Origin of the sequence: Paenibacillus graminis (assembly GCF_000758705.1) — a bacterium.
In the GTDB taxonomy this organism is placed as follows: domain Bacteria; phylum Bacillota; class Bacilli; order Paenibacillales; family Paenibacillaceae; genus Paenibacillus_AQ; species Paenibacillus_AQ graminis.
Genome location: NZ_CP009287.1, coordinates 2,075,325 through 2,190,667 on the forward strand (window position 1 = coordinate 2,075,325; position 115,343 = coordinate 2,190,667).

General features: G+C 52.8%; 91 protein-coding genes and 1 riboswitch (2 of these 92 cut by a window edge). Of the genes, 67 read left to right on the forward strand and 24 right to left on the reverse strand.

Features of this window, described 5'->3' with window-relative positions:
• The 8 genes from PGRAT_RS08420 to PGRAT_RS08450 form a co-directional block, all read left to right on the forward strand.
• On the forward strand, window positions 1-762 hold the 3' portion of the coding sequence (locus PGRAT_RS08420; RefSeq protein ID WP_025703400.1) for a carbohydrate ABC transporter permease. It extends 123 nt beyond the left edge of the window; the window shows 762 of its 885 coding nt (coding positions 124-885); its start codon lies off the left edge, out of view; the stop codon is at window positions 760-762.
• Window positions 759-1,586 (forward strand): carbohydrate ABC transporter permease, encoded by an 828-nt coding sequence (locus tag PGRAT_RS08425; RefSeq protein ID WP_025703399.1) that lies wholly within the window; start codon window positions 759-761, stop codon window positions 1,584-1,586. The genes PGRAT_RS08420 and PGRAT_RS08425 overlap by 4 nt, the downstream gene beginning before the upstream one ends.
• A 218-nt stretch (window positions 1,587-1,804) precedes the next feature.
• The gene (locus PGRAT_RS08430) at window positions 1,805-3,805 is read left to right on the forward strand and encodes a beta-galactosidase (protein ID WP_025703398.1); all 2,001 of its coding nucleotides are present in this window, start codon (window positions 1,805-1,807) and stop codon (window positions 3,803-3,805) included.
• Between the two features lie 371 nt (window positions 3,806-4,176).
• Window positions 4,177-4,283, forward strand: a riboswitch (guanidine-I (ykkC/yxkD leader).
• A 62-nt stretch (window positions 4,284-4,345) separates the two neighbouring features.
• A complete protein-coding gene (locus PGRAT_RS08435; RefSeq protein ID WP_025703397.1) occupies window positions 4,346-4,690 on the forward strand; it encodes a DMT family transporter in 345 nt (114 codons plus the stop codon).
• Window position 4,691: 1 nt separating this feature from the next.
• Window positions 4,692-5,006 carry a DMT family transporter gene (locus PGRAT_RS08440; RefSeq protein WP_025703396.1) on the forward strand — a complete coding sequence of 105 codons (315 nt, stop codon included), beginning with the start codon at window positions 4,692-4,694 and terminating at the stop codon, window positions 5,004-5,006.
• 587 nt (window positions 5,007-5,593) lie between these two features.
• Window positions 5,594-6,205, forward strand: a complete 612-nt coding sequence (locus tag PGRAT_RS33115) for a hypothetical protein (RefSeq protein ID WP_052415704.1) — start codon at window positions 5,594-5,596, stop codon at window positions 6,203-6,205.
• 136 nt (window positions 6,206-6,341) lie between these two features.
• Window positions 6,342-6,710: a transposase gene (locus tag PGRAT_RS34880; RefSeq protein WP_425311851.1), complete on the forward strand. Its 369-nt coding sequence runs from the start codon at window positions 6,342-6,344 to the stop codon at window positions 6,708-6,710.
• Between the two features lie 743 nt (window positions 6,711-7,453).
• Window positions 7,454-8,317, forward strand: a complete 864-nt coding sequence (locus tag PGRAT_RS08450) for an aldo/keto reductase (protein WP_025707260.1) — start codon at window positions 7,454-7,456, stop codon at window positions 8,315-8,317.
• 88 nt (window positions 8,318-8,405) lie between these two features.
• Here PGRAT_RS08450 and PGRAT_RS33125 read toward each other — a convergent pair whose 3' ends face one another.
• Complete coding sequence (locus PGRAT_RS33125; protein WP_156124056.1) at window positions 8,406-9,173, reverse strand: hypothetical protein; 768 nt, start codon at window positions 9,171-9,173, stop codon at window positions 8,406-8,408.
• 35 nt (window positions 9,174-9,208) lie between these two features.
• Between PGRAT_RS33125 and PGRAT_RS34885 the strand changes: the two genes are divergently transcribed.
• The 5 genes from PGRAT_RS34885 (at window position 9,209) to PGRAT_RS08480 (ending at window position 14,917) form a co-directional block, all read left to right on the forward strand.
• Complete coding sequence (locus PGRAT_RS34885) at window positions 9,209-9,322, forward strand: family 1 glycosylhydrolase (protein WP_162165105.1); 114 nt, start codon at window positions 9,209-9,211, stop codon at window positions 9,320-9,322.
• A gap of 352 nt (window positions 9,323-9,674) precedes the next feature.
• Window positions 9,675-11,135 carry a PTS mannitol transporter subunit IIBC gene (locus PGRAT_RS08465; protein WP_025708502.1) on the forward strand — a complete coding sequence of 487 codons (1,461 nt, stop codon included), beginning with the start codon at window positions 9,675-9,677 and terminating at the stop codon, window positions 11,133-11,135.
• Between the two features lie 98 nt (window positions 11,136-11,233).
• Complete coding sequence (locus PGRAT_RS08470; RefSeq protein WP_025708501.1) at window positions 11,234-13,321, forward strand: BglG family transcription antiterminator; 2,088 nt, start codon at window positions 11,234-11,236, stop codon at window positions 13,319-13,321.
• 16 nt (window positions 13,322-13,337) lie between these two features.
• Window positions 13,338-13,772 carry a PTS mannitol transporter subunit IIA gene (locus tag PGRAT_RS08475; RefSeq protein WP_020432921.1) on the forward strand — a complete coding sequence of 145 codons (435 nt, stop codon included), beginning with the start codon at window positions 13,338-13,340 and terminating at the stop codon, window positions 13,770-13,772.
• On the forward strand, window positions 13,772-14,917 hold the full coding sequence (locus PGRAT_RS08480; protein WP_042266384.1) for a mannitol-1-phosphate 5-dehydrogenase: 1,146 nt from the start codon (window positions 13,772-13,774) through the stop codon (window positions 14,915-14,917). Before PGRAT_RS08475 ends, PGRAT_RS08480 begins: the two co-directional genes overlap by 1 nt.
• A 306-nt stretch (window positions 14,918-15,223) precedes the next feature.
• Here the strand turns inward: PGRAT_RS08480 and PGRAT_RS08490 are convergent, their stop codons facing one another.
• Together PGRAT_RS08490 and PGRAT_RS08495 are read right to left on the reverse strand one after the other, a co-directional pair.
• Window positions 15,224-16,087 carry an anti-sigma factor gene (locus PGRAT_RS08490; RefSeq protein ID WP_042266385.1) on the reverse strand — a complete coding sequence of 288 codons (864 nt, stop codon included), beginning with the start codon at window positions 16,085-16,087 and terminating at the stop codon, window positions 15,224-15,226.
• Window positions 16,059-16,667, reverse strand: coding sequence for an RNA polymerase sigma factor (locus tag PGRAT_RS08495; RefSeq protein WP_025709231.1), 609 nt, complete (start codon window positions 16,665-16,667; stop codon window positions 16,059-16,061). Before PGRAT_RS08495 ends, PGRAT_RS08490 begins: the two co-directional genes overlap by 29 nt.
• A 714-nt stretch (window positions 16,668-17,381) precedes the next feature.
• On the opposite strand from PGRAT_RS08495, the gene PGRAT_RS08500 reads away from it, so the two are divergent.
• From PGRAT_RS08500 to PGRAT_RS08510, 3 genes are read left to right on the forward strand one after another with little or no spacing between them, the layout of a single operon-like run.
• The gene (locus tag PGRAT_RS08500) at window positions 17,382-18,551 is read left to right on the forward strand and encodes a COG1470 family protein (protein WP_025709230.1); all 1,170 of its coding nucleotides are present in this window, start codon (window positions 17,382-17,384) and stop codon (window positions 18,549-18,551) included.
• A 4-nt stretch (window positions 18,552-18,555) separates the two neighbouring features.
• Window positions 18,556-19,602 (forward strand): ABC transporter ATP-binding protein, encoded by a 1,047-nt coding sequence (locus PGRAT_RS08505; protein WP_025709229.1) that lies wholly within the window; start codon window positions 18,556-18,558, stop codon window positions 19,600-19,602.
• Window positions 19,599-20,687, forward strand: coding sequence for an ABC transporter permease (locus tag PGRAT_RS08510; RefSeq protein WP_155990564.1), 1,089 nt, complete (start codon window positions 19,599-19,601; stop codon window positions 20,685-20,687). The genes PGRAT_RS08505 and PGRAT_RS08510 overlap by 4 nt, the downstream gene beginning before the upstream one ends.
• 146 nt (window positions 20,688-20,833) lie before the next feature.
• Here PGRAT_RS08510 and PGRAT_RS08515 read toward each other — a convergent pair whose 3' ends face one another.
• Complete coding sequence (locus tag PGRAT_RS08515) at window positions 20,834-21,907, reverse strand: M42 family metallopeptidase (RefSeq protein ID WP_025709225.1); 1,074 nt, start codon at window positions 21,905-21,907, stop codon at window positions 20,834-20,836.
• Between the two features lie 151 nt (window positions 21,908-22,058).
• On the opposite strand from PGRAT_RS08515, the gene PGRAT_RS33135 reads away from it, so the two are divergent.
• From PGRAT_RS33135 to PGRAT_RS08600, 17 genes are all read left to right on the forward strand, one after another.
• A complete protein-coding gene (locus PGRAT_RS33135; RefSeq protein WP_155990563.1) occupies window positions 22,059-22,229 on the forward strand; it encodes a hypothetical protein in 171 nt (56 codons plus the stop codon).
• Between the two features lie 125 nt (window positions 22,230-22,354).
• Complete coding sequence (gene spoVAC / locus PGRAT_RS08520) at window positions 22,355-22,855, forward strand: stage V sporulation protein AC (RefSeq protein ID WP_025709224.1); 501 nt, start codon at window positions 22,355-22,357, stop codon at window positions 22,853-22,855.
• On the forward strand, window positions 22,852-23,886 hold the full coding sequence (spoVAD, locus tag PGRAT_RS08525; RefSeq protein ID WP_042266389.1) for a stage V sporulation protein AD: 1,035 nt from the start codon (window positions 22,852-22,854) through the stop codon (window positions 23,884-23,886). The genes spoVAC and spoVAD overlap by 4 nt, the downstream gene beginning before the upstream one ends.
• Window positions 23,883-24,233 carry a stage V sporulation protein AE gene (gene spoVAE, locus PGRAT_RS08530; protein WP_025704505.1) on the forward strand — a complete coding sequence of 117 codons (351 nt, stop codon included), beginning with the start codon at window positions 23,883-23,885 and terminating at the stop codon, window positions 24,231-24,233. Before spoVAD ends, spoVAE begins: the two co-directional genes overlap by 4 nt.
• Before the next feature lie 269 nt (window positions 24,234-24,502).
• Window positions 24,503-25,990 carry a methyl-accepting chemotaxis protein gene (locus tag PGRAT_RS08535; RefSeq protein WP_025708225.1) on the forward strand — a complete coding sequence of 496 codons (1,488 nt, stop codon included), beginning with the start codon at window positions 24,503-24,505 and terminating at the stop codon, window positions 25,988-25,990.
• Between the two features lie 1,142 nt (window positions 25,991-27,132).
• Entirely contained in the window at window positions 27,133-28,089 is a 957-nt protein-coding gene (locus PGRAT_RS08545) for an AAA family ATPase (RefSeq protein WP_025708223.1), read from the forward strand.
• A gap of 1 nt (window position 28,090) precedes the next feature.
• Window positions 28,091-29,341 carry a DUF58 domain-containing protein gene (locus tag PGRAT_RS08550; protein WP_025708222.1) on the forward strand — a complete coding sequence of 417 codons (1,251 nt, stop codon included), beginning with the start codon at window positions 28,091-28,093 and terminating at the stop codon, window positions 29,339-29,341.
• On the forward strand, window positions 29,338-31,581 hold the full coding sequence (locus PGRAT_RS08555) for a DUF4129 domain-containing transglutaminase family protein (protein ID WP_025708221.1): 2,244 nt from the start codon (window positions 29,338-29,340) through the stop codon (window positions 31,579-31,581). Before PGRAT_RS08550 ends, PGRAT_RS08555 begins: the two co-directional genes overlap by 4 nt.
• A gap of 89 nt (window positions 31,582-31,670) precedes the next feature.
• Window positions 31,671-32,198: a YqeG family HAD IIIA-type phosphatase gene (locus PGRAT_RS08560; RefSeq protein ID WP_025708220.1), complete on the forward strand. Its 528-nt coding sequence runs from the start codon at window positions 31,671-31,673 to the stop codon at window positions 32,196-32,198.
• 5 nt (window positions 32,199-32,203) lie between these two features.
• Entirely contained in the window at window positions 32,204-33,322 is a 1,119-nt protein-coding gene (gene yqeH / locus PGRAT_RS08565) for a ribosome biogenesis GTPase YqeH (protein WP_036706527.1), read from the forward strand.
• A 22-nt stretch (window positions 33,323-33,344) separates the two neighbouring features.
• Window positions 33,345-34,214 (forward strand): shikimate dehydrogenase, encoded by an 870-nt coding sequence (aroE, locus tag PGRAT_RS08570; RefSeq protein ID WP_081954741.1) that lies wholly within the window; start codon window positions 33,345-33,347, stop codon window positions 34,212-34,214.
• A gap of 154 nt (window positions 34,215-34,368) precedes the next feature.
• Window positions 34,369-34,662, forward strand: coding sequence for a ribosome assembly RNA-binding protein YhbY (gene yhbY / locus PGRAT_RS08575; RefSeq protein WP_019912522.1), 294 nt, complete (start codon window positions 34,369-34,371; stop codon window positions 34,660-34,662).
• A 57-nt stretch (window positions 34,663-34,719) separates the two neighbouring features.
• Window positions 34,720-35,322 carry a nicotinate-nucleotide adenylyltransferase gene (locus PGRAT_RS08580; protein ID WP_025705475.1) on the forward strand — a complete coding sequence of 201 codons (603 nt, stop codon included), beginning with the start codon at window positions 34,720-34,722 and terminating at the stop codon, window positions 35,320-35,322.
• Window positions 35,294-35,872: a bis(5'-nucleosyl)-tetraphosphatase (symmetrical) YqeK gene (gene yqeK / locus PGRAT_RS08585; protein WP_025705474.1), complete on the forward strand. Its 579-nt coding sequence runs from the start codon at window positions 35,294-35,296 to the stop codon at window positions 35,870-35,872. Before PGRAT_RS08580 ends, yqeK begins: the two co-directional genes overlap by 29 nt.
• Complete coding sequence (gene rsfS / locus PGRAT_RS08590) at window positions 35,869-36,216, forward strand: ribosome silencing factor (protein WP_025705473.1); 348 nt, start codon at window positions 35,869-35,871, stop codon at window positions 36,214-36,216. Before yqeK ends, rsfS begins: the two co-directional genes overlap by 4 nt.
• Window positions 36,213-37,148: a CvfB family protein gene (locus PGRAT_RS08595; protein WP_025705472.1), complete on the forward strand. Its 936-nt coding sequence runs from the start codon at window positions 36,213-36,215 to the stop codon at window positions 37,146-37,148. The genes rsfS and PGRAT_RS08595 overlap by 4 nt, the downstream gene beginning before the upstream one ends.
• A 138-nt stretch (window positions 37,149-37,286) precedes the next feature.
• Entirely contained in the window at window positions 37,287-38,057 is a 771-nt protein-coding gene (locus tag PGRAT_RS08600) for a class I SAM-dependent DNA methyltransferase (RefSeq protein WP_025705471.1), read from the forward strand.
• A 368-nt stretch (window positions 38,058-38,425) separates the two neighbouring features.
• On the opposite strand, the gene PGRAT_RS08605 is transcribed toward PGRAT_RS08600, so the two are convergent.
• Window positions 38,426-38,584, reverse strand: a complete 159-nt coding sequence (locus PGRAT_RS08605) for a hypothetical protein (protein WP_025705470.1) — start codon at window positions 38,582-38,584, stop codon at window positions 38,426-38,428.
• Between the two features lie 147 nt (window positions 38,585-38,731).
• Entirely contained in the window at window positions 38,732-39,685 is a 954-nt protein-coding gene (locus PGRAT_RS08610) for an ArsR/SmtB family transcription factor (protein WP_025705469.1), read from the reverse strand.
• Window positions 39,686-40,152: 467 nt separating this feature from the next.
• On the opposite strand from PGRAT_RS08610, the gene PGRAT_RS08615 reads away from it, so the two are divergent.
• The 5 genes from PGRAT_RS08615 (at window position 40,153) to PGRAT_RS08635 (ending at window position 45,783) form a co-directional block, all read left to right on the forward strand.
• The gene (locus PGRAT_RS08615) at window positions 40,153-41,355 is read left to right on the forward strand and encodes an extracellular solute-binding protein (RefSeq protein WP_042267934.1); all 1,203 of its coding nucleotides are present in this window, start codon (window positions 40,153-40,155) and stop codon (window positions 41,353-41,355) included.
• Window positions 41,356-41,435: 80 nt separating this feature from the next.
• Window positions 41,436-42,314 carry a carbohydrate ABC transporter permease gene (locus tag PGRAT_RS08620; protein WP_025705467.1) on the forward strand — a complete coding sequence of 293 codons (879 nt, stop codon included), beginning with the start codon at window positions 41,436-41,438 and terminating at the stop codon, window positions 42,312-42,314.
• Window positions 42,315-42,368: 54 nt separating this feature from the next.
• A complete protein-coding gene (locus PGRAT_RS08625) occupies window positions 42,369-43,283 on the forward strand; it encodes a carbohydrate ABC transporter permease (RefSeq protein WP_025705466.1) in 915 nt (304 codons plus the stop codon).
• A gap of 31 nt (window positions 43,284-43,314) precedes the next feature.
• A complete protein-coding gene (locus PGRAT_RS08630) occupies window positions 43,315-44,793 on the forward strand; it encodes an alpha-N-arabinofuranosidase (RefSeq protein ID WP_025705465.1) in 1,479 nt (492 codons plus the stop codon).
• 27 nt (window positions 44,794-44,820) lie between these two features.
• The gene (locus PGRAT_RS08635) at window positions 44,821-45,783 is read left to right on the forward strand and encodes a glycoside hydrolase family 43 protein (protein ID WP_025705464.1); all 963 of its coding nucleotides are present in this window, start codon (window positions 44,821-44,823) and stop codon (window positions 45,781-45,783) included.
• A gap of 316 nt (window positions 45,784-46,099) precedes the next feature.
• Here the strand turns inward: PGRAT_RS08635 and PGRAT_RS08640 are convergent, their stop codons facing one another.
• Window positions 46,100-46,627, reverse strand: coding sequence for a hypothetical protein (locus tag PGRAT_RS08640; RefSeq protein WP_025705463.1), 528 nt, complete (start codon window positions 46,625-46,627; stop codon window positions 46,100-46,102).
• A gap of 278 nt (window positions 46,628-46,905) precedes the next feature.
• Here PGRAT_RS08640 and PGRAT_RS08645 point away from each other — a divergent pair, with 278 nt between their 5' ends.
• Window positions 46,906-49,584, forward strand: a complete 2,679-nt coding sequence (locus PGRAT_RS08645) for a YhgE/Pip domain-containing protein (RefSeq protein WP_042266394.1) — start codon at window positions 46,906-46,908, stop codon at window positions 49,582-49,584.
• A 149-nt stretch (window positions 49,585-49,733) separates the two neighbouring features.
• The gene (locus PGRAT_RS08650; RefSeq protein ID WP_025704492.1) at window positions 49,734-51,131 is read left to right on the forward strand and encodes a helix-turn-helix domain-containing protein; all 1,398 of its coding nucleotides are present in this window, start codon (window positions 49,734-49,736) and stop codon (window positions 51,129-51,131) included.
• 609 nt (window positions 51,132-51,740) lie between these two features.
• Here PGRAT_RS08650 and PGRAT_RS08655 read toward each other — a convergent pair.
• The 4 genes from PGRAT_RS08655 to PGRAT_RS08670 all read right to left on the reverse strand — a co-directional run bounded on the left by PGRAT_RS08655 (window position 51,741) and on the right by PGRAT_RS08670 (window position 55,920).
• On the reverse strand, window positions 51,741-52,430 hold the full coding sequence (locus PGRAT_RS08655) for a TetR/AcrR family transcriptional regulator (protein WP_025704491.1): 690 nt from the start codon (window positions 52,428-52,430) through the stop codon (window positions 51,741-51,743).
• 54 nt (window positions 52,431-52,484) lie between these two features.
• Window positions 52,485-53,198, reverse strand: a complete 714-nt coding sequence (locus PGRAT_RS08660; RefSeq protein WP_025704490.1) for an MBL fold metallo-hydrolase — start codon at window positions 53,196-53,198, stop codon at window positions 52,485-52,487.
• 87 nt (window positions 53,199-53,285) lie between these two features.
• The gene (locus tag PGRAT_RS08665; RefSeq protein WP_025704489.1) at window positions 53,286-54,446 is read right to left on the reverse strand and encodes an FAD-dependent oxidoreductase; all 1,161 of its coding nucleotides are present in this window, start codon (window positions 54,444-54,446) and stop codon (window positions 53,286-53,288) included.
• Window positions 54,447-54,510: 64 nt separating this feature from the next.
• A complete protein-coding gene (locus tag PGRAT_RS08670; RefSeq protein ID WP_036703924.1) occupies window positions 54,511-55,920 on the reverse strand; it encodes an MDR family MFS transporter in 1,410 nt (469 codons plus the stop codon).
• An 853-nt stretch (window positions 55,921-56,773) separates the two neighbouring features.
• Between PGRAT_RS08670 and PGRAT_RS08680 the strand changes: the two genes are divergently transcribed.
• The 14 genes from PGRAT_RS08680 to PGRAT_RS08750 all read left to right on the forward strand — a co-directional run bounded on the left by PGRAT_RS08680 (window position 56,774) and on the right by PGRAT_RS08750 (window position 73,211).
• Window positions 56,774-57,109, forward strand: coding sequence for a hypothetical protein (locus PGRAT_RS08680; RefSeq protein WP_025704486.1), 336 nt, complete (start codon window positions 56,774-56,776; stop codon window positions 57,107-57,109).
• A gap of 55 nt (window positions 57,110-57,164) precedes the next feature.
• On the forward strand, window positions 57,165-57,569 hold the full coding sequence (locus PGRAT_RS08685; RefSeq protein ID WP_025704485.1) for a hypothetical protein: 405 nt from the start codon (window positions 57,165-57,167) through the stop codon (window positions 57,567-57,569).
• Window positions 57,570-57,696: 127 nt separating this feature from the next.
• On the forward strand, window positions 57,697-58,125 hold the full coding sequence (gene fabZ, locus PGRAT_RS08690) for a 3-hydroxyacyl-ACP dehydratase FabZ (protein ID WP_025704484.1): 429 nt from the start codon (window positions 57,697-57,699) through the stop codon (window positions 58,123-58,125).
• A gap of 738 nt (window positions 58,126-58,863) precedes the next feature.
• A complete protein-coding gene (locus tag PGRAT_RS08700; protein WP_238326763.1) occupies window positions 58,864-59,145 on the forward strand; it encodes a hypothetical protein in 282 nt (93 codons plus the stop codon).
• Window positions 59,146-59,331: 186 nt separating this feature from the next.
• Window positions 59,332-59,925 (forward strand): chloramphenicol phosphotransferase CPT family protein, encoded by a 594-nt coding sequence (locus PGRAT_RS08705; protein WP_025704482.1) that lies wholly within the window; start codon window positions 59,332-59,334, stop codon window positions 59,923-59,925.
• 250 nt (window positions 59,926-60,175) lie between these two features.
• Window positions 60,176-60,841 (forward strand): SGNH/GDSL hydrolase family protein, encoded by a 666-nt coding sequence (locus PGRAT_RS08710; protein ID WP_025704481.1) that lies wholly within the window; start codon window positions 60,176-60,178, stop codon window positions 60,839-60,841.
• A 513-nt stretch (window positions 60,842-61,354) separates the two neighbouring features.
• Window positions 61,355-63,184 carry a sensor histidine kinase gene (locus PGRAT_RS08715; RefSeq protein WP_025704480.1) on the forward strand — a complete coding sequence of 610 codons (1,830 nt, stop codon included), beginning with the start codon at window positions 61,355-61,357 and terminating at the stop codon, window positions 63,182-63,184.
• On the forward strand, window positions 63,171-64,796 hold the full coding sequence (locus PGRAT_RS08720) for a response regulator (protein WP_025704479.1): 1,626 nt from the start codon (window positions 63,171-63,173) through the stop codon (window positions 64,794-64,796). The genes PGRAT_RS08715 and PGRAT_RS08720 overlap by 14 nt, the downstream gene beginning before the upstream one ends.
• Before the next feature lie 356 nt (window positions 64,797-65,152).
• Window positions 65,153-65,353: a hypothetical protein gene (locus PGRAT_RS33140; RefSeq protein ID WP_156124057.1), complete on the forward strand. Its 201-nt coding sequence runs from the start codon at window positions 65,153-65,155 to the stop codon at window positions 65,351-65,353.
• Window positions 65,354-65,501: 148 nt separating this feature from the next.
• Window positions 65,502-66,899 (forward strand): ABC transporter substrate-binding protein, encoded by a 1,398-nt coding sequence (locus PGRAT_RS08730; protein WP_025705996.1) that lies wholly within the window; start codon window positions 65,502-65,504, stop codon window positions 66,897-66,899.
• A 109-nt stretch (window positions 66,900-67,008) separates the two neighbouring features.
• Complete coding sequence (locus PGRAT_RS08735; RefSeq protein ID WP_025705995.1) at window positions 67,009-67,911, forward strand: carbohydrate ABC transporter permease; 903 nt, start codon at window positions 67,009-67,011, stop codon at window positions 67,909-67,911.
• Between the two features lie 13 nt (window positions 67,912-67,924).
• Entirely contained in the window at window positions 67,925-68,761 is an 837-nt protein-coding gene (locus tag PGRAT_RS08740) for a carbohydrate ABC transporter permease (RefSeq protein WP_025705993.1), read from the forward strand.
• A 119-nt stretch (window positions 68,762-68,880) separates the two neighbouring features.
• Window positions 68,881-69,882, forward strand: coding sequence for a glycoside hydrolase family 130 protein (locus PGRAT_RS08745; protein WP_025705992.1), 1,002 nt, complete (start codon window positions 68,881-68,883; stop codon window positions 69,880-69,882).
• A gap of 8 nt (window positions 69,883-69,890) precedes the next feature.
• Window positions 69,891-73,211, forward strand: a complete 3,321-nt coding sequence (locus PGRAT_RS08750) for a glycosyl hydrolase (RefSeq protein WP_167337223.1) — start codon at window positions 69,891-69,893, stop codon at window positions 73,209-73,211.
• Here PGRAT_RS08750 and PGRAT_RS08755 read toward each other — a convergent pair.
• Window positions 73,165-73,695, reverse strand: coding sequence for a hypothetical protein (locus PGRAT_RS08755; RefSeq protein WP_025703969.1), 531 nt, complete (start codon window positions 73,693-73,695; stop codon window positions 73,165-73,167). The genes PGRAT_RS08750 and PGRAT_RS08755 overlap by 47 nt on opposite strands.
• A gap of 194 nt (window positions 73,696-73,889) precedes the next feature.
• On the opposite strand from PGRAT_RS08755, the gene PGRAT_RS08760 reads away from it, so the two are divergent.
• Together PGRAT_RS08760 and PGRAT_RS08765 are read left to right on the forward strand one after the other, a co-directional pair.
• Window positions 73,890-74,915 (forward strand): CapA family protein, encoded by a 1,026-nt coding sequence (locus tag PGRAT_RS08760; protein WP_025703968.1) that lies wholly within the window; start codon window positions 73,890-73,892, stop codon window positions 74,913-74,915.
• Window positions 74,916-75,140: 225 nt separating this feature from the next.
• Complete coding sequence (locus tag PGRAT_RS08765) at window positions 75,141-76,796, forward strand: DUF6138 family protein (protein WP_025703967.1); 1,656 nt, start codon at window positions 75,141-75,143, stop codon at window positions 76,794-76,796.
• A 42-nt stretch (window positions 76,797-76,838) separates the two neighbouring features.
• Here PGRAT_RS08765 and PGRAT_RS08770 read toward each other — a convergent pair whose 3' ends face one another.
• The 3 genes from PGRAT_RS08770 to PGRAT_RS08780 form a co-directional block, all read right to left on the reverse strand.
• The gene (locus PGRAT_RS08770) at window positions 76,839-78,044 is read right to left on the reverse strand and encodes an ROK family protein (RefSeq protein WP_025703966.1); all 1,206 of its coding nucleotides are present in this window, start codon (window positions 78,042-78,044) and stop codon (window positions 76,839-76,841) included.
• Between the two features lie 193 nt (window positions 78,045-78,237).
• On the reverse strand, window positions 78,238-79,050 hold the full coding sequence (locus PGRAT_RS08775; protein ID WP_042266410.1) for an ABC transporter permease subunit: 813 nt from the start codon (window positions 79,048-79,050) through the stop codon (window positions 78,238-78,240).
• A complete protein-coding gene (locus PGRAT_RS08780) occupies window positions 79,047-79,940 on the reverse strand; it encodes an ABC transporter ATP-binding protein (protein ID WP_025703388.1) in 894 nt (297 codons plus the stop codon). Before PGRAT_RS08780 ends, PGRAT_RS08775 begins: the two co-directional genes overlap by 4 nt.
• A gap of 168 nt (window positions 79,941-80,108) precedes the next feature.
• Between PGRAT_RS08780 and PGRAT_RS08785 the strand changes: the two genes are divergently transcribed.
• Window positions 80,109-80,711 carry a TetR/AcrR family transcriptional regulator gene (locus PGRAT_RS08785; protein WP_025703387.1) on the forward strand — a complete coding sequence of 201 codons (603 nt, stop codon included), beginning with the start codon at window positions 80,109-80,111 and terminating at the stop codon, window positions 80,709-80,711.
• Between the two features lie 129 nt (window positions 80,712-80,840).
• Here PGRAT_RS08785 and PGRAT_RS08790 read toward each other — a convergent pair whose 3' ends face one another.
• Window positions 80,841-81,296, reverse strand: a complete 456-nt coding sequence (locus tag PGRAT_RS08790) for a CBS domain-containing protein (RefSeq protein WP_025703386.1) — start codon at window positions 81,294-81,296, stop codon at window positions 80,841-80,843.
• A 135-nt stretch (window positions 81,297-81,431) separates the two neighbouring features.
• On the opposite strand from PGRAT_RS08790, the gene PGRAT_RS08795 reads away from it, so the two are divergent.
• Together PGRAT_RS08795 and PGRAT_RS08800 are read left to right on the forward strand one after the other, a co-directional pair.
• A complete protein-coding gene (locus PGRAT_RS08795; RefSeq protein WP_025703385.1) occupies window positions 81,432-81,866 on the forward strand; it encodes a MarR family winged helix-turn-helix transcriptional regulator in 435 nt (144 codons plus the stop codon).
• Window positions 81,867-81,954: 88 nt separating this feature from the next.
• Window positions 81,955-82,428 carry a MarR family winged helix-turn-helix transcriptional regulator gene (locus tag PGRAT_RS08800; RefSeq protein ID WP_025703384.1) on the forward strand — a complete coding sequence of 158 codons (474 nt, stop codon included), beginning with the start codon at window positions 81,955-81,957 and terminating at the stop codon, window positions 82,426-82,428.
• 79 nt (window positions 82,429-82,507) lie between these two features.
• Here the strand turns inward: PGRAT_RS08800 and PGRAT_RS08805 are convergent, their stop codons facing one another.
• A complete protein-coding gene (locus tag PGRAT_RS08805) occupies window positions 82,508-84,139 on the reverse strand; it encodes an MDR family MFS transporter (RefSeq protein WP_025703383.1) in 1,632 nt (543 codons plus the stop codon).
• Window positions 84,140-84,355: 216 nt separating this feature from the next.
• On the opposite strand from PGRAT_RS08805, the gene PGRAT_RS08810 reads away from it, so the two are divergent.
• Both PGRAT_RS08810 and PGRAT_RS08815 read left to right on the forward strand, forming a co-directional pair.
• The gene (locus PGRAT_RS08810; protein WP_025703382.1) at window positions 84,356-84,874 is read left to right on the forward strand and encodes a MarR family winged helix-turn-helix transcriptional regulator; all 519 of its coding nucleotides are present in this window, start codon (window positions 84,356-84,358) and stop codon (window positions 84,872-84,874) included.
• A gap of 773 nt (window positions 84,875-85,647) precedes the next feature.
• The gene (locus PGRAT_RS08815; protein ID WP_162165056.1) at window positions 85,648-86,115 is read left to right on the forward strand and encodes a GNAT family N-acetyltransferase; all 468 of its coding nucleotides are present in this window, start codon (window positions 85,648-85,650) and stop codon (window positions 86,113-86,115) included.
• Between the two features lie 282 nt (window positions 86,116-86,397).
• Here the strand turns inward: PGRAT_RS08815 and PGRAT_RS08825 are convergent, their stop codons facing one another.
• Window positions 86,398-87,897 (reverse strand): amidase, encoded by a 1,500-nt coding sequence (locus PGRAT_RS08825; protein ID WP_042266413.1) that lies wholly within the window; start codon window positions 87,895-87,897, stop codon window positions 86,398-86,400.
• Between the two features lie 288 nt (window positions 87,898-88,185).
• A complete protein-coding gene (locus PGRAT_RS08830; protein ID WP_042266414.1) occupies window positions 88,186-89,796 on the reverse strand; it encodes a cellulose binding domain-containing protein in 1,611 nt (536 codons plus the stop codon).
• 723 nt (window positions 89,797-90,519) lie between these two features.
• On the opposite strand from PGRAT_RS08830, the gene tyrS reads away from it, so the two are divergent.
• A complete protein-coding gene (tyrS, locus tag PGRAT_RS08835) occupies window positions 90,520-91,779 on the forward strand; it encodes a tyrosine--tRNA ligase (RefSeq protein WP_025708024.1) in 1,260 nt (419 codons plus the stop codon).
• 450 nt (window positions 91,780-92,229) lie between these two features.
• Here the strand turns inward: tyrS and PGRAT_RS08840 are convergent, their stop codons facing one another.
• Window positions 92,230-92,811, reverse strand: coding sequence for an LOG family protein (locus PGRAT_RS08840; protein WP_025708025.1), 582 nt, complete (start codon window positions 92,809-92,811; stop codon window positions 92,230-92,232).
• A gap of 201 nt (window positions 92,812-93,012) precedes the next feature.
• On the reverse strand, window positions 93,013-93,879 hold the full coding sequence (locus PGRAT_RS08845) for a hypothetical protein (protein WP_025708026.1): 867 nt from the start codon (window positions 93,877-93,879) through the stop codon (window positions 93,013-93,015).
• Window positions 93,880-94,122: 243 nt separating this feature from the next.
• On the opposite strand from PGRAT_RS08845, the gene PGRAT_RS08850 reads away from it, so the two are divergent.
• The 5 genes from PGRAT_RS08850 (at window position 94,123) to PGRAT_RS34285 (ending at window position 112,595) form a co-directional block, all read left to right on the forward strand.
• Window positions 94,123-100,275, forward strand: coding sequence for a non-ribosomal peptide synthetase (locus tag PGRAT_RS08850; protein WP_025708027.1), 6,153 nt, complete (start codon window positions 94,123-94,125; stop codon window positions 100,273-100,275).
• A gap of 13 nt (window positions 100,276-100,288) precedes the next feature.
• Window positions 100,289-101,476, forward strand: a complete 1,188-nt coding sequence (locus PGRAT_RS08855; RefSeq protein ID WP_025708028.1) for an MFS transporter — start codon at window positions 100,289-100,291, stop codon at window positions 101,474-101,476.
• The gene (locus PGRAT_RS08860; protein ID WP_042266418.1) at window positions 101,473-110,691 is read left to right on the forward strand and encodes a type I polyketide synthase; all 9,219 of its coding nucleotides are present in this window, start codon (window positions 101,473-101,475) and stop codon (window positions 110,689-110,691) included. The genes PGRAT_RS08855 and PGRAT_RS08860 overlap by 4 nt, the downstream gene beginning before the upstream one ends.
• A gap of 11 nt (window positions 110,692-110,702) precedes the next feature.
• Window positions 110,703-111,893: an Acg family FMN-binding oxidoreductase gene (locus PGRAT_RS08865; protein ID WP_025704494.1), complete on the forward strand. Its 1,191-nt coding sequence runs from the start codon at window positions 110,703-110,705 to the stop codon at window positions 111,891-111,893.
• 228 nt (window positions 111,894-112,121) lie between these two features.
• A complete protein-coding gene (locus PGRAT_RS34285) occupies window positions 112,122-112,595 on the forward strand; it encodes a hypothetical protein (RefSeq protein WP_244884053.1) in 474 nt (157 codons plus the stop codon).
• Window positions 112,596-113,020: 425 nt separating this feature from the next.
• Here the strand turns inward: PGRAT_RS34285 and PGRAT_RS08875 are convergent, their stop codons facing one another.
• The 3 genes from PGRAT_RS08875 to PGRAT_RS08885 form a co-directional block, all read right to left on the reverse strand.
• Complete coding sequence (locus PGRAT_RS08875) at window positions 113,021-113,614, reverse strand: GH39 family glycosyl hydrolase (protein ID WP_025704496.1); 594 nt, start codon at window positions 113,612-113,614, stop codon at window positions 113,021-113,023.
• Window positions 113,615-113,780: 166 nt separating this feature from the next.
• On the reverse strand, window positions 113,781-114,743 hold the full coding sequence (locus PGRAT_RS08880) for a sugar ABC transporter substrate-binding protein (RefSeq protein ID WP_051424701.1): 963 nt from the start codon (window positions 114,741-114,743) through the stop codon (window positions 113,781-113,783).
• Window positions 114,740-115,343, reverse strand: the 3' end of a protein-coding gene (locus tag PGRAT_RS08885; protein WP_025704497.1) for a response regulator transcription factor. The gene runs 995 nt beyond the window's last position; 604 of the gene's 1,599 nt are visible here — the last part of the coding sequence; the start codon falls outside the window, past its right edge — the gene reads right to left on this strand; it ends in the stop codon at window positions 114,740-114,742. Before PGRAT_RS08885 ends, PGRAT_RS08880 begins: the two co-directional genes overlap by 4 nt.

Genomic DNA, 115,343 nt, shown 5'->3' on the forward strand with positions numbered 1-115,343 from the left:
TGGAACGGCCTGAACCGCAATTATTCTTTTATCGGACTGGGTAATTTTATTGAAGCGCTTCGTGAAGATCCCGATTTCGTGCATTCGCTTATGTTTACGCTTAAATATGTGCTGTTCATGATTGTCCTGCAAAATGTATTTGCGCTGGTGCTTGCCGTGTTCATTGAGACGAAAACCAGAACCAAAGGCTTCTTCCGCACCCTCTTTTTCATGCCGAATATGATCAGCACGATTATCAGCGCCTTTATGTGGACCTTCGTGTTCTCCCAGGTGCTGCCGCAAATTGCGGAGAAAACGGCCATGTCCTTTCTGGACCAGCTGTGGATCGGCGATCCCAAGGTATCCTTTTATTCGATCATAATCGTATCGCTGTGGAATGGCGTCGGCTATATGATGATTATATATCTGGCTGCCCTGCAGGGTGTGCCGCAAAGCCTCAAGGAAGCCGCCGTTATCGATGGTGCCAGCCCGTTTCAGACGTTCCGTAAGGTAACGCTGCCGATGATTACGCATGCAGTGACCATCTGCTTCTTCTTAACCCTGAACGGAGCATTTAAAGTGTTCGAGGTGGTCTATGGCCTCACGGGTGGCGGCCCGGGGCGCAGTACGCAGGTCATCACGATGAATATTTATGAAGAGGCATTCTCCAACAACTTCCGCTACGGGTATGCCAGCGCCAAATCGGTGATTCTGTTCGTCATTATCCTGATCTTCACCTTCATCCAGATTGGTGTCATGAAACGAAAAGAGGTGGAAGCATGAGACTGAGAAAAGGAGCTTCGCTGTTCATTACTTTGTTTCTGTCTATCGGTGCCGTCATTTCCTTCTTCCCGATCTATCTGGCGATCATCAATTCCGTGAAAACCCAGGGCGAGATGTTCACTTCCTTTATAGCGCTGCCGACCAAGCTGCATTTCGAGAACTACAGCCAGGCTTTTGATAAAATCAACCTGCTGCACAGCACGCTCAACTCGGTGATTGTGTCTGTGATCGGGATTGGAGGCATTATCTTCTGTGCTGCCCTGGCCGGCTATAAGCTGTCCCGGACCTCCGGAAGGCTTAGCGCAGCGATCTTCTCCTTGTTCATCGCTTCGATGCTGGTGCCGTTTCATTCGATCATGATTCCGCTGACCCGGATGGCCAAATCCCTGCATGTCAGCGGCAGCACCTACGGCCTTGCCCTGATCTATATCGGTCTTGGGGTAAATATGGCAATTTTCCTGTATCATGGCTTTGTGAAGTCCATTCCCCGCGAATTGGAGGAAGCGGCGCGCATTGACGGCTGCGGTGAGTTCCAGACCTTTTTCCGCATCATCTTTCCGCTGCTGCTGCCGATTACCGTAACCATTGCGATTCTCGACTTCCTGTGGATCTGGAATGACTTCCTGCTGCCGCTGCTGATGCTTACGGATGCCAACAAATACACGCTGATCCTGTCCACGAATACTTTGTTTGGGGAATACAACAAGGAGTGGTCGCTCATTCTGGCCGCACTGGTGCTGACCGCACTCCCAGTCATTGTCATCTACGGGTTCTTCCAGAAGTTTATTATGCAGGGGATCGCCGAGGGAGCAATTAAGGGCTGAGTCTGAGTGATATAAGGTGAACCTCAAATTTTAAAATTGGGTTTGGCCGTACTGCGGGATTGTTTGGACTTCCTGATTGTACCCGCGATTTGCGGTAGAAATCCAAACCTTGCCTATGCTTCCGAAGCGAGCTTTCCAGCGGAAAGCTTTTAGGCGGACACTGCCGCTCCTACAGTTCCAAACGTCTAATGCATCCACGAGGGAGGAAAAGAACAATAATGAATCAACTTCGCTACGGCGTGGCCTATTACGACGAATATATGCCTTGCGAGAGGCTCGATGAAGATATTGCCATGATGAAGGCGGCGGGCATCAACACAGTCCGCATTGCTGAATCCACCTGGAGTACCCATGAGCCGCAGAACGGCGTGTTCGACTTCACCTCGGTTGACCGGGTGCTGGACGCGATGCATGCGGCGGGGATCGCGGTGATCGTCGGAACACCGACCTATGCCGTACCCGCATGGCTGGTGAAGGAGCACCCGGGTGTCCTGGCCGTAACGCCCAAGGGACCGGGTAAATACGGCGCGCGTCAGATAATGGATATTACCAGTCCCGCCTATCTGTTCCATGCGGAGCGGATCATCCGCAAGCTGATCAGCCGGGTCTGCAAGCATCCGGCGGTGATCGGCTACCAGACAGACAATGAAACCAAGCATTACGAGACGGCCGGAGACAATGTACAGCTGCTGTTCGTCAAATATATGCGGGAGAAATTCGGAACACTGGAAGAGGTCAACCGCCGTTTCGGGCTGGACTACTGGAGCAACCGGATCAACAGCTGGGAGGACTTCCCTTCGGTGGTGGGCACCATTAACGGCAGTCTCGGGGCGGAGTTCGCCCGTTTCCAGCGCGGGCTGGTGACGGATTTTCTGGCCTGGCAGGCGGCACTGGTGAACGAGTATAAGCAGCCGGGGCAGTTCGTCACGCAGAACTTTGATTTTGAATGGCGGGGGTATTCGTACGGAGTGCAGCCATCCGTCGACCACTTTGCCGCCGCAGAGGCCTTCGATATTGCCGGCGTGGATATTTACCATCCCTCGCAGCACGAGCTGACCGGAACGGAGATCGCCTTCGGCGGCGATATGGCCCGCTCGCTGAAGCGCAGCAACTACCTGGTGCTGGAGACGCAGGCACAGGCTTTTCCCCACTGGACTCCATATCCGGGGCAGCTCCGTTTGCAAGCCTTCAGCCATCTGGCCTCCGGCGCGAATATGGTAGCCTACTGGCACTGGCACTCCATTCATAATTCATTCGAGACGTATTGGAAAGGGCTGCTCAGCCATGATTTCAAGCCGAACCCGGTGTATAACGAGGCAATTACGATTGGCAGGGATTTTGCACGTTTGAGCGGATCGCTGTTCGGCCTGCACAAGAAGAACAAGGTTGCTGTAATGGTCAGCAACGAAGCCCTGAGCGCAATGGAGTGGTTCAAGCTGCCGGATGGCAAGAACTACAACGACGTCGTGCGCTGGCTGTATGACGGGCTGTACCGGATGAACATCGAATGCGATTTCATTCAGCCGGGCTATGCCGGGCTGTCCGAGTACAGTCTCATTATTGTCCCGGCGCTGTATGCGGTCTCCGATGAGGCTTTGGAGCGTCTGAATGAATACGTAAGACAAGGCGGCCATGCCGTGTACTCGTTCAAAAGCGGGTTCGCGGACGAAACCGTCAAGGTGCGTACCACTGTCCAGCCGGGGATCATCAGCGAGGCCTGCGGGATCGGCTACAGCCTGTTCGTGACACCGCATGAGGTGTCGCTGAAGAGCGAGAATGCGGCAGTCTGCGCCGGAGACAACCGCGTGGAAGCGTGGATGGAGCTAATAACGCCGACGACGGCGGAGGTGCTGCTCCGGTACGATCATCCGCATTGGGGCCAATATGCCGCAGTGACCCGGAACCGTTACGGCCAGGGGAGCGCGACCTATATCGGCTGCATGACAAGCCCGGAGCTGGCAGGCAGCATCCTGAGAGCAGCGGTGCAGGAGGCCGGATTATGGGGGGCGGACCAGGAGCTGGCTTTTCCGCTGATCGTTAAGACAGGCATCAATCCGCAGAACCAGACGGTCCGCTATTACTTTAATTACTCTGACTCGCCGCAGTCACTGGTTTATCCGCACGGCCCTGCGGAAGAGCTGCTGTCGGGACGGGAGTTTGCCCCGGGAGAGGAACTTGAGCTGGCTCCTTGGGGAGCAGCAATTTTGCTTGAGCATTAGGCATACAGAGTGTTTGCTGAATGAGCCCGGACATAGCAGTCACGGGAGTGAACCTCGATAATGATGCGGATGAAAAAGTCTATATGATGCTGATGAGAGTACTATGAACCGAATCAACAAATAATACTGCTGAGTAAGTCTCTAAATAGTGCTGCCGATAGCACCGACAGTGCTGCTGATAGCTCCGATAGTGCTGCTGATAGCTCCGATAGTGCTGCTGATAGCACCGACAGTGCTGCCGATAGCTCCGATAGTGCTGCTGATAGGCGCATTCGAAATGCTGTCCGCAGATGGGACTGGAATTGCTGAACAAACTAGGGGTTGCCTTTCGCCCGGGAATTTGCTAACATACGATGTAACTTAATAATTCTTTTTTAGTTTTCTAGGGTTCCGCGGCGCATTTAGGCTGGCAGGTCCGAGGGAAAACGCACGGAGTAATAATTCCGTGTCAACACGGAGGGATAAAAGCCCGGGAGGTATCGTCATTGGACGATGGCCTTCCGGGCTTATTTGTTTGGAATCAGAGGAGGCGATTCAATCATGAAAAACAATAGCGCATGGTTCAAAATTGCAGGTGCCGCCTGCTTGGAGGTAGTGTGGGTAATCGGGCTGAAGCATGCTTCGGTTCCCTGGGAATGGCTGATTACGGGACTGGCGCTGCTGGTCAGCTTCTATACCATAATCGTAGCGAGCAGAAAACTGCCGGTAGGCACGGTGTATTCTGTATTTGTTGGATTAGGCACGGCAGGTACTGTTCTGGCAGATATGCTCTGGTTCGGTGAACCGTTCCGATGGATCAAATTAGTACTTATATTGGTGCTGCTGGCCGGAGTCATTGGATTGAAGCTTGTTACCGGAAATTCCCATACAAAGGAGGTGTCATAACATGGACTGGCTGATGCTAATTGCCGCAGGCTGTTGTGAGATGCTCGGAGTGGCTATGCTCGGAAAGCTGCAGTTGAACCGCAATTGGCAGACCCTCTGCCTGTTTCTGCTGGGTTTTGGCGGCAGTCTGCTGCTGCTGTCACAGGCGATGAACACTCTCCCGATGGGAACGGCCTATGCAGTATGGACAGGAATTGGCGCTTCCGGGGGAGCGGTGCTCGGTATGCTTCTTTATGGGGAGGAACGCGAATTACGGCGGATTATCTGCATTGTAATGATTCTCGGAGCAGCCGTCGGCCTCAAGTTATTAGGCTGATTTGCTTGAAGGCCATGAGGTGGATATGCTGGCGTTTTGCAGGGTGCGGAAGCGGACGACAATTGCAGAGTGTAATAGGGAAGTGAACCACGATTGCAGTGGGCAACAGGGAAGCGGACGACGATTGCAGAGTGTAATAGGGAAGCGGACGACGATTGCAGAGTGTAATAGGGAAGCGGACGACGATTGCAGAGTGTAATAGGGAAGTGAACCACGATTGCAGGGGGCAACAGGGAAGCGGACGACGATTGCAGAGTGTAATAGGGAAGCGATTGACGATTGCAGGGGGTAGCAGGGAAGCGAACCACGATTGCAGAGTGTAATAGGGAAGCGAATGACGATTGCAGAGTGTAATAGGGGATCCAAGTTGGATTTTCTCCACTTAAATTTACCCAAAAGCTATCTGCAGGAGGGATTAGTGGGAAAAAGTAAACTTAAATTACACGAATTCCCCCGAAAAGGGGAGGATGGGTCGATTTAGTTATCCTTTTTCTACGGCTGTTGATTAACCAAAAAAATGTAGAAAAAAGGCCGCCGATTCGGTAAAGTGTTTGTACCCCTACAAACATCCGAGACGAGGCGACCTCATGAAAAAGTCTACTTCATTATCGAACATTCTGCAATCGGTGATTCCCCCGGAACGAATGAAGCCAATCCTGGAAGAACTGGGATATATCGATGTTGCTAGAAAATTTACCGTGTACGATTTGTTCTTATTTCTTAGTGAAGCGGCCTTCCAGCAATGGCGCGGGTACCGCGATGGCGAGCAGCAAATGGCTCATTACGGTCAACGAGCGGTGGACCACTCTACCCTCTCCAAAAAAGCGAAACAGGTTCCGTTTGCACTCTTCAAGCGTTTGCTGGCAATCATGATTGAGCTGTGCAATCGCAAAACGAAGCGTTCCCTTGGCATCCCAAAAGAACTGCTTGTCGTCGACTCCACTCAAGTCACGGTGGGGATGGGCCGACTTCCTTGGGCTCCCATTCGCGGGCAAAAATCCGGGATTAAACTCCATGTCGCAATCATAGCGGACCGGAGGGAATTGCATCGGGTAACGGAGACCACAGGAAATGAGCATGATCTCAACAGTTGTGCGGAGCTCATCGATCCGACACGCATTCTGGTCGCGATCGTTCTTACGGAAAACACAAGTTTTTCGACGCTTACGACATGCAAATCGAGCGTCAGTATTTTGTGATCCGGCTTCGGGACAACACGACCTTTCATGATCCCGTTCCTAGAATACGTAAGAAACCGTTCACGGGAAGCATTGAACAAGATCTGACCTGCCAGCTTGGAAAAAACAAGGCCCTTTCCGAGCGACGTTTCGAGTGGTGATCTTGCGAGATCCGAAAGGCAACCCCGTCATCTTAGCAACGAATTTGCACTGGCATTCGCCTGAGAAAATCGCGGAGATTTATCGAAAACGTTGGCAGATCGAAGTATTTTTTCGCTGGATTAAGCAACAACTGAATGTTCCAAGATTATTTGGGACCACGCCAAATGCGGTATATGGACAGCTCTATACGGCTTTATTGGTGTACGTTCTGCTCAAATATCTGTTTGACCAAGGGAATGCTTCGGTCCATAGCACCGCAAAACTAACATTCGCCGAATTCGATCGGTTATTTCGCCTACAATCTTTGCCGCTCGAATGGAGGGTGTTCCTATCCTGTAACTTAAATTTCCTAAATATAGGTTAATCAACAGTCGTATCCTTTTTCCAACTAACGCTTGCGGGGAGCGGGATAAGCGAGAATTAAGTTCACTTTTTCCAATAAGGTTTGCTATGGAGGATAGCTGGTTGCCAGCTTCACTTACAGTTTGCTCCAGTTCGCTAGAATTACAACAGTTCGCTACGGTTCACTCTACACCCTAGAATTACAACAGTTCGCTACGGTTCACTCTAGCACCCTAGAATTACAACAGTTCGCTACGGTTCACTCTAGTGCTCTAGAATTACAACAGTTCGCTACGATTCACTCTAGTGCTCTAGAATTACAACAGTTTGCAACGGTTGGCTCCAGTTCGCTAGAATTACAACAGTTCCCTACAGTTCGCTACAGTGCTCTAGAGTTTCAACAATTCCCATAAATTACCTGTAATTCCCAGGCGTTCAGAGTATTATTAAGCTAGGTGCTGCTGGAGAGGCTGGCGATAGAGAACGGATTTAGTGTGTGGGTGGAGATTACCGTCCTTCGGCCGAACCTTCCCCATCCGCTGCAAAGAGAATGGACGCTATTTTGGATTGTGTAGAGGTTCCACTGTATAATAGCTGTCATAACCAGACTGTTGGCGCATACTTTCGGATAACCATAGCAGGCTATGCGGCAGCAGTTTTCACGAAATGGATACCTGTACGATGTTTCGATTGAGGCAACATGGTAAGTATATATAGTAGGTATAATAAGGTAATCCAATCTAATGGTTAAGGGAGACTTTGTTCATGAACACCAATATATCCGGTACTATCGCACTCAAGGACGGAACTGCTGTGACAAAAATGGGCCAGGGAACCTGGAACATGGGCGACAGCACAGCCACGCGTGATGAGGAAATAGCTGCTCTCAGGCTGGGGGTGGAGCTGGGCATGAATCTCATTGATACCGCCGAAATGTATGGGGACGGCCGTTCCGAAGAAATGGTGGGTGAAGCCATCCGGGGCATCCGGGATCAGGTTTTTCTCGTCTCCAAGGTGCACCCGGATAATGCCGGTCTGGACCGGATTACCCGCAGCTGTGAAGAAAGTCTGAAGCGTCTGGGAACGGATCATCTGGACTTGTACCTCCTGCACTGGCGGGGGAAAATCCCGCTGGAAGAGACGGTTAAGGGAATGGAACAGCTCGTAGCCTCCGGTAAAATCGCCCGCTGGGGCGTATCCAACCTCGATACCGGGGATATGAAGGAGCTGCTGCGCATTCCTGGCGGAGACCGCTGTGCTGTAAATCAGGTCCTCTATCATCTCGGCTCACGGGGCATTGAGCATGAGCTGCTGCCATGGCAGCGTACCCACAAGATCCCTGTAATGGCTTACTCGCCGCTGGCCCAGGCAGGCACGCTCCGCAAAGGGTTGGCGGAGAATGAGACCGTACAGGAGATAGCACAGAAACATGGGGCAACCCCGTTGCAGATCATGCTGGCCTGGAGCATCCGGGAAGATGATGTAATTGCCATCCCCAAAGCATCGAGCCGCGAGCATGTCACCGAAAACGCCGCAGCCGCGAAGATCCGGCTGAGCGAAGAGGAATGCTGGAAGCTTGATGATGCTTTTCCGCAGCCGGCCTGGAAGGTACCGCTGGATATGATTTGAGTTTGGTTGTGCAGAGGCTGTCCCGGGAGTTTCGGGACAGCCTTTTTTGCTTGGGGCGGGAGGGGAAACAACGGCAAAAGTGCCGTTGTTAAGCGTGCCGCGGCCGGAAAAGCTGGAAACAACGGCAAAAGTGCCGTTGTAAAGCACGCCGCGGCCGGAAAAGCTGGAAACAACGGCAAAAGCGCCGTTGTTGAGCGCACCGCGGCCGGAAAAGCTGGAAACAACGGCAAAAGCGCCGTTGTTGAGCGCACCGCGGCCGGAAAAGCTGGAAACAACGGCAAAAGCGCCGTTGTTGAGCGCGCCGCGGCCGGAAAAGCTGAAACAACGGCAAAAGTGCCGTTGTAAAGCACTCCGCGGCCGGAAAAGCTGGAAACAACAGCAAAAGCGCCGTTGTTGAGCACGCCGCGGCCGGAAAAGCTGGAAACAACGGCAAAAGTGCCGTTGTTAAGCACGCCGCGGCCGGAAAAGCTGGAAACAACGGCAAAAGCGCCGTTGTTGAGCGCGCCGCGGCCGGAAAAGCTGAAACAACGGCAAAAGTGCCGTTGTTAAGCGCGCCGCGGCCGGAAAAGCTGGAAACAACGGCAAAAGTGCCGTTGTTAAGCGCACCGCGGCCGGAAAAGCTGGAAACAACGGCAAAAGTTCCGTTGTTGAGCGCACCGCGGCCGGAAAAGCTGGAAACAACGGCAAAAGTGCCGTTGTTAAGCGCGCCGCGGCCGGAAAAGGAGGAAACAACGGTAAAAGTGCCGTTGTTAAGCGCGCCGCGGCCGGAAAAGCTGGAAACAACGGCAAAAGTGCCGTTGTTGAGCGCACCGCGGCCGGAAAAGGCGGAAACAACGGCTGGCCGATCTATCCGCAAGGGTTTTAAGCCGTTCTTGGAGCCGCATTCATGAATTGTATGGAGATATTCCGGTTTATATTACGGGAAATGGTGCATGCTATAATGACGAGCCGGTGGAGGGTATAGTGGCGGATCAGAAAAGGGCTGCACGATCCGGTTTGGCCTGATCCATGTGGATCAAGACACTCGCAAGAACAAAGAAGGCCAGCTTCTACTGGTACCAGATTACGGTTGCGAATAACGGATTTTACATTTGAATAATGAATCTGACGGCGGAGGCCTTGCAGTAAAATGCAGGCTTCCGTTTTTGTGGATTAGGTCGTTCGGAGGATAAAAAAAGCCGGTAAATAGCCCTTTGGCAGGAACTCTTAAATGTTGTCAACAATGTTCATGACGAAACCGTGTTTTCAATTTGCTGACAAAGAAAGCGCTTTGATTTACGATGACTGCATAAGGGATAACCTTTCAAAGAGCTTCAAGATGGGGCATCCCATTCACTAACATAAGGGGGCATTTAAAATGGCCACAACAGCAACAACGCAAACTTCATCCGGTGGCGTAAGGGTGAAGGTTCAACAATTCGGCCGCATGCTCAGCGGTATGGTTATGCCGAATATCGGCGCTTTTATCGCCTGGGGGTTAATTACGGCTTTGTTCATTCCGACCGGCTGGTTACCCAATAAAGATCTGGCAATGCTGGTTGACCCAATGATCAAGTTCCTTCTGCCGCTGCTTATTGGTTACACAGGCGGACAGATGGTCAATGGCAAGCGCGGCGGTGTCATCGGTGCGATTGCGACCATGGGGGTTATCGTCGGGGCAGACATCCCAATGTTCCTTGGAGCTATGATTGTCGGGCCATTGGCGGGTTGGGTGCTGAGAGTCTTCGACCGTGCAGTTGAAGGAAAAATCAAAGCAGGATTCGAAATGCTGGTCAACAATTTCTCGCTCGGGATTATCGGCGGTATTTTGACGCTGGGAGCCTACAAAGGGATCGGGCCGCTGGTTCAGGGACTGACCAATATTTTATCTGACGGTGTTGAATTTCTTGTCAATCACAACCTGCTGCCGCTGGTTAACCTCATTATCGAGCCGGCAAAGGTATTGTTCCTGAACAATGCGATCAACCACGGAATTCTGAGTCCTATCGCTGCCGAAGAATCGGCGCGGATCGGGAAATCCATCCTGTTCATGCTGGAATCCAACCCTGGACCAGGTCTTGGTATCCTGCTTGCTTACTGGCTGGTTGGCAAAGGTTCGGCCAAATCATCCGCACCGGGTGCGGTAATCATCCACTTCCTCGGGGGGATTCATGAAATTTATTTCCCGTATATCCTGATGAATCCGCGTCTGATTCTGGCAGTCATCGGCGGCGGTGTAAGCGGTACCTTTACCTTCCAGCTTCTGGGTGCGGGACTTACCTCTTCACCATCGCCGGGCAGTATCTTCGCTTACCTTGCAATGACGCCTAAGGGCGGTTATGGACCGATGTTTGCCGGTGTTATTGTAGCAACCGTTGTTTCCTTCCTGATCGCTGCACTTCTGCTTAAGACCAGCAGCAAGAACAACGAGGAAGAAGTGGATCTGGAAGAAGCGTCTGCCAAAATGCGCGATATGAAAGCTGCTGGCACTTCGGCTAACAACTCAAATGCAACTACAGCGAATGTAATCTCTCCTAATGTAGCAGCCAACGTACGCAACAAAGGAGATGTCAACAAGATCGTCTTTGCTTGCGACGCAGGGATGGGCTCCAGTGCAATGGGCGCTTCCGTTCTGCGGAAGAAGCTCCAGAATGCAGGCGTCAACATTACGGTTGTGAACTCTGCGGTCAGTGAAATCCCTGCGGATGCTGACATTGTAGTCACCCAGAAAACGCTGACGGAACGGGCGATTGCCAGCAATCCGAACGCTGAGCATATCTCGATAGACAACTTCCTGAAGAGTCCGAAATATGACGAGCTGGTGGAACGTTTGAAGTAAGGAAGCTGGGTCGATCTGTATACAGCTAAATTAGGAGACAAACGCTGGACCTCAGGCAGGCCAGCGTTTGTCTCCAGTTAAGGCGAGGGACACAGGTTATGAAAAAAATTACCGCAAGACAGCGCCAGATGCTATGGATTCTCTTAGGTGTGAAGGAAGAGATCACTGCTGCTGAAATCGCCGGGTCGACTGGAGTGAGCGTACGGACGGTTCACCGGGAAATGGAAGATATTGAGCAGCTGCTGGGGGATTTCGGGCTCGATCTGATCAGGAAATCAGGAAAGGGCATCGCTTTGAGCGGATCTGAGGACGCTCTTGCGGAGCTGCGTCTGTTTTTGCGGGAAGAAAAGCCTGCGGAGTATTCCGGGGAGGACCGCAAAATCTATGAGCTGTGCACGCTGCTGGAAGCTGAAGAGCCGGTGAAGCTGTTCACGCTGGCCCATTCGCTCAAAGTAACGGTAGCGACGATCAGCTATGACCTGGATGAACTGGAGCCGTGGGTCCGCAAATTCGGTCTGGAGCTGGTCCGAAGGCGGGGGTACGGTGTTGAGATTGCAGGTCTGGAAGCCGACAAGCGCCGGGCCATCTGCCGGCTGGCTGCCGAGCACCTGGACCTGTCTGATCTCGTAGGGCATGCGCCGCGGAGCGAGAGCAATCCGGTTTTCCGCCTTTTGCTGACTACCGTCGGCAAAGGCCGTCTGATGACGGTGGAGAGCATACTGTGGGACATGGAATGGAAATGGACCGCGGAGCTCCCCGAAATCGTTTACATGGAAATGCTGCTGGGGCTGGCTGTAACCACCCGGCGGATCGAGATCGGCCGGGGGATCGAGATCGGCCGGGGGATCAAGAGTGGAGAAGATGCTGGATTCTCCCGGGTATCCGATCACCTCAGCATAGCCGGAGCAGAGCAGTTCGTGAAACGGCTGGAAGCGGCACTCGGACAGGAGTTTGCCCGCGCAGAGATTCTCTACATGGCCGGATTGTTCGACCGGGTACAGGAGTCGTTCTCCTCAAGCGGAATCGCTTACGGCGATATTGAGCTGATGGAGATTGTATACAGGCTGACAGAGAGTGTGGCGAAACGCACGGGGCTGCCTTTTCAGCGGGACCGTTCGCTGCGCGAAGGATTGCTGGAGCATATGGACCCGGCGCTGAAGCGTATCCGGGAAGGCACGCGTATCCGAAATCCGCTGCTTGGGCCCATCCGCAAGGATTATGATTATTTATTCACGATTGTCCGCGCGGCTGCCCAGGATATCGGGCTTGAGCTGACGATTCCGGACGAAGAGATCGGTTTTTTGGTCATGCATTTTGGCGCATCCACGGAGAGGCTGAACCAGCTGAAGCGCAGTGTCCGGGCGATTCTGGTCTGTGCCAGCGGCCTTAGCTCCTCCAGGCTGCTCGCCACAAGGCTGGCCAAGGAGATGCCGCAGATTGAAGTGCTCGGCAACATCTCCTGGTATGAGGCCGCGCGTCTGCCCGGTACGGATTATGATCTGATCATTTCAACCATCGACCTGCCGATCGGCAAGGAACGCTATATCAAAATCAGCCCCCTGCTCACAGGGGAAGAGATAGAAAAGCTGCTGAGTTATATCCAAAATATCACGCTGAAGAACCGGGAGCCGGCTTCACCCGGCGAGTCTGATCAGCCTGTCCGTGAGGAAGCCGCGGCGCTGGACCGGCTGAAGAGCTACAAGGGAATTCTGGATGAGGCGGTCAGCCTGCTGGAGCGGTTCCGCTTCCATCCGCTCGACAACACCGGCCTGTCCTTATCCCGTACGCTGGCCGGTATGCTGGAGCTTTTGAATGGCAGCGGCGTGGTTGGTGACGCGGATATCCTGCTGGAGCGCCTGCTGGAGCGGGAGCGGATGGCCAGCCAGGTGATCCCGGATACAGGGCTTGCGCTGTTCCATACCCGGAGCAGCCATGTCCATATGTCCTCCTTGACCCTATACAGGCTGAGTCAGCCGGTGCTGCTCGAGGGCGGGACCGAGGTCCGCGTCATTTTGCTCATGCTGGCCCCGCGCAGGCTGTCTAAGGAGAGTCTGGAGGTGCTCAGCGAGATCAGCGCCCTGCTGCTGAATTCGGAGCTGGTCAAACTGCTGGAGGAACGGACCGAGCCCGAGATCAGGCGATATTTATCGTCGGAGCTGCTTCATTTTTTCGAAAATAAAATGTGAAAGTGAGAGGAAACATATGAGCATACTGTCTGAAAACAAAGTGATTATGAACGGTGCCGCCAAAGATAAATACGAAGCGATCACCATGGCCGGAAAGCTGCTGGTCGATGCCGGACATGTAACAGAGGAATATGTGCCAAAGATGCTGGAGCGCGAAGAGGTGGTATCCACCTATATGGGCGGAGGGCTGGCGATACCCCATGGCACCAAGGAAGCCAGACCTTTTATCAAATCCACCGGGCTGTCGGTCATCCGTTTTCCGGACGGTGTGGATTTTGGCGGGGATGAGCCTGCTTTTGTGGTCATTGGCATTGCAGCCGCCGGAGACGGGCATATGGAAGTGCTGACGAATGTGGCAATGATTTTTACGGAAGACGATGCAATTGAACGGGTGATGAATGCCCCTACTCCGGCTGATGTCATTGCGATCTTTGAAGGAGGACTGGAGTAATGAAAGCGGTCCATTTCGGTGCAGGCAATATCGGCAGAGGTTTTATCGGCTTACTGCTGTCGCAGGCGGGGTATAAAGTATGCTTCGTCGATGTTAATGAGGCTTTTGTCTCCCAGCTTCAGGAGCGTAAGGAATATCCGGTGACATTGGCCAGTGAAGGACAGGAAACCGTGGTCGTCAAAAATGTGACTGCGCTGAGCAGCGTGACCCATGCAGAGGAAGTGGCGGCGGCCATTGCTGAAGCCGATCTCGTCACGACGGCTGTCGGAGTAACCATTCTTAAGCATATCGCCGGTGTGGTCGCGGAAGGCATCCGCAGACGGGTGGCCGTCTCCTCCGCTCCGCTGCATGTCATTGCCTGCGAAAATGCCATCGGCGGCAGCGCCCAGCTCAAAGAGCTGGTATACGCCAAGCTGGACGGGGAATCCTGTGCCAAAGCGGAAGCCTCCGTAGCCTTCCCGAACGCGGCTGTAGACCGGATTGTACCGCTGCAGCAGCATGAGGATATCCTGAAGGTCGTGGTGGAGCCATTCTATGAATGGGTGATTGACTCTTCGCAGATGATTCCCGGATATGTGCCTGTAGAGGGAGTTCATTATGTGGATAATCTTGAGCCGTACATTGAGCGCAAACTGTTCACAGTGAACACGGGGCATTGCTCGGCTGCTTATTTGGGGTATCTGCGCGGCTATGAGACGATCCAGCAGGCCATGGCCGATGAAGCCCTGACTGCACAGGTCCGCGAAGTGCTGGAGGAAACCGGCGCGGTGCTGATTCAGAAGCATGGATTCGATGAGGCGCAGCACAGCAGGTATATCGACAAAATCCTAGAGCGCTTCCGCAATCCTGCGCTGACGGATGAAGTGTCCCGTGTCGGCCGTTCGCCGCTGCGCAAGCTGTCCCCGAATGACCGCCTGGTCTCCCCGGCAATGCAGGCGTATAACAGAGGACTGGGCTATACGGCGCTGACCCGTTCCATGGCGGGAGCTTTACTGTTTGATGTGAAGGATGATCCTGAAGCTCTTGAGCTTCAGGCTGCCGTTGCAGAGCTTGGCACCGAAGCCGCTGTAACGAAATACACGGGTATTGCTGCAGATCATGCGGTACACCAGTCCGTAATGAAAGAATATGCGAAATTAAAATAAAATTTATCAATAGGGGGTTTGCACTTCAGCCGGCTCATGCACCGGCTGAGGCGCAAACCCCCTTTGCTGTGAACAGAGTCCTGGTGTAGGGAGTCCCGCCCGCGGCTCTCGCTGAACTAAATGGCAAGCCTCCAGCGCCTCCATCAAGGAAATTCATTGCGTGTAATGCAGCAGAATGCATTTTTACGTGCTGAAATATCAGCATTCGATCCTGCAAATTCATCCTCATGCTTATATTTGCATCCTCTAGGGGGCCACGCGGCGGGATGAATGTCTACTGTATGGAATGCAATCAAGCTAAACCTTTTACCGCTTAAGCAGATGCACCCAAGCAGCATCCGGAGAAGTTGGGCTGAGGCTGCCGCCTGTCGGCTCCACCGTCAGCGCGATGTTGTCTGCTTCCCGCAGCTGGCTGCCTTTTACATACAGATGGCCCTTGGCATCTTCAATCTGAACCAGTCCCAGCGTATTCCGGCTGCCGTTCTTAACGGCCCAGGCCTGGATGGACTGGCCGTCGCCGAGCGCGACATCTTCGATCAGCACGAACAGTTCCTGGGAGCTGCCGTTGTACCAGACATTCCCGGAGAACTGGTCCCTCCGGCTCCAGTCCAGCGGGTAGGCAACCGTCTCCGGCCTGCTCAGCACCGCCATAGCCTGGGGCTCATAGCTGCTCACATAGCGGTTGCGCTCCGAGCGGCCGCTCTGCTCCGTCCCGAACAGCCCGAGCAGCATGATACCCACTGCGCCGCACAAGGCGAGGGCCGCAGCCCCGCGCCGGTAGGCCGGACGAAGGCCTTCGACTCTGTGCCGCCATCCCGTCCAGCGGACGCGGCGTCGTAACCTCCGCCGCACTGCACTTGACGGGTAGAGGGGGGCCTGCTGCTCTGAAGAGCCGCCGATGTGCCCGTCGCCGGCAGAGCTGTATCCGTCCGCGGGTCTTGCCGGCTGCGGGGCCGGAGACGGTTCTGCCAGCAGCGGCAACCAGGTGTCATAAAGCTCACGGCAGGCGGGGCAGTGTTCCAGATGGAAGCCCATCTCTGCGCGTTTGCTGCCTTGTATGTCATTGCCGATCCAATCGATCCATTCCTCGCCGCTGTAATGGCGGAAGGGGACACGCGAGCCGCTGCCGCTGTACGAAGGCTCAGGATTTTCGTTTTTGTAACGGTTCATGGGGGATGTCTCCTTCCGGCTGCTCGATCCAGCCTTGCTTAATGAATTGCCTGCGCATATTGGCAACACCGTATTTTATCCATGATTTCACCGTGCCCAGCGGGACGCTCCAGGAATCTGCAAGCTCCTGATGCGTGTGGGCGGCATAATAGGAGCCGAGAATCGCTTTTTTCTGGTTGGCCGGAAGAGACTGCAGGGCATGACCCAGCGCTTCGCATTGCAGCTTGCGCACCGCGGCATCTTCCTGCGGCCCGTCCTGATCCCGGAGCTGAGTCTCGGGATTGGCGAGCGGTTCGGTGCGGGCCTTGCGCCGCTGCCTGTCGATGCAGCGGCTGCGGGTCATTACCGCCAGCCAGGCTTTGACCGTGCCGCGTGAAGCGTCGTAGGCTCTGCCTTTTCGCAGTACCTCCAAAAAAATATCATGGCAGATATCCTCCGCCTCCATCCAATCCTGTGTCTGCCGGTAGGCGATCTGCATGACGAAAGGCGCATAGCAGCCATAAAATTCGTCAAACGCGGCTGTGGAGCCTTCGCACATTTGCGCCAGTGCTGCGGCCATCGCCTCGTTGTGGGGGTCCATCGCTGTTTCTCCTCCCTTTGCAACATCCTCGGACTATATGCCGTTCAATTTCTCTCAAAATCTATTGTCCGAACATATTAACCAACCGATTCGAACTCAATTCCAGCTCCATCAAGGTCCATTTCAACCTGGCTCCAACTCCATCCGCCCCCAAAACACACCTTGAATTCCAGCTCTGTTCCGTCTATACCGGGTGCTGTTCCAGCGTCAAATAACCACTCTTTGGGATTGTCCCTGCCAACTGAAGGCCAAGTGGAATTAGTACAACTATTTCGCTTGGAATCCGTTCCTCAGCAGCGTTAGTGGGATTTTGTACACTTGGTGTTAGAAAAATCAATACCTAAGCAGCGATTCACTCCATTTAGGTGTGCTTTTTCCAACATAAAGTCATCTGGAAGCCAGAAGGCCCGAATTAGGTTTACTTTTTCCACTTAGGCTGGCCCGGCTCGGCATTTATGCGACTGAGCTATTGGCAGCCCGACGGTCTGGATAATATAGCTTGAGCTTGTGGTTTTTGCTATTTCGGGACTGGCCGCTTCCGCCACTTTTTCCTGTTCGCCTGCCATAGTCCCGCTGTAGTCTTTGCCCTTTTCTTCTTTTTACCACTAAAATTATTCTTTTTAAAGACCTCAAAAAATTTATTTTCCGGAGTAAATCCAAAGGCGGCTGCCGTTCGTATCTTTATCGGATGAACTACCGAAGGAGGAGTTATTGATGTTAAAACGATGCGGTAAACCGCTGGCGGCACTGCTGATCCTGCTGCTGTCCGGCCTGGTGTGGAGTTCAAATGCAGGACTGCCTGAGGCGGCGGCTGCGGGAACGGTGGAGCTGTACACACCTTATGTCGAGCTGTCTGCGGCACCGGGTGAATCTGTGACCTATCCGGTGGATGTAATTAACCACGGCACGTCTACAGCCAAGGTGGGGCTGTCCTTTGACGCAGGGGGAAACTTCTGGAAGTATGAGCTGACGGCCGGAGGGCGGCAGGTTCAGCAGCTCGCTGTCAAGGGCGGAGAAACACAGAGCGTGAACCTGCAGCTTGAGGTACCGCTGAAGATTAACAAGGGAAGCTACACCTTTGCTGTAAATGCTCCGGGGCAGGATTCGCTGAAGCTTAAAGTCAACGTATCGGAGCAGGGGACCTTCAAAACCGAGCTGGCCGTCGACCAGTCCAATATGGAAGGCCATTCCGACACCACCTTCACATACAGTGCGGTGCTGAAGAACCATACCGCACAGAAGCAGTCCTACGCGCTTGCCGCACAAGCGGCGGACGGATGGGATGTGCGGATCAAGGCAGACGGCAACAGTGTGACTTCTGTTGCGCTGGAGGCCGGAGCAGAGAAGAATATCAGTATCGAAGCCAAACCGCCGGAACAGGTAAAGGCGGGCACCTATAAAATCCCGGTAACGGCGACTAGCGGAGCGACCAATACCCAGGCTGAACTGGAAGCGGTTGTCACCGGGACCTATGGGATTCAGCTCAGCACGTCCGACAATCTGCTGAGCACAGATGTAAAGGCTGGCGGGGAACGGCGGATCAATCTGGTGATTACGAACACAGGCAGCGCTCCGCTTGAGGATGTATCCCTGACTTCGCAGGGTACGCCTACGGGCTGGGAGGTTTCCTTCGATCCTTCTACCGTCCGTACGATTGCGCCGGGAGCAACCGCGACCACCCAGGCCGTCATCAAATCCAGCAGCAATTCGCTGCCGGGGGATTACGTGGTCACGCTCAGCGCCGCTTCCGCAGCCAAATCAGCTACGGCCGATATGCGGGTTACAGTAAAGACCTCTGTATTCTGGGGCTGGATTGGCGTGTTGATTATTGCCGCTGTCATCGGCGGAATCTATTACCTGTTCCGCAAATTCGGAAGACGGTGATGTTATGGATACAAATATCGAACAGCGCTTAACATCAGGAGCGGCAAATAGAGTATATGATTCTGGTAACAACGAATTTAGTCCATCTGTTATTGAATTAACTGGCCTGACCAAGCAGTATGGCACCTTTACTGCTGTAGATAACTTAAGCCTTGCGATCCGCAAAGGGGAGGTTTTTGGGCTGCTGGGTCCGAACGGCGCCGGCAAAACAACAACGATTCTAATGATGCTCGGGCTGACGGAGCGCACCTCCGGCAGTGCGCTGATCTGCGGGTATGATCCGGCGCGCTATGCACTGCAGGTCAAGCGCCGGGTGGGTTACATGCCTGATGATATCGGGTTCTACGAAGACCGTACCGGGCTGGATAATTTGATCTATACGGCCCGGCTTAACGGGATTGAAGCGGAGGAAGCGGCGCAGAGCGCGAAGCGGCTGCTGGAAAAGGTCGGCCTGTCCGGCAGCGCGCGGGCCAAGGTAGGCACCTATTCCCGCGGGATGCGGCAGCGGCTGGGACTGGCCGATGTGCTGATCAAGAATCCCGAGGTCATTATTCTGGATGAGCCGACGCTCGGCATCGACCCGGAAGGGGTCAGGGAACTGCTGGTGCTGATTTCGGAACTGAGCCGGAATGAAGGCATCACTGTACTGCTATCCTCTCATCAGCTGCAGCAGGTGCAGCAAATCTGTGACCGGGTGGGACTGTTCGTTAAAGGCCGGCTCATCGCCTGCGGAGATATTGCCGCGCTGTCCAGGGAGCTTAACCAGGAGCTGCGCTTTGAGGTGGAGCTGGCTGTCCAGCCCTGGAGTGAGGAGCTGGCCGGACGTCTGCAGGCGGTCGAAGGCGTGCAGGGAATGAAAACAGAGGAGTGGAGAGGTGACAATGCACCGCCGGGCAGTGTGCTGGCCACCTTGACCTGCGACCGGAATCTGACCTCTGCAATCGCTGCTCAGGTCATACAGAGCGGTGCGGAGCTGCATTTCATCACCCGCAAGGAATTTGGGCTGGATGAGATTTATCATCGTTACTTTGAAAGGAAGGAGGAAGGATGATGACCGTAAAAGCGCAAAATGCTGCGGCGCCGCTGCGTGTGGGCTGGTCCAGGCTGCGCTCCCTGCTGCAGGGCGGCGGTAAAACCCCCGAGAGGGCAGACAGCAGGCAGGACGGACGGGAAGGAGGCAGCGGCTCAGCCTTCTGGGTCATGGTGCAAAAGGAAATGGGGGATCATGTCCGCAGCTGGCGGTTCACCATCCTGATCGGCATTATCGTATTAGCCTGTATCGGCTCGATCTATTCCTCCATCAGCTCCATTAAGAGCGGAGGACAGGCGGATCAGGGGACGGCGGCTTTTTTATTTCTAAAAATGTTCACGCTGTCCAGCAGCACCCTGTCTATACCGACCTTTACCACCTTTTTGTCCTGGCTGGGTCCGCTGATCGGCATTTCGCTGGGCTTCGACGCAGTGAATTCGGAGCGGAACAAAGGGACTCTGGGACGTCTGCTCTCGCAGCCTGTTTACCGGGATGATTTTTTAAAAGCAAAATTCACCGCTTCACTGCTGCTGATTGCGGTCGTGGTGTTTTCTTTGGGGCTGCTGGTTACAGGGCTTGGCCTGCTTACTATTGGCTATCCGCCGACTCCTGAGGAGTTCTGGCGCATATTGTTTTTTCTGATCATCGCCACAGTCTACATCGGGTTCTGGCTGAATTTGTCCATCCTGTTCTCGATCCGGTTCCGCCAGGCGGCCACCTCCGCCTTGTCCGGTATCGCTGCCTGGCTGTTCCTGACTCTGTTCTACAGCATGATCATCAGCCTGATCGACAGTGCCACCGTCGTCTCCCAGACAGCCCCGGTGAGCGAGCAGCTCCGCCATGTCCATTTCATTCTTGCCCTGAACCGGCTTTCGCCGACTGAGCTGTTCTCCGAGACCATCACCACGCTGCTTTCGCCTGGCATCCGTTCCTTGGGGCCGCTGACGATGGATCAGCTGGTGGGCGCGATCTCCAGCCCGTTATCGCTGGGTCAGAGCCTGCTGCTGGTCTGGCCGCAGCTGACCGGACTGCTTGCAGCAACTGCACTCTGCTTCGGGTTGTCCTATTACTTGTTCATGCGCCAGGAGGTGCGTTCACGGAACTGATTGATCCGTACCCTTATCCATAAAAAACGGGCTGCCCGGGAAAGCTATTCCTGGTCAGCCCGTTTTGCAATTGGAGAACTGCCTTTATAAGCGAGCGGGAAAATATGCTTCAGCCCGGTTCTCAGTCAAGCTGAAGATTCTCCGGTCTAGCTGTTCTCAAGTATGGTCTGAAGGGTTGTGCGGTCCAGTCCCTCCACCAGCTTGATCAGCAGCTCTTTGGCCGCTGCATAATCATCGCTGTGAATGATGGAGGAGGCGGTATGGATGTAGCGGGAACAGATGCCGATGACAGCAGACGGCACGCCGATTCCGCTGACATGCACCTGGCCGGCGTCAGTGCCTCCCTGCGAGACAAAATACTGGTACTTGATCTTATGGGTGTCAGCCATATCCTGCACATATTCGATCAGTCCGCGGTGAGTAATCATCGACGGATCGTAAATGCGCAGCAGCGCACCCTGCCCCAGGTGGCCGAAAGCCTGGCGGTCGCCGGTCATATCGGCGGCGGCGCTGGCATCCAGGGCGAAGTAAATATCCGGCTGCAGCAGATTGGCTGCGGTGCGCGCACCGCGCAGTCCTGCTTCTTCCTGTACGGTTGCCCCGGCGAAGACAGTGTTCGGCAATTTCTTGCCGTGCAGCGCCTGGACCAGCTCAATCGCAAGGCCAACACCATAGCGGTTGTCCCAGGCTTTAGCCATAATTTTCTTGGGATTCGCCAGCGGAGTGAACGGGCAGACCGGGACGATCTGCTGCCCTGGAGCTACGCCGAAGCTCTGCGCCTCTTCACGGCTGTCTGCACCGATATCGATATACATTTTACGGATGTCGCCTGGCTGCTTCCGTTCTTCCTCGCTCTGCAAGTGGATCGGAGTGCTGCCGACAACCCCGGTGAGTGTGCCTTTGGGGGTGATAATCTGCAGCCGCTGTGAGGCGACCGCCGAGGCCAGCCAGCCGCCTAGGGGCTGGAAACGGATCATCCCCTTATCGGTAATGCCTGTAACCATAAAGCCAACTTCGTCGAAATGCCCGGCGACCATGATTTTGGGCCCGTTCTCTTCACCGCGCAGCACGCCGAACAGGCTGCCAAGCCGGTCCTGTACGAACTCATCGGTATAGGGTGACAGTGCATCCTTGACGTAGGCGCGCAATTCACGTTCGAAACCCGGGGCTGCGGGGAATTCAGTCAGTGTTTTGAACAGTTCAAGTGTTTCTGGATTCATTGTGCATATCGCTCCTTTACTGTCATCTAGTATGAACATTGTGTCTCTAATTGTCCATGACTGGAGGGCAAAATGAACACCCGGCACTACTGCTGCGAATAGTATGCAATAGTGGCTCTGCAGGCAGGGGCCGGGAAAGGAAGCGAAGCGGATGAGGGTGGCAGGGAGCGTGCCCCGGGCATGGGCCCAAGATGTATCCGGCAGGCAAAGCACCCGCAGAATGCGCCGGAGATACAGCCCGCGCTCTATTGCTGAGCGCCAAGCTGTGCTTGTATTGATTCTGTTCATCGTGCTGATCATTGTGCTGCTGTATTTTACCTGAGCTGGCGGGACATAACGGAACGGGAAATGGCGAACAATAAGGAAAAACTTCTAAACGAAGGGAGAGGCCTGAGTCTTATGGGCGCAGGCCTCTCTTTCGCATCCCTTTTACGGAGGTGTCCCGATTTGCCGGCAAAAACCAGAAAATCAGGTGTTAAGCTGAAGCTTGATACTCTGACCCCGGACGATTATGAAAAATTGTCCAAGCCTTACGTCCCGTCCCGTCCGGTGTTTAAGAACTGCATCCGTGCCTTCCTCTCTGGCGGTTTGATCTGTTTGATCGGACAAGGCATCCAGGAGGCGTTTATGTCGATTTTTGATATGACCTCAAAGGAAGCTGCCAGCCCCACTGTTGCTGTACTGATCCTGATCTCCGTGATTCTGACCAGCTTTGGCGTATACGACAAGCTTGCGCAATGGTGCGGTGCAGGCACGGCAGTTCCTGTCACGGGGTTCGCCAACAGCATGTGCTCCGCAGCGCTTGAGCACCGGGCGGAGGGGCTGGTGCTTGGGGTAGGCGCGAACATGTTCAAGCTGGCTGGATCTGTTATTGTGTTCGGGGTAGTCGCCGCATTTGTCGTAGGCATAATCTATGCCATTATGGGCTTTGGAGGTGGACATTTATGAAGCAGCTTGGCAGCCAGACGTGGCAGTATACTACCCGTCCGGTTATTCTCGGCTCCTCTGCAGTTGTTGGCCCAGAGGAAGGGGAGGGGCCTCTGACTTCAGATTTTGATTTTATTTATGACTCGCTGAAAATGGGTGAGAAAACATGGGAGAAGGCCGAGCGCGCCCTTTTCGAAAAAGCCTCCAAGCTGGCGCTCATCAATGCTTCGCTGGAGCAGGAACAACTGGAGTTTTTTGTGGGCGGCGACCTGATGAATCAGATCATCAGCAGCTCCTTTGCCGCAAGAAAGCTTGGTGTGCCATACCTGGGGGTATTTGGAGCCTGCTCCACTTCCATGGAGAGTTTGGCTATTGCCGCAATGATCGTAGATTCCGGCGGCGGCAAATATGCACTGGCGGGAACATCCAGCCATAACTGTACTGTTGAGAAGCAGTTTCGCTATCCCACCGAATACGGCTCGCAAAAACCTCCAACGGCCCAATATACCGTTACAGGCTCAGGCTGTGCGGTCATCGGCCGGGATGACGGCACTTCAGCGGGGCCGCATGTCGTTATGGCAACGATGGGCCGCATTATGGACCTTGGCCTCAAGGACCCTTTTAATATGGGGGCTGCCATGGCTCCGGCCGCTGCGGATACGATTACCGCACATTTCCGCGACACCGCCCTTTCGCCCGGGCATTACGATCTGATTGTTACCGGAGACCTTGCCAGCGTAGGCCTGCCGATTGCCAAGGATTTATTGGCTAAGGAAGGCATTCCCATGGAACAGACGGAATTTAATGACTGCGGCCTGCTGATCTATAATCTGGACAAACAGAAATATGTAATTGCCGGGGGCAGCGGCTGTGGCTGCTCTGCAACGGTAACCTACGGTCATATCCTCAAGCGGATGAAAAAAGGCGAGCTGAAGCGGGTGCTGATTGTGGCCACCGGAGCACTGCTCTCGCCGCTGTCTTACCAGCAGGGGGAGACGATTCCATGTGTGGCCCATGCTGTAGCTCTGGAGATGGGGGGTGATGGAGCATGATCTATTTATGGGCTTTTCTGGTTGGGGGTGCCATCTGTGTCATCGGCCAGTTGTTGATGGATGTGCTGGCGCTGACACCTGCCCATACCATGAGTACGCTGGTGGTGGCCGGAGCTGCCGCTGACGCCTTTGGCATATACGATCCGCTCGTGAAATTTGCCGGTGCCGGGGCGAGTGTGCCGATTACCAGCTTCGGGAATTCCCTGGTGCACGGGGCGCTGACCGAGCTGGAACGGGATGGCTGGATTGGAGTCGTTACCGGCATATTTGATGTAACCAGTGCAGGGATCTCAGCCGCCATAGTGTTCTCGTTCCTGGCCGCGCTTGTTGTGCGCCCGAAGGGCTAAACATTGTGGACCAACTGCATAATTTTGCTCAAGGGGCCGCCGATATGGCGGCTTTTTTGCTGTGGAATATTAGAAAATTGAACGGAAGTTGGAATAATACGTATGTGTACAAACCAACAGGATATTCTTTATTGGATTCAAGCACTGTGGTCCACGCTTCAAAAAAAGGAACTGTCCATATCCGATCCATTTCACAGTTAAAAACATGTCGAATAATGACGATAAACAAAGTAAGAATGGGAACATAAATAAGATGGGGGAAGTGCGAGTTGCAGAATCAAAGATTAACAAACATTATTTGGTTGAGAACCAAAATTATTATCTGTGCCTTTTGGGTTGTGGCCCTGCTTGGCGTCGTTGTGGCATTTCAAGTGCCGGACTTGTGGATTAGCAATGCAGTTGTGGTTCCTTTGAGTGCCGTTTTGACCGTGCTTCATCTCAAGAAAAAAGGAACCCTCGTCATCCCTTGGGTGTTTACCGTTATTATTGGAGCGTTATCCGTGTACCTGAACCAGGGTGAGGTTAACATTCCGCTGGCGCTGCTGTTTTGCTCGATGCTGCTGTTTTACCCGAATTATCATTATTTTGCGATTGCGGCGGGCGTGAATGCTGTTAATATCTTTATTCAGGTCGTTACAGGACACTCAGAGGCTGGTGCCAATCCGGATTTCCTGGCCTATGTGGGCGGATTTGGCATGTTTGTGCTAATCAGCGCCGTTATGCTTGGCGTATCCATTGTAAACCGCAAGCTCTTCCTTCGAAGCGAGCAGCAGCGGCAGGAGGTCGAGGCTTCAGGCACACAGGTGGAATATTTGCTGGAACGTGTGAAAACGGCAGTAGACGGGCTGTATGCTTTTACCGGGAATTTCAAAGATGAAGTGGAGATGGTCGACGCCATTACCAATGAAGTCGTTATCGGATTTCAGGAAGTCTCCAAAGGCATTGAATATCAGGCAAGCAGTATTGCGGATATCACCGAGTCCATTTCCGTATCAGATCAGCACATCCGCGATGTGGCCGGCTATTCCCGGGAAATGAAGCAGCTGTCCTCGGACACGGCAGAGGTCAGCGAAGAGGGCAGCAGCAATATCTCCCTGCTTACAGGCCAATTCGCTGAACTGCGGGAAGTCATGAACAACACCTCCGGGCAGATGCAGGAATTCTCACAGCGGAGTCTGGACATGCACACGATGCTTGACGGAATTATGCAAATTTCACGGCAGACTAATCTGCTGGCATTGAATGCTTCTATAGAAGCGGCACGAGCCGGGGAGCATGGCCGGGGGTTTGCCGTAGTGGCCGGGGAGGTTCGCAAGCTTGCCGAAAGCTCCGGGCAAACAGCGGATTCCATCAGTGAGGTGCTTGCAAGCCTCCGGCAGCAGACCGATGGGCTGATCGCACAGTTTGGACAGAGCCTTGAGATTCTGCATACGGGCAGCGAGTCCGCACAGAACACAGAGAAGGTGTTCCAGTCCATCCAGACCAACGCCCACAAGGTACTGGCACAGGCCGGGGATGTGGAGCAAAGCTCAGCGGGTATGAAGCATTTTTCCGAAAAGGTGGTCGGAGAAATTACGGAGTTTTCCAGTGTAACCGAGCAGTCCAGCGCCGCAACGGAAGAAATTCTGGCAGGCGTGGAGGAGCAGCGCAACATCACCCGTCACATGGTGGAAAGCTTCAAACAGCTGGAGAGCCTGATTGTCGGACTGAACGAACTGGTTTCGGGCGAAGGCGCAGGTACTAAGAGAGAAGAATAGAGGATATACGAAGCTGGCTGGGATAACCCCTTCCGGCTTTTTTGTTGGCTGGTCTAATAACGGATTCTTTACCTCTTCCCCGGGCGAAAAGCCTGTTCCGCCTAATCGACAGTTTCCTTCTGCCTAAATAACGGATTTCCTGTCCGCATCAATTGCGAATGGACATGAATCCATAACCCTTGCCTCTGTTCACATCTGTTAGATGAGTTGAACTATGACATCAAGTTAGATTCTTAAGTTCACACGATGTAAGTGGAAAAAGTAAAACTAATTCGCTCAAATCCTTGCTACAAAAGGTTTTAGTTGGAATTTGTATACTTAATTCATGCATATTCATCCCATACGGCCGTTTTTAGGTGAAATAGTGGTACTTTTTCCCACATAGGGTACTCCATAAGCTGAATGAGCTCGATTAAGGATACTTTTTCCACTAACGGTGTCTGTCCTTTCAGTTTTTAACTTCAATCTGTAAAAGATGATTTTGTTCTTATTTAGGATAGTATGATTTTTCTTATATTGTGGATATTGCCCCGCGGCTGGCCAGCCATCCGCTTTTCCGGTTATGTAGAGGCAGGTGTTCGCTCAAAAAGCTTCAATGACGAAGCGCTGATATCCTTATAATCTATACCGAGCCAGAGTCGGGTTTCAGGTTCATAGTCTTTGTTAAAGAGCAGGGCCGACAGTTTCTGATCATTAGAAAGACGCGTAAGGATGAGGGAAATCCGGATCATTCTTGGCCTGCAGCAAAAAAAATTTCAGAATCGCATGATCCTTAGAATAGAATAGCTCGACTAATTTGGCCCGATATTCCAGTTCTGTGGATTTCATGCCAGGAAACAGGCTGTAGTCATACAGATGCTGCCCTATCCGGGGATGCAATCTGCTCTCCATTATCTTTTGAATAAAACCGTTCTGTAAATCGCCGCTCGATTGCTGTGACTTCTTTGGTCTTGGGCTGAAGGGATTTCGGACTAATACTTTCTATTAAAAATATAAATTTCATTCAGGCGGGTTATTAATTTTTGGAGGCTAACCTGCTTGCGTATCTTCAAGATCGTTATTTCCAATAATGTACTTTGGGGTCCCTAATCATGTAAAATATAATTATTACTGCTTATTCTGACTTAGGAGGATTACCCCATATGCCCGTACGTCAAGAATCCATGCAAATTATGAACGCTGTACGCAATAATCTGGAATCCTGTATTCTTGGTAAATCATTTGAAATAGAGCTGCTGCTGACTGCTCTGCTTGCCGGCGGACATGTTCTGATCGAAGATGTGCCGGGAACGGGCAAAACCCAGCTTATACGGGCGCTGTCAAGATCCATGTCCGGTGAATACCGCCGGATTCAGTGCAATCCGGACATTCTGCCAAGCGATATCACCGGGGTGTCCGTCTATCATCCGCGCGATGAAATGTTCCATTTCCGTCCGGGCCCGGTCATGACCAATATTCTTCTCGCCGATGAGATCAACCGCGCCACCACCAAAACGCAGTCTGCACTGCTTGAAGTGATGGAGGAGCGGAATGTTACTGTGGATGGAGAGACGTATCCGCTTCCTCATCCGTTTATGCTCTGTGCAACGCAGAATCCCATTGACTTTGAAGGCACCTATACGCTGCCGGAAGCCCAGCTTGACCGCTTTATGCTGCGGATCAGCCTGGGTTATCCGGATGCGGATACCGAGAAGAATCTGCTGATGAGCCATCAGGAGGGCCAGCCGGTGGACAGGCTGTCCCCCGTTACCGGCATGGACCAGATTGCAGCCATTCAGGAGGAAATCCGCTCTGTCTACATCAGTGATCCCGTTCTGAATTATCTGCTGGATGTGGTCCGGCAGACCCGGGAACACCCGCTGGTGCTGCTCGGGGCAAGCCCCCGGGCTTCGCTCTCGTTCATGATGGCCTGCAAGGCTTATGCGTTCCTGCAGGAACGCGATTATGTGCTGCCTGATGATGTGAAGATTCTGACCCCTTATGCCCTGGGACACCGTATTCTGCTGCGTCCGGAGTCGCGTCTGGACAACGTTAATGTGGACACGCTGCTGCAGAAGCTGCTGCAGAGCATTCACGTGCCTGTCACGATGAGGCAGTAAGATGAAGAGCTATCTATCCGGGGCTGCGGCGGTCATCCAGCCCGGCAAACTCGCCGGAGTTCTCGCCATTTGGGGCATCACGCTGCTCTATGTACTCTTTCAGGGCGGCAAAACTTCCTTCATGCTGTTTATCATGGTCACAGTGCTGCTGCTGTATTTAATCATCGGGGGCCTGGGCGGCGTCCGCCGGGCCAGAGGCACACGCAGCCTGTATTCCGAGCAGGACAAGCCTGATTTATTATATGCCGGCGGGTTCCTGCGGGTGAAGCTGAGCATTGCCATTCCGGGTTTTTTGCCCTTGCCGTATGTAGTGGTAAGAGAAATACTGAAGCGCCACAACGGGGAATCCTGGGTTTTCGAGGAGAGTCTCATCCCGAACCTGAAGGGCAGGGGGGAACTGCATTTTCAGACTCCGGCGCTTGAACGGGGCCATTATACCTTTGAAGGTACGGATATCCTCGCGGAGGATATCTTCGGTCTTGTGGAGCACAAAGGAACGTTTCACGCCGAGGGCCAATTCCGCGTTCTGCCGCGCTCGGTATTCGTTCCGCGCTGGCAGCTGTATGAGCGGAGAGCCCGGCTGGCCGGGCCACAGGCTTCCCTGGTTCCCTCGCGGCGCGAGACTACGCAAATCAACGGCGTCCGCGATTACGTCTACGGTGACCGGCTGACCCGCATTCACTGGAACGCCACAGCCAAGACAGGCGACTGGAAGTCGAAGGAATTCGAGCACGAATCTATTCCCAAAACCGTGCTGGTGCTGGACGGCAGCGCTTCAGCCTATGGCAGCAGCAATCAGTTCGAGCTTGCCGTTTCGGTCACTTCCTCGCTGCTGGGTTACGGCATCCGGGAGCGGATCGGGATCGGCATGTGCTGCCTGGATAAGAACACGAAGGTGTTCAGTCCTGCGGAGGGCAGCGCGGAACGCCAGAAAATGATCCAATATTTAATCGATATCAATGCTGAAGGCCGGGGACCGCTGATTACAAGGCTGGAGAAGGCGTACCGCATGTTCCCCAAAGGTTCCTATTTTGTGCTGATCAGCCCGCAGTCGGGCCAGCCGGTATTGGATGTGCTGCGCTGGGCAGAGAGCCGGGGGATGACGCCTTCGCAGATTCATGTGCATAACCCGGCTGCCAAGAACCGCAACCAGGAGTGGATGGATGTGCTGGCATCACGCGGCATAACAGGCTGCAGTGTGAGTTCGCTGCAGGAGCTCCCCGCGGTGCTCGGAGGTGACAGAGTCATATGATACGCTGGTGGAATGGAATCAAATCGTCATGGCACCACTCTTTCAGCCTATTGTGGCTGATGGTCATTGCCTTGCAGTGGGTTTCCTACACGGAGCCCTTCTGGCTGGAAGTAACAACCGCCGCAGTACTGCTTACCCTGGCTTTTGCCGCAGCTATTGAAATTCTTCTACCCGTCAAAGTGATCTACCGGCTGCTGCTTGAAGTGGTTGCAGGGGTATTCCTTACCTACCGCATGATTCTGCATTATGGAGTCTATGTTCGCGATCCCTGGCTGCCGGGGCTGCGTGAGAGGCTGCCAGATATCTTGTCGCATATGGCACCGTACATCTGGTTTGCGTTTGGAGCGCTTGTTCTGCTTCTGCTGTCCTCCTGGTGGGTATCCTCCAAGCCGCGGATACTGATGTTTACCGGAATGAACATCGCGGCGTTTGCTGCGCTGGACTCTTTTACTTCTTCTATTCTATGGCAAGAGGTGGCTTGGACCGTATTTGCCGGCATGGGCTGGCTGGTCACCCAGCATTTAAGAAGCTTTCAGCTGCATTATCCGCGCGGCTGGACCCATTTGCTGAAATATCCTTTTAAAATCGCGATTAATGTAGCCATTATCTTCTCTCTAGTGATTCTTACCGGCGTAAATATGCCTGAAGTGCGGCCGACGCTGACGGACCCCTATACCGCATGGCAGGAATGGAACGGCAAGGGAAGCGGTTCGGGTTCCGGAGCCACCGGAACATCCGATAACGGAACCGGTACAGCCTCTGCAGGCAGCACCACCTCCGGGTATAGTACCGATGACAATAATCTGGGTGGGGGCTTCAACTTCGATTATTCGCCGGTAATGACTGTAACCACGGATCTGCGCACGTATATGCGCGGAGAGACCCGCAGCGTATATTCAGGCTCCGGTTGGAGTGACGACGACCCGTTCGCCAGAGGAGAGCTGAAAGGGGGCGAGGTCGGCCAGCCGCTGGAGCAGAATAGGGCCTCCAAGGTCCAGACAAGAGAGCTGAAACAGACCGTAAAGATACTGGGGGGGAATGCCTATCCGGTGCTGTTCGGGGGCCTGTCCATTTCGAAGGTCAACTCGGTGAATGGTACAGATTCCAGCGGCGGTTTGCTCTGGAGAAGCGAGGGCAGCGAACTGCTGTGGAAATCCGTGGAGAACAGCAGAGCGTATCCGAGAGAATATGTGCTGACTTCGCAGGTGCCTGTGGTTCCCATTCAGGAACTGAACAAGCAGACCTATGAGCAGCTCTATGGCGGGCTTGATATTGATCAGCAGTACCTGCAGCTTCCCGGAAACTTCCCGAAGCGGGTCAGAGAGCTGGCGGAAAAGGTTACCGCGCAGGGGAAGACCCCTTATGAAAAAACAGCGCTTCTGCAGCAATATTTGCAGCAATCGTTTCCCTACACCAATCAGCCGGATCTGTCACGGCGCAAAAGCAAAGACCTTGTCGAAAGCTTCCTGTTCGAAATTATGGAAGGCTATTGTGACTATTATTCCACTGCGCTTGTGACCATGGCCCGTTCACTGGATATTCCGGCCCGCTGGGTGAAGGGCTATGCGCCAGGCGAGCAGGCCCAGCTTCCGGACAACCTTGCCGTTCAGCAGGGAGGCACACTGGTTAACAATAACTATACGATTACCAATGCGGATGCCCATTCCTGGGCGGAGGTCTATTTTGGGGATTACGGCTGGATTCCGGTCGAGGCGACCCCGGGGTTCACGGCACCATTGCTGGCACAAAGCGAAGATACTGCGCCACAACCGACCGCCGCACCTGAAGAAGAGCAAAACCAGCCCGAACCGGTGGAAGTGAATAAGGGAACACAGGAGCAGAGCTTTCATCCGAAAATATGGATCGTGGCAGCGGCAGCGGTTGTGATCCTGGCGTGGGCAGGGTTCCTGCTCTGGCAGCGGCGGTTCACCCTGCGCTTCTTCCTGCAGCGGCTCAGCAACGGCCAGCCGCTGTCTCCGGTTCAAAAAGTTGAAGCAGAAACCGCGCGTTGGGTAAGGTATGTCCGCAGGAAGGGCATGCTGAAGGAAGAGCATGAAACGCTCCGTGAATCCGTGGACCGCTGGAGTCATGAGCGCCCTGCGGCTTCCGGCAATCTCACGGCGCTGCTGCGCATGTTCGAACGGGCCAAATACAGCCCCGAGGTTATTGAAGACAAAGACTGGCGCAGCGTGTATACTGAAGCTTTGCGGCTGCGCAAAAGCATCAAGTCAAGCAAGTGATGCAGTGAGCGTACAATGGCCGCTGCTGATTCATTTGCGAAGCGCAAAGAGTATGATATAGTTTTTCGTAAGAAACCGAGGTGAACGTATTGTTTGAAAGGTTAGTACCCAAACTCCGGGTGAATACGGTATTCGATATTGCTCTTGAGGAGCTGTACGCTCTGGGCTACCGTGGCATCATTACGGATCTGGATAATACGCTGGTCGGCGCCAAAGCGCCTCTGGCGACTCCCGAGCTGCTGTTATGGTTCGCGAAGGTGAAGGAGCTTGGCTTCAAGCTCATTATCGTATCGAACAATAACATGGACCGGGTGTCACGCTTTGCCACGCCGCTTAATATTGAGTTCGTGCATCAGGCCCGCAAGCCCAGCAATACTCCATTCCTGAAAGCAATGAAACAGATGGGGCTAACGCCGGAACAGACGATTGTGGTCGGCGATCAGATGCTCACCGATGTCTACGGCGGCAACCGGCTGGGGTTGTATACGGTATTGGTATTGCCTATCTCCGTTAAGGATGAAGGGATCGGCACGAGATTCAACCGCAGGGTGGAGAGAATTGCAACGACACGGCTGCGCAAGCAAGGATTGTGGCACGAGGAGGATAAACCTGAATGAATTCAATGAATGAAACGAAGCGCCCTGAGAAATGCAGCGGCTGCGGCATTAAGCTGCAGACCACGGATAAGGACCTTCCAGGCTATATTCCGGGGGTGGCATTTGAGCGGGAGCCCGTGATTTGCCAGCGCTGTTTCCGTATTAAGAACTATAATGAAGCTTCTTCCGTATCCGTGGATCAGGACGAGTTCCTGCATCTGCTGAGCGGTGTTGGCGAGAAAAATGCGCTTGTCATTCATATTGTCGATCTTTTTGACTTTGAAGGCAGCCTGATCTCCGGCCTGCAGCGGTTTGTAGGCAACAATCCGATCATTCTGGCAGTCAATAAAAGCGATTTGCTGCCCAAGGTGACGAACTGGAACAAGCTGCGCAACTGGATGCAGCAGCGCTGCAAGGAGCATGGCCTGCGGACGGCGGAGATTGTGCTCTGCAGCGCCAAGCGCAACCAGGGCTTTGACCGTCTGCTGGAGGCCGTGTCTGAGCTGCGCGGACAGCGCGATGTGTATGTGGTCGGCGCAACCAATGTCGGCAAATCCACGCTGATTAACCGGCTGATCTCCGATTACAGTGATCTGGAGCAGGAGCTGACTACCTCCCGTTATCCGGGAACCACGCTCGATACCGTCAAGATTCCTCTGGATGACGGACACTATATCATCGACACTCCCGGGATAGTATACCCTTGGCGTTACAGTGAACTGGTGGAACGCAAGGATCTGGGAGCAGTCATGCCCGAGAATCCGCTGAAGCCGGCGGTGTATCAGCTGAACGAGGGACAGTCCCTGTTCTTCGGCGGCCTGGGCCGCTTTGATTTCGTGAAGGGGGAACGCCAATCCTTCACCTGCTACATCAGCGGAACGCTGAAGATTCACCGCACGAAGCTGGAACGCGCGGATTCCCTCTATCAGGAGCACCGGGGAGAACTGTTGTCTCCGCCGGGAACCGCAGACATGGACAAGCTGCCGCAGTGGCAGCGCCACGAGTTCCGCATCGGCCGGAACAGCCAGACGGATCTGTTCATCTCCGGCCTGGGCTGGATCAAGGTGAACGGAACAGGCGGAGCAGTTGTGGCTGTTCACGTCCCGAGGGGCATTAAGGTTCTGACCCGCCCATCGCTGATCTGATCTATAGGAGGGCGAGTACGCTGTGACAAGTGCTAACGGCCAGTACTGGAACAAGGATATACTGCTGGGGGTAATGGGCGACCCGATCGCCCATTCCAAATCCCCGCTTATGCATACAGCGGCCTTGAAGGCGCTCGGCATTCCGGGAGCCTATGTGCCGCTGCATATTGCCCCCGGCCACTTGGGCGAAGCCATTCAGGCGATCCGTACATTGGGATTCCGCGGGGTGAATGTGACGATTCCGCATAAGGTAGCGGTGATGGAATATATGGACCGGCTGGATGACAGCGCGGTGGCTGTCGGAGCGGTCAATACGGTGGTCAACGACAATGGGGTTCTGACCGGATACAATACGGACGGAATCGGATATGTCCGCTCGCTCAAAGCGGAAGCTGCGCCGGATTTGGCAGGCTCCCGGATTCTAGTCATTGGGGCCGGCGGGGCGGCTCGGGGGATTATTGCCGCGCTGCTGCTGGAACATCCGGCGGCAGTGGTGATAGCCAACCGGACCGAGGATAAGTCGAAGCAGCTGGCGGAGGCTTTTCAGGCCAAAGGTACGGTTAACGGCATCGGAAACCATAAGATCGCGGCCTATATTGCCGATATGGATATCGTCATCAATACTACCTCCGTAGGCATGTACCCCCATATAGACGTTATGCCAATCGACCCCGGCTTGCTGCGTCAAGGCATGATCGTCAGTGATTTGATCTACAATCCGCTGCAGACCAGGCTGCTCAAGGAGAGCCTGGAGCGGGGCTGCCGGATTCACGGCGGCCTTGGCATGTTCGTCTACCAGGGAGCTTATTCGCTTGAGTACTGGACCGGCCGGAGCGCTCCGGTGGATATCATGCGGCAGACGATTATGGATTGTCTCGGCGGCGGCGACTGAAGCAGAAACAGCTTATATATAAGATGGACCAAAAAAATCATAAAAGGGTAGAAGTCCGGAACGGTCATACCCCACCATGTAAAACTAGGTTCAACTTATATAGATCGTTGAAGTAAGGGTAATAATATTTGTTAATTAAGGAGTTTGTTCATTTATGTTAACTGGAAAACAAAAACGCTATCTCCGTTCGCTGGCGCATCATCTGGATGCCGTATTTCAAGTCGGCAAAGGCGGCGTCAACGATCATCTGATCCGCCATATTGAAGAGGCGATTGAAAAACGGGAGCTGATGAAGATCAGCGTGCTGAACAACAATGCGGATGATCCGAAGGAAATCGGTGCCGCTCTTGCGGAGCAGTCAGGCTCCGAGCTGGTGCAGGTCATCGGCAAGACGATCATTCTGTACAAGGAATCACGCGACAACAAAACCATCGAGCTGCCCCGCTAAAAGCGGCCCCCAGCGGGAGCGCGCAGTTAACCCTGTTAATAAGAGGAGGTAGACCTCTTGAGAGTTGGAATTATGGGAGGGACCTTTGATCCTCTTCATATCGGCCATATGATGGCAGCAGAGACTGCCAGGGAGTCCTACGCACTGGAAGAGGTATGGTTCATGCCTTCGCATATCCCGCCGCATAAGCATGAGGCCGGTGCGTCGGGCGAGGAACGGCTGGCCATGGTGGAGGGGGCTGTCAGGGATCATGCAGCTTTTGGCATTCTGGACCTCGAAATCGCCAGGGGCGGCGTATCCTATACCTTTGAAACGATTACCGTGCTGCAGGAGGAATACCCGGAGCATGAATTTTTTTTCATCGTGGGTGCGGACATGGTCCAGTATCTGCCAAAGTGGCACGGAATTGAAGAGCTGGTACGGCGTCTGACCTTTATTGGGGTAGGACGTCCAGGCACTCCGCTGGATCTTGCGGCATTGCCCGGCTTTATTGCCGAGAAGGTGCTGCTGGCCGACATGCCGCTCGTAGATATCTCTTCAACGATGCTGAGGGCCAGGGCGGCTGAAGGCAAGTCTATTCGCTATATGGTGCCGGATGCTGTATATGATTATGTTCAAAGGAGTGGATTGTATGGCACTCAGCCGCGAAGCGCTGATTGAAGCCGTCTCCGCACAGATGCCCGACAAACGCTGGAAGCACACACTGGGCGTGATGGAGACATCGGTGAAGCTCGCAGAACGTTACGGCGGTGATCCCGCCCGTGCCGAAACGGCGGCGATTCTGCATGATGTGGCCAAATACTGGCCTGTCGAACGAATGAAGGAGATTATTGTGGAAAACGGGCTGTCCACCGAGCTGCTGAACTATGACAAGCAGCTGTGGCATGCGGAGGTGGGCGCTTTTGTAGCCGGGAATGAATATGGGATTACCGATCCTGAGGTGTTGGATGCTATAAGGTACCATACCTCCGGGCGCGAGAACATGGGCCTGCTGGAGAAGATCGTATGTCTCGCTGATTATATTGAACCGGGGCGGGATTTTCCGGGAGTAGATAATATCCGCAAGCTGTCCAAGGCAAGTCTCGAAGAAGGACTGGTGGCTGGATTCGACTCCACGATCAGTCTTCTGCTGCAGAAGCGGCAGATTGTATTCCCGCTGACCGTATTGGCACGCAATGACTTAGTAAGAATAATGGAGGATAAAATATGAGTGTTGAATCAAGCAAGCTTCTGCAGTTGGCCCTTAAGGCCGCTGATGATAAAAAAGCAATGAATGTGGTCGCGCTTGACCTGCGCAGCGTTTCACCGATCAGTGACTATTTCGTCATCTGCCACGGGAATTCCGATACACAGGTGCAGGCTATTGCCACAGAAGTACGCAAGGTAGTTCATGAAGCCGGCGGCGTCATCCGCGGCATTGAAGGCATGGATGCAGCCCGCTGGGTCCTGATGGATCTGGGAGATGTGATTGTGCATGTCTTCCACCGCGATGAGCGGGAATATTACAACATCGAGCGTCTGTGGTCCGACGCCAAGGTTGTGGAAACCGTATGAGCCTGATTGCCGGAACTACAGTTACATTGGAAGTCTTGCGTGAGGTGTCCCCTTACGGATACTTCCTTGGCGCCGGTGACCAGGACGTCATGCTGCATTATACGGAACTTGTTGGCAGCAAGCCTAAGATTGGAGACAAGGTGGAAGTATTCATCTTCTTCGATACGGAAGACCGCCTGGCGGCGACAATGAAGAAGCCGTTCCTGACCCTGGGTGAGATGGCCCTCTTAGAGGTGGCGGATATTCACCCCCGTCTGGGCTGCTTCCTGGAGATGGGCCTGGGACGGCAGCTGCTGCTGCCGATCCGTGAGCTGCCGGAGCTGATTGAGCTGCGTCCGCAGGTAGGCGACAAGGTATATGTGCTCATGGAGCATGACAAGCAGGGACGCCTGCGCGCCAAGCTGGCCGGGGAGCAGGAGCTAGCTCCGCTTGCCCTCCCTGCGCCTGCTTCCTGGATGGGGCAGACGGTGAAGGCCCGGGTATACAAGCCGCTGCAGATGGGTACCTTTGTGCTTGTGGACGGCGGTGTGCTGGGCTTCGGAATCATCGGCATGGTCCACTCCTCCGAACGCAGCCGCCTGCTGCGGCTCGGCGAGGAGTTCGAGGCCCGTGTCTCCCATATCCGTGAAGACGGACGGGTGAATCTGTCCATGTCCCAGCGTAAGGAAATCGGCATGGATGTTGACTCCGCAGCGCTGCTGGACTTCCTGAATGAACGTCCGGGCGGAGCGATGCCGTATTCGGATGCTACACCGCCGGAGATTATCAAGCAGCGGTTTGGCATCAGCAAGTCGGCATTCAAGCGTGCCCTTGGCAAGCTGATGAAGGAAGGCCTAGTTACCCAAAAGGAGAATTGGACCTATCTGGCCCGCAGCGAAGAGGCTGAAGCGGATCAGGGACCGTCCAAGGACAATGGAGGGTCTGAATCATAACGGGCCGCAAGCGGATTGCCTGCTTGAAATAAGGTGACCGGGGGGGAAGCTTGGATGCTTAAGGAGCGTTAGCAGCCGGAAGCCCAAACATTCTCTCCGGGTCACGATCAATGATTTACAGAAAGCCGGTGTAAGCCAGTGTCTTCCTATGGGAAATTTGCATATGTGTACGATGAGCTGATGGCGGATATGCCGTATCCGGATTGGCTGGCCTTTGCGGAGGCGGCGTGGAGCAAATACGGCAAGCCCCTGACGGTAGCAGAGCTGGGATGCGGAACCGGTAGCATCACCATTCCGCTCGCGGCCTCCGGCTATCACATGACGGGGATTGACCTGTCTTCGGATATGCTCTCCGTGGCACAGATGAAGATGGAGCGCCATCCGCAGGGGCGGCGTTTTCTGCGTGAGGGCAGTGTGCGCTGGGTTCGGCAGAACATGAAGGAATGGGAGCTGCCGGAACCGGTCGATTCGGTCATCTCCTTTTGCGATTGCCTGAATTATGTGCTGGAAGAGCAGGATATCCGCTCTGTATTTGAATGCACCTTTGCCGGGCTTAAGACCGGAGGCACCTTCCTGTTCGATGTGCATCATCCGAATACACTCATCCGTTATGAGGAAGAGCAGCCGTTTGTGCTGGATGAGCCTGCGGTATCGTATATCTGGACTTGTGAAATGGATGTTCCGCGCCGGGAGATTGAGCATCATCTGTCAATCTTCGCCCGTGAAGAGGGAGAGGGCGGCCTGTACCGCCGTTTTGAGGAAACGCATATCCAGCGGGCCTATGACCCGGAATGGATGACAGAAGAGCTGCGGAAGGCAGGCTTCAGCGAAGTGAAGGTCTATGCCGATTTTGAGTGGGTGGAGGCCGACGACAGCGCCGGACGGCTGTTCTATGTAGCGGTGAAATAAACAATAGATGATGAAGGTCCTGCCGTTCAGGGAGGGCCTTTTTGCTGTTTATATTTCTAGTCCAGCATCCGTTCTAAATCTGTGATTAAGGTCAAACCCTCTAGGGTTCGGTGAAGAGAAACAACATCAAGCGAGTCTGCTCCTTACGGACCGTAAAACCTTTATTCTTAAAGAGAGCTACTTTTAGCTGTCTAACGAACCGTGCTTTAATACGCCGGATCGGCGATAATTTTGCACGTAATACATCTTGCCTATTGTACAACAATCAATGCCCGCATGCTTTGAGTTCTTGTTCAGCGGCCAGTGGTGATTTGTGCTGTTCAAACATAAGAACCGGCCCAGTACGGGCCGGCATCTTTCAACCTTTTTCAGCGGTGCTCGAACAGATCAATGGCTCCCAGCACGATGTGGGCGAGGCCAAATCCAAGAATACCTGTAGCGGCCATCTTATACCTGCTGCCTAAAAAAGCTGCGCTTGAAGCGGTGACTACAGTTCCAAGAACGGTGGGAATCATACCTTCACGCATTCGAAACACTCCCTCTTAAGCTGGTTTGAAAGACATGTTTAGTGTGGGTTAAGGGGGGAGACTTTATACGGTGGAGATGGCTTCCATAAAAGCGCAAAGGCCATGTACGGGCAGCTTGCCTTGCACATGGCCTTTGCGGTGCGCGGCTTAGTCCGCGCGGGTTGAAGTGAGACCGGCGGCTTCTTCGACCTCGTGCACATCGTAGAGCACACGGGCCAGCAGGTCCTGGCTGTAATTGCCGAAATGCTTGCCGTAAATGGTCAGTCCGCGTTTGTTGACCGGTTTGTCGGTGACGGCAATGCGGAAGGTCAGCTCGCTTTTGTAATCCAGCTTGATATCGTCGAGGGTAATATCCGAGATGCGGCAGCCATCGATGAAGCTTCCTTCATTATTGATGCGGATAAGCTTGAGCATGCCGTACTGGTTAAGGTGAGGAGGCCACCAGTCAGGGTTGAAGGTGCCGCGGGCAGCGCCGAAATCACCGGGACTGGTCCAAAAGCCAATCTCGATGCCGTTCACATAAAAATACAAATCTGAAGGATAGTTGTCGCTGAATCCGGGAGCCTCCGAACCAATCTCCATGGAGAACTGAATTTCGCGGAAGCTCTGATTCGCCTTCAGGTAGTTCGGGATCCGGTATTCCAGAAAGCCTTCAGCCATCCAGATGATTTCGGAATCAATCCGCTGGGGGTCGGCGAAATAGCGCGGTTCATCAAAGTCGCCAATGATACTGTCCTTAGTAGCCAGGCCGCAGGTGGGAACTGCGTGGTAGTTGCTGTAATGTCCGACCTGGATTTCGACCTCATAGAGATTGTCAGTCTCCTTGCTCCGCAGATCCACCATTAGCTTATCCTTATTCAAATAGCACACCTTCTGGATACCATGCTTGCCTACGGAGGTATTAATCTCGATCAGGCCGCTTTCCTCCAGCTTCTTGATGTGCATAGTGATGGCTCCGTTGCTGAGATTCAGCTTCTTGGCAATTTCATTGAGATTGAGGGCCTGATTGGTGGCGAGCAGCTCCAGAATTTGAATCCGGATCTCCGAGCTGAGTGCTTTGAAGATATCAATCCCGCTCATTAGATCTTTAATATAAATCATGGTCAAGTACCTTCTTCCGCTAACGTCATTATCAAAACTGTTTTATAAAATTATAAACTAATCGGGTCAAAAAGGGAAGTATTCTCTATTTATTTGTCTGATGATTTAAAAATTAATTATATTTCAAACAAAATTTCGCTTTATATTCATAATATACTAAATATAAATATGTGTATTCGCGTAAAAAAGCGGTTTATTTCCTGAGTAAGCTTTACATTATCTTTTTATTTTGAATACATATGAATAGATTTAGATTTAATTATTTACAAGGTGCCTTCTGTATGTTATTTTATATCTGTAAGCGAATACATTCAAATGTTTTTTAATTATTTAATGAATATGTGAAGGAAGATGTCTGAGTTAATTGTTTGCAAAAACATTTTTGTAGATGATTCACTAAAATTATTTCATTAGGAGGAGAAAGTGTGAAGAAAAAATGGGGGTTTTCAGTATTAGTACTTGTTCTAATGTTATCAACGTTATTGGCGGGTTGCGGGGAAGACAACTCCAAGACGATTACATTCTGGACTCCGCTAACCGGTGATGACGGCGCTTATATGGATCAGCTTGTAAAGGATTACAATGCCACTAATCCGGAGATTAAAGTAAAGCATGTAATCACCTCTGATATGTACACTAAGCTCTCCACCGTACTTAACTCGGGCAAAGGTGTTCCGGACTTGACTATTATTCATGCTGACCGTGTCCCGGGGTATGTCAAGCAGGGGGCGCTTGAGCCCATGACAGCGGTAACAGCCGCCCAGCCTGAGATCAAACAGGAGAATTATCTGCCGCAGGCCTGGTCAACAGGCACAATTGACGGCACTCAATATACGGTACCTCTTGATATCCACAGTAATGTTATGTACTACAATAAGGATTTGCTTAAGAAATACAATGCCGAATCTTTTCTAGACGATAATGTGGTGACGATTGATGAAATGCTCTCTCTGCAAGGGAAATTGGCTGAAGGGGATTATGTCGTTAATGATGCGCTTCTGGGCTGGGTCATTCTTGGGCAGATTCAGGACCTCGGCGGAGATATTCAGGAGAATGGCAAACCTGCCGTCAACACTCCGGTGATGAAGCAGGCCTTTGAGAATGTGAAAAAGATTAACGATGCGGGCTTGATGACGCCATTTGGCGAAGACGGATACCTGATGTTCCAATCCGGGAACGTATTGTTCTCCACGGACGGGACCTGGAGCTCTACGGCACATGCCGGGGTGGAAGGGTTGAATTTCGGCGTAACTAATGTATATTCGCCAACAGCAGACAAATTCACCAACAGATCGTCCTCCCACCTGTTCTCGATGATGAAGAATAAAGACAGATCTGAAGAAAAGGTAGCGGGCATCGGCAATTTCCTGGAGTTCATCCGTGAGAATTCAATCGAGTGGGCTAAAGCGGGACAGATCGTAGCCAGTAAGCAAGTCAATGAAAGTCCTGATTTCAAAAACTATATGCAATCCTTCTTCACCTCCAGTGAAAAAGAAATTGAATCCCTTTACATTTACACTTATGAATATTATCCGTATATTGCGGAAGCCGTAGATACGTATTGCGGGGATATTGTGCGCGGCAACGTGGATATTGATGAAACCCTCCAGACGATGCAGAAATTTGTGGAGGATAAAATCGCCGAAGGAACGGGCGGAGCAGCGAAGTAAAAGAAAAGCGGAAATGATTGCATGAAGCAGTGGACTGTCATCCGGAACATTGCTTCATGCCAAAGGAGAAAAGAATGCCTATGAAAAAGAAACTGAATCTCGCGCCTGCTTTCTTTGTAGGTCCACATGTCATCTTATTTGCCGTTTTCATCTTGCTGCCAACCTTCTACGGGATTTATGCTTCCTTCACCAAATGGAATTTGATGAATGAGCCGGTCTGGGTCGGCCTCGACAACTATAAAACTATTCTTTTTGACAACGGGTCCACCTTCCACACGCAATTCAACAACGGGCTTAAGAACACATTTATTTTTGTTCTGCTGAGTGTCCCGCTGTTAATCGTGATTCCGCTGCTTGTTGCCGTTGCGCTTGAACATAAAAAAGTCAAAGGGAAAAGCCTGATCCAGTCTATTATTTACGTTCCGGGCCTGATTTCCATATCCGCGGGAGCGCTGATCTGGCTGCTGCTGTTCAACAAGCAGCTTGGGATGGCCGGCAATGTTTTTGGATCAGATGTCTCCTGGCCGGCTAACCAGCCGTATGCCTGGATACTCATTATTATCATCACGATCTGGGGGGGAGTCGGCGGCAACATGATTATTTACCGCGCCTCCATAAGCGGTGTATCGCAGGATTTGTATGAATCGGCAGAGATGGACGGAGCGGGAACAATACGCAGGTTCACGAGTATTACGCTGCCCTCCATCCGCTTCCCGCTGATTTACACCTTTGTCATGACCACTGCCGGGGCCTTCAATGTGTTCGGCCAGCCGCTGATGATGACAGACGGGGGACCGCGCCAGAGCACGCATGTGCTCATGATGTATATCCGCCAGCTGGCGTTCGGCAATGGAGAGTCTATTGCGGGTATGGCTTCCGCTATGGCCGTATTGCTGGGTCTGGTCATACTGGTCATCTCAGCTCTGCAGTATTATGTCATGAACCGGAATGCGGCTTGATTTTCGATAGGGCAAGGAACCAGTAATGGAAATTGAAAAGGCAGGTGTACCCGTATGTCCAATCAGGTGGCGCAGCAATACGATAAACGTCCCCGCATGAAAGAGCACGGCGCAGTAAAAAGAAAAAACCCGGGAACCAACATCTCAAAGTATATCTCTTATCTGTTTTTGATCGTGCTTTGCATCATTTGGATCATTCCGGTGATCTTTGGCATCACAACTTCTTTCCGTTCACAGTCTGAGGTGGTCTCCTCCGGGTTCAGATTATTCCCAAAGGAATGGATCTTTGACAACTATGTCTCGATTCTGGAGAATACCTCAACCGCACCTATTCTGCGGTGGCTCATGAACTCCTTGTTTATTGCGACCATGCATACCCTTTTGGTGGTTGTGGTCATTTCCATTACCGGCTATGGCTACTCGCGGATGAAATTTAAAGGCAGAGATACGCTCTTTTTCACCTTGCTGGGCATCTCATTTTTTCCTGGCGTGGTGAATCTGATTCCCTCCTACAAAATTATTGATGCATTGGGCTGGGTCAACACCGCCTGGGCAATGATTATCCCGGGACTGGCAGGCATGGGCAATATCTTCCTTGTCAGGCAGTTTATGAACGGCATTCCGAAGGACCTTGATGAATCGGCGCACGTGGACGGTGCGGGGCATTTCCGGATTTATTTCTCGATTATTATGCCGCTCATCAAGCCGGTACTGATTGTATGCGCCTTATTTTCCTTCACAGGATCATGGAATGACTTCCTCTGGCCTGTAATCGTCTTTACCGATGTGGACAAAATGCCGGTTACAGCGGGGTTATTACTTCTTCAAGATATCTATGGGAATTACCGTATGATTGGTCAGCTGATGGGTTCAGCGGTTCTGGCGATTATTCCAACCCTGCTGTTGTTCCTGTTCGCGCAGAAATACTTTGTCCAATCCATCAATCTGAATTCAGGCATTAAGGGTTAAAAAAATAGAGACAGCCAAGGAGAGAGAAACGATGACTGCAAAACTTAGAATCCTATCGGATGCGCCAAAGAGTAAAATTAATAAAAATATTTACGGGCATTTCGCCGAGCATCTCGGCAGATGTATCTATGAAGGCATTTGGGTGGGCGAGGATTCGCCTATTCCTAATACAGACGGTATCCGCAATGATGTGATTGCTGCGCTGCGCAAGCTCGATATTCCCGTGCTGCGCTGGCCGGGCGGCTGCTTCGCCGATGAATATCACTGGAAGGACGGCATCGGTAAGCCTGAAACCCGCAAGCGGATGATCAACACCCACTGGGGCGGCGTAGTGGAGAACAACCACTTTGGCACACATGAGTTTTTCCGGCTCTGCGAGCTGCTTGAATGTGAGCCGTATATCTGTGGAAATGTAGGCAGCGGAACGGTGCAGGAGATGTCCGAATGGGTGGAATATATGACCTTTGACGGTGAGTCTCCAATGGCCGGACTGCGGGCCGGGAATGGGCGCGAGCAGCCTTGGACGCTGAAATATTTTGGCGTCGGGAACGAGAACTGGGGCTGCGGAGGCAACATGCGTCCGGAATATTATGCGGACCTGTACCGCCGTTACCAGACTTATGCGCGCAATTACGGGGACAACAAGCTCTACAAAATTGCCGGAGGCGCCAATGTGGATGACTACAACTGGACGGAAGTGCTGATGCGGGAAGCCGGACAGTTCATGGATGGGCTGAGCCTGCACTCCTATACGATCCCAGGAAGCTGGGAAGAGAAGCGTTTCGCGCTTGGCTTCGACAACGGCGAATGGTTCGAGACCATGAAGAAATCCCTCCATATGAATGAGCTGATTACCCGTCATTCGAACATAATGGACAAGTATGATCCGGAGCGGCGGGTAGGATTGATAATAGATGAATGGGGAACCTGGTTCCTCAGTGAGCCGGGCACAAATCCGGGCTTCCTGTACCAGCAGAATACTCTGCGTGATGCATTGGTGGCAGGGATTCACCTGAATATTTTCCAGAATCACAGCAAACGGGTACAAATGGCCAATATCGCGCAAATGGTTAATGTATTGCAGGCGCTTATCTTAACCGAAGGCGACAAGCTGCTGCTTACCCCTACTTACCATGTCTTTGACATGTATAAGGTGCATCAGGATAACGAGCTGCTTGAGGTGTCTTTTGAGAGTCCGGTGTACAGCATGGGAGAGGAGTCTATTCCTCAGCTTAGCGTATCTGCATCCCGGGATGCGTCAGGCAAGGTATACGTTTCCATCTGTAATATCAGCCATGCAGACAATGCCGCCCTCAGCATCGAGCTGGTCGGCACTTCGGCAAGAACCATAAACGGTCAAATCCTGACCCATTCAGATCTGAATGCCCACAATACCTTTGAGACCCCGGCAACCGTTGCTCCGGCCGTTTTTGAGGGTGCTTCATTGAAGAACGGGGTGCTGGACTGTCAGCTTCCTCCGGCATCCGTAGTTGTCCTGACCCTGGAATAACAGAACTAGATAAAAGGAGAAACCATTATGAGCAGGAAAAAAGAATACAGCAATCCGCTTGTGGAGCAGCGTGCAGACCCGTGGGTCTATAAACATACGGATGGCTATTATTACTTCACAGCTTCGGTGCCCGAATATGACCGGATCGAAGTGCGAAGGGCTGCAACCATTGAAGGGTTGAGAGATGCCGAACCTGTCGTCGCTTGGCGCAAATATGAGACGGGACCGCTCAGCGCCAATATCTGGGCACCCGAAATCCATTATATTCACGGTAAATGGTACATTTACTTCGCGGCGGCCCGGACGACAGAGACAAAGGAGGGGCTGTTCGATCACCGTATGTATGCACTGGAGAACGAATCGGCGAATCCGCTGGAGGGCCGCTGGGTGGAAAAAGGCCAGGTGAAGACAGCCTGGGAGTCATTTGCTCTCGACGCGACGGCCTTCCAGCACAAGGGTGTACTCTATTATGTATGGGCGCAGAAGGACCCGGATATTCCGGGGAACTCCAACCTGTACATATCAGAGATGGAGAACCCTTGGACTCTGACCGGCCCGCAGACGATGATAGCCAGACCGGAGCATCCCTGGGAAGTCATCGGCTTCAGCGTCAACGAAGGCGCGGCAGTACTTAAGCGGAACGGCAAAATCTTCATGAGCTTCTCAGCCAGTGCAACCGATCATCATTACTGCATGGGGCTGCTGACGGCGGATGAGGACAGCGATCTGCTGGATGCCGCTTCCTGGAGCAAACATCCTGAGCCAGTATTCCAAACCTGTGAAGAAAACGGGCAATTCGGTCCGGGACATAACAGCTTCACAGTCAATGAAAACGGAGAAGATGTGCTGATCTACCATGCCCGCAATTACAAGGAAATTACCGGTGATCCGCTGTACGATCCAAACCGCCACACCCGTGCCCAGGTGCTGCACTGGAATGAAGATGGCACGCCAAACTTCGGCCTGCCTGTTAAGGACAGCAGGAGGTAAGGTTAACGTTTGCGGCCTCATAACTTTGCTAAATGAATAGCTAAACCGCCCATGATTAAGTGTCCCGGATTCCCTGGTAAGGGAAGCGGGGCACTTTTTGCTTTGTCCGGGGGCAACTCTATCCTTTCGGCGCATAGCTAAAGCAACTGAGAAGCGGCTCTAAACCTTTGGGCTTAAGCCTAAAGTGTCTGTTTTTTGTGCAATTAAAAAGAGCTGTACAAAGTGCAATTAAATGCCGGAAAGCAAAACAAAACAAAGCGAAACCCAAAAGCACCGTCCGTTTGGGACGATGCTTTTGGGTGTGCAGACTCTGAAGTTATGGAGTGTACTGCTGTACGATCGAAGTCACTTTGCCATCCTGAATTGTGATGTGGTAAGGGGATTGGCTCAGGTCGATAATGCTCTTTTTGTCGAATTCGCTAATGAACTTATGAAGAGGAATGCCCTCATTCCAGTTGATGTCCAGATCCTCCATGTGCCCGGTATGATCGTAAATCTGCATCGACACTGCAGCATTATCGGCAATAGGATAGGTAGTAAGGGAGTCACTGTCATTTACGATATAGTAACCATCCGGTGTGCCGCCAAGCTCAGCCGCTGCATCAGGCTCGCGTTCGGCGAAGATGCGGTCGGCTTCAGCGCCTTCATACCATCCGATCTGGTCGGCGGTCATGACCGTATGCCCGTCTTTGGACTTCAGCGCGTGTATGTAAACCGTCAATTCCTGACTTTTATCACCGCTTTGCGCTTCTGCGCGTGTACCTACTGTACTTGCCGTAGTCACAAGGGAGAGGAGCAGCAGAACCAGAGCAGGAAAGAGATAAACCGATTTTCTTTTGAACATGTAGAATTCCCCCTTATTCTAAATATGACACGGTATACGTCTATATACCTAATTACCCTTCACTGTATTTCTCAAACGGGTATTATACCTTTATAAACGTAGATCGGGAAAAAATGTTGCAAAAAGTTTCAGGCTTGGGACATGGGAAAATCAGACAGGCCGGCAGTGTGAAATATCCGGCTGGCTGACGGGTGAAACTTGTACCTCCTTCTCATTTAAAAAGGAGCGTTCGAGGGCATATTAAACTATTCAGATTTCAGCATAGAGGTGTGGTAAACATGGCGGCAGTATGGCGGATTTATAAAAAAGATTGGCTGGGCCTGTTCAAAGCGCCGGTAGCCCTGTTGTTGATAGCAGCACTTGCGCTCCTTCCCTCAGTCTACGATTGGGTGAATGTGGCTGCGGTATGGGACCCCTACAGCAATACATCCGGCATTCAAATTGCCGTGGCCAGTGTGGATCAGGGAGCTGCTGTCGATGGCAAGAGCTTCAACATCGGAGATGAGGTGCTGGAGAGTCTGCGGAGCAACAAGTCGCTGGGCTGGAGGTTCACGGATGCCGAATCGGCAGCGCGGGGGGTGCAGCGCGGGGATTATTATGCCAGCATCGTCATTCCGGCAGAATTCTCACAGCGGATGGCGGGGGTTCTCGAAGGGGAACTTGTGAAGCCTCAGGTGGATTATACCGTTAATGAAAAAATCAACGCGATTGCACCCAAAATTACGGCGAAAGGGGCTTCTACGATTACTGCGCAAATCAGTGAGCGGTTCACGGAAACCCTTAGCAGGACGGTGCTGACGGCCCTCAGCGCCATCGACCGCGAATTCCAGGCGGAGCTGCCGGTTATCCGCAAGGTGGAGCAGGGGCTGTTCCAGCTGGAGGCAAGCCTGCCGGAGATTGAAAAGGCAGGGAGACTGGTGCTCAAGCTGCAGCAGGACTGGCCGCAGATTGCGGATTCGGCCGGAAGGATTGCTGCGCTTACGGATAAGCTGCCGGAAGTGGAGCAGGCGGGCAAGGCGGCCGGGCTGCTGGATGAGCACTGGGGGCAGATCAGCGATGCCGCGGGCAGGCTGCAGGAGCTGCAGGGCAGGCTCCCGGATCTGGCCCGTGCGGCGGAGCTGCTGTCCGGCCTGGATACTGATTTCAGCCGGGTGGGGGAGGTCCTGGACCGGGCCTCGGACAGATTGGAGGAGGCCGGAAAGGTTGTTGCTGCGGCTGCCCAGGCCCTGCCGCAGACCGACCGGATCGCTGCAGCGGGGCCTGCCTTTGGGCAGGAGCTGCAGCAGTATCTGGCGCAGAACCGCGCGGCCTTCACCGCGGTTCCGCAGGTGCTGCAGCAGAATCTCTATCTGCTGCAGCAGAATGCCGACAGCGCAGCGCTGCTGGCCAGCCAGCTCGCGGAAGGCACCGCGCCGCCGGACGCAGCGGCGGCTTCCCGGCTGCAGCTGGCCGCTGACCGGCTGACCGCCGGAAGCGGCCAGCTGCAGCACACGGCGGCTCTCTTCGCCGCCGTGAACACCCTCGCGCCCGGCGCCGTGCCGGGCAGCGAGCTCCGCGCCCTGGCCGGGGCGCGGGCCTCTTGGGCCGCCGGCGCTGCACAGGCGGCCCGCCTTGCCTCCGCGCTGCGGGGCGGCGGCGGGCTGGACCCCGCCGCACTGGCGCAGCTTGGCAGGGATTCCGCCAAGGGCGCAGCGGCGCTGGGCGGAATCCTCGCGCGCTACAGCGCGGAGGGGCAGTCTGCGCTGCAGGGCACGCTGCAGCAGCTGACATCCGCGGCGGGGACCGCCGCCACGGCCTTGCAGCAGGCGCCGCAGCGGCTGGCTGCGCTGGGTGCGGTGCTGGATGAAGCGGGTACCGCCATCCAGTACGGGCAGACCGGCCTGGCCGCCTTGCGGGACAATCTGCCTGCAGTAGCGGGCGAGGTCAGCGCGGCGGCATCCGGCATGAGCAGCAGGCTGGCAGCGTTCAGCGGCTTCGTGACGAATGTGCTGCCGCGCATTCAGAATGGGCTGCCTGCTGCCGGAGAAGACATTCATGCGGCGGCAGAATTCGCCCGGAATGATCTGCCGGGGGCGGAGGAGAAGTTCCGCCGCGCGTCGGAGTGGATTACCGCCGGCCTTCCCCGGGCAGACGAAGGGGTGAACCGGGCGGCCGGGCTGGTGCGGAATGATCTTCCCGCCCTGGAGCATGCCGTCCGCCGCGCCGCGGATACGGTCCGCGAAATCAAGCGGGAGGTCAATCTGGAGGAAATCGCCCAACTGCTGGGCGGGGATATCAAGGGGACCAGCGATTTTCTGGCCAGCCCCGTAGTTCTGAAGGAAAAGGCACTGTATCCCATCCCCAATTACGGATCGGCGATGACACCGTTTTACGTAGTGCTGTCCTTGTGGGTAGGCGGCACCCTGCTGATTTCCCTGCTGCGGACCGCCGTTGATACCGCTGGAATCCCATACCGGCGGTACCAGCTTTATTTTGGCCGCCTGCTGACTTTTCTTACCGTAGGCATATTTCAGGCTCTGATTGCGGTATTGGGCAATATATATTTGCTGAACTGCTATGTTGCCGACAAGCTGTGGTTCGTGCTGTTTGCCGTCCTGATCAGCATTGTTTTTGTGACGATTGTATTTACACTGGTCTACGTCTTCGGCAACATCGGCAAAGGCATAGCCATCGTGTTCATGGTGCTCCAGTTCTCCAGTTCGGGCGGGACTTTTCCAATCAGTACCACAGGGCGCTTTTTTCAAATCCTGAACCCGTTTATGCCCTTTACCTATGCCATCAGTCTGCTGAGAGAAGCCGTTGGCGGCATTCTGCCGGAGGTTGCTGTCCGTGACGCCCTGTATCTGGTTCTGTTCGGTATACTCGCCCTGGTGCTGGCGCTTACCCTCCAGAAGCCGCTGGAGCGGTTCATCCGGCGTGCGGCAGAACAGGCAGAGGCGTCCAAGCTGATCTCCTAACACCATTGTCTGGTACTGGAACACCTAATTCTTTCCTGTCAACCTGTGTTCAACCTGCCAATGAACATTGACCTGTGCCATACGAGAACCTAAGATATAGGAATATCTGGATTATCGTTCAAATTTATGGTTCTTAGGACGGTGTTTATTTGCAATTGAAAAATACTATACAGGCAAAACTTGACGCATACTTGAAGATAGAAGGCATTACCATCAATCAGTTTGCCGGAATATCGGGTGTGAACTCCGGTACGCTCAGCAGTATTATTAATGGAAACCGTCCCGTCGCCGTGAAGCAGCTGGACCGGATTACAACGGGTATGGGACTTCCCGAAGGCGAATTGTATGAATTATATATAGATGAATATGTTGTCCGTTCTACCCCTGACTGGCGGCGGATGGGACCTTTTCTGCAGCGCTGTGCAGAGCTGGACAAGCTGGAATGCATCCGGCAGGTCGTCCGGACCATTATGGATAATATATCCTATGCCCAGGCGGTATTTGAAATGGGAGAGGAATGGTTCGCACAAGGCAAACGCCAGGCGGCTGCGCTGCTGTACGAAGGTGTGGCGGAAAGTGAAAAATATCAGCACTCAGAACGGCTGGCCTTATGCCAATACCGTTTGTTCAAGATTGCACTGGGAAAAGATCAGGAAGCCAACCTGCGTGCGGCGATGCATTTTGAATATTTTGTGGAACGTCTGGATGAGGTGGACCAGTTGAATGCGCTGAAGGATTTGGCAAACATTTACGCTTCCCTGCACCGCTGGAACAACGTTGATGTCATAGCGGAGGCGATGGGGCGCAAGGCCTCCATTCAGTATCAGAATAGATACCATAAAGTCAGCCGCCGTGCGGTCTCTAAAGAAACCGGCAGGCCTCTGTGTTTCTATATCCTCTATTCCCATCTGCTTCGTTCGGCTGTCTGTGCTGAACGCGGGGACTACGGACAGGCCCTCCAGTATGTCTCGCGTTATTCCGATTTCAGCTGGGTCCAGGAGAGAACGGAGGAGGCCCGGCAGATCATGGAACAGTTTGGGGAATGGGCCGGGGCCAATACATATCTGTACCGCCTGATGTCAGGAGAGACGGCTGTGCTTGCGGACTATGTTGAATTCATCAGCACCAGAGAGGGCGAAATTATTACGGGCCTGACCAAAATCATACAAGCGGCCAACCGCTTTGGCTTGAACGTGGATCCTATTATTGAATGCTTCGAGTCCCGTGTGGAATTCAAAGAGCAGCGGACCCGGATGGGGAAACGGAATGTGCAGGTCACCGAAGACCAGTCTGCGGTTCTGTTATATGAGCTGTCTGTGTATTATTTAAAAACCCAGAGAGTCCACAGGGGCCTCGTTTATTTATTCCAGAATCTGGACCTCTCTGTTAGAATGAACAGTGACAGCGGTATTGTTGGGTGTGTAGCATTATTTGAGCAGTACAGACATCTCAGCTCCGTCGAAGACCAGGAAAGATATAAAATTCTAATTGGCGAGGTGCAAAAGAGTAATGAAAAGAAAATTGGCTCTGCTGCTGGCAATAGGTAGCATTTTTTTGGCTATAGAAGCCCGGGCTTTGGTGATGCAATCCGCTTCAGCCCATTCGAGCATTGAACCTTTGACGCATGGAATCGGTGCCGAATAGGTCCAAGACTGATGCAGCATGAATTTTTTTCTACAGCTTGTCGGGCGGTTAATTGTTCAAAAAAAGCCACCCAAACCTCTCTTTCACAAGCATTTGGGGCATTGCTGTACACCCACGTGTGTTTGAGGATTTGTTTTAGACTGAAAAATAAAGTGTTAGACCGGGAGAATAAAGTTGTAGACTGAGAAAATAAAGTACTTGAAATAATTTAGAGATAAGTTAATGACAGGGGCTGGGAATTGTGGAAAATGGGAGAATCTTAGGAATCGCATATAATGTAATTCCCTTTTAAGAAAGCAATCTAAGCTAACGGGAATTAGTTCAATAAACCAAAGGGCAGCTTGCGATCTGGCAGCTGCTCTATTTTTATTAAGCTAAGGGCAGGATAGTGTGACACTTTTATTATAGGCTACAGTTTTATTGCAGCGTCGACCGGACAAAAAACGCAAGCCGAAAGGGAGTATGCCTGCTCCTCAACCACTCGGAGTGATGGGCATCTCTCTTTCGGCTTGTTATTCCATTCCATGATCCAGCTTTAACGTTCCCTGCAAGATAACTTCCAAGCCCCAAAGAAAACGTTCGTCCTTCGGAAGATCACCGGAAAACAACTCGCTTTTATGCGAATGGATGAACGGGAACCGTGAAGCGTCGGCGGATAAATAAGCTTCCTTCATCAATGTAAACGATCGCTTCTCGTTTTTGGACCACGAGACATGTTCAAAAGCCGAGGAAGCGGCGTACATCAATAACAAATCCATCGCCCATGCTGCCGATGCGGGCTGGATGCCGCTGGCCGCCAACTGCTTCAGCAAATATTCGGAGAGATCCAGGGAATGGGGACCCAGGGGTGTCGTGGTCAAGGCAAGCTCGGCTATGCCGGGGTCCTTATAGAGCACTTGCTGATAAGAGAGCAGTGCTGCAAACAGGTTGCTCTTCCACGATCCATCGTCCGTATCGGGCAATTCGACATGGGTCAGGCCATAGTCCAGCACATAGGAGCTTAATTCCTGCAAATCCTTGACATAGACGTAAAGTGACGAAGCTCCGGTATCCAGAGCTTTGGCCACCTTTCGCATGGAAAGACCCGAGATTCCCTCCTCTCTCAACAAAAGAAATGCTTGTTTGACAATGACTTCCCGACTGAGCGGCTCCTTAGCGGGTCGGGCACGGCGGCTGACAATAGTTCGATTGGCATTATTCATACTTTTTTTATATCATGATTGCAGTTAATAGTAAAATCACCGGCGGCAATCATTCTAGTCTTTCTCCCCACGCGAAGCGAGCGTGGTAATCGATTGATTGACATCCGTCTCCACTATGCCTCCGTGGTAACAGATGATCTTCCGGATATCGAATGCGGTCAATTTTTTCAGCGAACGGTAGGCTTCCGGCAAATCGGGCGTTTGCGCTGCATTCGGTCCTTGCAACTGACCGCCCCGAACGACCATCGCATCGCCGGCGATCAGCGTCTTGCTGTCCGGATGATAAAGGCTGATGTGACCGGGAGTATGCCCCGGCGTATGGATCACGATAAATGCTCCTGCGGCATGCAAGGGTTCACCTTCAGCAATCGAATGATCGATGCGAATGCCGTTTCTTGAAAAGTTGGCCCCGAACGATTCGAGAATCTGCGGCAGAGGCTTGAGAAGCGGAAGTTCCCCGACAATATAAGGAGTATCGTCGGAATGAGCAAAAACTTCGATTCCCGGATTGATTTCCAGTATCTGCGGGAGATTGCCGATATGATCGATGTCTTGATGGGTGATAATAACACCGCTCAACATCTCCAGCGAAACGTCCGCAGACGCCAACTGTGCTGTCAAATCTTCCATCATCCCCGGCATCCCCGTATCAACCAAGTAATGGGTATCTCCCGATGAGATCAAGGTTGGCGTAATGGTCCATACGCCTCCGCCGGGCATCCCGGGCACATTCAGACTCAAGTCGAGCGTCGTCAATTTTGTTTTCATGGTCATTTTTTTCGCTGGCGGCAACATCGCGATCCCGCAGGACATGCTGCCAGCTTCGCTCCTTTTCGTATAAAGGCAATAAATCGATTATGGGTTTATAAAGGATTTCATCAGGTCGCCCAGCTTAGCCGCGGCGTTATCGGAAAAAAAGAGTTCCATGTTCGCCTTGGTTTCCGCTGCGACGGCACCGGCGTAGTCGAACATCTTCTGTTCATACTGCCGCACAGCCGTATCCAGCTCGTCGTGGTTTATAAGGGAAAGCGCAAGCTCCGCGCCGTCCAGCATCGCCAAGTTCGCGCCAGCCCCGGCAAACGGCGACATGAGATGCGCGGCGTCCCCGATCAGTGTAACGCCCGCTCTGCTCTCCCAGGTATGCGGTACGGGTAACATATAAATCCGCCGTGGCGTGATGGCTCCATTAGCGCAAGAGATGTATGGTTTCAACTCATCCGCCCAGTCTGCAAACAGGGCTAACAGTTTAGGCTTTGCTTTCTCTGGCTCGTCGTAGGGGATATCCACGCTCTCCAAAAAATCGCGTTCCGCTTGAAATCCCAAATACACGCGAATCCGTCCGTCCCCGTTCATTTGCGCAATCATTCCTTTTCGGTCATCCAACGCATAAACGGTACCCGGGCCGTTAAAAGCGGCAAGCCCGGGAGAATGATTCGCTGCATCCAAAATGTTCAGTTCGATCATACTGACCCCGGAATACTCGGCCTTTGCCTCGCTCACCAATGGTCGAATACGGGAGAACGCCCCGTCTGCCGCCACGACCAGGTCCACGACATCCTTCTGTCCGTTTTCGAAATGAAGGGCATATTGACGATCACCGACAGGGACCGCCTCCAAACATTTGTATCCCCATTGAATCGTATCGGGTCGCAGCGAGTCGAGCAATAAGTCGCGGAGGACGGTGCGGTCGATCTCGGGCCGTGAATATTGAACTGAATCCGGGGCTTGATCGGCCGTATCTTCTTGATAAACCTTGCCGTTCTTGTCAACGATTTTGCTGCTTTGCCCCTCAAACCGGCATATTTCGTAAAACGATTCGAGCAGACCGGCCGCTTGCAACGCTTTTTGACCGGAATCCGTTTCGAGATCGAGCGTTCCTCCCTGCTGACGTTCGTAACGGGAAGCTTCGCCTTCATACACGACAGGGCTGTAACCAGCCATTTGCAACACGCGGGCAAGCGTAAGCCCGCCGGGTCCTGCGCCGACAATAGCAATTCGTTTCGATGAATGGTTCATTTGTCATCACTCCCAAAGTCAGTTTGCTCTTATTTTCTCTACAATGGATTGAAGCATGAGGAATTCAAAGCTGTTTTTCTTTTTGGAGGAACAGACTGACCAGCAAAGCCAGTCCGGCTACTCCGGCCGTAATCCAGAACGTATGGCCGAATGCGATGCCCAGGTCAGCCGATGCATCGGCTGACAAGTGCTTCAACTTCCGCGACAAGTACGCCGTCGTAATCGTTATGCCAAAGGAGGACATAATCTGCTGGGCCGAAGTCGTGATCGGCGTCACCCGGCTGACCAGTTCCCGCGGTGCCAGCTTCAGAATATGGGAGTTGATTTGCATCAGCGTCAAACCTTGACCAAGTCCGACAAAAGCAAAGCTGATCAACAGATAAACGGATCCGGTCTGGGCCGAAATCTGTGTCAGGGCGAGCAAGGCTCCCGACAATGAGCTAATTCCCACGATAACTACCGGACGGGTGCCATATTTATCAAACAATTTGCCGCCTATATTAATTCCTATGGTGGACATAACGGCTTGTGGAATAACGTACAAGCCAGCTTCAAATGGCGATAGTCCTTTAATCTGCTGAAGATACAACGGGAAGAGAAGCAGGCTGCCGAACAAGGCGATTTGATTCAGCCAGGCAAGAATCGCTCCGTGAAAAAACGGAAGCGAACGGAAAACTCGCAGTTCCAGCAGCGGCTGCTTTTGCCTGAGTTCAACAACGATAAAAAGGAGCAGCGCCGCGGAGCCTAGCGCCAGCGAAGCCAAAGCCGGCCCGTCCGACCAGCCTTTATCGCCTCCTTGATGAATACTGAATACAAGCGAGGCAAAGGCTATAGGAGCAAGGAGCGCTCCTTTCGCATCCAATTTCATTTCCTTGCTCGGGTTTGTTGCCGGAAGAAACTTGAACGCCATGAAGAAGGCAAGCATGCCGACCGGCACATTGATAATGAAGATCCAATGCCAGTTGACGTATTCAATCAAGGAGCCGGATAAAATGGGGCCCAAGATGGGGGCCAGTAGCATCGGAATGCCCAATATCCCCATAATCGATCCCCGCTTTTCGGGTGGAGCTATTCGGAACGTTGTCGCGATCCCGATGGGAGCAACCATCCCTCCGCCTAACCCTTGAATGATCCGATAAACAATCAGTTGCTCGGGTGTTTGGGCAAGCGTACATAATACCGAACTAATCACAAACAACACGATGCTTGATAAAAATACTTTTTTCGCCCCGAATCGGTCAGAAAACCATCCGGCCAAAGGAATGACGGCAGCAAGGGCGAGGGTGTAAGCGGTAATGACCCATTGAATGGTTCCAAGTGTGGTGCCGAAATGGTCGACGAGCTTGGGAATGGCAACATTCATGACCGTGCTGTCCAAGATGACCAGAAACATGCCGCTGGCAATAGCCAACAATGTCGGAAGAATTTGTCCGATCGAAAACTCCGATGGAACGGGACGCGCATGATTGGTCAAAAAGGTCACTCTCCTTTCCATGTTAGTATCGATCTGCTTCCTTGAGACACATTAGTTATATCATAACGAACAGTGTTCGTAAAGAACGGTGTTCGTTATGAGCATGGAAGCACGGATGAATGTTCTTCATCAGTGCTTTTTTCTGTCAAACATAATTCCCGGCGGGCTTATCCTTGAAGCAGATCCATTCCCTTGCACCTCAAGGGATCGAGCCTTCTCAAATACACTGGATTAGCTTTGAATTTGTACTAGTTGCAGTAAAACATCAAATACGGACTTTACCTTGCAAGCAACTACTTATCCCGTATGCTGGTAATCAATTGAGCTTGAAAGAACTCAATAGGTTAGCCATGAAGAGGTTTCCGTCAGCCGCAAAGATGGTGGCCATTACGCTGCTCATGCAACGATCTACAGGGAGTTTGACGTCAGTTTTGATCCTAAACAATATTATTATTGTGGCGATATGAATTGGGATTCCGATGAGATTATGCACTAAAGGCATGTCAGGTCGATACGTGGTGGTGCGGCAGACTGGGAAGTTGGCGAGACAATCTGTGTTCGGGTTTCATCAGTCTGATGCATGTGATCAATGGAGATTTACCGCAAACATTGACGCCTATCGCCGTCTTTTGGACAAACAATAATGTCTGCATGCGGCAATTCCGCAACCGTCCGAAAGAATCAAAAAAGCTGCCACGAAATTGGATCAAGCTGTTTATCAAGTGAAACTCGATGGAAAACCAAATCATGCGCATAAATTGTGCGTTACTGGTCACAGAATTGCATGGCATTTCTACAATCATGTTCATGAATCAAAGCTAGCTTCAAAATAATCACAAGAAAACGAAATATTTTGTTAAAGTTATCAGGAAAAGATGAAAGTTTTATAAATGGTTACGAAGATATTCATTATCATTATATATACCCAAGAGACTTAGAAGATGTTTCTCGTCAAGTTCCTCATTCTGCTCCGACGAATATAGATGGGTATAAACCTGTCTATATCGATATGTGGTCAAAATTATCCAATTATTGGGACGTCGATGAGATTAAGAAAAGCATAAGAATAATTGCAAAAGATTTTTTAGGATTGTATACAGAAAATGTAGAATTTATAGATATTCCAACGTTTGAGGAAACAAAATTATCGTACGAACAAGATTATAAGCCTTTCGTAAACGAAAATTGATTCAACTCCCACGGAAGACTATAGCTCAAATAAAACCTAATATAGGAGATTGTCCATGTGCTTTTCGAAGCGTTATGTATGGATTGAAGCTGAAATATGGCCCGAAGGCTTATCGGATTGTAAGGATGATAATACCGATGTTATTGTTGTCTTTCCGGATCGCTCCAAATGGATTGCCACCGTTTTCACTTACCAAAATATCGAGACGGTGAGGCAAAAAAATATACAAACCGGTGAATGCATGAACGGTGCTTATTTTGCTTTAAGCAATATGGTGTTGGTTGATATTATAAGTAGGGAAAGAATTGAACAACTAATCGACCATTTGATTAAACACGACAATTTCCAATCAGTCTTTAATCGATACCCCGATGTAGATGCAGAAGACGACGAGAACTATCCTGGTGGATTTTTTATAACCGAAGAATCGTTGAGCTCCCTCGAAACGTTAGCTCAATAAAAACAAGAAGGCAGCTGATCGACGTGATCGGCTGCTTTTGTTCAACTAACTGGCAGTTAAGTTCCACTATGGATGATTTTGCCAAACGGCGTTAAAATGATAATAAACCTACAAGAGGAGGCACCCCATGCTTGATATTGAAAGAATAAAAAAGGTTATTCCTCATAGATACCCATTTCTATTGGTTGATAAAATCTTAGAAATAGATGAGGGCAAGAAAGCTGTTGGAATTAAAAATGTGACAATCAATGAACCTTATTTCCTTGGTCATTTTTCCGGCTATCCAGTTATGCCTGGAGTCTTGATTGTAGAAGCCTTGGCGCAAATCGGTGGTATAGTTATGTCTCAAGAAGATAACAGTAATCACAAAATAGGCTTATTAACTGGTATAGATAATTGTCGATTCAGACAGCAAGTGAAACCTGGAGACCAACTCCTCCTTACGTTTGAGGTAACTCGAGTCAAGGGACAGATAGTCAAAGGAAAAGGCGTTGCCATGGTTAACAATGAAATGGTTTGTGAAACTGAAATAATGTTTGCATTCAGTTCGATTTAGGTTTTAAGCTGCTTCTTTTAATTGATCAGTCTAAACTAATATTTTATCTTCTCAATCTTTTCGCTTTTCCCCTCAACTAACAGTTGGAGGGGTTTCTTGTTTTGTTGTCCTTTAGTTGATGGTTATCTATACGTCTGCATTCTATAATTAAGTTAACGACGTCCTAATCAGAATAGGGGATAAAAATATGATCTGCACTCCTTCAGATCATGAGAACCTGCTTACTTCCCTAAAGATCAAAGTAGAGATCATGAGTATATTCGAATCTCGAGGGTAATGGAAGGGAGCTCCTAAAAGAAATGACTACTCTATATGAGCAGATACAGCTCCGAAAATTCATCCTGAAAAAATCTGAATAGCTTTAAAATAAGCGTTCAAAACGTAAACCCCCGCTATAATATGTATGGCGTTAAAGGAGGAAATTTAGAAACGTTTACGTATTCGTATAAGGAGAAGATTATTTTCTCTTTATATTACGGAATACCTGAACCAACGGATTATTCCGGAAGCATCCGTGTTTCTGTTGATGGACGTGAGGTATTGACCAGTTCTGGAGAAGTTCAACGTAGTGATCCGGAACTGTTCCCGGCAATGTTTGAGATTCCTATCGAGGCTGGGAGCAAACTCACGATAATCATTGAGGGGAACGAAGAAATATGGGATGTTGGGTATAGGAAAATGAAATATTTTCATCTTCAGTCTGTCTGTTATTTCACATGTAAATTGGAGGTATGAATAATGAAACTAATTCGTTTAATGAAATCATTTCGATTTTGGTTAGTTTTAATTTCATTTGTTGCTATTGCTGTAAATATTTCAGGAAATGACGACTATAACATCCTGTTGGCAATAACTAGTCCGTTGGTCTGGATATACGAATCATCTCATTTTGTGCGAAAAACAGACATTCCAATAGCAGTAGTTTATCTCACAACATTAGCCTTCTGGTATCTTGTTGGTTTCATTTTGGATCGACTATTACAAATACAGGTTAAACACAAAAAAAACATCCCTTGGTAAAATGGATTGTCGAACAACCATTAAAAGATGCAATAAAGCCGCAAATAAAGGCGATGCTTCATTAAGCTAACAGACAGGATAGTTTAATCGTTTCTCGAATATTTTGTCTGTTGGATAATTTAATGAAATTAATTAGAATAAGGTTTTCTGAATGAAACGCAAATCTTATAGATAAGGGTGATTCATGTGAAGCGAGGACTCATTGTGTTTTTGAACGGAACGTCAAGTTCTGGAAAGACCTCCATATCGACTGAACTGATCAATCAGAAAGAGATTCCTTTTTATCATTTATCAATTGATGAATTTTTTAATAATTACAATGATTTTGTGAATAATAAGTTTCCAGATGAACCTCCAAGAGGAATAGATCATCAAGTTGTCTCGCAAATAATTGATCATTCCATATTGTCAGTGTACCATTCGACAATTAAATTGTTATCAGAACTGGGTTTTAATGTAATAGTAGATACCATAATCGCAAATGACAAGTACTTTAATGATTTTTATGATGTACTTATTGATCACCCTATATTGTTTGTAGGCGTATTATGCTCGAAAGAAGAACTCACAAGAAGAGAGCAAAGCAGGGGAGATCGCGCGATTGGTCTTGCCCATTCCCAGTTCGACTACATATATTCCTATGATGAATATGATCTTGAAGTAAACACGGAAGAACTCAGCCCAGTTGAATGTACCGATAAAATATTAAGTTATATTAAGTCCGATCTGGATTACTCTGCATTTAAGAAATTAAGAAAAAGAGAGATTAGTGTTTCATAGAGGCGAATCATCAGAGAACACCATATTCAGCATTGGGGCTATTGCCCCTCGGGCTGCCGAGGGATTTCAGGATTAAGCTAACTACTTATTATATGAAGTCTACGGAATGACAATTCGAATACCGCGCTGTCCCAGCTTCTCCAGCGGATTGCGATGCAGATCATTGAAGAGAAGGCCGGGATCACGGTAGAATATGAATGGGTAACCGCAGGCGAATAACCACTAAATCGTAATCAAAGGATGAGTATTGATGTCTACTTTTTCTGGCAAAAGCAAGGTTTTTCTATTTCAGGGCGATTCGATTACTGACGGCAACCGGGGCCGCGACGAGGACCCTAATCATATTCTTGGCCACAGCTACGCGTATATCATCGGCGCCAGGCTTGGCAATGAGCTGGCTGAACAGAAGCCGGTGTTTTATAACCGGGGCATAAGCGGGAACCGGATTTCAGATCTCTATGCCCGCTGGAATGAGGATGCGATCTATCTGCAGCCGGATGTGCTCAGCATTCTGATCGGGGTCAATGATCTCTGGAGAATGATGAAGGGGGAGCCCAGCGGGGTAACCGACCGTTTTGAGCGGGCTTACCGCCATGTGCTGGAGGAAACCCGGGAAGTGCTGCCGCAGACGAAGCTGGTGCTGTGCGAGCCGTTTATCCTGAAGACGGGAGCTCCGGCGGAAGCCTGGGACGAATGGTCGAAGCATTTGACCCATTATCAGCAGGTGGTCCGTGCGTTGGCAGAAGAGTTCGGCACAGTGCATGTTCCGCTGCAGGCCGCTTTCGATGCGGCGGCGTCAAGAGCGGATGCCGCCTACTGGCTGTGGGACGGCGTTCATCCGACGCATGCCGGCCATGACCTGATTGCCAACGAATGGCTGAGTGTTGCCGGGAAGGCTGGCTTGTTGAACGGCTGAGCATTCGGAGAAGCAGTCTATTGCACTTTATACAGCAGTTAACTCCCAAATCAGCCTGATATCAGATTCTATTGCATTCTGTGCAGCAGAATTTCGGTAGGTGCCTCATAGGTGCCTCACGGGCACCTCGCAGGAACCCGGTAGGTGACACTCTAGCCGGTAACCATAGCTATGGATGCGCCTTCATTTTGGCGGCGGGGTAACGGGCTGGGGCCTTGGCTGGTTTTGCAGAGGGCACGGACAAATAAGCTTACCGGAATAGCAAGGTAAACAAGAGCAGCCCTTAATATTGGTGGGGGGCTCTTTTGATGTGCCGTCACACCGGATACCAATCTTTGGAATAAAGATGAAACAACATCGATATTCTTTTTTTGTTGACACCAGCCCGGGATCGGTCGTATGGTACAGGGGATGAAAGCTGGTTGCCCATGTGGATCATCCGAATGCACGGGGCATGCGCTGGTTGCCGGGGAGCTGGCGAAATTTCTGCTGTGGGAAGGAGAGAAGGCATCCATGAAGTTTCTGAGAAAATGGGGCGGCCTGATCTGGAGCAAGTGGAGTGAACGTTTTTACCAGGTGTCCATCAAGCAGCGGGTGCTGTTCTCTTTTATTGTATTGATAACGCTGTCAATCAGTGCCATGGGCGTGCTGACCTACCGGATAGCCGGGAAGGAAATTCAGAACAATGCGTTTGATGCGAGCAAGGAGACGGTGGACAAAACCCTGCAGCTGCTGGACTACCGGCTGAACGATGTGGCAATGTCTGTCCAGTCCCTGATGCTCAGCGATGCCTACAGGCAGATGATGATTGATGTGCAGGCCCACGATGTGACGAAATATTATGTTCATTTATCGGAAATGCAATACGTCCTCTCGCAGACCACTTTCAATGAGCCGATGATTGAGAACGTTCTCATAGCGACGCCGATCGGGGATTTTTATTCCACCACCCAGGTCCGTGCGCAGGATAATTCGTTCTACGGCTCGGAGCTGTACGACAACAGCAAAAAAAGCCCAGGCGGCTACTGGGCCAAAGGCCATTATGACCGGCTGTTCACCGGCAGCCAGCGGGTAGTGTCTTTTGTTGTGCGGGGAATTTATGAGCGTACGCCGATCACCAACGTTTTCATAGTAGTCAATCTCAGGGAGAATAAGATCGCTTCATTGCTTGGCCAGGGCACCTCCTCGAATGACCGGAAATACCTGCTCCTGAATACTGAAGGGGAGACGGTAGTACAGACAGGCTGGCCTGCCAAGGGCGAGCCTGCAAAGGACCCGGAATTTCTGCAGGACAGTACGTCGGACAGCGAGGGCAATTTCTTTTATCCTTTTGCCGGTGAGAATTACCTGGTCAACTATAAGCAGTCGGCGGTTGCACCGAACTGGATTCTCGCCGGGATGCAGTCCAAGGATCAGCTGCTGGGACAGCTCAAGGGCGTACAGCGGACGGTTCTGGTGGTGATTCTGGTATTTCTGCTGACGACCTGGTTTTTCTCCAATAAGCTGACAGCTGCGCTGCTCCGGCCCTTGTTCAAGCTGAGCAGGCTGATGCGCCGGGTGGAGGAGAACCAGCTCAGCGTATCTTTTGAGAGTAAATATAACGACGAGATCGCCCAGGTCGGGTTTCAGTTCAACCGGATGATGACGGAGATCAAAACACTGATCGAAGATGTGCGGCAGAAGGAAAAGGGCAAACGCCATGCGGAGATCCGGGCGCTGACCGCGCAGATGGAGCCTCATTTTCTGTACAACACGCTGAATACAATCTATTGCAAATCTGTGATGGGCGAAAATGATGATGTCAACGAGATGATCCTCGCATTGTCGCAAATGTTTCAGCTGGGGCTTGGCGGCGGCAGGGATCTGATTACGCTGGAGGACGAGCTGTCCCATGTGCAGCAGTATTGCGCCATCCAGCAGAAATGCTATGAGAATCTGTTCGAGTATCATGCCGAAGCCGAGGAGGAGGAGCTTTTGTCATGCCTCATTCCCAAAATCCTGCTGCAGCCGCTTGTGGAGAACAGCATCCAGCACGGGTTCTCAGACCGGCGGAGCGGTGGCTGTATTCAGGTACGGATCTCGCTGGAGCAGTCCATGCTGCATATCGTTGTAGAGGATAACGGCAAAGGCCTGGATGCCGCCGCAGTCGAGCAGGGAATGGCCAAACGGGAGATTTCAAAAAAAGGCTACGCCCTGGTCAACATCAGGCACCGGCTGCAGCTGTACTACGGCGATGAGGCGCGGATGGAGCTGTCCGGCCAGGCGGGCGCGGGCTCGCGCACAGATTTGTGGATACCGCTCAGTCCACTGCGGGAAGAGGGAGGAAACTATGGAATATCCTGAAGATCGAACGGTTAAAATTTGCGTGATCGACGATATCAAAAGCGTGGTGGACATGATCGCCCGCAAGCCCCAGTGGCAGGAGTATGGCATTGAGGTGGCCGGCACTGCGCTCGACGGTGAAGAAGGACTGCAGATGGTCCGCGGGCAGAAGCCCGATATTGTGCTTACAGACATCCGCATGCCGCGTATGGACGGCCTGGAAATGACCAAGGCGATTCTCGAATTTGCCCCCCACTGCAAAATTATTATTCTCAGCGCGTATTCGGAGTTCTCTTATGCCCAGCAGGCGATCCGGCTTGGGGCGATGGATTTTGTCAAAAAGCCCTTTTCGCTGGAGGAGATTGTGACCGTGGTGCTGAAGGCCAGGGAGCTGTGTCTGCAGGAACGCGAGGAGCAGGAAAAGATCATGGCTATGAAAGCCCAGATCAAAGAGAGCCTGCCGATTCTGCGTCAGGAGTATTTAACCTTCCTGATGCAGCACCGGGCGACGGAGCCGGGGGCGAAAGCCCGCTGGGAGTATCTTGGCATTCCGCTGGCGCAGGAGAATTTCACGGTATTTATCGTGGAGATCGACCATTTTGCCGGAAAATACGGCATGCAGCCGGTGCAGGAGATCGAGCTGATCCGCTTCAGCCTGCAAAATATCCTGGAGGAGACGATCCTCGCCTGGACGCAGGGAGTCCTCTTCCGTGAGGCGACGAACCGCTATGTCTGCATCATCAACGGGGATGACCCCCAGGCCGCCGGGCAGATCAGCGAAGCCTGCTGTGCGAATGTCAGCCGTTATTCCCGCTGCACAGTCTCGATCGGGGTGGGACTCTGCGTGGCTGCCATCCATGAGCTGGCCGATTCCTACGCCCAGGCGCTCAGCGCGCTGGCGTATCATTTCTATACCGGTGGAAACGCTGTATACAGCTACGCGAGTATCGTGCATAAACCCCGGGCCGCGAGCCATTATTCCGTTGCTGCCGAACAGGAATTTCTCTTCGCCCTGCGTTCAGGCAACCGTGAGAAAAGCCAGCTGGTGCTGCAGCAGATTTTTGATGAGCTGCTGCAGCTCGATCCGCTGCCTGCCCCGCAGTATGTGGAGAACATCGGCTATGAGCTGTCCTTCAAAATCTGCCGGGTCATGCTGGAGCTGTTCCCCTATGAGAAGGTGCAGCCGCTGGAGCAGCAAGTGAACCTGCTGAAGAACCGCCTGCATCCTTCACTGCAGGAAATCCGCTCTTTGCTCGAAGAGTTGTGCGCCGAGAGCTGCCGCTGGATTGAAGAAGAACGTTCGGTCGAATCCACGCGGATCATCCAGCAGGCCAAAGCCTATATCTGCGCCAATCTGCACACCAGCCTGACGCTGGAGCAGGTGGCGAAGCAGATCAACCTTAGCCAGGGCTATTTTTCGAACCTGTTCAAGAAGGTGGCGGGCATCTCGTTTCAACAGTTCGTCATGCACGAGAAGATGGAGAAGGCCAAAACCATGCTGATTGAAGGACTGCAGGTGCAGGAAATCGCCATGGAGCTCGGTTATGAGCACCGCCGCTACTTCAGCGAGGTGTTCAAGAAATACACCGACATGACCCCGTCAGAGTTCAAGATTTCATATCTCGGCAGGTAAAATAAGGAGCAGCCATGTGGTCTGCTTGTCTGCTTGTGCGGAAACAACGGCAGAAATGCCGTTGCGTTGTTGGGTGCGCCGCCGGGCAGTGCCAGGAAGTTTGTGTAAGGTGAGTATGTACCTCTTCTGAGCGCTTCGTTAGCTGGTTAGGTGGAAAAAGTATCACTAATTTGCTTAAGCATCGAGCAACCCGGCAGGCTAAGTGGAAAAAGGTGCACTAATTCAGCCCTTTTTCGCTCCTGATAAGGAATATTGCTGGAATAGGTTCCCTTTTTCCACCTAAACCTCGCGATTGTTGATTTTTGTGGAATTTAAGTTCCCTTTTTCCACTTGGCTTGCCAGCAGGGGATGAAAAGGTGGAAACAACGGCAGAAATGCCGTTGTGGGCCGCGCAGCCGCCAAGAGTACCGCCGCCGCGCAGCCGCCAAGAGTGCCGGGCCGCGCAGCCGTCAAGAGTGCCGCCGCCGCGCAGCCGCCAGCGCCAATGCCGCCGGGCGCAGCCCCGGCCGCCCGGCGTATTTCAATGTGCGAATCCACGGGGATGGATGATCCGCTGATGCAGCGGGGGTTCAGCCCCGTTTGGCATGAGTTCAACAGATTTCTGCCCTTAATGTGGGTTTACCCGCATTATGCAGCGGGATGGACTGCCCTATAATCAGGGTGTAAGGCAAACACAGCTTTGAACATTTAAGGGGGCTAACAGAAATGAAGAAACAACTGCTTCTGGCTTCACTAAGCACGGTGCTGGCATTCGGCCTGGCTGCTTGCGGCAACTCCAATACCGCTGAAAATTCCGGAGAGGCATCAAATGCGGGGAAAGCGTCAGACTCGGGAGCGGCATCGGGGGAAAAGACCAAAATCACCTACTGGACAGGTGACCGCCATGACGCCGAATTTGTGAAAGAGAAGGTAGCCGAGTTCAACGAAACGAATACCGACGGCATTGAGGTTGAGCTGGTCGTCAAAGGTGACGATTTCGATACTGCCTTGGATCTGTCCTTTCAGACTGCCGATTCTCCGGACGTGATCCGGGTGAAAGAGAACACCATCGGCACTTTTTATAAAAAAGAGTATCTTGCTCCAATTGACGAGTATCTGTCAGATGAGATGAAGGCGAAATTTCCCGAAATGGTTGATTTGAATACTTTTGACGGTAAACGCTACAGCCTGCCCAACTACGGAACGACGATGCGCCTGATCTATAACAAGGATCTGTTCGCCAAAGCGGGGATTGCCAAACCGCCTACTACCTTGAAGGAACTGGTGGATACCGCCAAAAAGCTGACAGAAGCAGGAAAAGCGGATGGCGCCTATGGCTTCGCCCAGAATTTCAAAAGTCCAAACAGTGCCCTTGGACGCTCGGCCCGGGTTATTGCTGAATTGAGCGGCTTCGGCGGCTTTGGTTATGACTTTGCAACAGCGCGTTATGACTTCAGCGGCTTCAAGCCGATTATCGAGGCCTTCAAGCAGATCAAGGACGACGGCAGCATGCTGCCGGGCGTGGAATCGCTGGACATTGATCCGCTGCGGGCGCAGTTCGCCGAAGGCAAGATCGGGATGTACCTCAGCTACTCCTCAGAGCCGGGAGTTTACAGCACACAGTTCCCGGCCAAAATTGACTGGGCTGCGGCACCCGCTCCGACGATTGACGGCAATGTCAAGGGCGCTTCCGGCTTCCTCGGCGGACAATGGCTGGCACTGAGCTCCAAGTCTAAGCATAAAGATGCTGCCTGGAAGTTCATGGAGTTCATGTACAGTGATCAAGTGCTGACATCCTATCAGGAAAAAGGCTTTGGCATCTCGATGGTTCCTTCCATCAGCGCTACAGCCAAAACCCCGGAAGTTAACGGTATTGAAGGTTTCCTGCCGAACCGGAATGACGGCGTTTGGCCGGTGTATCCGTCCGTAGCGCCGGAAGGCATGAAATCGGATGATGCTTTCTTCAAATACATGCTGAACGGCGGAGATTTGGATGCTGCCATCTCCGATCTGAATAAGCGCTACAACGCTGCGCTGGATGACGCGATCAAGAATGACGGCCTGAAAGCTGAACCGGACCCAAGCTTTGATCCGGCGGCGCTTGCCGGTAAATTTGCCAAATAAGTTAGAACAAGCTAATCCGGGCATTCATAGAGATGACCCAAGGATGGGGGGTCCCCCCCCCCATCCTCACCGGTCTAATGTAAGAGAGGAAAGGAGTCTGGAAGAAGCCATGAACAAAACCAAGAATGCCGCTTTTGCCTACAGCTTTCTGCTGCCGAGCGCACTGCTCACGCTGGTGCTGGGAATTTACCCGATTGCCTGGGCATTCCGCTACATGTTCTACAATTACAAGGGTTATGGAACCGCCCGGTTTATCGGCCTCGATAATTTCAGCCGGATTTTGCGCGACGCAGAGTTTTGGGACTCGGTCGTGAATACATTTGTGTATGCGGGAGGCAAGCTGCTGCTCTCGATCCCGCTGTCCCTGCTGCTGGCGGCGATTCTAAACCGCAAGATCAGGGGGAGACAGCTGCTGCGGGCAGTCTTTTTCATGCCAACAGTAATCAGTACAGCCGTCATGGCTGTGGTCTTTTTCACCATTTTCAATTCATACAACGGAATTCTGAACCAGTTCCTGATCAAATTTAACATTTCATCCTCGGGCATTGACTGGCTGGGACCCAAACATGCCATGCTTACGGTCATTCTGGTGGCGGTGTGGGGTGCGGTCGGCAACTACATGCTGCTGTTCCTGGCCGGTTTGCAGAATATTCCCGAGGATGTTTATGAGAGCTCTTCGTTGGATGGAGCCAATAAAATACAGCAGTTCCGCTTCATCACCCTGCCGATGCTGGGACCTGTGCTGCAGATGGTCATCATGCTGGCGATCATCAACGCGCTGAAGGGCTATGAGAGCATAATGGTACTCACCGAAGGCGGCCCTGCCGGTAAAACGGAAGTAATGTTCCTTTACCTGTATAAGCTGTTCTTTCCGGTCGGCGGCAGCTCAGCCTCTACCCAGGTGCAGGAGTTTGGATATGGCAGTGCAGTCGCGTTCGTTTCTGCAGTTATCGTGGGAATGATTTCGTTGATCTATTTCTACGCCTCCAGACGAATGAATCGGATCGATTGAGGAGAGATGTGACATGAGAACAAAAGAGATAACGGGAAAGACGGTTTTATGGATCTTTTTGCTGGCACTCGCCTTTGTAACCTTGATCCCTGTTGTGATTACCATACTCGGTTCTTTCAAAACAAATATTGAACTGACCACAGGCGCCACCGTTCTGCCAAGCAAGTGGCATTTCTCCAACTACGCCAATGCCTGGGACAAAGCCAATTTCTCGACCTATACAATGAACAGTCTGATTGTGTCGCTGACCACGGTGGCCGGTACGCTGCTGGTAGCGTCCATGGCGGCTTATGTGGTAGACCGGATGGATTTTTTCGGCAAAAAAATCTATATCGGCATGCAGTCATTCACCATGTTTGTCGCCGTAGGTGCGGTGGTGCTGCGTCCGCAGTTCGATCTGATGGTCAAGCTGCATCTGCACAGCTCACTGTGGGGCGTCATTCTGATTCTGATCTCCGCGCATGCTTCGATCTTTTTTATCCTGCTAAGCTTCATGAAAGGCATTCCGCGTGAGCTGGACGAAGCCGCACGGATCGACGGCAGTTCGCTGGGCCGCACCTTTTGGACTATTATCCTGCCGCTGCTGGGTCCCGGCCTGGGTGTTGGTGCGCTGTTCACCTTCCGCGGCGCGTGGAATGAATACCTGCTGCCGCTCGTGTTCACGATGACGAAGCCGGAGCTGCAGACGCTCACGGTTGGCCTGGCGAACCTGAAATACGGCATTTCCGCAGCCTCGCAGACCCACTATATGATGGCCGGTGCCTGCCTGTCGATTTTGCCGATTCTGGTAGCTTATGTGTTTGCCAATAAATCCTTTATGCAGATGACGGCAGGCTCCCTGAAGGGATAGGAACGCCCCGGGTATCCGCTGACATTACTATCAACCATCAATACTACATCTAACAAGGATAATAGAACTATTAATTAGACTCTGACGATATTACAAGTACTAATCAGGAGGTTTACAACATGACCGTTCAGGTTCCCTCAATCCTTACATCCAGTCCGCTGATTCAGCGCTATCCTGGCAATCCTGTTCTGGATGCGTCCAAGGTCCCCTATCCTACAGCGCTAGTGTTCAATGCTGGCGTGACCAAATTTAAAGGCAAGTATGTCATGGTGTTCCGTAACGATTACGGCTCGCTTGCCGATCAGACCATTGAGCCGCATCACACCACCGACCTCGGGATCGCCTTCAGCGATGACGGAATCCACTGGGAGGCCAGTCCTAAGAAATGCTTCAAGCTGCATGACGAAGAGATTATCCGCGCCTATGACCCGCGCCTGACGGTGATCGGGGACCGCTGCTATATGTGTTTTGCCGTGGATACCCATCATGGCATCCGGGGCGGGATTGCGGTGACGGATGATTTTGAGGAGTTTGAGATCCTCAGCCTGTCGTCGCCTGATCTGCGCAACATGGTGCTGTTCCCGGAGAAAATCGGCGGTAATTACGTCCGCCTGGAACGCCCGTTCACCGTGTACAGCCGGGGCGGGCAGGACCGCTTTGATACCTGGATTTCGGAATCCCCGGATTTGAAATATTGGGGCAATTCCGACCTGCTGTTCGCTGTGGAGCATGTGCCGTTCGCCAATGACAAGGTGGGACCTGCCGCGCCTCCGGTGAAGACGGACAAGGGCTGGCTGACGACTTTCCATGCGGTGGATATTGACCCGTCACGCGGCAAGCACGGCTGGGAGCCTGCCTGGAAGAAGCGGTATACCGCAGGCATCATGCTGCTGGATCTGGAGAATCCCAAAAAGATTCTCGGCATGTATAAACAGCCGTTGCTCGCACCAGAGACCAGCTATGAAATTGACGGCGGCTTCCGCAACAACGTTATTTTTCCGGGCGGAATGATTCTGGAGGATAACGGCGAGGTCAAAATCTACTACGGCTCTGCGGATACGATTGAATGCCTTGCTACCGCGCATGTAGATGATCTGATCTCCCTATGCCTGAAAGGCTGATGAACAGCATGACTAACGGGGAAACGAACGGCCGGTCGAACCGGATAACGAACAGGCTGACGAATCTGTGGGATGAACTGAAGAACCCGCCTGCCGCATACCGCTCCGTTCCGCTCTGGTCCTGGAATGACCGGCTGGAAAAAAAGGAGCTGGAGCGGCAGATTGAAGAGATGCACCTGGCGGGAATCGGCGGCTTCTTCATGCATGCCCGGGGCGGGCTGCAAACGCCGTACATGGGCGAAGAATGGATGGAGGCCATCCGCACTTCGATTGAGAAAAGCCGCGAGCTGGGGATGAATGCCTGGTTCTATGACGAGAACGGTTGGCCCAGCGGTTTTGCAGACGGGAAGGTTCCCGCCAAAGGGCTGGACTATCAGCAGAAACGGCTGGTTTGTGAACAGGCTCCCTTTCAGGATGTTCCAGCGGAACGGATCATCGGCTGGTACGCCGCTGGAGCGGAGGGAGAAGCGGGCTACCGGCTGCTGCCCCCGGGTGAAGAAGCCCATGCTGATCTTCGAATCTGCTATGATGTGAATCCTTACTATACGGATACGCTCAGTGCTATGGCTGTAAAAGAATTTATCGACACCACTTATGAGCGCTACTGGAGGCAATTTGGAGAAGAATACGGCAGGGAGCTGAGCGGTGTATTCACGGATGAGCCCCAGTTCGGCCGGGGCGGGCTGCCTTGGTCTTTTGAGCTGGAGGAGGTGTTCAGTACAAGACATGGCGGCAACTTGAAGGAGGTTCTGCCATCCCTCTTCTTGGAAACGGAGAACTGCAGTGCGGCCAGATATGCTTACTGGGAGACCGTAACCTTTATGTTCACGCAGGCCTACGCCAAGCAAATCGGGGACTGGTGCGCAGACAAGGGCTGGTCGGCGACCGGACATGTCGTTGATGAGCAGGAGCTGATGCACCAGGTGACCTCTGTCGGCGATCCGATGGCCTTCTATGAGCATCTGCAGATTCCCGGCTGCGACTGGCTGGGCCGGTTCGTCGGAACCGATGCCATGGTGCCGAAGCAGGTCAGCTCGGTGGCCCGCCAGCTCGGCAAAAAGCGGACGGTCACCGAGAGCTTCGGCTGCTCCGGCTGGAACGTCAGCTTCGCGGACCTCAAGCGAATTGGCGAGTGGCAGTTTGTGCACGGCATCAATCTGATGTGCCAGCATTTGCAGGGGTACTCCTTAAGAGGGCTGCGCAAGCGGGATTACCCGCCGTCCCTGTTCTATCAGCAGCCGTGGTGGAGTGACTATAAAGGCTTCAACGACTATTTTGCCCGGCTGTCCCTGCTGCTGTCCGAAGGCACCGGCCAGGCGGAGGTGCTTCTGCTGCATCCGGTGCGCACAGCCTGGACGCTGCAGCGCGGCGCAGATTATTCCGCTGTGATCCCTTATCATGACGCATTCGCCCGGCTCGCCAGATGGCTGTGCCAAAGCCTGATTGAGCACGACTATGGCAGCGAGGGCATTATCGCCGGACATGGCCGGGTCAGCGGCGGCAGCTTCATAGTCGGCGAAGCGGCATACCGCGTAGTGATAGTGCCGCCAAGTGTGACGGTGGGCCGGCATACGGCAGAGCTGCTTCGGGAATTTTCTGCGCAGGGCGGGACGCTGATTGCTTTTGAGCCTTATCCGGTACTGGTTGACGGGCAGGAGGATGCAGAGTTCGCACGCTTCATGCAGGCAGCTGTCCTGCCGGAATGGAGCGGCGAAGCATTGTGCCGGGCGGTGTCTGCCGGGGTTGGACCATTCCTCCGTATTTCCGGCGGGAACGGGGAACGTGTTGCTGCGGATACACTCAATGTGCGGACGCTGGAGCTTGCAGGTTCGATTCTGCATTATGTGGTGAACTCCGGCACGGAGTTCTACCCGCTGCTGAATATACAGCTGACCCGCCAGGGCATAGTTTCACTGGTTGATCTGGAAACCGGAGAGATCCGTCCGCTGGAGCAGGAGCAGGTGCAGGTGGTGCAGAAGCAGAGGGGGCAGGAACTACAGCCACAGGGCGTGCGCCTGCAGCTCCCGCTGCATCCCGGCCAATCCTATATGCTGAAGGTTGATCCGCTCCCGGATTCAGCTTCGTTTGCCGAGGACAACAAGGCGGTTGCATCTGAGGGGCCCGGAGAGGACTCGGCAAACCAAGATGTTGTAGCAGTGAGACCGGCGGATATTAGGGAGCATGCAGATATGCGGGCAGCAGCGGCAGTGAAGCTGGGGCATGCCGGGGAAGAGCGAAGTGTGCGGGAACAAACGGTCCATCAAGAACGTTCGCAGATAGTGCTTGCCGCAGATTGGGAAATTGTACATGCCGGTCTCAACAGCCTGACGCTGGACAACGCACGCCTTCGTGTAGATGGCGGCGAATGGTCGGAGCCGCAGCCTGTGATTTTTATCCAGGAACAGCTGCTGGCTTATGGCCGGACGGTGACGGCGGAACTGGAATTTGCATTTGCAGTCAGCTTCGATACCACGAGGCAGCGGGAGATGTATCTCGTAATCGAACGGCCGGACGAGCTGGAGATTGAGCTGAACGGGGCCAGGGTAGAGACGGCCGGCAGCGGCTGGTGGCAGGATATCTCGTTCAGAACGATCGACATTAGCGGCCTGGCGGCTACAGGCCGGAACACGCTGGTTCTGCGAATGGAATTCCGCAGCTCGCAGGAAATTTCGGAGCGGCTGGCGCGGGCCAGGGCGTTTGAAGCAGAAGGCAACAAGCTGACGATTGATCAAGAGCTGGAAAGCATCTATCTGCTCGGCGATTTTGGAGTCCATTCCAGCTCAGGGTTCACGGACGGGGAGCGGAGCGCTGTATGTACAGAAGGGCCTTTTCAATTGACGGAACCGGCCCGGCGGGTACAGACGGGGGATTTGACCCGTCAGGGTTTTCCGTTCTTCTCCGGCAGCCTCCGTATACGGCAGACGCTGGCACTTGATGCAGCGCAAGCTTCGGATGCGCAATGGTTTTTTCAAGCCCCCCCTGACGCAATAGTAACCAAGCTGTTCATCAACGGATTGGAGGTGCGCAGCTTCCTGTGGGAGCCGTATCACGCAGACATTTCTTCTTTTTTGCACAGCGGGAGCAACGTCATTGAACTGGAGATGACGGGCAGCTGCCGTAATCTGCTGGGACCGCATCATCATATCAAAGGTGAAGTTTACAAGGTTGGGCCGGACAGCTATAAGGATAAGCCGGGCTGGACCGACAAGGACCTGGATAAGGATACGCATGTGTATCAGACGCGGTACGCTTTTGTGAAGTTTGGACTGGCTGCTTCTCCGCTCATCGATGTAGAGCAGCCTCCCTTTGCCGATTTTTCAATTCTTTAGCCAGCTTGGAGCTGCGGAATCCCTTTTGACGGATAAATTCTTTAATTTCACTAATGCTCATAAAAGACAGCCGGACATGATAATAGTTGATATACTCCACCAGCGCAAAAAGATACAGGAACAAGCACCAATACCGCTCCACCGAACGTGATACCATCAGATCTAGCTGAATCAGGAGTGCAATGGCAAGGAAGGCCAGATTGCATTTCCGGAACCGGCTGAACCATCGCAGCTGCCGGGCAGGCAGAGCCGAATAATCCTTGCGCCGGACCTGTTTCCACTTGAAGAACCAGTAATAGCTGCCTTGGAGCAGAATGAACTCCAGCACAACAAAGATGAAAACAGACGATAAAGAAGCTAAGTAGGCCGCTGCCCAGTCAAACATTAGCAGATATAATACCCAGAGCACGGCAAACATAATGACAGCAAACAGTTCGCCGGTAAATAGACTGTACAATTTTTGGGCGATGTGTTTTTTTCGCATATTGTCCCCGTTTCCATAATGAACTATAATTCTCATTCTAAGACAATTAGCAGCCTGATGCCACCTGGAAATCGCAGGGGAGGACGAACTGGAGATGAATGTGGAAGTGTACGGAGAAGCATCGTAATCTGAGTAGATTAACCCATATCAGCTTTCTGTCATATCCTATGGAAAAAGCCAAAAGGGTGAATGGAATGACGGAAATACAAATAGCTGCTGTGGGAGACCTTATGGTCAAACGGTATATTATTTCGGAGGCCAGACAGTCTGACGGCACCTATTCGTTCGACCCCTTGTTTGCGAAGGTGGCTCCATATCTGAAACAGGCAGATCTGACGATCGGAAATCTTGAAACCACCTTTGCCGGAAACGGGCCAAACTCCCGGAGAACGCTACGGTCTTCCGGCCCGATATTCAAGTGCCCGGATGAACTGGCCCCGGCGCTAAAAAAAGCCGGGTTTGATGTCTTAGTAACGGCAAACAATCACTGTATGGATTATGGGGTCCCGGGTCTGATCCGGACGCTGCATGTACTGGACCGCCATGGCCTCAGCCATACCGGTACCTCCAGGTCATTGGAAGAATCCAGGCAAGTTCTGATCCAGAACGTAAAAGGGATTAAGATCGGAATCCTCTCCTATACGGCAGGAACCAACAGGATTCCCGTACCGGCGGGCCGGCCATGGCTCGTCAACCGGATTGATACCGCCAAAATCAGCCGGGAAATCCGGGAATTAAAAAAGAAGGCCGATCTGGTTTTGCTGTATATGCATTTTGGAAACGAATATCACTATACGCCCAACAAGAGGCAAAAACAGCTGGTAAACCTCTTCTTTAAAAATGGCGCCAACATCATTCTGGGATCTCATCCGCATGTTCTCCAGCCCATGGAATCCCGGGGAAAGAAAAAATTTGTGATTTATTCGCTGGGTAACTTTGTGTCTACTAAACTTATGAATATTCCTTATACACAAAGCGGAATCATTCTTAATCTCACCATTCAAAAGGATCCAAAAGGACACACGAATATCACCAGCGTCAATTACATCCCGACCGGCGTGGACCGGAGAATGACAAGCGGCGGCAGAAGTACTGAGATTGTCCCTCTCCGCGATGTATTGAAGCCGGGCGTTTCAGATCGGACGGGCCGGCGGAATAATCTGAATCGGATGTTGAACCATACCGAGTCCATTCTGAAGAGGGAAAAGAGCCGTCATTAACATCCACCGGTCTGCTCACCGGAACATCATTGTTTGATAAAACAGCGGTAGTCCAGGACGTTATTGTCCGTGGCTGCCGCTGTTCCTGTTAAGGGTGGAGAATAACGGTCTGTCCGCCTAATTGTCCTGTCTGCCGGAACAGGCTATGATAATAGGTAACCCGCGGCTAGCCGTATGGGAGCGCAAAAAAAATCTTACCTCTGCATAAAGGAGCTTTGGATGAATATGGATCACACACTGGAAGCGCTTTTAGACGAAATGAAACAGGAGATTGACCAATGGGTAGCCTATATTAGCAATATCGACGCGGAAAAAATCGTGAAACGCACCCCGCTGCAGGTGGGGATTCACGGTCATGCTCTGCTCGAATATGCCAGGGGCAGGGTGGACGTGACGGATGGGGAGCTCGATTTAACGATGCCGGAAGGCAAGGGCGGCCCCAACGAGTGGCTGACCGGGGAACAAGTGCGGGAGCAGATCGTCCCTGAGCTTGCTTCCTACATGCAGCATAAATTGAACGGGATGCCGCCGGCAATAATCGATTATCAATTTACTTTTAACGGCAAGTTCCGGGTGCGGGAAGGCGGGGTCAACGTCCGTATTCTTGAATACGTCGACGAGACGAAGAAGAAACTGCTGCTGGACCGAATCTCCGCCTATATCGGGAATAAGCTCGAAGCGGGACAATATCCGACCAAACCCTTGGAGACGTTTTTCCTGTCCAGGCATCTGTTGGATGAGGGACTGTTTCCGGAGGCGGACCCTGGCCGGATCATTTCTGTTTTCGAGAACATTCAACAATTGAATAAAGGAAACAAACATCTAGCCGAGCACCGGAATCATCTGAGCGGGGCTTTGCGGAATTGGGTGGAGAACCATTGGTTGCCCCGTTATTTCGATAATACAGGAACAGAGTGGCAGAAAGTATACAAGAAAAAAAGCGATGCCCGGCTGGACAATACCGAGCAAGGTCTAGTCGAACTGGTCCTTTATTCCGCAATCCTGATTCTGAAATATGATCCTTCCTATAGCAGAAGTGCGGGGCTGGCGATGTTGAATTGCGCTGTCGAGTTGGGAAGCGCCCGGGCCAAACGTCTGACTGTGGAAGGCAGCGGAACGTTCGCCCGGGAAGATATCAGCCTTCGTGATGAATTTGCGGAATGCACAGCCAACGATGTGTTTGCCGAAGTGACCATAGCCATTAAGCAAGAAACGGAGGAGAGCTACGCACGTGCGCTCCGGTTTCTTACCCGCTTGCTAAGCTTGGGTTTCCCTAAGAGCTATCAAATCAAGCTGAAGTCCTCCGTCAAACAATGGCTGCCGGTCAAAGGATTGGCCAAGTCGGGCACGCACCGTTTCTTTGCCAACGCTTTGGAGTATCCGAAACTGCATCCTTTGCTGGAGGAGTACGCCGGGGTGGCGATGGAAACCTTCGAATGGTATACGGATACGGAAGGGGAAAAAAGCTGCATGCCGGGCAGTTATGCGGTCTTCGGCCTTGGACTCGCGGATCGGGCTTATTTTCCATTAGTAGAACAATATATGGAGAAGGTCGACGAAGAACACCAGTCCGTTCAGAACGGCTTCACGGTAGCTTTGGCCGGACGGCATGGCGTTAACGCGGAGACCATTTCTACGCTGGTGAAGTGCATGCTGCATAGCGGCGATTCGATGAAGCTGAAGATCGGTGCCGAGCTGGCAGACGACAGGCATCTCAGGCTGCTGATAGATCAAGTTCGCGGTCTTAAACGCCATGAAGTGGAGCATATCGTATACTTGGTCTGGGGCGGAACGGACAAGCTGAAAAGAATCGCCGGAAAAGCCGAAGGGGAGCGGGGGAAATGGCTCTCCGAGCTGGCGCAGGCCGCCAGCCGCGGCTAACCTTGGTGATGTTCGTACGGATTTGGGGGGATCACACCATCCTCAACCGGTAAGCTGATTCAGTATGAGGGCGGCCGCCCCGGCGGCGACGGCTGTGTCGCTTAAGCTGCCCTGAGTGAAGCGGACCTTGTATTGCTCCCGGTAATAGGTCCTTTCGAGGGCTGTCCTTGTGGCTTCCTGAAAGAAAAAATCCGCAGCCGAGAACAGGGGGCCGCCCAGAATGACTTCCTCCGGATGGAGAACATTAATCAGATTGGCCAGACCAATGCCGCAATAGGCCGCAGCCTGCCCGAATATGCCATTTACCACGGAATCCCCGGCCTGCAACGCTTCAATTAAATGTGCAAATTCAATGTCCTCCGGGCGGTCGGCCAGCTCACGGAGCAAGGTGGGTCTGCCGCGTTTCCATTCCTCCCGGGCCTGCATTTCCAGGGTGCGGATAGAAACATAGGATTCCCATGCGCCGGAATTGCCCCCCGGCACGCTGGAAGGAACGCCGGAGCTCTCAATGATCATCTGGCCGACAGCCCCTTCCGTGTCGATGACACCATAAAGAATCCGGCCTTCGTTCATAATCGCAGAGCGCAGCCCGATCCCGGCATGGAGATAGAGCAGCTGATGCTGCCGCCGGTCGCCGCTGGCCCAATATTCGCCAAGCAGTGCGGTATTGGCTCCATTATCCAGACACACCGGCACATCAAGAAGCTGCTCCAGCCGTTCTCTGACCGGCACCTGCGACCAGCCCGGAGCTGCAAAGCCGGCTGGCTGCAGAATCGTTCCTTCCTTGCGGTCCAAGGGGCCGACGGCTCCGATACCAAGCCCGATAACTTGGCTGATGTCAATGGAGGTTTGCTCCAGCATGTGCAGCACCTGGGCATGAACCGATTCGATCAGGCGTTCCGGCGTGGCATGTTCATCCATAGTCCATGAATATTCATCCAGGAGATTTAGATGGAGATCAGCAAGCACAAGCTTGGAAAACGTCCGGGAGATTTCCAGGCCGAAGACATAGCCATAGGTTGGATTAGTTTCATACAGGGTGGGCCGTCTGCCGCCCGTAGATTCCCCGAAGCCTACCTCCAGCAGCAGGTTCTGGGCAAGCAGCTCGTCAAGAATCCGGGTCAAGGTGCTGACAGTCAGGCCGCTTTCCTCCAGCAGTGTTTGTTTGGATACGGTCCCTTTTTTTCGGACAGATAAGTACATATCTTTGGTTCTGGAATTAGGAATAAGTTCATGAATAGGCAGCACAAGGGTCTCTCCTTATTAATAAGTATCCCGATCAGGTAAAGAGGTCAATTCTAAACCTGATCTTACAATGACACAAAAAGGAGGGGGCCGCAACTGAACGTTACATTTCAGCAAAAGAAGCGCCCCTCCGGCCATGGCCGGAGGGGCGTGCTGCCCGGTGCAGACGCTGCTTAAGCAGCGCCATCTGATTCACTTACAGCGGCAGGTCCCGCCGCCGGAAGATCTGGATGCCTGCGGCAAAAGCCGCAAGGCCGATCAGCAGCAGCCAGAGACAAATCTGCGTAACTTCGGCTGTGCCCTGCACAATATGGGCGGGGCGGTAGAAGCTGAACAGGGTGAAGTAGCGCAGCACGTCGAGCTTGCCGCTGATTTTGCCTAGCAGGTCGAGTGTGAAGAAGCCGAAAGTGACCACGCCGGAGATTCCAAGTGCCTTCTTCTCGTCATTGCAGGCGCAGGAGATCAGAAAGCACAGTCCGCCAATAGCAAAAAACAACAGAAAGGCCACTGTATTCAGCTGGGTGAAGCGGCCCATGTCGAATTCATATTTGGTGCCGAGAAACCAGCTTTTTCCGGCAAACCCCGACAGCAGGGTAACCGCCAATATAATGAAGAGAGAGGTGACCAGCACCATGCCTTGCGTGAAGGCCACCTTGCGGCGCGTGGTCGGAGTGGCCAGCAGATAGGCCATGGACCCCCGGTCCACAAGCCGGGCGATTAGCTGGGTGGAGAGCTGTACGGAGACGATGGACAGGATCAGAACCAGAATAAGCCCGTAATATTCCCCGGAGATAAAAGCCTCGGCGCTTGCGAAGCCGCTGTTCAGCCCGAACGCATTGCCTACGCCTTCCGGCATTGCCTTGACCAGTTCATCTATGGCTGCTGTACTGCCGCCCAGACCGGGATACAGCCAGATCATGAACAGCATATAAAAGGCTGAACCCATGGCGTAATTCAAAATCCCCTTCAAATTGACCCGCATCATTTCTTTATAGAGTGAAAAGTTCATTCTGCATTCACCTCGCGGTCCCGGTCATAATAGTTCATGAAAATGTCCTCCAGATTCTGCGTAGAGATGTCGATGCTGCGTACGGCATATCGGGCCAGCTCCTGTGTAAATGCCGCATAATCGCCCTGAATGGCGATCCGTACCCGGTTGCCCTCATGCGATTCGACCTGCAGTCCCGAAGCGGCAAACTGCGCGGCATCCTCCTGTGCTGCAAAGACTACTTCAAACAGCTTGCGCTGCATGGACTGCAGCTCGTGGATATTTTTGACGGTGACAATCCGGCCGTCCTTGATAATCGCCGCCCGGTCGCAGGTGCGTTCAATCTCCTGAAAGCTGTGCGAGGACATCAGAAAGGTGGTTCCCGCTGCTTTTTCCTCCAATACCAGCTCAATAAATACCCGCTGCATCAGCGGGTCCAGACCGGAGGTCGGCTCATCCAGAATAATGAGCTTCGGGCTGTGCATGAAGGCGGCCACAATGCCGACCTTCTGTTTCATGCCTTTGGACATTTTGCGGATCGGTGTGGCGGCATCGAATTGCAGGCGCTGGATCAGGCGGTCACGCTTGGAGGTGTCCTTCACTCCCTGCATCGAGGTCATGAAATTAAGAAAGCTTGTGCCGGTCATACCGTCGATAAAGTTAATCTCTCCCGGCAGATACCCGGTCAGCTTCTGCACCGTTCCCTGTCCCTTCCAGGCATCGAGCCCGCCGATGGTTACTGAACCACGATCCGGCTGCATGAACCCCATAATATGCCGGATGGTTGTGGATTTCCCTGCCCCGTTCGGTCCCAGGAATCCGAACACCTCGCCTTGATGAACTGTGAATGATACATTGTCAATGCCTCTGCCATTTGAAAACCGCTTGCTGAGCCCTTCAACCTTCAGCATGACGCCACCTCCGCAACAAATGATGAAATATTATCGCTTGATTATTTCATATGTTATAATAGTCCCGGGATTACGCGAAGTCAATATAATTATGAAATTATTTATATTTTATATTTCATTATTTTTGGAATAGCATATTTTCTATACAAGCCGCTTAGGAGGACGAAGATGAACGGTTTTGAGAAGAGAGCAGCCCTGATCAAAAATAAAATCATGAAGTCAACGATGGAGCTGCTGAAGACATGGGAGCTGAAACGTCTGCGAATCGCCGATATTGCCAAGGCGGCAGGGGTGTCCCAGGTGACGATTTATAATTATTTTGGCAGCAAGGAGGCGCTGATCAGCGAGTCCTTCAAGGATTTTGTGGAGGAATCCCTTCTGGAGTTCGAAGAAGAGATGCGGCAGCAGAAAACCTTGAAGGAGCGGATTACTTATTTTATTTTTAAGGATAAGGAAACCTACTCTACCCTGGATCCTGCGCTTGTCAAAGAGATCATGTTCGACGATCAGGCCATGTACCAGTATATCCAGCAGCAGTATGATGACAGGGTCATGCCACTGATGGTCCAAATGGTGGAGGAAGGCAAGGCCAGCGGAGAAATTTCGCAAAAGGTGTCCGTGGAAGCGGTGATGGTGATGATCCAGATGTATATCAAGAGCTCCGGGGAAATGCTGGAGAGTGTGGCGAATCATAAGGACAAGGAGAGTTTCCTGGATGAGCTGTTCCATATCTTTTTCTATGGGCTGTGCGGCCGGGAGCCGGAGGAATAAGGAAGAGGCCTCTAGCGTGTGGAGTGCGGGGTTAACATGAAACAGGAAAAGCTGAAGCGGCTCCGGCTGAACAGGTACATCTGTTGACAGGCAGCCGGAGACCGCACCGGCCGGAAGGCCCGATCCGGGTTAGAGCAGGGTTTTAAAGCTATGGCGGATGACATCGCCGCGGCTGATAATGCCGACAAGGACCCGGTTCCGCTCGACCGGGACTTTTTTGATCTGTTTTTTGCCGAGAATGGTTGCAATTCTTTCAATATCTTCGTCCCAGGGAACGGTGATGACCTTCTTCTTGGCGATTGCCATTACATTCAGGTCCAGCAGTCTGCGGGTACGCTCCTCGAACTCCTCATTATCACCCACGAATACATTGATCTGAAAAAAAGAATCGACGATCAGATCTTCATGTCTGCCGATATAACGCATGATATCCCCATCGCTTAAATAGGCGACAATTTCATTTCTATCATTGACCACAGGCATGCCGCTGATCCGGAACTGAATACAGCGTTCGATAAAGGTCCGCACCGTATCGGCTTCCTTGACTTTGTATACTTGCCTGATCATAAATTCATGAGCTTTCATAATGTCCCTCCACAGCTTATCATTCCGGAAAATAACTTGTATAATGAAAGTATATACTTGTATTATACAAGCGGGGATGGTAATGTCAATGATCATAATATATAGATTCAACTTGAGAAGAAAGGATACAACTTCATGAACAATACAGTTGACGTCATTGAACTGGAAATGGCGATTCTGGTGCGCCGCCTGGTTTCAATGACCACTTATAAAAAAATCGGCAACCTGGACCGCTCCGCCTATCTGCTGCTGTATCAAATCGACTCCCACGGCTCGGCCGGGGTGAAGGCGCTGTCCGATGAATTCCACTTGGATATTTCCACGGTCAGCAGACAGGCGGCAGCGCTTGAGCAAAAAGGGTATGTAAGGCGTATCCCTGACCCGGTTGACGGGCGGGCTTATTCGCTGGAGATGACGGAAGCGGGCCTCGAAGTGCTGAACGAGAACAAGAAGGCGCGGCAGGACAGCATCGGCAAAATGCTCAGCAGCTGGAGCGAGGGGGAACGTGTGATTTTTGGAGAATTATTGCGGAAATTTAATGCGGCCATTCTTGAAGAAGCATCAGAATAAGACGAGCCTGCCCCTGTGCGCGGCGATTTTTTTTACGAAGCGTTTAGGCTATAATTACTAATGATAATTGAGCATATGAGGTGTACCGATGACAGACGAAATGGACAGCTATGAGAATATTGATGCTTTAATTGAAGCGTTCCAGCAATTTTCCCGGTTGAACTGGCGCAGGAACTCCATATCCAGTCTGAAGCCAAGCGAGCTCCGGATGCTGGTATCGATCAGACAGGGAAATGAACGGGAGGGCAGAAAAGGACAGACCGTCTCCGACCTCAGCAAGCAGCTTAAGGTTACTTCTCCCACGGTTACCCAAATGGTCAATAGTCTGATTTCCCAAGGATACGCCCTCCGCACTACAGATGCCCAGGACCGCCGGATCAGCGAGATTACGCTGACGGACCGGGGGGAGCGCCTGGCAGAGCTGGTGATGGTGAGAACTCATGAAACCTTTAAAGGAATGATTGATTATCTGGGCAAGGAGCCGAGCGACACCCTTAGGCAGCTGTTGAACGGCGTCTATGAATATTTTGAACAGTTGAACAACCGGCAGGACGAATTTTAACCCCCGCATATATGAAAAAGAGATGTCCCGCAGCTTACGCTGTTGAGGGACATCTCTCCCGAAAGACTGCCATCCTTGCTTATTGCACAGCAGGCGCCTGTTCCTTCAGCTTGCTGTCTGCCGCTTTTTCCCCGGCTTTGATCTCTGTTCTCGCTTCGCCCGACCGCAGCGGAATCTCTTTGAGGAATACTACCAGAAGTGCCGCAATAACCAGAAGCGCTGTACCGCTAAGGAATACAACTGTCAAGGAATCGCTCAGAGCGGACCGCAGCATCTCAATCAGCTGGTTGAACAGAGGCTGGATCTGTTCAGGCAGTGTAGCATGCAGCTCCTTCAGCTTGGGCTGATCCAGCAGCATTTGCGGATTCATAAATGCCGACAGCTGCCGGGCGGATTCCGCATCAAGTTTGGACATATCGGGACCCTGTCCGGAGCTGACCGCGTTCTCCAGCTTATGCGACAAGGTTGTGTTCATGACCGTGCCCATAATAGTAATGCCGATCGTGCCGCCCAGGTTGCGGAACAGCGTGGAGGTTGCAGTAGCGACACCCAGCATGGCTGGTGCAACTGCATTTTGCACGGTCAATGTAAATACCGGCATGGCAAGCCCCAGACCAATCCCGAAGATGATCATGCTGGCCACGGCCATTGCAATACTGTTCATAAAGGCCATGATAAGCATCGCCGCGACCATAAACGGCATGCCGATCAGGGCATAACGCTTGTATTTTCCCGATTTGGAAATCCAGCGGCCGACCAGTGTGCTCAGCACAATCATCATCAGGGACATCGGCATATTGATGAAGCCGGAATTGGTAGGCGATACACCTTCCACGCCCTGCACGAAAAACGGCAGATAGATCATAGCGCCCATCATGCCGGCGTTCATCAGGAAGCCGATAATCATCGACAGGGAAATAATCGAATTTTTGAACAGCGAGAGCGGCAGCACCGGGCTTTTGGCTTTTCGCTCAACCAGAATAAGAATGACCGCGAAGACCACCGCTGCTGCGAACAGGCTGAGAATTTGCGGCGACCCCCAGTCATATTGTGTGCCTGCCCAGGAGAATCCGAGCAGCAGGGCCACAATGCTCAGCGAGAGGAAGACCGATCCCAGATAGTCGATAGACTCGGAAGCGGCGCGTGTTGTTTTGGGAAACATTCTCCAGATCATAACAAAGGCCACGATGCCCAGCGGCAGGAAGATCCAGAAGATCCATTTCCAGGCCATATGGTCAATCATGAAGCCCCCGAGGGTAGGCCCGATGACGCTGGAGAATCCGAACATTGCCATCATAATTCCCGTCCACTTGGCTCTTTCCCTTGGAGCAAACAAATCCCCTACGGCAGTTACAGTCGCGGACATCAGAATCCCGCCGCCGATCCCCTGAATTCCGCGGTAAGTGATCATTTGAAAGATGTCGGCCGACAGTCCCGACAGGAAAGCCCCGATTACGAAAATAATAATCCCGGCAAGCAGGAACGGTTTTCGTCCATAAATGTCGGACAGCTTGCCGACAAGCACGGTGGCGATCGTGGAGGTGAGCATGTAGATGGTGATGACCCAGGTGTAATGCTCAATTCCTCCGAGCATCGCAATAATGCGCGGCATCGCGGTGCCCACAATCGTCTGATTGATTGCCGCGAAAAACATGGCTGCCATTAATGCGATCATGATGGTAACTTTTTTCTTTTGCGTGAGATGCTCCACAATGATTCCTCTCCTTAATTCTAATTAGGTAGCCAAACTATCTTTTATTCTTTTATGTATCATACATAAAATAAAAGCATAGTACAACTAAATATTTTATTAAATTTAATGAATTCCGGGCGGGTTTTTCTTGATTTTTATAAAATAGGTAGGTAATCTAAATAAAATGAGGTTGTTTTCCGTCCTCTGCTCCCAACCATTAACCGGAGGTGCCCTATGGATACCCAGGACAGTCAAGAGAGAAAGCTGCTCATTGCACTGGAAAATATAAAACGTCTGACTATGCGTCCCCAACTGTTTGCCTCCATTCCGCGTGCGGAATTTTTGACAATGTTCGTGATTAATGCCAGCATGCAAAAAGCGGAGCAGGAGAAGCAATCCTGCCCAGGGGTGATGATCTCCAAATTAAGCGAGCTGCTCCAGATCAGCAGGCCTACCGCTTCGCAAATGATCAGCAGCATGGAAGAGAAAGGATATACCCGGCGGGTGATGTCCACCTCGGACCGCAGAGTGATCTATATTTGTCTAACGGAGAAAGGCCAGGCCGTTCTGCAGATGAATTTGGCCCGTTATTCCGGTGTTCTAAATGAGATCATCGAGAAAGTGGGCCGGAAGGAAATCGATCAGCTGATTTTTCTGTGCGACCGGTTCCAGGAAGTGGTGAACGAAGTGAAGCCCCGGCTGCTCGATAATCTTCAGTCCGTTGAGGAGCAGCCTGTCGAAGAGCCGGTGTAGCTGTACAGTTGCTTTGATTTGCGAGAGCTTGAGGGAGATTGGTAGAGATTAGGTGGATTAGGTGGTGGGATTAGGTGAGCTTGGGTGAGCCTAAGTGAGCTTGGACGAGCTTAAGAAAGCTTGAGAGAAGTTCGGAACCCTGAGAGGGTTATATCCCCTCGGGGTTTTTGTATAGAAAGTGAAAGACCCCAGCCCCTCTAATCATTTATATCCTAAACCGTCCCGCCTTCATGGAAGTCATTGGTGCCGGCTTGGCAAGTAGGTAATTGGTAATCCTGTGGTGAGCATTTTTTCTTGATTTTTTGAAGAGGGCAGGGTGAGGACGCTGCGGAACATAGAGGGGGCGGCCGCTTTCAGTTTGTCGTCTTCTCTATACAGAAGATTGATTGAGACAAACGGCGGCGGGCAGAAATTTAATGGAGGGTAAGCACGTAGCCCCACTGAACGGTGAAACCCTTGATAGAGAGTTTCTGGGCTACGGAGTGAAATGAGAGGTATAAATACCTCTGAATTCGGGGTTTTTGGCTATCGCGGATTCAGCTGGTGCAGCTGATTTAAGTGTCCTTTTTTACAACTAAGGACAATCAATTGAAAGAGCTGTTGGTCTGCAGCAGCAATCCCTCAGGCTGTGGCAGTCCAGCCCCCGGGGTCTTCCCACAATGTAACCGGGCGGGGTGCCTGCATCCTGCACCTCCCAAAAGTCACAGTGAAAAGGCTGAACATCCCTTATCATAGGAGAAACCCAATTAGCATGGGAAGGGATGGATGAAACTATGCTGACAATAGGCTCAGCCGGAATAGAGGATTTGGAAGCCATGAGCGCGCTGCTTAGCGAGCTGTTCGCCCTGGAAGCGGATTTTGCCGGTGCCTGCGATATGGATAAGCAGAAGGCCGGGCTGGAGCTGATTCTGAACCATCCGGACCGGGGCGTACTGCTGCTGCTGAAGAGAGATGGAAAAGTAGTGGGGATGGTGAACCTGGCTTTTGGCTTCAGCACCTTTGAAGGCGGGCCGGTCATCATGCTGGAGGATTTTATTGTATCTGCGGCTGAGCGCGGAAGAGGGAGCGGACGGTTTTTTATGGAACGGATTGTGGAGTATGCGAAGGCGAACGGTTTTTTGCGGATCACGCTGCTTGCTGACGCCGGTAACACACGGGCGCTGCATTTTTACGAGGCTGCGGGTTACAGGTACTCCAAGATGAAATGCCTGCGGCTGGGACTAAATGAGTCTTCCGGGTAAAGGGGCGGCTGCCCGTCAGTGAAGTAATGGAGGGGATAAACGGCTGCACATTCAGCAACAGAACGTTCCCCCAGTCAGCCGGAGAAGAGAATCTGCCGCACATTCAGCAACAGATTGATCCCACATCAGCCGGAAAAAGTATCTGCTGCATTCTGTACAGTAGATTCCTGAGAAAAGGCCCTTTGGAGGCGAAATCACAGAAACCAATTGCACAAAATGCAGCAGATTGAGATTTACCGCAGAAATATATACTTTCTGCTGCAGAAAATGCATTCATGTGAGTTAAGGAAACAGCGGGTTCCCCTTCATCCCCACCCATAGCTCCGATTGTTCCAACTGGGCGGCCATCTGCAGCAGCAGATCCTCGCGGCCTTTGGAGGCTATCACTTGAACCCCGATCGGCAGGCCTGCCGGTGTAAGGTGCAGAGGGACGCTCATTGCGGGCTGACCCGTCAGATTGGCGAGCTGGGTAAAAGGTGTATATGTCAGACTAGGCTCGAACATCTCGTAGATCATCCGCCGCTGTGCTTCCTTCGGCAGCTCACTTACATGCAGCAAAGCCTCAATCTCCTCCTGCTGATGGGTAAGCTCACCGATTTCAGGCGCAGAATCCGCATTGGCAGGTGTGATGTACAGGTCATAGCGGCTTAGCAGGCCCGCCATCTGGGCAGCAGCCACATCCCATTCGTTCAGGCTGTGCACGAACTCGGCGGCCGAGACTTTTTTACCGGCTTCGCCAAGCACCCAGGTCACGATGTCCACTTCATGAGCCGCAATGCTGCGTCCCATATCATTTTCCAGAGACAGGAACATCGCTGCTACCTCTCCGGCGTTCATCGTATAGTAGTTCTCCATCAGCCACACGCCATTTACCGGACTCAGCTTTTCTTCAACCTCATGGCCTTCGGCCTGCAGCCATTTTACGGTTTTTAGCACCGCCGCCGCGGCCTCCCCGGAGACCGGCGTTCCGACAGGGGAGGCGGTTGTATAAGCAACCCGCAGCTTGCGCTGCAGGGGCTTCATAAGGTCGTCCCGGAAGACGCCCGGATACAGCGGCGTCTGAAACGCGGCCTCCGGCTGCAGGGTCTGCAGCAGGTCAAGCATGGCCGCACTGTCGCGCACGGAGCGCGTCAGCGCAAAGTCAATCGAGGCCCCCTGCCACTGGCGGCCGACTCCCGGCCCTACCGGCGTGCGCCCGCGCGTCGGCTTCAGCCCGAACAGGCCGGTGAAGGAGGCCGGGATGCGGATCGAACCGCCGCCGTCGCTGGCACCCGCCGCCGGTACGATACCGGAGGCTACCGCTGCGGCGGCCCCGCCGCTGGAGCCTCCGGGCGAGCGGTCCGTATTCCATGGATTCCGGGCAGGCCCGTGCAGGAGCGGCTCGGTGATGTTTTTTAGCCCGAACTCGGGGGTATTCGTGTGCCCCAGAGGAATAAAGCCCCCGGCTCTGATGCGGGCGACATAATTGGAATCCCGCTTGGCGATATTGTCCTTCAGCAGCAGGGCGCCTGAGGTCAGCGGTTCGCCGCCGATCGCCTGGGAGATATCCTTCAGCAGAAACGGGACGCCGGCAAACGGCCGGGACGGATCATCCGGCGGCATCGCATCGGCTTCCTTCAGAGCCGCTTCACGGCGGGTGCGGACAACGGCGTTCAGGAGCGGATTCACCTCGTCCAGTCTGGCGAATGCGGCCTCTACAAGCTCGCGCGGCGAGACTTCGCGGGCCCGGACCAGCGCGGCAAGTCCCAGCGCATCATAAGTGGAATAAGCAGATAATGTCATGATGATAACCTCTTTTCTGCAGGGACGCTTAAGCACGGGTCCGCTGATCTTATAGTATTGGAGAAAGTGTCTTGTATGTACCGTAATCTGGTGGATAAGCAATGATGCTTCTTGCATTATACACCAGACGGTCTTGTTTTGAAGAATCGGAGGCGGACTCTTGTTCCGGCGGAAGTCAGCAGAGCTGCAAAAAGGGAAGCACCGCAAACCGCAAGCGGCTGCCGGTACTCCCCTTTTTTCACGCTTGTGGGGGGATTTTACACAGACTCAGATTGTATACGCACGTGCTTAGGGCTGTACACCCGAAACCAGAGTGCCGTTTTGGTACAGTGTAACATGGTCCCAGAGGCTGTAGGCTGTTTTGGCCGCATCGAAGGAGTAGTCGTTGTTTTCGTTAAAATTACTCCAGTCGCTCTTGAACAAACGCAGCTGAATATCCCCGGTCTGTTCTCCGGCATGGAGACTTCCCGCCTCGGGGGTAAAGCCGACTTCCACGTAGGAATCCGCAGACGCCGCATTGGCCGTTCCAAAGGCAAGTGTAATATGGGCTGCACCCAGCTGTGCCCAATCTATTGCGCCGTTTAACGCCTGTGTTCCGTCTTTGGTGAAATAGTAACGGATCTTCAGCCCGCTTAGACTGACGGCGGAGCTGCTGTTGTTTGTGATATTGAAATGGGGTTTGATCTGGTTGTCGTTCACATTTGTATCCTCCGCCCGGTAGTACAGTGCAAGCGCTCCGGGTGCAGCTGTTGGAGTCGCGGAGGGCGTAACGGTCGCAGTAGGTGTTGGTGTAGCAGTAGGTGTCGGTGTAGCAGTAGGTGTAGCTGTAGCCGTTGACGAAGGTGTAGGTGTAGGTGTTGTCCCGTTGTCGGGTACAGGCACATAACCAGGGGTGGTATAGATTGTGTTGAGCACGGAAGTTGCCTTAGTGCCATAGGGGCCGTTCACAACGGATTTACCCCAATCCGACAGGCTGCCGGCAGGACCGCTGGCCATATCAAGATATTCAACTCCGCCGCCGTTTCCGTACCAGGACCACGCCAGCCAGCCGACCCCTTTTTCCTGCGAATAGCTCATAATGGCTGCTTCATCGACGTCTCCGCCCGAATGCTTCCAGCCGAACTCTCCGATGATGACCGGCACGCCAATAGCCAGAGCACTGTCGATATTGCTTTTTACCGTGGCGGCTGACCCGCCGGAATATTCGTACATATGAATGGAGAAGATCGTATTCGCAAGGGGATCAGAATTGAACACGGCATTCCCGCTTGTGAAAATAGAGGACGGGTACTGCCCCCAGCCGGCAGCATCAACGACCAGAGTGTTCTTGATGCCGGCAGCACGGAGGGCCGGAATGGCGGACTGATAGCCGCTGGCCCAGGCCGGCGTGCTCCAGGAGCCGAACCATTCGTTGGCGATATTGACGATGACCCGGTCTTCCCTGCCGATGAGGGCATCCTTGATGCTGATCCAATAATTGACGGCTGCGTTCAGCGCGGAAGCGTTGTCCGAACCCGTCGCGTCATGCACCTCAAGCATGGCGGTCAGCTTGTACTGGTCGCAGAGTGCGAGGATGTTCTGCACATCGGACAAGCTGTCGAGGGACCACTGGCCCCCATTCGAGAGTACAATACGGACCGTATTTGCGCCGGTAGCCGCGATCGCGGGAATGGCTGCAGCCAGGTCATTTTTATACCAGGTGTGCGCATGATTTACGCCCCGCATGACAAAAGGGCTGCCAGTGGCATCGATTAATTTGGTACCGCTTACATGAAAACCCTTAACTGAAGTTCCTGCTGCTGCCGCCTGCTTCTGTGGGATCGAGAGGGAGAGGATGAGGATAAACGTTAGGGCCAAAATACCAAGAATCCGGAATGAAAAATGCTTGCTCGCTTGCATGGATAGTTCCTCCTTTAACGGATTTGGATTTGCTATCTATATCTGCATACTCCCAGAAGTGTGTGCGGTACGCGGCCAGACCACCTCCAATACCCATATATATCCAATATAACATATGAATATTTGTTTTGGAATCACTATAAAAAAATAATAACAAAATAAAAAAACATTCAAATTTAAAAAGGATTGTCATGTTACTCACAGCTTAAGAAAGAATAGAATATGCGGAACATTGACAACAAATTTCGAATTGACTATACTTTCAGTAATCATATAGCTGACATACGTTGAACGAGACAGTAGCAGCCTTTGTCCCTGTCACAGAAAGCCGGGGGGGATGGAACCCTGGCACACACATGGACTGCGAATTACACTCTGGAGTATCTTGGGTAATGCCAAGCGGAAATCAAGCGAACGATACCTCGCTTAAGAGTGGTGCGGACCCTGCCTGTCAGGCCGTTCGTACAATCTGGGTGGTAACACGGTTAATTATAGTCGTCCCTGTGTCTGAATAGACAAGGGGCGATTTTTTGTGCGGAAATATAAGGAGCGCTGTGTTTCATACCATTCGCGGCCCTTATATTTCTTGCTGAAACAGAATGCGTCCCTCTAGGACGGATGAACCGTTTCTACCCGCTTGGGTCTACCGGACAAGGTTGCAGTGCTGCTTGGTTCAACGTACAGCAGATGGATACGAAATATTGACAAAGGGGCTGGATTGGCTTGAACATTATTGATGAATTGGAATGGCGCGACGCGATTAACCAGCAGACGGATGCAGAAGGACTGCGGGAATTAACGAATACCAAGTCAGTTTCACTCTATTGCGGTGTTGACCCTACGGGCGACAGCATGCATATCGGCCATCTCATCCCCTTTATGGTGCTGAAACGCTTCCAGCTTGCCGGACACCGTCCGGTGATCCTGATCGGCGGAGCTACAGGAACGATCGGCGATCCGAGCGGACGGCAGAGTGAGCGCTCCCTCCAGACGCTGGAGCAGGTGCAAGCCAATGTGGATGCGCTGACAGCGCAGATGAAGAAGCTGTTTGTGACCGAAAGCGACAATCAGGTGCGTATGGTCAACAACTATGACTGGACCCACAAGATGAACGTCATCGAATTCCTGAGAGATTATGGCAAAAACTTCAGCATCAACACCATGCTTGCCAAGGATGTTGTCTCCAGCCGCCTGGACAGCGGAATTTCGTTCACGGAATTCTCCTACCAGATTCTGCAGTCTCTGGACTACCTGCACCTGTACCAGCATGAGGATGTGCAGCTGCAGGTCGGCGGTTCTGACCAATGGGGCAATATCACAAGCGGCCTGGACCTGATCCGTAAAAAAGAAGGGGCCGACGCCAAAGTATTCGGCCTGACCATTCCGCTGATGCTTAAATCGGACGGTACGAAGTTTGGCAAAAGCGCAGGCGGTGCGATCTGGCTTGATCCGAAAAAAACGACACCATACGAGTTCTACCAGTTCTGGGCCAACAGCGACGACCGCGATGTGGTGAAATACCTCAAATACTTCACCTTCCTGACCCGGGAGGAGATCGAAGCGCTGGCGGAAAAGGTGCAAACCGAGCCGCATAAGCGTGAAGCGCAGAAGGCGCTGGCCGAAGAAATGACCCGCTTCGTTCATGGCGAGGAGCTGCTGGAACAGGCGAAGCGTATTACTGCAGCCCTGTTCAGCGGAGACATCCGCTCCCTCACTGCGGAAGAAATCGAGGAAGGCTTCAAGGAAATGCCGACCTACACATCCGGCAAGGAATCGAAGAATATCGTGGATTGGCTGGTCGATCTGGGCATTGAGCCGTCCAAACGCCAAGCGCGTGAAGATATCACCAAGGGGGCGATTTCACTCAATGGGGAGCGCGTCACTGAACTCGGAGTGGAAGTGACGGCTGAAGACGCCATCGGCGGGCGCTTCATTATCATCCGCAAGGGCAAGAAGAATTACAGCCTGGTCAAGCTGGCCTAAGGCACAATATAAGCAGCAGACATAGGGCTGTCCCGTCCGCAGAGTTTTTTCTGCAGGGTGAGGACAGCCCTTTATATTTCTTGCTGAAACGCCACTGACCCTAAATAGATGCCGAAGCCGTTCCTGTTTGTAAGCGGAAATTATACAATGCACAAAGGGTGGATTGCGTTGCTTGGCAGGAAGGAACGGGGAACGCAGAATCTGGACAGGCGCGGAAAGCTTCAAGGAGTGAAGTGGAATTAGGGAACTTAAATGGACGGAAAAGCGTTCCTGCATAGGTGATAGTTGGAATTAGTAGACTTAATCTTAGCAATTTCACCTGAAAGGGGGTGAATAGGCGGGATTAAGTCTACTTTTTCCCACAAACGCGTCCGGGAGAGCGGACTGGGAAGACTTAAGTTCACTTTTTCCACTTGAACGAACTATAAGAACTTATGTGTTCTGCACTAATCAGGTACGCTCATCCGTGAGGTACGTCTTCACCGGCGGCGGGGAATAGTTCAGGAATTGCCGGACCATGCCCTCGGGAGAGACATCGGTAAGGACCATTGACCGGTGTATGTCCGTCATGAACTGTTCCCGGGCCATTTGGTCAAACAGGGCAATCAGCGGATCGTAATAATGATGTACATTCAAAATGCCGCAAGGCTTCCGGTGCAGTCCCAATTGCGCCCACGTAAAAATCTCAAAGTACTCCTCCATCGTCCCCGGGCCGCCCGGTAAAGCGATAAAGCCTTCAGCCAGCTCCGACATTTTTAGTTTGCGTTCATGCATCGAATCCACCAGGATCAGTTCCGTGAGATGCTTGTGTTCGATTTCCCGGCTTTTGAGAAAATGGGGGATAACCCCGACCACGTCCCCTCCGGCTTCCAAAGCGGCGTCCGCCACCTCACCCATGAGGCCGACGGTTGCCCCGCCGTAGATCAGGGTGATGCCGTGTTCTGCCAGCACTTTTCCCAGCGCATGGGCGCTTTCCTTATAGACGGGTGAAGCTCCATCACGTGACCCGCAAAAAACAGCAATGCTTTTCATAGGTGAATAACTCTCCTTTGCTTGAGTAAGATCAACTCACCGGAAGCCGTCTCCAGGAGTACACTTCTTACGGTAGCATATTGATGAGCTGATTGCACTTCCTCTGGCTCAAGAATTAGAGGTGAAAAAGGGGAGGGATACGGGTAAACGGGCCAGTAAAGTAATGATTGTACTTTTATCTGCTGTTGTGAGCGGCCGTTGCTAACCCTGCGGCTGCAGTGCCTTAACGTTGATTTGCTTCCACAGTTTATCCAGACCTTCCGCTATCGGGGTTATGACGCTGCTGCTTTTAAGGTAACCATTGTGGCATAAAGGGGTCCAGCTTTTGATGAGCGTTCCAACATTGACGTCCCGGTCTTCAGTCACAACCTTATCATATGCAGGGTGAATACTCTTAAGCGGATAGGCCAGCACATCATCTTTATCGTAAAAGTTAATCCATTCGCCTGGAACCTGCGGATGCTGAGCGGAGAACCCTTTGCTGGGAACCTGGATCGGCTTGTCTAACTGTGGGAAGCGCAAGCCCCACAATGGCAATGTGGTTCCACAGGAATAGAACAGCGACAGGGTATCCCCCCGTTCCAGTGCAGAATCCGGATTCAGGACTGGAGGCTTCCGGTGGCCATACTGCAAATCGTAAAAGAAATTGCTTGCAATCACAGTCCCCAGACTATGTGAAATGACACAAAGCGGTGCATCCGGTCCGGCTTCAGCGCTTAGTATGTTTAATTGCGTGCTTATCGTTTTATGAATGGCCTCATAATTATCGTCCCCGCCATCCAGGGGCTGGTAGGCCACGGCATCCGCCAGGTAGTGAATCATGAACTCTCTAAGTTCTCTATAGCGCAGATTGTAAGGAGGTCCCACCAGTGTCTTCATTAATTTTTCTTCCCGGTTAGCAAAGACAGAAGCCCAATATACCGGCTTAATCACGATTCGCTGCCCGGGCTTTTTTTCTCCGCTTACCGCCGAGAAGGTCCTGTGCATTTCCTCGATAAATGTATCTGCAAAATCCTCATGCTGTTTGCCTAAACCGTGAATCACAATCATAGCCAGCTTCTGTGGCATGTCAATCCCCGCTTTCTTCTGATTTGCTATTAATACAAGAGCCAACAGGAAGTGTCGGCTCCTTTTAGTTTGTCTTAACGGAATTGAAAACATCCATTTCGTAAAATAGATGTTAAATTTTATAAAATAAGAGAATTTAGGTAAAACATCATTGACACAAAATCCCATTGCAAGGTAAAAATCTTATATAAGATTATTTGTAACAAAAATATTGATGTGAGGGGGAGTGGCTTAGTGGGTGAAATGTTTGTTCGTTCATCAAGTGTCTCAAGCGGCACTAGCCAAGCGGTCTATCATCTGGTTTCAAATGTAACGGGTCATAGGATCGGAGATTTGAATCCGGATATGTATCTGGAAGATGATTTGGGGCTTGATTCCATCAAAATGATTACTTTAATGAATGAATTAATCGGACTGGTCCCGGCAGAGCAAATGGATGATTTTACGGCCGCATACCCGGTGACTGCCTTGCTGGGTCTGCAAACCGTCGGGGAGCTTGTGCAGATTTTTGATGAATGGGAACATGCCCGGCGGGAAGGGACAGAGGTACAGGCTGCGGTGAGTACTGCGCTTCAAGCGCACGAGGATACCCGGTCGGAGGTTGCTGCAGTCCAGGTTCATTCCGCTGTGCCAAATTTGCGCGAACAGCTGGAAATAGAGGTTGGCAGGTTGATCTCCAGCATTACCGGACATAAGTCTGAAGATTTGCATTCGGATATGGAGCTAGAGAGGGATTTGGGCCTGGATTCTATTAAAATGATTTCATTAATGAGCGGGATGGTTTCATTGCTCCCTGCCGGTTCATCCGATGGACACAGCGAAAGCAGTATAATGACTTCGCTCCTGTCTTTGAATACGGTTGGAGATATCGTGGAAATGCTGGCCGTCCGCGGAGAGGGGAGCAGCGGTACCCGGACAGCTGCCGGTGACGAGAACACTATTGCAGTGGAGATTCCTGAAAATGAGCCTGAATTTCTTGAAATATTACATTCCCAATATTTGTTTCTGATCACCTATTTGTCGGTAGCCAACCTGACCATAACTTCAGGGGTGCGCCTGCGGGGGAGACTGGATGCCGACAGCCTGCGGAAGTCGTGGAGCGAGTTGATCCTCCGTCATCCTGTACTACGAGCCGTATTCATTACGGAGCCGGCGAACGCGAGCTTGAAGGGGTATCGTCTCCAATTGCTGAAGACTGCAGTGCCGCCTGAAATTCCTGTCCTGGATATCAGACATCTGGATGAACAAGCAAGGCGCCGGTGGATCTCGGAAAGGTTCGAAGCCTCGCTGAATGAGAAATTTGATATCACCCGCTGGCCGCTGCATTCTTTGTCAGTTATCCAAACGGCCGACCTGGAATACGAGCTGATTCTGGATATCAGCCATATGATCTCGGACGGTCTGGGCAACCAGCAGATTCTGAGAGAAATTATGGAGATTTACGGGGCGGAATCGCACAACAAAGCAGCCAAGCTGAGGCCCGCGCTGCCAGCTGTGGAATATAACCGCATTGTATCTGAAATCAATGCCTGGAATGCTCCGGGAGAGATGGAGGCGCTGGACCGGTACTTGCAGCAGCAGGGCCGTGGAGCCTACTTCTTTAACCCCTTCGGGGCAAGCCGCAAGGCAAATGCGGCAGGTGCTGCCGGAGCTGTGATTCATTCCCGCAAATACTGGATCGGCGAGGACACAACAGCACGGCTGATTGCCTCTACCAAGACCTGGCGGACCTCACTGTTCATTCTTCTGGTCAGCGCATATCTGAAGACGATCAAGCAGCAGGGGGAAGAACGGAATCGGATTATTCTGAATCTTCCGACAAGCGGCAGGCTGTATCCCCACACGGATGCTTCAGAAGTGCTAAGCGCCTTTGCCCAAAATCTTGCACTCAGCTTCACTTGCGAAGATGTAAATGAAGAATGGGAATCACTAATTAACAGAACACATGAAGAATTCACCAACAAATTATCCTCAGGCATAGACAGGGCGCAGACCTACAGAGCTGCGCAGTATGCTAAAGACACGATCCATCTGCAGAACGGCGTTATGCCGGAAGCGGTGGCCTCCATGATCCGCTCCACATTGAAATCTAACCTATATCTTTCATTCGTAGGCAATACATCCATACACACGCAATACGGGGATTACGAAGTTTATGATTATGAGGCTTTTACAGGAACCAACCCGGGAACGATTGACTGCCTGGCTGAATTGTTTCAGGGTCGGCTGATGATTACGGCCAACTATGACAGCACCTTTTTTGATGATGATTATATCGGGGAGCATATGGACAGGTTCATGGACAACCTCAGTCAGCTTGCCGGTATGGAACCTGTGGTCAAGCCGGTGCTTGCCGCAGCAGACAGTGAAGAGCCGAATAACGCGGAAATAAGAGAACGGCTGTACGGAATGGCCCAGGATATTTGCGGAACGGCGTTTGATGAGAATGCTCTGTTCAAGGATATGGAGGCAGAACTCGGGTTGGATTCCCTGCAGCGCATCCGGCTGATTACCAGGCTGGGCAAAGTATTCGGGCATGCCGACAAGGCGGCATTGCTGGAATGCAGGACCTTTAATGAAATTATTACCCATATTACACATGTAAATAATGCGGTTGAACTTGCAGGCCGGGACTCTGCTGCTGCAGAAATTCCCTATTTGCATATTTCCAGGCAGTGCAAGGCAACTCCCGATGCGGTTGCGATATTGGACGGCACCGGGGAGGTTACCTACCGCGAGCTGGACGAGCAGTCTAACCGGCTTGCGCATTATTTAATTTCACAAGGGGTGCGTTCCCAGAGCCTGGTCGGCATTCTAACGCTCCCGGGCCGTCTTATGCTGACGGGGATTTTGGGGATTTTGAAAGCGGGAGCGGCTTATGTGCCGCTTGATCCGATGTATCCGGCTGACCGGATCGAATATATTGCGGAGCATGCACAGCTCAGTGTCCTGCTCACAGAGCAGTCCCTGCAAAAGCAGGCAGATCCTATAGTACGGGAGAGCCCTTCCATCCGGAAAGTGGTCTATCTTGATGAAGGATATGAAGCCCACGGCGATTTTGAACAGACGGGAACGGAAGTATGGCAGAAATGCTCCGCCAGTGATCTGCGGGTAGACACCGCCCCCCATGATCTGATGGTTGTTCTGTATACATCGGGATCAACCGGGAAGCCCAAGGGGGTCATGCTGAATCACCGCGGCTATATGAACCGGCTGGAATGGCACCAGCAGACCTTCAATCTTCAGCTTGGCGAACGTGTAGCCCAGAAGACCTCCTGCTGCTTCGATATTTCCGTGTGGGAGCTGCTGTGGCCGCTGATGTACGGCGGAACGGTATGCCCCGTAAGACAGGAAATTGTCAAGAATCCCTGGAGCCTGGCCCGGTGGATGACGGACACCCGAATCAACGTCATGCATTTCGTGCCTTCCCTGTTCGGTGAATTTGTAAATTCATTGGAGGATGAGAACTATACATTTCCTGCGCTTCGCTGGCTGATTTTCAGTGGAGAGGGGCTGCCGCTGAGCCCGGTGCAGCAATGGATGGACCGCTATGGAAATAAGACGAAGCTGGCTAATCTGTATGGTCCTACCGAGGCTTCTATCGATGTTACTTACCACATCATTTCACAGCGGCCGGGTTCAGCAGGGGAGATGAGCATTCCCATCGGCAAGCCGATTCCCGGCGTGTATATCAAAAATCTGGATGAGCACATGCATGAAGTGCCCGTGGGTGAACTTGGCGAACTGTGGATCGGCGGCATTCAACTGGCCAAAGGCTATCTGTACAACCCGGAAAAAACCCGCGAAGCCTTCCATCCCAACCCGTTTCCGGAGATTCCGGGAGAATTTATCTACCGCACAGGTGATTTGACAGTTAGCAAGGCGGACGGAAGCTATGAGTACCATGGACGCATCGACAACCAGGTGAAGCTCCGCGGTTTCCGGGTCGAACTGGGCGAAATTGAAGCTGTGCTGGGCAGTCATGACCAGGTTGCTGAGGTGGCGGTGATTGTCACCCAGCCCGCGCCCGGACAACAGCTGCTGCTTGCCTGCCTGGCAGGCAAACAGGTGCCCGACCAGGAGATTAAAGACTTCGCCGTCCGCAAGCTTCCGTACTATATGATTCCCCACCGGCTGGAATGGCTGCCCAGACTGCCCAAGAATCCAAACGGCAAGCTGGACCGCAAGGCGCTGAGTGTTATGTTCAGCGGGACGGGGCAAGCGCCCCAAGCGTCCCAAGCATCTCAGGCGCCTCAAGCCTCGAAGCTCCTGGTTCCTCCGGCGGAGAATGAGCCGCTGGGCCTAGGGGATACGCTCCCGCTTGCTCCGGCGCAGAGCTGGCTGATGAATTATTTCGAAGATCCTTACTGCTGGGCGGGCTATACCCGCTTCCTATACAAGCAGCCGCTGGATTTACAGCAATTCAAGCAGGCTGCCATGATGCTGAACCGGCGCCATGACGCGCTGAGAAGCATTCTGGAGCGGAAGGATAACGGCTTTGAACAAAGGTTCCTGCAAGGAGAGCTGGGGACCAATGTGGATTTCTATGATGGAAGCCATATGGAGGAAGCCGAAAGAAATGAAGAAATTGGGGTGATTCTGACGGAAGCGGTTCATGGGTTCCGGGTGGACCAATGGCCGTTATGGCGGATTATTGTCATTCAGGTATCGGAAGCGGTCTATGATATTGCAGCAGTCGGGCATCACCTGATTTCAGATGTGGTCACGAATCAGCTGCTGCTGCAGGAAATCTGGCAGATTTACGCTTCACTGAGTCCGGGAGCCCGGCACATAAGCTTGCCCGATGCCAAGCCGTTTGCCGATTTTGTCCGCGCGGTCCAGGAGAAGAAAAGAATCCACGGGAAAGAGTACGCAGGCTACTGGTCCACACATTTCCCTCCTGAATCTGTGTGCAGGCTGCCGGCAGATTTCATCAAGGGACCCAATGACGAGCAGTCTGCTGCGACCCAGCGCTTCACTTTTGACCGGGAGCAGACCTCACTGCTTCTGACCAGAGCCAAGAAGCATTTCAACAGCAATGTATATCCGATTTTGCTGGCCCCTCTATATAAGGAGATGAGCGTTTTTTTCGGACAGCCGGAGGTGGTTGTGAGCCATCGGGTGCACGGAAGAGAATTGGGCAGCGGACAGAATTTCATGCAAACACCGGGCAACTTTGCTGTGAATTTTCCGCTGGGCATAAATGTGGAGAAGGACAGCCAATGGAGCACTCTGATCTCCAGCATCCGTAAAGGTCTCGAAAATGTGCCGCTTGGCGGAGTGAGCTATGATCTGGTATCCGAGAGTCTGCCGCGCTACATGTACCCGGATGTGAAGCTGACCCCAATCCGGGCGAACTATCTCGGCAACCGGGATGCCCCCCGCCTGCCGGGCCTGGAATTTTCCAGAGAAGGCATGGACCGCAGATTTTCACTGCCGGGTCAAAAACGGATATCGGTCATTGAATTCTTTTTCTCCATTGAAGAAGGGAAGCTGACCGTTGAGATCGAGTACTCCGCCAATCTTTATGCTGCTGCTACGATCCAGGGGCTGGCTGAGCAGTATATGGAGCAAGCACTTGAGCTTCTGGCGTCCATTCAGGATACCCCGGCACTGCCCCCGGCTCCCAGAGCAGGACTGCTGGCACATAAAGTAGCGGTCATAACGGGCGGCAGCAGAGGCATCGGACGGAGCATAGCCTTGTCCATGGCCGGTGAAGGGGCCGACATTGTGCTGGTATCCAGATCCGGACAGCAGCTTCAGGAGACTGCAGATGAAATCCGCCGGCTCGGGGTGAAGGTTATGTCCGTATCCGCCGATGTGAGTGACGCTCCAAGCGTCAATAAGGCGGTTGAACAGATTATTGAACGCTTCGGCCAGATCGATATTCTTGTCAACGGTGCCGGAATTACCGGCATGGCGGCGATGGCCGACATGAGTCCGGGGGTGTGGGAGTCGATCATTCAGGTGAATCTGCTTGGAACCTATCATTTCTGCTACGCGGTGATCCCTTATCTGATCAGGCAAAATCAGGGCAAAATCATCAACATCGGCTCGGATTCCTCATTTATCGGCTATCCGATGATGAGCGCCTATGCGGCATCCAAGCACGGGGTGCTTGGACTGACCCGTGCACTGTCAGAAGAGCTGAAGAACAGCAACATTCAGGTGAATGCTGTGTGCCCGGCGCTCGTGGACACCGGCATGGCACCGGCGGCTTTCAAGGGGCGGGCGATTCCTCCGTCCGGGGTTGCGGACTCGGTGGTGTTCCTGGCCTCTCCGCGTGCGGATTATATTACCGGCGAGGCTGTACAGATCAACGGCAAACAAGATATGCACTGGTTCGGGGCACAGCAGATGCAGCTGCTTCAGGCCGTTCAGCGCAGACAGCCGTAATGGGGGCGGTGTGATGGAACTAAAGACGCACAAGCCAGGGAAGCTGGGGGACCTTTTTGGAGGCGGGAAAGCCGTTATTTACGGTATCGCACTTTTGGTAGGCACCTCCGTCGGTGTCATTAATCCGCTCTCCACCACTCACATGACGGCGAATCACGGGGAAGAAATATGGATAGGGGTGATCTCCTCCTCCTACTTTTTCTTCATGGCACTCGGTTCCATGGTTGCAGACAGAACGATGAGAGGTACTGATATGAAGCGGGTCATTACTTCAGGCCTGCTGCTTACGGCGGTCTGCTCGGCGCTCTTCCCGCTGTTCACCGCGAATGCAGTCTGGCTGTTTCTGATGTCACTTATGGGCATAGGCATCAGCTGCAACATGATGGGACTTCAGACGGCGCTCCACAGTCTCACGGATGAGAGAAGTCTGGGGATGGTCAGCGGAATGTACAGCCTGTGTTTTGCGCTTGGACTGATTGCCAGCTCTGCACTTGCGCCGCAGGTCTACGACCAGGTAGCCTGGCTGCCGTTTGCATTCAGCAGCTTCTGTCTCGTGCTTGCTTCTGCCGTTATCTATTTCAAGCTGCCGGGTGTACTGGTCATTCCCGGGCGCTCGGGGGAAAAGGTGCTGTCCAGAATCAACCTGCCGCTGTTCGGTGCTTTTGTCTACGGGTTCGGCGAAACGATTGTAGTGGCCTTATATCCCCTGTATCTGATCCGTGAGCATGTTGCCGTTGCCCAGACGGGGTATGGATTAAGCATCTTTGCTGTCGGCAGCATCCTCGGCTTGCTGCCGGTCACCTATCTGGCTGACCGGATCGGATGCAAGAGATGCCTGATTTTATGTGTAGCTATCTCGATCTTTACCCTTCTGGGCATTGTGACTTCCGGCAGCATGCCTTTAAGACTGCTGTTCTCCTTTGCCTCCGGGTTCATCATCGGCCCCCTGTACCCGTTGGCGATGGCGCTTACGGCGCAGGAACTGACGCCAGGGGAGAGAGCCTCAGGGAACGCTTTGTTTACCACATTTTATGGCTTTGGATCAGCGGCGGGTCCGTTTTTATCCTCGGTAGCCATGAATGCATGGGGCAATCAGCATTTATTCACTGTATGTGTGCTGCTGTTCTGCCTGTTCCTTGCCCATGCGGCAATAACCAGAAAAGGATCGAAAGTAAGGGTAACGAAGGAGGAAATATTGTGAGCAGTTCCAAACGGAAGAAATCAGAAACCAAGCTTTCCATCCTGAAGGGCGAAAGCATCACCGGCAGATTTACGGAAATGGGGAATCTGGCCAATGTGCTGATTCACGTGTCCGGCAATACAGACCGGGGCATTACCTTCCTGCAAAATGATAATTCAGAGTTCTTTCTCTCCTATCTGGCCCTCCTTGAAGGCGCAACCCGCCGTCTCGGCGGCCTGCAGGAGCAAGGTTTTGCACCAGGCCAGTATGCGCTTATTCTGCTGGAGGACAGCCGGGAATTCGTTCTTACGTTCTGGGCATGCATCCTGGGCGGAATCATCCCCGTACCGGCCTCCTATCCTGCCTCTTCGAAGGTCATCAATACCTCCCTAAGCAAGCTGCAGGCGATATGGGAGGTCCTGGAACGGCCGCTGATCATCTCGGACCACAGCATCGCAGAGGCGAGGGATGAGATGGAGACCACGCTCGGCATCAGCGGCCTGCGGATTCTGGAAGCCGCAAAGCTGGATACAGCCGGGCGGGACGGAACCCATATGCTGGCCGGGGCGCATACTCCGGCGATGATTCAATTCAGCTCCGGGAGCACAAGTGTGCCGAAGGGAACCATTCTGACCCATGATAATCTGCTAACCAATATAGAATCGATTATCACCAGCTCAAGGATGTCAGAAGATGACCGTTCCCTTGGCTGGATGCCGTATCACCACGACATGGGACTGATCGGCTTCCATCTGTCCACGGTGGCCTGCGGGATTAACCAGTTCAATATGACGCCGATGAAATTTGTAAAAAGGCCGACCCTGTGGCTGGATATGATCGACAAGCACCGGATCACCTTCACCGGCTGCCCGAATTTCGGGCTTCGTCTTGTCAGCAGCAGAGTGAAGGAAGAGCAGCTGAAATCCTGGGACCTAAGCTCGCTCCGGCTGCTCTATAACGGTGCCGAGCCTATATCGGTGAAGACCATGCGGGAGTTCATGGACAAATTCGTGCACAGCGGGCTAAAACGCAGTGCGATGTATCCTGTATATGGAATGGCGGAGGCCTGCCTGGCGGTCAGCTTCCCCCGGCCCGGCGAAGAGCCGCTGGTCCATTCCGTCAGCCGCGAGCGGCTGGTCGGTGAATCCCGGATTGAGGCCATCGGCGAGAACAACAGGCATGCCTCATTAATTGCTGATGAAGGCTACCCTGTGACGGGCATGGAAATCCGGATCGTGGACGAGGCTTCGGGTGCAGTCGTTCCCCAAGGCACGGTGGGCGAAATTCAGATTCGCGGCCGCAATGTGACTTCGGGCTATATCAATAACCCGGAGGCTACCGCGCGGTCATATCAGGACGGATGGCTGAAGACCGGCGACACCGGCGTTGTTCTGAACGGGCGCTTATCGGTAATCGGAAGAATCAAAGACATCATTTTTGTCAACGGCCAGAATTTCTTTGCGCATGATATTGAAGCAGTAATGGAGGAGCTGGATGGGGTCGAACCGGGCAAGATTGCCGTGTGCGGCTGGCATGATGAACAGGAAGGACAAGAGAGAGTCGGGATCTTCTCAACGGTAAGGCTTAAGGAGCAGGAAATTAAGCCGTTCTATGCCAAGATACTCCGTCATGTGAACGAGGTCATCGGCATCGCTGTAGACTATGTGTCACTAATCCGCTCTATCCCCAAGACGACAAGCGGCAAAGTGCAGCGGTTCGTTCTTGTCGAGGCCTTCCGGAAGGGAGAGTTCCAGGACAAGTCGTATTCCGCCGCGTATTTCGCAGAGGAGACAAAGGAGGCTCACTCTCTCGAGGCACCGTCCCTGGAGGCACCGTCTCTGGAGGTACCGTCTCTGGAGGTACCGTCCCTAAAGGCACTGTTCCCAGTGGCGGCTCCCGGAGCCTTTCTGGACAAAATTCGCGGCGTTTGGGCTGAAGTGCTGGGCCGTCCGGCTGCAGCGATTCCGTATAACCAATCTTTCATGTCCATGGGAGGCACCTCGCTCAAGGCGATACAGATTCTGGGCGCTTTGGAGGACGAACTGCGCATTGAACTGAATCATGATCTGCTGATCAAATGCCGCACCATTGAGGAGATGGACAGCTATCTGGCCCGCAGAGTGAATACGGGCGGCAATCCGCCCTCTTCCGGGGAGCGGCAGTCCGCTGCCGTTCAGGACACCAACAGCGGCGATGCAGATATTGCTGTGATTGCGATGGCCTGCCGGTTCCCGGGTGCTTCAAGTCCGGAGGAATTCTGGAACAACCTGCTGCAGGGGAAGGATTCCATCCGTGAAGTGCCGCGGGACCGCTGGAATATTGACGATTATTACAGCCCCGCTCCGGAATTCGGCAAAATTTACTGCCGTAATGGCGGGTTCCTTGATAACCCTTATGGCTTTGACGCTGCTCTGTTCGGCATCTCCGGGGATGAAGCGGCGGTGATGGACCCGCAGCAGCGGATCGTGATGGAGCTGGTATACGAACTGATTGAGCGGGCGGGATATTCAAGGCAGCAGATGAACGGCAGGGATGTCGGACTGTTTGTCGGTGCGGGCGGCAATTCCTATTTCGAATATCACCTGAATACTTTGAACCGAATGAATCTTCAGAGCTTTGACAGCTTCTCTATGCTGACGAGCGTGCAGCAGGAGCGTATTATGGAAGAATGGAAGCGGAAGCTGGGGGTTACGGGAACTCATCCCAACCTTCTGGTGGATAATATCGTCAATATGATTCCGGCACGGACTTCCCAGGAATTTAACTTCAAAGGGCCAAGCATGGTGGTAGATACGGCCTGCTCCTCTTCCCTGGTCACGCTGCATCTGGCCGCAGCCTCGATCCGCAGGGGGGAATGCGGATCTGCCATTGCCGGTGGCATTCATCTTATGCTGACGCCGGCCTCCTATCAATATTTCAGCAGCGCCGAAGCCTTGTCCCCCACTGGCCGCAGCAGCGTGTTCGCGGCTGACGCAGACGGCTTCGTTCCGGGCGAGGGTGCCGGACTGGTGATGTTGAAACCGCTGGGGCAGGCACTGAAAGACGGCGATCCGGTGCTGGCGGTGTTGAAGGCCAGCGGGATCAATAATGACGGGCATTCCATCGGCGTAATGGCACCGAATCCGGACGGGCAAAGGGAGCTGATAGAATCCCTGTACATCAGGCACAATCTCAGTCCGGCGGATGTGCAGTATGTAGAGGCCCACGGAACAGGTACCAAAATCGGTGATCCGAGTGAAGTTAGAGCACTGGATAATGCCTTCAAGCGCTGGGGACTGCTGCAGCAGTCAGTTGCCATTGGATCGGTGAAATCCAATATTGGCCATCTATTGGGGGCGGCGGGTATTGCAGGCTTCATTAAAGTGGTGATGGCGCTGCAGAACAAGATCATGCCGCCGCAGATCAATGTCTCCGCTCCGAACCCGATGCTGAAATTTGAGAAGACGCCGTTCTACCTGCTTACCGCAGCCCAGGAGTGGTCGGTGGCCGAAGGAACGGCCAGAAGAGCAGCTATCAATTCCTTTGGCTTCGGCGGCACCAACAGCCACATGGTGGTTGAAGAAGCGCCTGCACGGGCATCAACAAGTGAAGCAGAGCAACCGGTGCGGGCCAAGCATATCATAGGGCTGTCCGCACAGACTGAGCCGGCGCTGCTGCAGAAGATGCTGGAGCTTGCGGCATTCCTGGAGCAGCACGGGGACTATCCGCTGGCAGATGTCTGCTACACCGAGAATGCCACGCGAACCGTATTGCCGCACCGCTTCCATGCCGTGACGGATTCGGTACCGGATCTGATCAGAAAGCTGCAAACCGGAGTCCCGGCCGCTGCCCCGGTTTCTCATTCACCCGCAATGGCCCTGATGTTCACCGGACAAGGATCGCAGTATGCAGGCATGGGCAGAGCGCTGTATGAAGGACTTCCCGCCTTCCGGAACAATATTGACGCCTGCTCCGCAGCGTTTGAGCCTTATCTGGACCTGAAGCTGACGGACCTCATCTATGGCGGGGAGGCCGATGATAAACTGCTTGCCCAGACACAGCTTACCCAACCGGCCGTTTTTACACTGGACTATGCGTTTGGGCGTCTGCTGCTGGATGCGGGCGTCCAGCCTGCTTATATGCTGGGGCACAGCATCGGAGAATGGGCTGCCGCATGCCTTGCGGGCATTGTCAGTCTTGCCGATGCGGCGAGGCTGGTCGCCGCAAGAGGCAGGCTCATGAGCGGGCTTCCGGCTGCCGGAGCCATGGCCGCCATATTCACTTCAGGCAGCGCGCTGGAAGAATTGCTGCAGCCTTTTGACGGTTCCTTATGGGTTGCCGGATACAACATTACGCATCAGGTGGTCTCCGGCAGCAGCGAGGCGGTCGACGAATTCTTATCCGTACTGCAGGGCAAGGGGATCAGGGCCAAACGGCTGAATGTGTCCCAGGCCTTCCACACTCCGCTGATGACCCCGATGCTGGAGGCGTTCAGGAAGGAGCTGGAGGCCACTGTATTCCATGCGCCGCTGATTCCGGTGATCTCCAATGTCACTGCCGAAGTGATCGAAGGTCCGACTGCGGCAGAGTACTGGATGCGGCATATCCTGGAAGCTGTCCGTTTTGAACAGAGCCTTGCTTACGCGCTGGACCAGGAGGTCTCGGTTCTGATTGAATGCGGACCCGACGCGATCCTCGCCGGAATGGCGGGGGGGCTGCGTCACCCGGTCAAGCCGCAGGTGCTTCATGCGCTTAGCCGCAAGAAGGATCCATGGGACACCTGGCTTGGCCTGCTCGGCCAGCTGCATTGCCTTGGCGCCAGGCTGGACTGGGCGGCTGTGGAGCAAGGCGGACTTTTCCGTAAAGTACCACTGCCTGCCTATCCTTTTGAGCATACAATCTTTAAGCCCGATTTCGGAGATAACTCCGGCTCAGACTCTGCTGTAAATGCAAGGAAGTGGCTCCATGAATGGAAATGGAGACCTGAGCCGCTTGCGGAAGACAACAGTCTTGCGGCCGGGGCGGTGCTGGTGTGGAAGGGGGAAACGGAGTTCGGAAGGGAACTGGAGAGCGTGCTCGACACTGAGCGCAATCCGGTCTTTTATGTAAGCTTCGGCGATGAACCGCATTATGACGGGGACCGGAGCTTCACGATACGGATGGATAGGGAGGAGGATTACAGCGCCATGCTGCGCCAGCTGCCGGGCGCTGTCTCCGCCGTTATTCATTTGTCCAACTACGCGCGGGAGAAGCTGCGTACCCCAGAGCTGTTAACGGACATCCAGGCGGTGAACGATGGAATTTGGAGCCTTTATTTCCTGGGCCAGACGCTGGTGCTGCAGGGGCTGCGCGATGTGCGGCTTATTATTGTGACGAATAAGGCGTTCAGGCTGGAGGGGGATCAGGAAGCAGGGAATCCGGCGCAGACGGCAGCGGCTGCAGTGGGTCAGGTCATTGATTTGGAGCATGAAGGGATTCATGTCTCGGTGCTGGATATGAACAAGGATGAATATCTTACAGGCCAGGAATTTGCGGCCGCCCTGAACGCTTCACTGAAGCTGAGGAACGATGGGGAATCTGTCACTGCGATCCGCAGCGGTACCGCATATTTGCGGACCCTGGAACGGATGCCGGAGCAAGTAGCCGGAGAAGGGTTTGAACCATACAGCGGCGAAACCTACCTGATTACCGGCGGTACAGGGCTTGTCGGCAGCCGGATCGCCGAAGCGCTTGTCCGGCAGGCGCAGATCAACCTGGTGATTACCGGCCGTAGGCCGGTTCCGGCTGAACCCGGGCGTCTCCTTGAGCTGGAGAAGCTGGGGGCGCAGGTGATGTATGCGGCAGTGGATGTCACCAGCCGTACGCAAATGGAGGAATTATTGGACCGCATTCATGCCGTCTATGGACCGCTGCATGGTGTCATTCATGCAGCCGGCCGGATGGAATATGCTCCGCATAAGCTGCTGGCCCGCAGCCAGGACGAGATCGAACAGGTGCTGGCTCCCAAGTGGCAAGGCACGATTATTACGGACCTCGTCACCCGGCAGGAGCCGCTGCGATTTTTTGCAGCCTTGTCCTCTGTCTCGGCCTCCCGCAAAGCTTGGGCTTCCGGGCTTGGGGATTATGCCGCGGCGAATGCGTTCTTGAACGGCTACTGCATTTTCCGGGCCGGGGACCATGCGCCGGGACGCTCCTTATCCATTAACTACTCCCTCTGGAAGGATACGGGGGCCGGAACCGATTACGGCAAACTGGTTGACCTCGCCCTTAAGGGACAAGGCTTGCAGCCGCTTGCCCATGAGGAAGCAGCGGCTGCTTTCCTGAGAGCCTTGTCCTCTACCGGGTCTGATATTGTTCATGTACTCGATCTGGTGGAGCCGAAGGCGCAAAAGGAATATTCCGCACTGCCTTCCAGGCAGCAGGAGCCTATGCGGGTGGCGGAGCGGCCGTTCACCCATCGCTCCACGAGAGAAATCAGAGATATTGTCTATCAGGCCATCGGTGAGGAATTGCGGATATCTATCCGCAATCTGGATGCGGGCATGAATTTCACGGAGCTGGGTCTGGATTCAGTTGGAGCGACACGGGTGGTTGCCGACATTGGCGGCAAGCTTAATACAGAGCTTTACCCGACCCTGATTTTTGAATATCAGACGCCGGAAGCCCTGGCCTCGCATATTGCGGAGCAGCTGACCGAGGACTCAGCGGCTTATGCCGCTACAGCCCTGGAGACAGCGGGCGGAGCAGCTGAATCCGGCCCGGAAGAGCGGCAGGACATCGCCATCATCGGCATGGGTCTGCGCATACCGGGGGCGAACAGCCTGGAGGAATACTGGGAGCTGCTGCACAGCGGCAGAAGCGCTATCCGTGAAGTGGCTTCCGGCAGATGGTCGGATGACAAGCATGTGAACGAGGATGCAGGCGTGTTTCATACCTCCTATACCGGCAAGGGCGGGTTCATCGACGCCCCGTATGATTTTGATCCGCTGTTCTTCGGCATGTCGCCCAAGGAAGCGGAGTCTGCAGATCCGCAGCAGAGGATTTTCCTGCAGATTTGCTGGGAGGCCCTGCAGCAGGCGGGATACGGCGGGAAATACCGCACCCGCAAAATAGGAGTGTTCGCAGGCTGTGAGCAGAACACCTATATGGAGCATTTCGCTAATTACCGTTCCTATATGCTGATTAAGGAACGGTTGCTGGACAGTTCGGCCTTCACCGGCATGCTGCCTGCTGAGCGGCAGGAGATTCTCGCCCGAATCTCCGGCGTGCTGGAGCCTGCACGGCTGGTCGCCGATGTTGTTGCAGGGAACGGCCTGAATGAAGTGGCCGCGAGGGTCAGCCATTGCCTCAACCTGAGCGGGCCGAGCCTGATCGTGAATTCCGCCTGCTCCTCTTCCCTGGTGGCCATCCATATGGCCTGCGAGAGCCTGCGGACCGGACAGTCGGAGATGGCGCTTGCCGGAGGGGTGAATCTGAACCTTAGCCCGACGCCGTTTGTGTCTCTGAGCCGGGTAACCGCGCTGTCTCCAACGGGCGAGTGCTATCCGTTTGACCAGCGGGCGAACGGAATGGTTCTGGGGGAAGGGGCAGGCGCTGTGCTCCTGAAGCCGCTTCAAGCCGCGTTGCGGGACGGCGATCATATCCATGCGGTGATCAAGGGCTCGGCAGTCAACAATGACGGGCGCTCCCAGGGAATCACTGCGCCAAGGCCGCAGGGTCAGGCCGAGGTGATCCGTGAAGCATTTGTGCGGACCGGCATTCATCCGGAGACGGTATCCTATATTGAGACCCATGGCACAGCCACACCGCTGGGGGATCCGATTGAAATTGAAGGCATGACACAGGCGTTCAGCAGCTTTACGGACAAGAAGCAGTTTTGCGGCATAGGCTCTGTAAAATCTTCTGTAGGGCATATGTTATCCGCCGCAGGGGTGACCAGCCTGATCAAAGTGGTGCTGTCTCTGAAGCATCAGATTCTTCCGCATACGGTAAATTACGAACAGCCTAATCCTAATATTGATTTCGAGCATTCCCCTTTTTATGTCGTGGATAAGCATCCCCGGCGGTGGGAAGCCGCCGGAGACGCCCCGCTGCGGGCCAGCGTGAACGCCTTCGGATTTGGCGGAACCAATGCCCACGTTATTCTGGAACAGGCGCCGCCGGAGGTAGTTGTTCAGGAGGATTCGCCGCAGCTTGCCCCGCAGCTTCTGCTGCTTACGGGCAGAAATGAACTTGGACTCAGACAGGTTGCCGGCCGGCTCCGGGCCTATCTTGCGGATAATCAGGAACTTAGCGCCGCTGCCGTCTGCCGTGCGATGAACCGTTCGCAGAAGGAGTTGCCGGTCAAGGCAGCGGCTGTCGTAACCTCCAGGGAGCACCTGGCCGGCATTCTTTCGGCTGTCGAAGACGGCGAGCACCTGGCCGGAATCCTCAGAGGCCGGGCTAATCCGAACAGAACGACTCCGGTCCAATGGGTGCTTGACGGCGGAAGGACCTTGAGCGGCCAAGAATTGGATGCTGTCAGCTCGCGGTTCCCCGGCTTCGGCCTGGCTTACCGCGAGGTCATGGAGGCGGCCGGTGCAGCAAGCCAACAGATCGAATGCCTGGCCCTCCAGTTTGCGCTGGGCAAGCTGCTTCTCGATACTGGCATCCGTCCTTCAGCTATTCTGGCCGAAGGGGCCGGCATTCCCGCAGCCCTGGTGCTTACGGGACGAATTACGCTGCGCCAGGCTGCTCAGTTCATTCAGGACAGACGGGAGCCGGCAAGAGATTCTTCGCCTCTCCCCGAAGGGCTTGTGAAGTGTGCGGTTGTTATTCCTTCGGGAACCGTTGATCAGCAGTCCATGGAAGGTCTTTGGCCGCTGATCGCAGAATCCATGGTGAACGCTCTGGAGCTTACAGACTATGAACATTCATTGGAAGCGGGCGATGCGCTGCTGTACTGCGGCAGCCTCCGCCACCGGGGCAGCCTGCCCCTTGACGCCATCCGGGGAGTTCATGCCATCTGCCTGCCGCTTGAGGATGACCCTGCGGAGCATTTGCTGCGGGCCATGGCAGAGCTGTATGTGCTGGGTGTGCCGTTTGATCCGGCAGGACTGTCAGTTCCAGGCGGGCGAACCCTGCCTCTGCCGACGTATCCTTTTGAGTATGCGACCTATAAGGCGTCGTTCGAGGAAGAAATTCTCCTGCCGCAAGCATCAGGGACTCCATACGTTGATCCGAATTCCAGAAAAGGACTCAAAAAACTAGAGGTATAAAGGAGAGGGCCATGAGCAAGCGCGCCAAAATATCTATGATTATACTACTATCTGTTGTTATTCTGCTCATCCTGCTTGCCGGAGCGGTATTCACGGCGAGCGGCGTATTTAAGAAAGCCAAGTACCTGGACCCCTGGAAACGTGATTACGTTGACCAATTCGAAGATCCGAGAGTGAAGCTGGCGGCCTTTGGCTTACTTGCTCCCAACGGACACAATATGCAGCCCTGGAAGATTCGACTCGACAAGCAAAATCCGCTTAAGTTCTCTTTGTACGCAGACAATACACGCCTCGCGCTGGAATCCGATCCTGTGGCCCGGCAAACCATGGTTTCACAAGGCACCTTTCTGGAATATATGAAGGTTGCCGGAGAACAGTTGGGCTATCGGGCGGCGATCAGGCTTTTTCCGGAAGGGGAATACGATGAGCAGAAGCTTAGCGAGAGTATGGACCAGAAGCCTGTAGCGGAAGTAACGCTGTCCAAGGCACAGCCTGCGGCTAATCCGTTGTTTGATTATATGTTTTTGCCGGATACCAACCGGATGGCCTATAAACCCGACCCGTTGACTGCGGAGCAGCGTAAGCGTCTGGAGCAGACCAATACGGATGAGGTTTTGAAGTTAACCTTCACGGATGCTCCGGCGGACATTAAAAAGCTGGGAGAATACGGTGTAGAGGGTACAGATATTGAAACCGGGCTTAAGCGCATGAATGACGAGTCGGCAGACATTTTCCGTTCGAATGAGAATCAGAAGAACAAATACCGGTACGGTTTTTCGTTTGAGGGGCAAGGAACCACGGGTATGAAAAAGCATCTGCTGCAAGGCATGATTACGATCATCCCATCCTTTAATAATGAGGAGGCTTCGACAAAGCTGGCTGTCGATGCGGCCCGGACGGCAGCCGAACATTCACCGGCCTATGCATTGATTCTCAGTAAGGACAACAGCCGCACAAGCCAGGTAAAAGCAGGTATGCTCTACAGCCGGCTCCTTCTGGCCGGACATGAACAGGGACTGGTGATGCAGCCGCTGAGCCAGGTGCTGGAGGAGTATCCGGAGATGAAGGCGCCGTATACCCGGATCCATCAGGAGTATGCTCCGGGCGGTGAAACGATCCAGTTCCTGATCCGCTTGGGCCAGCCGACCCAGGATACGCCGCTGAGCATGAGAAGAGAGGTTACCGACCTGATTGCAGACTGAGCGGGGCACACTTTCGCTTCTCAGTTCATAATCAAGGAACTTTAGAGCACCGTTTCCCCTTCAGGGGCGTAAGCAGTCATGGCAGGGGGAACGGCATTGCCAACCGAATAAACCAGAATCATTGACCATCGACTGGTCCGACGGAAACACAATAGAAGCCAGAAACAGCTGGCTTTTATTGTGTTTTCTGTTGTAGATAAGGTGTGAAGGGGATGAGAGTCTTTTTGTTTGATTTGTCTAAAGGACGAATGTGGACTGGAAACAACGGCAGAAATGCCGTTGTTAAGCGCCCCAGTGGCGGAGTGCCCGGAAACAACGGCAGAAATGCCGTTGTTAAGCGCCCCAGTGGCGGAGTGCCCGGAAACAACGGCAGAAATGCCGTTGTTAAGCGCCCCAGTGGCGGTGTGCCCGGAAACAACGGCAGAAATGCCGTTGTTGAAGCGCCCCAGTGGCGGAGTGCCCGGAAACAACGGCAGAAATGCCGTTGTTGAGAAGCTGAAGGCTGGTGTGCCTGGAAACAACGGCAGAAATGCCGTTGTTGAAGCGCCAAAGGGTGGTTTGCCTGGAAACAACGGCAGAAATGCTGTTGTTGAAGCGCCAAAGGGTGGTTTGCCTGGAAACAACGGCAGAAATGCTGTTGTTGAAGCGCCACAGGTCAGTTTGCCTGGAAGCAACGCAGAAATGCCGTTGCTGATGAGCTGAAAGCTGGTTGCTTCAAGGGAACAATCCAGCCGGCGGACTCGGAAATTCAATTTCTGCTTATAGTTGCTTCCTCTAGGGTGAGGTGTGGCGGCAGGGATGTCTATTGCACTTTTTACGCAGCTTACTCTTAAATAAGCTTAAAAACTAAATCTATTGTATTCTATGCAGCAGATTATGCATGAAATACAATTGATTGCGCTTACCGGAGTTAGTGGTGAGGCCTTCTGATCTTATAGTATTCCATGACATCCTCCTGCTCATTTAACAGATTAGGAAGCGCATTAGCGTAATGTGGAAAACCGTCTCCGGGGACCGCAATATGGCTAACGGCTATTGCTATTACAGTGATGTGCAGCCAAGCCCGGTTCCAAGATCAATGGATTGATCCTGAAAAGCCGGAGACCTTCAACAGGTGAAATAAGACATTATTCCCCAAACCGTTCGATAATTTCAATCAGGCGGATCTCAAAAGGCTCTAGAATAGCTTGGATCGGAAGCGCACCGGACGCATGTATACGCGATCTGCTGAGTTTAGGTACGGATATGCTGCGCAGATAAGGGACTTCATCGGCTGTTAGCTCCGGGAAATGGGAGTAGCGTTCATGATAGGAAATGCTGATCGAAACGCCCTTGGCATAGACTTCATCATAATGATTATAATTGTGGAGCAGAATCTGATAGCCGGTGCGGGATCTGGTAATGAAATACCCGTCGCCGTCCGCAATCCGCTCATTTCCCAGCTTGTTGAGGAAGGAAAAGGCGTGATAGGACGGTTTTTTGATATTGTTATAGGTAAAGAGGCCGAGTCTTCCGTGGAACAACTGCTGGGGCAGCAGGAGGAGATCGGTCAGCAGCCAATAGCCGAAGGCATCGAGGCGGTCATAGTTTTCGGTAAAATTTTTGATGATATAAGCAGATTTGAAGCAGGTATCGCTCATCAGGTCTTTATGGGAGACCGTCGAATTCCACTCGGTCAGATACACCGGCAGGCAGATTATCTGGTGACAGCCACTGAACATCTCAGGGCAGAGCCTATCATGGCCTGCCTATAGGCGTTGGAAGGCTGCGGCAAACGCTTAAGCTTAAGCTGCACCAACCTTGCTGCCTTCCAGGTTACGCTAGACTGGAAATCCACAAGGGCTGCGCTGTCCAGAGAAGGACGGCACAGCCCTTCATAATGACAAGCTACTCACCGATAATCGTAATTTTCGTATCGACCCATTTCGCCACAGTTAGTCCTTTGGCCCTTAATAGCAGTGTGTTGATGATATTCTCCCCCCAATTCTGCTCGTTCTGCGAAATCACCCGTGTGATTTGTCCGTTATTCATCGCTTGCTTCAAGGAAGGAGTGAGGCCCAGGGCGATATTAAAACGCTTCAGCCCTTTGGCTTTCCAGACAAGCACAGAGCTTGAGCTGGAAACAAAATCCAGACTGACCAAAGCGCTGAAATGGGGATGGGCCGATATCATTTGCTCCAGCTGCAATGCAGCGATGTCCTCACTGCCGTCATTATGACGGATTTCCAGTACATCTATCTCCGTATGCCTCCCCAAATATTCCTGCAATCCGCGCAGCCGTTCTTCAATTCCCAGCATGCGGGACATTCCGGACTCGACCAGAACCATCCCTTTTCCGCCCAGCAAGCGATCCACGGTCTGACCAATAACAGCACCGGTTGCTCTATTGTCAGCCCCGATAAATGAATCTCTTCTGCTGTGAGGGGAATCCGACTCAAAACAAACCACGGGAATCCCTTGGGATACCGCCTTGTTAATCACGCTTACGAGTGCCTGCGAATCCACCGGGGCAATTGCGATTCCGTCCACTCCCCGCTTGATCATCATCTCCATGATCCGAATCTGCTGTTCCAGATTGGCTTCATCGGGCGCTTGAACCAGCAGCCTTACGTAATGCTTTTTTGCCGCTGCTTCTGCTTTCCCGGTAATCATCTCGTAGGTAGCATTCACCATGGGATAGATAATGCCAAATGTCAGCGGCTGTTCCACGCTTGGATTTGACGAAGAATCTCCGGGTTCCTGCAAGGTTGTAGTTATTGCTCGTGCCTTATGGAAGCAGCCGCCAAGGATAAAGCCTGCCATTAGCCAAACGATGAAGACAAGCCAGATACGGATTCTGATGGAAGTCACAAATTTCCCGCCCCTTTGCGGACAGGATGTAGCTGATCCTCCGAATTTCCGTGCTTGCGGTATTCCATAGGAGTCATCCCCGTTACTTTTTTGAATAAATTGGAGAAATAATGCTGATCGTTGTAGCCTACGCTGAACGCTATCTCAAACGTTTTATGCCCCGTTGACTTCAGCAGCTCTTTGGCTTTATCCATCCGTGTGGCTGTCAGGAATTCAGTGATCGTCTGTCCGGTGGCCTGGCTGAAGGTTTTGCTTAGATGGCTGGGACTGACCCTGACCTGGCTGGAGATGTCGTTAAGGGAGAGCTGCTCGTTGTCATACTGCTCACGGATGTATTGCTTCACTTTGTCAATCAGCTCCCGGTATTTATCCGCCCCCTCGGACCTCCATTCCCACAGCCGCTCAAACAGCCTTTTCAAATAATGGAGGCCCTCATCTATATTGGAGATATGCTTTAGCTGCTTCTGCAGTTCTTTGATGATCTCCGCGGGACTTATGGCGGCACGAAAACAGTTCTTAGCCGTCTGCACCAGTTCCAGAGTGATGTCGTTCATCAGGTAATAGGCGTACACGGAATTCCAATCCATCCTTTCGAGATCT

Bases quoted from the DNA above. Each gene is read 5' to 3' on its own strand.
- PGRAT_RS08425 (WP_025703399.1), top strand. From the start codon at position 759: ATGAGACTGAGAAAAGGAGCTTCGCTGTTCATTACTTTGTTTCTGTCT.
- PGRAT_RS08430 (WP_025703398.1), top strand. From the start codon at position 1,805: ATGAATCAACTTCGCTACGGCGTGGCCTATTACGACGAATATATGCCT.
- PGRAT_RS08435 (WP_025703397.1), top strand. From the start codon at position 4,346: ATGAAAAACAATAGCGCATGGTTCAAAATTGCAGGTGCCGCCTGCTTG.
- PGRAT_RS08440 (WP_025703396.1), top strand. From the start codon at position 4,692: ATGGACTGGCTGATGCTAATTGCCGCAGGCTGTTGTGAGATGCTCGGA.
- PGRAT_RS33115 (WP_052415704.1), top strand. From the start codon at position 5,594: ATGAAAAAGTCTACTTCATTATCGAACATTCTGCAATCGGTGATTCCC.
- PGRAT_RS08450 (WP_025707260.1), top strand. From the start codon at position 7,454: ATGAACACCAATATATCCGGTACTATCGCACTCAAGGACGGAACTGCT.
- PGRAT_RS08465 (WP_025708502.1), top strand. From the start codon at position 9,675: ATGGCCACAACAGCAACAACGCAAACTTCATCCGGTGGCGTAAGGGTG.
- PGRAT_RS08470 (WP_025708501.1), top strand. From the start codon at position 11,234: ATGAAAAAAATTACCGCAAGACAGCGCCAGATGCTATGGATTCTCTTA.
- PGRAT_RS08475 (WP_020432921.1), top strand. From the start codon at position 13,338: ATGAGCATACTGTCTGAAAACAAAGTGATTATGAACGGTGCCGCCAAA.
- PGRAT_RS08480 (WP_042266384.1), top strand. From the start codon at position 13,772: ATGAAAGCGGTCCATTTCGGTGCAGGCAATATCGGCAGAGGTTTTATC.
- PGRAT_RS08490 (WP_042266385.1), bottom strand. From the start codon at position 16,087: ATGAACCGTTACAAAAACGAAAATCCTGAGCCTTCGTACAGCGGCAGC.
- PGRAT_RS08495 (WP_025709231.1), bottom strand. From the start codon at position 16,667: ATGGACCCCCACAACGAGGCGATGGCCGCAGCACTGGCGCAAATGTGC.
- PGRAT_RS08500 (WP_025709230.1), top strand. From the start codon at position 17,382: ATGTTAAAACGATGCGGTAAACCGCTGGCGGCACTGCTGATCCTGCTG.
- PGRAT_RS08505 (WP_025709229.1), top strand. From the start codon at position 18,556: ATGGATACAAATATCGAACAGCGCTTAACATCAGGAGCGGCAAATAGA.
- PGRAT_RS08510 (WP_155990564.1), top strand. From the start codon at position 19,599: ATGATGACCGTAAAAGCGCAAAATGCTGCGGCGCCGCTGCGTGTGGGC.
- PGRAT_RS08515 (WP_025709225.1), bottom strand. From the start codon at position 21,907: ATGAATCCAGAAACACTTGAACTGTTCAAAACACTGACTGAATTCCCC.
- PGRAT_RS33135 (WP_155990563.1), top strand. From the start codon at position 22,059: ATGAGGGTGGCAGGGAGCGTGCCCCGGGCATGGGCCCAAGATGTATCC.
- spoVAD (WP_042266389.1), top strand. From the start codon at position 22,852: ATGAAGCAGCTTGGCAGCCAGACGTGGCAGTATACTACCCGTCCGGTT.
- spoVAE (WP_025704505.1), top strand. From the start codon at position 23,883: ATGATCTATTTATGGGCTTTTCTGGTTGGGGGTGCCATCTGTGTCATC.
- PGRAT_RS08545 (WP_025708223.1), top strand. From the start codon at position 27,133: ATGCCCGTACGTCAAGAATCCATGCAAATTATGAACGCTGTACGCAAT.
- PGRAT_RS08550 (WP_025708222.1), top strand. From the start codon at position 28,091: ATGAAGAGCTATCTATCCGGGGCTGCGGCGGTCATCCAGCCCGGCAAA.
- PGRAT_RS08555 (WP_025708221.1), top strand. From the start codon at position 29,338: ATGATACGCTGGTGGAATGGAATCAAATCGTCATGGCACCACTCTTTC.
- yqeH (WP_036706527.1), top strand. From the start codon at position 32,204: ATGAATGAAACGAAGCGCCCTGAGAAATGCAGCGGCTGCGGCATTAAG.
- yhbY (WP_019912522.1), top strand. From the start codon at position 34,369: ATGTTAACTGGAAAACAAAAACGCTATCTCCGTTCGCTGGCGCATCAT.
- yqeK (WP_025705474.1), top strand. From the start codon at position 35,294: ATGGCACTCAGCCGCGAAGCGCTGATTGAAGCCGTCTCCGCACAGATG.
- rsfS (WP_025705473.1), top strand. From the start codon at position 35,869: ATGAGTGTTGAATCAAGCAAGCTTCTGCAGTTGGCCCTTAAGGCCGCT.
- PGRAT_RS08595 (WP_025705472.1), top strand. From the start codon at position 36,213: ATGAGCCTGATTGCCGGAACTACAGTTACATTGGAAGTCTTGCGTGAG.
- PGRAT_RS08605 (WP_025705470.1), bottom strand. From the start codon at position 38,584: ATGCGTGAAGGTATGATTCCCACCGTTCTTGGAACTGTAGTCACCGCT.
- PGRAT_RS08610 (WP_025705469.1), bottom strand. From the start codon at position 39,685: ATGATTTATATTAAAGATCTAATGAGCGGGATTGATATCTTCAAAGCA.
- PGRAT_RS08615 (WP_042267934.1), top strand. From the start codon at position 40,153: ATGTTATCAACGTTATTGGCGGGTTGCGGGGAAGACAACTCCAAGACG.
- PGRAT_RS08620 (WP_025705467.1), top strand. From the start codon at position 41,436: ATGAAAAAGAAACTGAATCTCGCGCCTGCTTTCTTTGTAGGTCCACAT.
- PGRAT_RS08625 (WP_025705466.1), top strand. From the start codon at position 42,369: ATGTCCAATCAGGTGGCGCAGCAATACGATAAACGTCCCCGCATGAAA.
- PGRAT_RS08630 (WP_025705465.1), top strand. From the start codon at position 43,315: ATGACTGCAAAACTTAGAATCCTATCGGATGCGCCAAAGAGTAAAATT.
- PGRAT_RS08635 (WP_025705464.1), top strand. From the start codon at position 44,821: ATGAGCAGGAAAAAAGAATACAGCAATCCGCTTGTGGAGCAGCGTGCA.
- PGRAT_RS08640 (WP_025705463.1), bottom strand. From the start codon at position 46,627: ATGTTCAAAAGAAAATCGGTTTATCTCTTTCCTGCTCTGGTTCTGCTG.
- PGRAT_RS08645 (WP_042266394.1), top strand. From the start codon at position 46,906: ATGGCGGCAGTATGGCGGATTTATAAAAAAGATTGGCTGGGCCTGTTC.
- PGRAT_RS08655 (WP_025704491.1), bottom strand. From the start codon at position 52,430: ATGAATAATGCCAATCGAACTATTGTCAGCCGCCGTGCCCGACCCGCT.
- PGRAT_RS08660 (WP_025704490.1), bottom strand. From the start codon at position 53,198: ATGAAAACAAAATTGACGACGCTCGACTTGAGTCTGAATGTGCCCGGG.
- PGRAT_RS08665 (WP_025704489.1), bottom strand. From the start codon at position 54,446: ATGAACCATTCATCGAAACGAATTGCTATTGTCGGCGCAGGACCCGGC.
- PGRAT_RS08685 (WP_025704485.1), top strand. From the start codon at position 57,165: ATGTGCTTTTCGAAGCGTTATGTATGGATTGAAGCTGAAATATGGCCC.
- fabZ (WP_025704484.1), top strand. From the start codon at position 57,697: ATGCTTGATATTGAAAGAATAAAAAAGGTTATTCCTCATAGATACCCA.
- PGRAT_RS08700 (WP_238326763.1), top strand. From the start codon at position 58,864: ATGAAACTAATTCGTTTAATGAAATCATTTCGATTTTGGTTAGTTTTA.
- PGRAT_RS08710 (WP_025704481.1), top strand. From the start codon at position 60,176: ATGTCTACTTTTTCTGGCAAAAGCAAGGTTTTTCTATTTCAGGGCGAT.
- PGRAT_RS08715 (WP_025704480.1), top strand. From the start codon at position 61,355: ATGAAGTTTCTGAGAAAATGGGGCGGCCTGATCTGGAGCAAGTGGAGT.
- PGRAT_RS08720 (WP_025704479.1), top strand. From the start codon at position 63,171: ATGGAATATCCTGAAGATCGAACGGTTAAAATTTGCGTGATCGACGAT.
- PGRAT_RS08730 (WP_025705996.1), top strand. From the start codon at position 65,502: ATGAAGAAACAACTGCTTCTGGCTTCACTAAGCACGGTGCTGGCATTC.
- PGRAT_RS08735 (WP_025705995.1), top strand. From the start codon at position 67,009: ATGAACAAAACCAAGAATGCCGCTTTTGCCTACAGCTTTCTGCTGCCG.
- PGRAT_RS08740 (WP_025705993.1), top strand. From the start codon at position 67,925: ATGAGAACAAAAGAGATAACGGGAAAGACGGTTTTATGGATCTTTTTG.
- PGRAT_RS08745 (WP_025705992.1), top strand. From the start codon at position 68,881: ATGACCGTTCAGGTTCCCTCAATCCTTACATCCAGTCCGCTGATTCAG.
- PGRAT_RS08750 (WP_167337223.1), top strand. From the start codon at position 69,891: ATGACTAACGGGGAAACGAACGGCCGGTCGAACCGGATAACGAACAGG.
- PGRAT_RS08755 (WP_025703969.1), bottom strand. From the start codon at position 73,695: ATGCGAAAAAAACACATCGCCCAAAAATTGTACAGTCTATTTACCGGC.
- PGRAT_RS08760 (WP_025703968.1), top strand. From the start codon at position 73,890: ATGACGGAAATACAAATAGCTGCTGTGGGAGACCTTATGGTCAAACGG.
- PGRAT_RS08765 (WP_025703967.1), top strand. From the start codon at position 75,141: ATGGATCACACACTGGAAGCGCTTTTAGACGAAATGAAACAGGAGATT.
- PGRAT_RS08775 (WP_042266410.1), bottom strand. From the start codon at position 79,050: ATGAACTTTTCACTCTATAAAGAAATGATGCGGGTCAATTTGAAGGGG.
- PGRAT_RS08780 (WP_025703388.1), bottom strand. From the start codon at position 79,940: ATGCTGAAGGTTGAAGGGCTCAGCAAGCGGTTTTCAAATGGCAGAGGC.
- PGRAT_RS08785 (WP_025703387.1), top strand. From the start codon at position 80,109: ATGAACGGTTTTGAGAAGAGAGCAGCCCTGATCAAAAATAAAATCATG.
- PGRAT_RS08790 (WP_025703386.1), bottom strand. From the start codon at position 81,296: ATGAAAGCTCATGAATTTATGATCAGGCAAGTATACAAAGTCAAGGAA.
- PGRAT_RS08795 (WP_025703385.1), top strand. From the start codon at position 81,432: ATGAACAATACAGTTGACGTCATTGAACTGGAAATGGCGATTCTGGTG.
- PGRAT_RS08800 (WP_025703384.1), top strand. From the start codon at position 81,955: ATGACAGACGAAATGGACAGCTATGAGAATATTGATGCTTTAATTGAA.
- PGRAT_RS08810 (WP_025703382.1), top strand. From the start codon at position 84,356: ATGGATACCCAGGACAGTCAAGAGAGAAAGCTGCTCATTGCACTGGAA.
- PGRAT_RS08815 (WP_162165056.1), top strand. From the start codon at position 85,648: ATGCTGACAATAGGCTCAGCCGGAATAGAGGATTTGGAAGCCATGAGC.
- PGRAT_RS08825 (WP_042266413.1), bottom strand. From the start codon at position 87,897: ATGACATTATCTGCTTATTCCACTTATGATGCGCTGGGACTTGCCGCG.
- PGRAT_RS08830 (WP_042266414.1), bottom strand. From the start codon at position 89,796: ATGCAAGCGAGCAAGCATTTTTCATTCCGGATTCTTGGTATTTTGGCC.
- PGRAT_RS08840 (WP_025708025.1), bottom strand. From the start codon at position 92,811: ATGAAAAGCATTGCTGTTTTTTGCGGGTCACGTGATGGAGCTTCACCC.
- PGRAT_RS08845 (WP_025708026.1), bottom strand. From the start codon at position 93,879: ATGCCACAGAAGCTGGCTATGATTGTGATTCACGGTTTAGGCAAACAG.
- PGRAT_RS08850 (WP_025708027.1), top strand. From the start codon at position 94,123: ATGTTTGTTCGTTCATCAAGTGTCTCAAGCGGCACTAGCCAAGCGGTC.
- PGRAT_RS08855 (WP_025708028.1), top strand. From the start codon at position 100,289: ATGGAACTAAAGACGCACAAGCCAGGGAAGCTGGGGGACCTTTTTGGA.
- PGRAT_RS08865 (WP_025704494.1), top strand. From the start codon at position 110,703: ATGAGCAAGCGCGCCAAAATATCTATGATTATACTACTATCTGTTGTT.
- PGRAT_RS08875 (WP_025704496.1), bottom strand. From the start codon at position 113,614: ATGTTCAGTGGCTGTCACCAGATAATCTGCCTGCCGGTGTATCTGACC.